General features: G+C 59.9%; 101 protein-coding genes, 3 tRNA genes and 1 pseudogene (1 of these 105 cut by a window edge). 49 read left to right on the top strand and 56 right to left on the bottom strand.

The features are described 5' to 3' along the window. The 4 genes from lon to tig form a co-directional block, all read right to left on the bottom strand. A protein-coding gene (gene lon, locus J3361_RS00525) for an endopeptidase La (RefSeq protein ID WP_053120840.1) crosses the window boundary here: on the bottom strand, positions 1–1654 show its 5' portion. Its footprint begins 743 nt before the window's first position; only the first 1654 of its 2397 coding nucleotides appear in the window; it begins with the start codon at positions 1652–1654; its stop codon lies beyond the left edge, outside the window. Between the two features lie 161 nt (positions 1655–1815). Beyond that, positions 1816–3099 carry an ATP-dependent Clp protease ATP-binding subunit ClpX gene (gene clpX / locus J3361_RS00520; RefSeq protein WP_063322129.1) on the bottom strand — a complete coding sequence of 428 codons (1284 nt, stop codon included), beginning with the start codon at positions 3097–3099 and terminating at the stop codon, positions 1816–1818. A 112-nt stretch (positions 3100–3211) separates the two neighbouring features. Next, positions 3212–3847, bottom strand: a complete 636-nt coding sequence (gene clpP, locus J3361_RS00515; RefSeq protein ID WP_030140021.1) for an ATP-dependent Clp endopeptidase proteolytic subunit ClpP — start codon at positions 3845–3847, stop codon at positions 3212–3214. A 93-nt stretch (positions 3848–3940) separates the two neighbouring features. Then, complete coding sequence (gene tig / locus J3361_RS00510) at positions 3941–5251, bottom strand: trigger factor (RefSeq protein ID WP_207961391.1); 1311 nt, start codon at positions 5249–5251, stop codon at positions 3941–3943. A gap of 264 nt (positions 5252–5515) precedes the next feature. On the opposite strand from tig, the gene J3361_RS00505 reads away from it, so the two are divergent. Continuing rightward, positions 5516–5662, top strand: a complete 147-nt coding sequence (locus tag J3361_RS00505) for a hypothetical protein (RefSeq protein WP_207961389.1) — start codon at positions 5516–5518, stop codon at positions 5660–5662. Positions 5663–5675: 13 nt separating this feature from the next. Here J3361_RS00505 and J3361_RS00500 read toward each other — a convergent pair. The 3 genes from J3361_RS00500 to J3361_RS00490 form a co-directional block, all read right to left on the bottom strand. Further along, a tRNA-Leu gene (locus J3361_RS00500) sits at positions 5676–5760 on the bottom strand. Positions 5761–5818: 58 nt separating this feature from the next. After that, positions 5819–5894, bottom strand: a tRNA-His gene (locus tag J3361_RS00495). Positions 5895–5935: 41 nt separating this feature from the next. Continuing rightward, a tRNA-Arg gene (locus tag J3361_RS00490) sits at positions 5936–6012 on the bottom strand. 281 nt (positions 6013–6293) lie between these two features. Here J3361_RS00490 and folD point away from each other — a divergent pair. Both folD and pbpG read left to right on the top strand, forming a co-directional pair. Then, positions 6294–7148, top strand: a complete 855-nt coding sequence (gene folD / locus J3361_RS00485) for a bifunctional methylenetetrahydrofolate dehydrogenase/methenyltetrahydrofolate cyclohydrolase FolD (protein ID WP_053120836.1) — start codon at positions 6294–6296, stop codon at positions 7146–7148. 359 nt (positions 7149–7507) lie between these two features. Beyond that, positions 7508–8446 carry a D-alanyl-D-alanine endopeptidase gene (gene pbpG / locus J3361_RS00480; RefSeq protein ID WP_207961387.1) on the top strand — a complete coding sequence of 313 codons (939 nt, stop codon included), beginning with the start codon at positions 7508–7510 and terminating at the stop codon, positions 8444–8446. A gap of 604 nt (positions 8447–9050) precedes the next feature. Here the strand turns inward: pbpG and J3361_RS00475 are convergent. Beyond that, positions 9051–9245, bottom strand: coding sequence for a DUF6021 family protein (locus tag J3361_RS00475; protein ID WP_207961385.1), 195 nt, complete (start codon positions 9243–9245; stop codon positions 9051–9053). A gap of 101 nt (positions 9246–9346) precedes the next feature. Beyond that, complete coding sequence (locus J3361_RS00470) at positions 9347–10024, bottom strand: peptidase C39 family protein (RefSeq protein WP_207961383.1); 678 nt, start codon at positions 10022–10024, stop codon at positions 9347–9349. A 223-nt stretch (positions 10025–10247) separates the two neighbouring features. Here J3361_RS00470 and J3361_RS00465 point away from each other — a divergent pair, with 223 nt between their 5' ends. Beyond that, positions 10248–10412 (top strand): hypothetical protein, encoded by a 165-nt coding sequence (locus J3361_RS00465; protein WP_207961381.1) that lies wholly within the window; start codon positions 10248–10250, stop codon positions 10410–10412. An 86-nt stretch (positions 10413–10498) separates the two neighbouring features. Here the strand turns inward: J3361_RS00465 and J3361_RS00460 are convergent, their stop codons facing one another. Together J3361_RS00460 and J3361_RS00455 are read right to left on the bottom strand one after the other, a co-directional pair. Next, positions 10499–11248 carry a TerC family protein gene (locus J3361_RS00460; RefSeq protein ID WP_207961379.1) on the bottom strand — a complete coding sequence of 250 codons (750 nt, stop codon included), beginning with the start codon at positions 11246–11248 and terminating at the stop codon, positions 10499–10501. Positions 11249–11275: 27 nt separating this feature from the next. Beyond that, positions 11276–11527: a hypothetical protein gene (locus J3361_RS00455; protein ID WP_207961832.1), complete on the bottom strand. Its 252-nt coding sequence runs from the start codon at positions 11525–11527 to the stop codon at positions 11276–11278. Positions 11528–11665: 138 nt separating this feature from the next. Between J3361_RS00455 and nhaR the strand changes: the two genes are divergently transcribed. Further along, positions 11666–12562, top strand: a complete 897-nt coding sequence (gene nhaR / locus J3361_RS00450) for a transcriptional activator NhaR (protein ID WP_063322135.1) — start codon at positions 11666–11668, stop codon at positions 12560–12562. On the opposite strand, the gene J3361_RS00445 is transcribed toward nhaR, so the two are convergent. Then, positions 12559–13719 carry an MFS transporter gene (locus tag J3361_RS00445; RefSeq protein WP_207961378.1) on the bottom strand — a complete coding sequence of 387 codons (1161 nt, stop codon included), beginning with the start codon at positions 13717–13719 and terminating at the stop codon, positions 12559–12561. The genes nhaR and J3361_RS00445 overlap by 4 nt on opposite strands. 283 nt (positions 13720–14002) lie before the next feature. Between J3361_RS00445 and sstT the strand changes: the two genes are divergently transcribed. Beyond that, positions 14003–15235 (top strand): serine/threonine transporter SstT, encoded by a 1233-nt coding sequence (sstT, locus tag J3361_RS00440; RefSeq protein ID WP_207961376.1) that lies wholly within the window; start codon positions 14003–14005, stop codon positions 15233–15235. Positions 15236–15457: 222 nt separating this feature from the next. On the opposite strand, the gene J3361_RS00435 is transcribed toward sstT, so the two are convergent. Next, positions 15458–15967, bottom strand: a complete 510-nt coding sequence (locus tag J3361_RS00435; RefSeq protein ID WP_207961374.1) for a DUF1993 domain-containing protein — start codon at positions 15965–15967, stop codon at positions 15458–15460. Between the two features lie 130 nt (positions 15968–16097). Here J3361_RS00435 and J3361_RS00430 point away from each other — a divergent pair, with 130 nt between their 5' ends. Then, on the top strand, positions 16098–16745 hold the full coding sequence (locus tag J3361_RS00430; protein ID WP_207961373.1) for a DUF480 domain-containing protein: 648 nt from the start codon (positions 16098–16100) through the stop codon (positions 16743–16745). A 124-nt stretch (positions 16746–16869) separates the two neighbouring features. Here the strand turns inward: J3361_RS00430 and J3361_RS00425 are convergent, their stop codons facing one another. Continuing rightward, positions 16870–17691: a shikimate 5-dehydrogenase gene (locus tag J3361_RS00425; RefSeq protein WP_207961371.1), complete on the bottom strand. Its 822-nt coding sequence runs from the start codon at positions 17689–17691 to the stop codon at positions 16870–16872. A 258-nt stretch (positions 17692–17949) separates the two neighbouring features. Here J3361_RS00425 and J3361_RS00420 point away from each other — a divergent pair, with 258 nt between their 5' ends. Continuing rightward, the gene (locus J3361_RS00420) at positions 17950–18300 is read left to right on the top strand and encodes a hypothetical protein (protein ID WP_063322141.1); all 351 of its coding nucleotides are present in this window, start codon (positions 17950–17952) and stop codon (positions 18298–18300) included. Positions 18301–18382: 82 nt separating this feature from the next. Here J3361_RS00420 and J3361_RS00415 read toward each other — a convergent pair whose 3' ends face one another. The 5 genes from J3361_RS00415 to J3361_RS00395 form a co-directional block, all read right to left on the bottom strand. After that, positions 18383–19903, bottom strand: coding sequence for a nucleobase:cation symporter-2 family protein (locus J3361_RS00415; protein WP_207961369.1), 1521 nt, complete (start codon positions 19901–19903; stop codon positions 18383–18385). A 123-nt stretch (positions 19904–20026) separates the two neighbouring features. Next, the gene (locus J3361_RS00410; protein WP_207961367.1) at positions 20027–20851 is read right to left on the bottom strand and encodes an arylamine N-acetyltransferase; all 825 of its coding nucleotides are present in this window, start codon (positions 20849–20851) and stop codon (positions 20027–20029) included. Between the two features lie 101 nt (positions 20852–20952). Further along, positions 20953–21747 (bottom strand): exodeoxyribonuclease III, encoded by a 795-nt coding sequence (gene xth, locus J3361_RS00405; protein ID WP_207961364.1) that lies wholly within the window; start codon positions 21745–21747, stop codon positions 20953–20955. A 70-nt stretch (positions 21748–21817) separates the two neighbouring features. Then, positions 21818–24394: an EAL domain-containing protein gene (locus J3361_RS00400; protein WP_207961362.1), complete on the bottom strand. Its 2577-nt coding sequence runs from the start codon at positions 24392–24394 to the stop codon at positions 21818–21820. 204 nt (positions 24395–24598) lie between these two features. Then, entirely contained in the window at positions 24599–26170 is a 1572-nt protein-coding gene (locus J3361_RS00395) for a GGDEF domain-containing protein (protein WP_207961360.1), read from the bottom strand. 276 nt (positions 26171–26446) lie between these two features. Here J3361_RS00395 and chrA point away from each other — a divergent pair, with 276 nt between their 5' ends. Further along, positions 26447–27805, top strand: coding sequence for a chromate efflux transporter (gene chrA, locus J3361_RS00390; RefSeq protein WP_207961358.1), 1359 nt, complete (start codon positions 26447–26449; stop codon positions 27803–27805). A gap of 156 nt (positions 27806–27961) precedes the next feature. Here chrA and J3361_RS29365 read toward each other — a convergent pair whose 3' ends face one another. Continuing rightward, positions 27962–28222: a GNAT family N-acetyltransferase gene (locus J3361_RS29365; RefSeq protein WP_243458686.1), complete on the bottom strand. Its 261-nt coding sequence runs from the start codon at positions 28220–28222 to the stop codon at positions 27962–27964. Between the two features lie 310 nt (positions 28223–28532). Between J3361_RS29365 and J3361_RS00380 the strand changes: the two genes are divergently transcribed. Continuing rightward, positions 28533–29021, top strand: a complete 489-nt coding sequence (locus J3361_RS00380; protein WP_207961355.1) for a hypothetical protein — start codon at positions 28533–28535, stop codon at positions 29019–29021. A 132-nt stretch (positions 29022–29153) separates the two neighbouring features. Here the strand turns inward: J3361_RS00380 and J3361_RS00375 are convergent, their stop codons facing one another. Continuing rightward, the gene (locus J3361_RS00375; RefSeq protein WP_207961353.1) at positions 29154–29387 is read right to left on the bottom strand and encodes a hypothetical protein; all 234 of its coding nucleotides are present in this window, start codon (positions 29385–29387) and stop codon (positions 29154–29156) included. A gap of 146 nt (positions 29388–29533) precedes the next feature. Then, positions 29534–30751 (bottom strand): MFS transporter, encoded by a 1218-nt coding sequence (locus J3361_RS00370; protein ID WP_207961351.1) that lies wholly within the window; start codon positions 30749–30751, stop codon positions 29534–29536. Between the two features lie 308 nt (positions 30752–31059). On the opposite strand from J3361_RS00370, the gene J3361_RS00365 reads away from it, so the two are divergent. Then, a complete protein-coding gene (locus J3361_RS00365) occupies positions 31060–31977 on the top strand; it encodes an AraC family transcriptional regulator (RefSeq protein WP_207961349.1) in 918 nt (305 codons plus the stop codon). A gap of 328 nt (positions 31978–32305) precedes the next feature. On the opposite strand, the gene J3361_RS00360 is transcribed toward J3361_RS00365, so the two are convergent. Next, positions 32306–32581 (bottom strand): hypothetical protein, encoded by a 276-nt coding sequence (locus J3361_RS00360; RefSeq protein WP_013692639.1) that lies wholly within the window; start codon positions 32579–32581, stop codon positions 32306–32308. A gap of 519 nt (positions 32582–33100) precedes the next feature. Between J3361_RS00360 and J3361_RS00355 the strand changes: the two are divergent. From J3361_RS00355 to J3361_RS00340, 4 genes and pseudogenes are all read left to right on the top strand, one after another. Next, positions 33101–33283 (top strand): annotated as a pseudogene (locus J3361_RS00355) (BrnA antitoxin family protein); the annotation flags it as partial. 136 nt (positions 33284–33419) lie between these two features. Next, complete coding sequence (locus J3361_RS00350; protein WP_003199786.1) at positions 33420–33590, top strand: YhfG family protein; 171 nt, start codon at positions 33420–33422, stop codon at positions 33588–33590. Further along, positions 33590–34189, top strand: a complete 600-nt coding sequence (locus J3361_RS00345; protein WP_207961345.1) for a putative adenosine monophosphate-protein transferase Fic — start codon at positions 33590–33592, stop codon at positions 34187–34189. The genes J3361_RS00350 and J3361_RS00345 overlap by 1 nt, the downstream gene beginning before the upstream one ends. 93 nt (positions 34190–34282) lie before the next feature. After that, positions 34283–35005: a metallophosphoesterase gene (locus J3361_RS00340; RefSeq protein ID WP_207961343.1), complete on the top strand. Its 723-nt coding sequence runs from the start codon at positions 34283–34285 to the stop codon at positions 35003–35005. An 876-nt stretch (positions 35006–35881) separates the two neighbouring features. Here J3361_RS00340 and J3361_RS00335 read toward each other — a convergent pair. From J3361_RS00335 to J3361_RS00325, 3 genes are all read right to left on the bottom strand, one after another. Next, on the bottom strand, positions 35882–36526 hold the full coding sequence (locus J3361_RS00335) for a hypothetical protein (RefSeq protein ID WP_207961341.1): 645 nt from the start codon (positions 36524–36526) through the stop codon (positions 35882–35884). A gap of 220 nt (positions 36527–36746) precedes the next feature. Next, positions 36747–38024, bottom strand: a complete 1278-nt coding sequence (gene umuC / locus J3361_RS00330; protein WP_207961339.1) for a translesion error-prone DNA polymerase V subunit UmuC — start codon at positions 38022–38024, stop codon at positions 36747–36749. Then, complete coding sequence (locus tag J3361_RS00325; protein WP_041476085.1) at positions 38017–38442, bottom strand: S24 family peptidase; 426 nt, start codon at positions 38440–38442, stop codon at positions 38017–38019. Before J3361_RS00325 ends, umuC begins: the two co-directional genes overlap by 8 nt. Positions 38443–38722: 280 nt before the next feature. Between J3361_RS00325 and J3361_RS00320 the strand changes: the two genes are divergently transcribed. Continuing rightward, a complete protein-coding gene (locus J3361_RS00320; RefSeq protein ID WP_207961330.1) occupies positions 38723–38995 on the top strand; it encodes a CopG family transcriptional regulator in 273 nt (90 codons plus the stop codon). Positions 38996–39124: 129 nt separating this feature from the next. Here J3361_RS00320 and J3361_RS00315 read toward each other — a convergent pair whose 3' ends face one another. After that, entirely contained in the window at positions 39125–39433 is a 309-nt protein-coding gene (locus tag J3361_RS00315) for a BrnA antitoxin family protein (protein ID WP_207961328.1), read from the bottom strand. Further along, on the bottom strand, positions 39411–39686 hold the full coding sequence (locus J3361_RS00310) for a BrnT family toxin (RefSeq protein WP_186728235.1): 276 nt from the start codon (positions 39684–39686) through the stop codon (positions 39411–39413). The genes J3361_RS00315 and J3361_RS00310 overlap by 23 nt, the downstream gene beginning before the upstream one ends. A 177-nt stretch (positions 39687–39863) precedes the next feature. Here J3361_RS00310 and dusA point away from each other — a divergent pair, with 177 nt between their 5' ends. The 4 genes from dusA to tal all read left to right on the top strand — a co-directional run bounded on the left by dusA (position 39864) and on the right by tal (position 45840). Further along, positions 39864–40850, top strand: a complete 987-nt coding sequence (gene dusA, locus J3361_RS00305) for a tRNA dihydrouridine(20/20a) synthase DusA (RefSeq protein WP_207961326.1) — start codon at positions 39864–39866, stop codon at positions 40848–40850. A 160-nt stretch (positions 40851–41010) separates the two neighbouring features. Then, the gene (locus tag J3361_RS00300; RefSeq protein ID WP_207961324.1) at positions 41011–42747 is read left to right on the top strand and encodes an AAA domain-containing protein; all 1737 of its coding nucleotides are present in this window, start codon (positions 41011–41013) and stop codon (positions 42745–42747) included. Further along, the gene (locus tag J3361_RS00295) at positions 42744–44732 is read left to right on the top strand and encodes a UvrD-helicase domain-containing protein (RefSeq protein WP_207961323.1); all 1989 of its coding nucleotides are present in this window, start codon (positions 42744–42746) and stop codon (positions 44730–44732) included. Before J3361_RS00300 ends, J3361_RS00295 begins: the two co-directional genes overlap by 4 nt. A 181-nt stretch (positions 44733–44913) precedes the next feature. Continuing rightward, positions 44914–45840, top strand: a complete 927-nt coding sequence (gene tal / locus J3361_RS00290; RefSeq protein ID WP_186705210.1) for a transaldolase — start codon at positions 44914–44916, stop codon at positions 45838–45840. Positions 45841–46065: 225 nt separating this feature from the next. Here the strand turns inward: tal and rssC are convergent, their stop codons facing one another. The 3 genes from rssC to J3361_RS00275 form a co-directional block, all read right to left on the bottom strand. Next, positions 46066–46548: an anti-sigma factor antagonist RssC gene (rssC, locus tag J3361_RS00285; RefSeq protein ID WP_014339337.1), complete on the bottom strand. Its 483-nt coding sequence runs from the start codon at positions 46546–46548 to the stop codon at positions 46066–46068. Then, positions 46548–47729 carry a two-component system response regulator RssB gene (gene rssB, locus J3361_RS00280; protein WP_053120765.1) on the bottom strand — a complete coding sequence of 394 codons (1182 nt, stop codon included), beginning with the start codon at positions 47727–47729 and terminating at the stop codon, positions 46548–46550. The genes rssC and rssB overlap by 1 nt, the downstream gene beginning before the upstream one ends. Before the next feature lie 344 nt (positions 47730–48073). Then, positions 48074–48763 carry a VacJ family lipoprotein gene (locus J3361_RS00275; protein WP_207961321.1) on the bottom strand — a complete coding sequence of 230 codons (690 nt, stop codon included), beginning with the start codon at positions 48761–48763 and terminating at the stop codon, positions 48074–48076. 202 nt (positions 48764–48965) lie between these two features. On the opposite strand from J3361_RS00275, the gene J3361_RS00270 reads away from it, so the two are divergent. Beyond that, a complete protein-coding gene (locus J3361_RS00270; RefSeq protein ID WP_207961318.1) occupies positions 48966–49586 on the top strand; it encodes an HAD family phosphatase in 621 nt (206 codons plus the stop codon). Between the two features lie 108 nt (positions 49587–49694). Then, positions 49695–49958 carry a DUF4404 family protein gene (locus J3361_RS00265; RefSeq protein WP_207961311.1) on the top strand — a complete coding sequence of 88 codons (264 nt, stop codon included), beginning with the start codon at positions 49695–49697 and terminating at the stop codon, positions 49956–49958. A 172-nt stretch (positions 49959–50130) separates the two neighbouring features. On the opposite strand, the gene queF is transcribed toward J3361_RS00265, so the two are convergent. Both queF and J3361_RS00255 read right to left on the bottom strand, forming a co-directional pair. Beyond that, a complete protein-coding gene (gene queF, locus J3361_RS00260; RefSeq protein WP_207961309.1) occupies positions 50131–50961 on the bottom strand; it encodes an NADPH-dependent 7-cyano-7-deazaguanine reductase QueF in 831 nt (276 codons plus the stop codon). A gap of 61 nt (positions 50962–51022) precedes the next feature. After that, positions 51023–51544, bottom strand: coding sequence for a cupredoxin family protein (locus J3361_RS00255; RefSeq protein ID WP_207961307.1), 522 nt, complete (start codon positions 51542–51544; stop codon positions 51023–51025). Positions 51545–51696: 152 nt separating this feature from the next. Between J3361_RS00255 and J3361_RS00250 the strand changes: the two genes are divergently transcribed. Then, positions 51697–52377, top strand: coding sequence for a heavy metal response regulator transcription factor (locus tag J3361_RS00250; RefSeq protein ID WP_053120753.1), 681 nt, complete (start codon positions 51697–51699; stop codon positions 52375–52377). Then, on the top strand, positions 52374–53729 hold the full coding sequence (locus tag J3361_RS00245) for a heavy metal sensor histidine kinase (protein ID WP_207961305.1): 1356 nt from the start codon (positions 52374–52376) through the stop codon (positions 53727–53729). The genes J3361_RS00250 and J3361_RS00245 overlap by 4 nt, the downstream gene beginning before the upstream one ends. A gap of 144 nt (positions 53730–53873) precedes the next feature. Here J3361_RS00245 and J3361_RS00240 read toward each other — a convergent pair whose 3' ends face one another. The 3 genes from J3361_RS00240 to J3361_RS00230 form a co-directional block, all read right to left on the bottom strand. Beyond that, complete coding sequence (locus J3361_RS00240) at positions 53874–55118, bottom strand: lipoprotein-releasing ABC transporter permease subunit (RefSeq protein WP_207961303.1); 1245 nt, start codon at positions 55116–55118, stop codon at positions 53874–53876. A 63-nt stretch (positions 55119–55181) separates the two neighbouring features. Then, positions 55182–55865 (bottom strand): lipoprotein-releasing ABC transporter ATP-binding protein LolD, encoded by a 684-nt coding sequence (gene lolD / locus J3361_RS00235; protein WP_162843734.1) that lies wholly within the window; start codon positions 55863–55865, stop codon positions 55182–55184. A gap of 7 nt (positions 55866–55872) precedes the next feature. Continuing rightward, a complete protein-coding gene (locus J3361_RS00230) occupies positions 55873–57123 on the bottom strand; it encodes a lipoprotein-releasing ABC transporter permease subunit (RefSeq protein ID WP_207961301.1) in 1251 nt (416 codons plus the stop codon). A 94-nt stretch (positions 57124–57217) separates the two neighbouring features. Here J3361_RS00230 and J3361_RS00225 point away from each other — a divergent pair, with 94 nt between their 5' ends. Then, a complete protein-coding gene (locus J3361_RS00225; protein WP_207961299.1) occupies positions 57218–57814 on the top strand; it encodes a PilZ domain-containing protein in 597 nt (198 codons plus the stop codon). After that, positions 57811–58533 carry a glycerophosphodiester phosphodiesterase family protein gene (locus tag J3361_RS00220; protein WP_207961297.1) on the top strand — a complete coding sequence of 241 codons (723 nt, stop codon included), beginning with the start codon at positions 57811–57813 and terminating at the stop codon, positions 58531–58533. The genes J3361_RS00225 and J3361_RS00220 overlap by 4 nt, the downstream gene beginning before the upstream one ends. A 42-nt stretch (positions 58534–58575) precedes the next feature. On the opposite strand, the gene sthA is transcribed toward J3361_RS00220, so the two are convergent. Then, complete coding sequence (gene sthA, locus J3361_RS00215; protein WP_003183399.1) at positions 58576–59970, bottom strand: Si-specific NAD(P)(+) transhydrogenase; 1395 nt, start codon at positions 59968–59970, stop codon at positions 58576–58578. 526 nt (positions 59971–60496) lie between these two features. Continuing rightward, positions 60497–61486, bottom strand: a complete 990-nt coding sequence (locus J3361_RS00210) for an FAD:protein FMN transferase (RefSeq protein ID WP_207961296.1) — start codon at positions 61484–61486, stop codon at positions 60497–60499. 275 nt (positions 61487–61761) lie between these two features. Between J3361_RS00210 and J3361_RS00205 the strand changes: the two genes are divergently transcribed. Then, complete coding sequence (locus J3361_RS00205; RefSeq protein ID WP_207961294.1) at positions 61762–63060, top strand: MFS transporter; 1299 nt, start codon at positions 61762–61764, stop codon at positions 63058–63060. A 154-nt stretch (positions 63061–63214) separates the two neighbouring features. Here the strand turns inward: J3361_RS00205 and J3361_RS00200 are convergent, their stop codons facing one another. After that, positions 63215–64678 (bottom strand): glyceraldehyde-3-phosphate dehydrogenase, encoded by a 1464-nt coding sequence (locus J3361_RS00200; protein WP_186705223.1) that lies wholly within the window; start codon positions 64676–64678, stop codon positions 63215–63217. 168 nt (positions 64679–64846) lie between these two features. Here J3361_RS00200 and mfd point away from each other — a divergent pair, with 168 nt between their 5' ends. The 3 genes from mfd to J3361_RS00185 are packed head-to-tail and all read left to right on the top strand — an operon-like array spanning position 64847 to position 71578. Beyond that, positions 64847–68296 (top strand): transcription-repair coupling factor, encoded by a 3450-nt coding sequence (mfd, locus tag J3361_RS00195; protein WP_207961291.1) that lies wholly within the window; start codon positions 64847–64849, stop codon positions 68294–68296. A gap of 10 nt (positions 68297–68306) precedes the next feature. Continuing rightward, positions 68307–68873, top strand: a complete 567-nt coding sequence (locus tag J3361_RS00190; RefSeq protein ID WP_207961289.1) for a CsiV family protein — start codon at positions 68307–68309, stop codon at positions 68871–68873. An 11-nt stretch (positions 68874–68884) separates the two neighbouring features. Then, a complete protein-coding gene (locus tag J3361_RS00185) occupies positions 68885–71578 on the top strand; it encodes a DEAD/DEAH box helicase (protein ID WP_207961287.1) in 2694 nt (897 codons plus the stop codon). 140 nt (positions 71579–71718) lie between these two features. On the opposite strand, the gene J3361_RS00180 is transcribed toward J3361_RS00185, so the two are convergent. The 3 genes from J3361_RS00180 to J3361_RS00170 all read right to left on the bottom strand — a co-directional run bounded on the left by J3361_RS00180 (position 71719) and on the right by J3361_RS00170 (position 76938). Beyond that, entirely contained in the window at positions 71719–75009 is a 3291-nt protein-coding gene (locus J3361_RS00180; RefSeq protein WP_207961285.1) for a DEAD/DEAH box helicase, read from the bottom strand. A gap of 41 nt (positions 75010–75050) precedes the next feature. Further along, positions 75051–76049 (bottom strand): beta-N-acetylhexosaminidase, encoded by a 999-nt coding sequence (nagZ, locus tag J3361_RS00175; protein WP_207961830.1) that lies wholly within the window; start codon positions 76047–76049, stop codon positions 75051–75053. 181 nt (positions 76050–76230) lie between these two features. Further along, positions 76231–76938, bottom strand: coding sequence for a TetR/AcrR family transcriptional regulator (locus tag J3361_RS00170; protein WP_013692622.1), 708 nt, complete (start codon positions 76936–76938; stop codon positions 76231–76233). A gap of 241 nt (positions 76939–77179) precedes the next feature. Here J3361_RS00170 and lexA point away from each other — a divergent pair, with 241 nt between their 5' ends. Together lexA and sulA are read left to right on the top strand one after the other, a co-directional pair. Further along, complete coding sequence (lexA, locus tag J3361_RS00165; protein WP_207961283.1) at positions 77180–77788, top strand: transcriptional repressor LexA; 609 nt, start codon at positions 77180–77182, stop codon at positions 77786–77788. A gap of 10 nt (positions 77789–77798) precedes the next feature. Beyond that, complete coding sequence (sulA, locus tag J3361_RS00160; protein WP_207961281.1) at positions 77799–78272, top strand: SOS-induced cell division inhibitor SulA; 474 nt, start codon at positions 77799–77801, stop codon at positions 78270–78272. A 71-nt stretch (positions 78273–78343) separates the two neighbouring features. On the opposite strand, the gene J3361_RS00155 is transcribed toward sulA, so the two are convergent. From J3361_RS00155 to J3361_RS00125, 7 genes are all read right to left on the bottom strand, one after another. Next, complete coding sequence (locus tag J3361_RS00155; protein WP_003183419.1) at positions 78344–78577, bottom strand: hypothetical protein; 234 nt, start codon at positions 78575–78577, stop codon at positions 78344–78346. A gap of 106 nt (positions 78578–78683) precedes the next feature. Then, positions 78684–79208, bottom strand: a complete 525-nt coding sequence (locus tag J3361_RS00150) for a DUF6586 family protein (protein WP_122567942.1) — start codon at positions 79206–79208, stop codon at positions 78684–78686. A 228-nt stretch (positions 79209–79436) separates the two neighbouring features. Further along, positions 79437–82049 carry a type I DNA topoisomerase gene (gene topA, locus J3361_RS00145; RefSeq protein ID WP_207961279.1) on the bottom strand — a complete coding sequence of 871 codons (2613 nt, stop codon included), beginning with the start codon at positions 82047–82049 and terminating at the stop codon, positions 79437–79439. A 115-nt stretch (positions 82050–82164) separates the two neighbouring features. Continuing rightward, entirely contained in the window at positions 82165–82401 is a 237-nt protein-coding gene (locus J3361_RS00140; protein ID WP_025212748.1) for a DUF1653 domain-containing protein, read from the bottom strand. A gap of 107 nt (positions 82402–82508) precedes the next feature. Then, positions 82509–83684, bottom strand: a complete 1176-nt coding sequence (fadA, locus tag J3361_RS00135) for an acetyl-CoA C-acyltransferase FadA (protein WP_207961276.1) — start codon at positions 83682–83684, stop codon at positions 82509–82511. A 32-nt stretch (positions 83685–83716) separates the two neighbouring features. Further along, the gene (gene fadB / locus J3361_RS00130) at positions 83717–85864 is read right to left on the bottom strand and encodes a fatty acid oxidation complex subunit alpha FadB (RefSeq protein ID WP_207961274.1); all 2148 of its coding nucleotides are present in this window, start codon (positions 85862–85864) and stop codon (positions 83717–83719) included. Between the two features lie 598 nt (positions 85865–86462). Continuing rightward, complete coding sequence (locus J3361_RS00125; RefSeq protein ID WP_207961272.1) at positions 86463–86900, bottom strand: hypothetical protein; 438 nt, start codon at positions 86898–86900, stop codon at positions 86463–86465. Positions 86901–87001: 101 nt separating this feature from the next. Between J3361_RS00125 and J3361_RS00120 the strand changes: the two genes are divergently transcribed. Beyond that, positions 87002–87442, top strand: a complete 441-nt coding sequence (locus J3361_RS00120; protein WP_060738415.1) for a universal stress protein — start codon at positions 87002–87004, stop codon at positions 87440–87442. 126 nt (positions 87443–87568) lie between these two features. Here J3361_RS00120 and J3361_RS00115 read toward each other — a convergent pair whose 3' ends face one another. After that, positions 87569–89488 (bottom strand): ATP-binding cassette domain-containing protein, encoded by a 1920-nt coding sequence (locus J3361_RS00115; protein ID WP_207961270.1) that lies wholly within the window; start codon positions 89486–89488, stop codon positions 87569–87571. A 213-nt stretch (positions 89489–89701) separates the two neighbouring features. Here J3361_RS00115 and J3361_RS00110 point away from each other — a divergent pair, with 213 nt between their 5' ends. Beyond that, positions 89702–91630 carry a transglycosylase SLT domain-containing protein gene (locus tag J3361_RS00110; protein WP_207961268.1) on the top strand — a complete coding sequence of 643 codons (1929 nt, stop codon included), beginning with the start codon at positions 89702–89704 and terminating at the stop codon, positions 91628–91630. Positions 91631–91689: 59 nt separating this feature from the next. Here the strand turns inward: J3361_RS00110 and J3361_RS00105 are convergent, their stop codons facing one another. Further along, complete coding sequence (locus tag J3361_RS00105; protein WP_207961266.1) at positions 91690–92541, bottom strand: Fic family protein; 852 nt, start codon at positions 92539–92541, stop codon at positions 91690–91692. A gap of 58 nt (positions 92542–92599) precedes the next feature. Continuing rightward, positions 92600–94369, bottom strand: coding sequence for an ABC transporter transmembrane domain-containing protein (locus tag J3361_RS00100; RefSeq protein WP_207961264.1), 1770 nt, complete (start codon positions 94367–94369; stop codon positions 92600–92602). 257 nt (positions 94370–94626) lie between these two features. On the opposite strand from J3361_RS00100, the gene J3361_RS00095 reads away from it, so the two are divergent. Next, positions 94627–94806, top strand: coding sequence for a PA1571 family protein (locus tag J3361_RS00095; RefSeq protein ID WP_207961262.1), 180 nt, complete (start codon positions 94627–94629; stop codon positions 94804–94806). Between the two features lie 234 nt (positions 94807–95040). On the opposite strand, the gene pdxB is transcribed toward J3361_RS00095, so the two are convergent. Beyond that, positions 95041–96183 (bottom strand): 4-phosphoerythronate dehydrogenase PdxB, encoded by a 1143-nt coding sequence (pdxB, locus tag J3361_RS00090; RefSeq protein ID WP_207961260.1) that lies wholly within the window; start codon positions 96181–96183, stop codon positions 95041–95043. 294 nt (positions 96184–96477) lie between these two features. Between pdxB and J3361_RS00085 the strand changes: the two genes are divergently transcribed. Continuing rightward, positions 96478–97881 carry an MATE family efflux transporter gene (locus tag J3361_RS00085; RefSeq protein ID WP_347709604.1) on the top strand — a complete coding sequence of 468 codons (1404 nt, stop codon included), beginning with the start codon at positions 96478–96480 and terminating at the stop codon, positions 97879–97881. Here J3361_RS00085 and tusA read toward each other — a convergent pair. Together tusA and rlmM are read right to left on the bottom strand one after the other, a co-directional pair. Then, positions 97878–98129, bottom strand: a complete 252-nt coding sequence (gene tusA / locus J3361_RS00080; protein WP_207961258.1) for a sulfurtransferase TusA — start codon at positions 98127–98129, stop codon at positions 97878–97880. The genes J3361_RS00085 and tusA overlap by 4 nt on opposite strands. A gap of 198 nt (positions 98130–98327) precedes the next feature. Then, a complete protein-coding gene (rlmM, locus tag J3361_RS00075) occupies positions 98328–99401 on the bottom strand; it encodes a 23S rRNA (cytidine(2498)-2'-O)-methyltransferase RlmM (RefSeq protein WP_207961256.1) in 1074 nt (357 codons plus the stop codon). A 172-nt stretch (positions 99402–99573) separates the two neighbouring features. Between rlmM and acnA the strand changes: the two genes are divergently transcribed. The 3 genes from acnA (at position 99574) to J3361_RS00060 (ending at position 105077) form a co-directional block, all read left to right on the top strand. Further along, positions 99574–102315: an aconitate hydratase AcnA gene (gene acnA / locus J3361_RS00070; protein WP_207961254.1), complete on the top strand. Its 2742-nt coding sequence runs from the start codon at positions 99574–99576 to the stop codon at positions 102313–102315. A 329-nt stretch (positions 102316–102644) separates the two neighbouring features. Next, positions 102645–103433 (top strand): CPBP family intramembrane glutamic endopeptidase, encoded by a 789-nt coding sequence (locus J3361_RS00065; RefSeq protein ID WP_207961252.1) that lies wholly within the window; start codon positions 102645–102647, stop codon positions 103431–103433. Positions 103434–103511: 78 nt separating this feature from the next. After that, positions 103512–105077 carry a PAS domain-containing methyl-accepting chemotaxis protein gene (locus tag J3361_RS00060; RefSeq protein WP_207961250.1) on the top strand — a complete coding sequence of 522 codons (1566 nt, stop codon included), beginning with the start codon at positions 103512–103514 and terminating at the stop codon, positions 105075–105077. 169 nt (positions 105078–105246) lie between these two features. Here J3361_RS00060 and J3361_RS00055 read toward each other — a convergent pair whose 3' ends face one another. Then, positions 105247–105939, bottom strand: coding sequence for an alpha/beta family hydrolase (locus J3361_RS00055; RefSeq protein ID WP_243458684.1), 693 nt, complete (start codon positions 105937–105939; stop codon positions 105247–105249). Between the two features lie 96 nt (positions 105940–106035). On the opposite strand from J3361_RS00055, the gene ccoN (J3361_RS00050) reads away from it, so the two are divergent. From ccoN (J3361_RS00050) to J3361_RS00005, 10 genes are all read left to right on the top strand, one after another. Further along, entirely contained in the window at positions 106036–107460 is a 1425-nt protein-coding gene (gene ccoN / locus J3361_RS00050; protein WP_003199614.1) for a cytochrome-c oxidase, cbb3-type subunit I, read from the top strand. A 10-nt stretch (positions 107461–107470) separates the two neighbouring features. Further along, entirely contained in the window at positions 107471–108079 is a 609-nt protein-coding gene (ccoO, locus tag J3361_RS00045; protein WP_207961247.1) for a cytochrome-c oxidase, cbb3-type subunit II, read from the top strand. Between the two features lie 5 nt (positions 108080–108084). Continuing rightward, positions 108085–108285: a CcoQ/FixQ family Cbb3-type cytochrome c oxidase assembly chaperone gene (locus J3361_RS00040; RefSeq protein ID WP_207961245.1), complete on the top strand. Its 201-nt coding sequence runs from the start codon at positions 108085–108087 to the stop codon at positions 108283–108285. Continuing rightward, on the top strand, positions 108282–109238 hold the full coding sequence (ccoP, locus tag J3361_RS00035) for a cytochrome-c oxidase, cbb3-type subunit III (RefSeq protein ID WP_207961243.1): 957 nt from the start codon (positions 108282–108284) through the stop codon (positions 109236–109238). The genes J3361_RS00040 and ccoP (J3361_RS00035) overlap by 4 nt, the downstream gene beginning before the upstream one ends. 497 nt (positions 109239–109735) lie before the next feature. Further along, positions 109736–111178, top strand: coding sequence for a cytochrome-c oxidase, cbb3-type subunit I (gene ccoN, locus J3361_RS00030; RefSeq protein WP_053120682.1), 1443 nt, complete (start codon positions 109736–109738; stop codon positions 111176–111178). Next, entirely contained in the window at positions 111178–111786 is a 609-nt protein-coding gene (gene ccoO / locus J3361_RS00025; protein ID WP_072407855.1) for a cytochrome-c oxidase, cbb3-type subunit II, read from the top strand. Before ccoN (J3361_RS00030) ends, ccoO (J3361_RS00025) begins: the two co-directional genes overlap by 1 nt. 5 nt (positions 111787–111791) lie before the next feature. After that, entirely contained in the window at positions 111792–111977 is a 186-nt protein-coding gene (locus J3361_RS00020) for a CcoQ/FixQ family Cbb3-type cytochrome c oxidase assembly chaperone (RefSeq protein ID WP_003183474.1), read from the top strand. Further along, positions 111974–112957, top strand: a complete 984-nt coding sequence (gene ccoP / locus J3361_RS00015; protein WP_186705245.1) for a cytochrome-c oxidase, cbb3-type subunit III — start codon at positions 111974–111976, stop codon at positions 112955–112957. Before J3361_RS00020 ends, ccoP (J3361_RS00015) begins: the two co-directional genes overlap by 4 nt. A gap of 151 nt (positions 112958–113108) precedes the next feature. Next, a complete protein-coding gene (locus J3361_RS00010) occupies positions 113109–113363 on the top strand; it encodes a type II toxin-antitoxin system Phd/YefM family antitoxin (RefSeq protein WP_207961241.1) in 255 nt (84 codons plus the stop codon). Next, positions 113364–113774 (top strand): type II toxin-antitoxin system VapC family toxin, encoded by a 411-nt coding sequence (locus tag J3361_RS00005; protein ID WP_207961240.1) that lies wholly within the window; start codon positions 113364–113366, stop codon positions 113772–113774. Positions 113775–113935 lie beyond the last annotated feature (161 nt).

The raw sequence follows: 113935 nt of genomic DNA, 5'->3' as shown, positions 1-113935 counted from the left end.
CCGCCTTGCGGCAAACCTTGGCGATCTGCCGCTCCAGGCCACGCACACCGGCTTCGCGGGTGTAGTAGCGGATGATGTCGCGAATCGCTTCCTCGTCGAACTCCAGCTCGCCTTTTTTCAGGCCATTGGCCTGGATCTGCTTGGGCGAAAGGTACTTCACGGCGATGTTGATCTTCTCGTCTTCGGTGTAGCCCGGCAGACGAATCACCTCCATCCGGTCCAGCAACGCTGGCGGAATGTTCATGGAGTTGGAGGTGCAGAGGAACATCACGTCCGACAGGTCGTAGTCGACCTCCAGGTAGTGATCGTTGAAGTTGTGGTTCTGCTCAGGATCGAGCACTTCGAGCAATGCAGAGGCGGGATCGCCGCGCATGTCGCTGCCCATCTTGTCGATTTCGTCCAGAAGGAACAGCGGATTGCGCACGCCGACCTTCGTCATCTTTTGAATCAATCTTCCTGGCATCGAACCGATGTAGGTACGACGATGGCCACGGATTTCCGCCTCGTCACGCACGCCACCCAGGGCCATGCGCACGAATTTACGGTTGGTCGCGTGGGCAATCGACTCTGCCAGGGAGGTTTTACCGACCCCGGGAGGACCGACCAGGCACAGGACCGGACCGCGAATTTTCTTCACGCGTTTCTGTACGGCGAGATACTCAAGGATACGTTCCTTGACCTCTTCCAGACCGTAATGGTCGGCGTCGAGGATGTCTTCGGCGCGTGCCAGGTCCAGACGCACCTTGCTCTGGGCTTTCCAAGGCACCTGGACCAGCCAGTCGATGTAGGAACGCACTACGGTGGCTTCGGCAGACATCGGCGACATTTGCTTGAGCTTGTTCAGCTCAGCCTGAGCCTTGGCCAAGGCATCCTTGGGCAAGCCGGCGGCATCGATGCGCTTTTTCAGCTCTTCGATTTCATTGTGGCCTTCGTCGCCATCGCCCAGCTCTTTCTGAATGGCCTTCATCTGCTCATTCAGGTAGTACTCGCGCTGGCTGCGCTCCATCTGCTTCTTGACGCGACCGCGAATGCGCTTCTCGACCTGCAACAGATCGATTTCGCCATCAAGCAATGCGAGCACGTGTTCGACACGGGCCGACAGATCGATAATCTCGAGAATTTCCTGCTTCTGCTCGATCTTGAGGGCCATGTGGGCCGCCATCGTATCGACCAGGCGCCCAGGCTCATCGATGCTGTTGAGCGACGACAGGACCTCTGCAGGCACTTTCTTGCCCAATTGCACGTACTGTTCGAATTGCGACAGCAGGCTCCGGACAAACACCTCTGATTCACGCTCGGGCGCATCGACTTCTTCGATCAGCGACACCTCGGCCCGGCAGTGGCCGTCCACTTCGCTGAAACGTTCGACAGTACCGCGCTGCTCGCCTTCGACCAGGACCTTGACGGTACCATCGGGCAACTTGAGCAACTGCAGAACCGTTGCAATCGTACCTACGCGATAAAGTGCATCTTCGCCGGGATCATCGTCGGCTGGATTTCTCTGAGCCAGCAGCAGAATCTGCTTGTCACCCGTCATCGCAGCCTCGAGGGCTTCGATGGACTTCTCGCGCCCCACGAACAGCGGGATAACCATGTGCGGATACACCACGACATCGCGCAATGGCAGGAGAGGCAATTCGATGGTTGTCTTCATGATTTCGCCTCTACGGCGGCCCTAGGGCCGGAAACAGATGGAAGTAAGCTTGAAACCAAGATGGGGGCAGCCTTGAAAAAAAACAAGCGCTAAGACACGTCTAAAACACGCTAAAAGCAAAGGGGCCCGAAGGCCCCTTCTTTATTCCGGCAGCGGGACGCTTAAGCGTCCGGCGCGGCCTTGGCAGCCGGCTCATTGTTTTCATAGATATACAATGGCTTGGACTTGCCTTCTATAACGCTTTCGTCGATCACGACTTTACTCACCTCGGACTGCGAGGGGATTTCATACATCGTGTCGAGCAATACGCCTTCGAGAATCGAGCGCAACCCACGGGCACCGGTCTTACGCTCCAGGGCACGTTTGGCGACCGATTTCAGCGCGTCGGAACGGAACTCCAGGTCTACACCTTCCATTTCGAATAACTTGGCATACTGCTTGGTCAGGGCGTTTTTCGGCTCGGTCAGAATCTGCATCAACGCCGCTTCATCCAACTCGTCCAGCGTCGCCAGGACCGGCAGACGACCGACGAATTCCGGGATCAGACCGAACTTGACCAAATCATCAGGTTCGACTTCACGCAGGGATTCACCGACTTTCTTGCCTTCTTCCTTGCTGCGCACTTCGGCGTTGAAACCGATACCACCACGGGTGGAACGGTTTTGAATAACCTTTTCCAGGCCGGAGAACGCACCGCCGCAGATGAACAGGATGTTACGGGTGTCGACTTGCAGGAATTCCTGCTGCGGATGCTTGCGACCACCTTGGGGTGGAACGGAAGCGACCGTACCTTCGATCAACTTGAGCAAGGCCTGCTGCACACCTTCACCGGAAACATCCCGGGTGATGGACGGGTTGTCGGACTTGCGGGAAATCTTGTCGATTTCGTCGATGTAGACAATGCCCATCTGGGCCTTTTCCACATCGTAATCGCACTTCTGCAACAACTTCTGAATGATGTTCTCGACGTCCTCACCAACATAACCCGCCTCGGTGAGGGTGGTTGCGTCGGCGATGGTGAACGGAACGTTCAGCAAGCGGGCCAGGGTTTCGGCAAGCAAGGTCTTACCCGAGCCTGTCGGGCCGATCAGCAAAATGTTGCTCTTGCCGAGTTCGACCTCGTCATTCTTTTTGTCACGCTGGTTCAGGCGCTTGTAGTGGTTGTACACCGCTACGGCCAGTACCTTTTTCGCACGTTCCTGACCAATCACATACTGATCAAGGATGCCGCTGATTTCTTTAGGCGAAGGCAATTTATGCGCGCTGCTCTCGGCCTGGGCTTCCTGCACCTCCTCGCGGATGATGTCATTGCACAGGTCGACGCACTCGTCGCAAATGAAGACCGAGGGGCCGGCAATCAATTTGCGCACTTCATGCTGGCTTTTGCCACAGAAGGAGCAATAAAGCAGTTTGCCGTTGTCCTCGCCGTTGCGGGTGTCAGTCATTCGATCGATCCAAATCCGATAGGCTTGCAACACAAGATGAAGGCAATTGCGGGCTTTTTCAAGCCCGCAGATGATCGGACCTGCCGATCAACCTCGTTTTGAGCTGCTTATTTTAAGCGGGGCGCTGGCTGATCACTTCATCGATCAGACCATATTCACGTGCGGCTTCAGCGCTCATGAAATTGTCCCGATTGGTATCGCGCTCGATTTCTTCAAGCGTGCGCCCGCTGTGCTTGGCCATCAACGTGTTGAGGCGCTCGCGGATGAAGAGGATTTCCTTGGCATGGATTTCGATATCCGATGCCTGGCCCTGGAAACCGCCCAGTGGCTGGTGAATCATCACGCGCGAGTTCGGCAGGCAGTAACGCTTGCCTTGAGCACCGGCGGTCAGCAAAAACGCGCCCATGCTGCACGCCTGACCAATACAGGTCGTCGAAACGTTAGGCTTGATGAACTGCATGGTGTCGTAGATCGACATGCCCGCCGTCACCGAACCGCCCGGGGAGTTGATATAGAGATGGATATCCTTGTCCGGGTTTTCGGCTTCAAGGAACAACAGTTGCGCACAGATCAGGTTGGCCATGTAGTCCTCTACCGGGCCCACCAGAAAGATGACGCGTTCCTTGAGCAGACGCGAGTAGATGTCATAGGCACGTTCGCCGCGGGCGGACTGCTCGATAACCATCGGGACCAGGCCGCCTGCGGCCTGGATGTCAGAGCTCTGCTGATAAAAAGAATTGCGGGACATGTCTCGCAGTCACTCCCAAATAGTTATGTCTTGAATACGCATAAGCCAGCACGAAGGCTGGCTTATGGGTGTTTATTTCTTACCGCAGAACCATCAATCGGCTTGTGGAGCTTCCACCGGCTTGACCGCTTCTTCGTAAGAGACCGCTTTATCGGTCACGCTAGCTTTCTGCAGAACAGTATCCACAACTTGTTCTTCCAGCACAACCGAACGGACTTCGTTCAGTTGCTGGTCGTTCTTGTAGTACCAGGACACGACTTGTTCAGGCTCTTGGTAGGCCGAGGCCATTTCCTGGATCAGCTCGCGAACACGGGCTTCGTCAGGCTTGAGCTCGAACTGCTTGACCACTTCGGCGACGATCAGGCCCAGCACGACGCGGCGCTTGGCTTGCTCTTCGAACAGCTCGGCAGGCAGTTGGTCCGGCTTGATGTTGCCACCGAACTGCTGAACAGCCTGCACGCGCAGACGGTTCACTTCGTTGTCCAGCAGGGCCTTTGGCACTTCGATCGGATTGGAAGCCAGCAGACCGTCCATGACCTGGTTCTTGACCTTGGACTTGATGGCCTGGCGCAGTTCACGCTCCATGTTCTTGCGAACTTCGGCGCGGAAACCTTCCAGACCGGTTTCCTTGATGCCGAACTGGGCGAAGAACTCTTCGTTCAGCTCAGGCAGTTTCGGCTCGGAAACGTTGTTTACGGTCACGGTGAACTCGGCGGCTTTGCCAGCCAGGTCCAGGTTCTGGTAGTCCTCAGGGAAGGTCACGTTCAGCACGCGCTCTTCACCGGCCTTGGCGCCAACCAGGCCATCTTCGAAGCCAGGGATCATGCGACCGGAGCCCAGTACCAGCTGGGTAGCCTTGGCGGAACCGCCAGCGAACACTTCACCGTCGACCTTGCCGACGAAATCGATGTTCAGTTGGTCTTCGTTCTGGGCAGCACGCTCGGTCACTTCGAAACGGGTGTTCTGCTTGCGCAGGATGTCCAGCATCTTGTCCAGGTCGGCATCCGACACGTCAGCGCTCAGGCGCTCGACGGCGATGGATTCGAAACCGGCAACCGTGAACTCCGGGAACACTTCGAAAGTAGCGACGAATTCCAGGTCCTTGCCTTTTTCCAGCACTTTAGGCTCGACGGACGGCGCGCCGGCCGGGTTCAGCTTCTGCTCGACGACCGCTTCGTAGAACGAAGACTGGATCACGTCGCCCACGGCTTCCTGACGCGCATCAGCTTCGTAACGCTGACGGATCACGCTCATTGGCACTTTGCCTGGGCGGAAACCTGGGATTTTGGCCTTTTGGGCAGTCTGCTGCAGACGCTTGTTGACCTGAGTCTCGATGCGCTCAGCCGGCACGGTGATGCTCATGCGGCGCTCAAGAGCAGAAGTATTTTCAACAGAAACTTGCATGGATATTCCTCGTTGCACAGACGTTGGCCGGGCGTTTCCGACCCCAGAATCAAGGGCATGCATTCTAGTAGGTCAAACTCAAGAAGTCACCCTACTGAAAACGCGCTGGAAACAGGCGCCGGATTTAGGACGGGACAAACGGTCATGCCCCGCCCGGATTGCAAATACAGTCGATTCAGTCCAGGGCTCTGCGCCAACGCTTCTATATATAGAAGCGGCGTGTCCGATCGCGCAGCGTCCCGCCCCACAAGGAGACCGACGGGCATGCTACGCATCATCACGAAACATATTCGCGACAACCCGTCCGCTGCGCTCAACCGCAAAAAAACAGCGCCGACGCCAGACACAGAACCACCGAAAACAAAAACGGCGCAGCCCTTTTCAGGTACTGCGCCGTTTTCTGCTATTTAAATAGCGACTTGTATGGTGCGGACGGAGAGACTCGAACTCTCACACCTTGCGGCGCTGGAACCTAAATCCAGTGTGTCTACCAATTCCACCACATCCGCGTATCAAGCTTTTAAAGCAAAGGCGCCAGATTGTTAGATCTGGCGCCTTTCTAGAATATGGGGTGGACGATGGGGATCGAACCCACGACAACGGGAGTCACAATCCCGTGCTCTACCAACTGAGCTACGCCCACCATATTGCCTTGTTGCCTTACTTGTGCCAAAGCTGCCTAATTGGCGCACCCGGCAGGACTCGAACCTGCGACCATCCGCTTAGAAGGCGGATGCTCTATCCAGCTGAGCTACGGGCGCCTTTTTAATCTGTATTCTTGGACGATTACAAACTAAGTGCTTTCAGTTTTGCCGAGTTGAAACAACCAACTCCGCTCAACCTTCTTAACCAGTGCTAGGCTGTGCCCGACAAGTGCGACGAATGTTATAGACGGCCTGATAGGTCGTCAACTCTTTTTTAAAAAAAATTCATTTAATTAAAGGGGTTAGGGGAATTTGCAGACCAAGCGCCTTTGCCCTCACGCCCCGGCGTGCGAGAATGCGCTCTCTTTTTTTCCCCTCTCGATGGTTAACCACGCGCAATGACTGCACAACTTATCGACGGCAAATCGATCGCCGCCAGCCTGCGCCAGCAGATCGCCCAACGAGTCACCGAGCGCCGCCAGCAAGGCCTGCGCACGCCCGGCCTTGCGGTGATCCTGGTCGGCAGCGATCCTGCCTCTCAGGTTTATGTCTCGCACAAGCGTAAAGACTGTGAAGAGGTCGGCTTCCTTTCCCAGGCCTACGACCTGCCTTCCGAAACCACCCAGCAAGCGTTGGCCGATCTGATCGATCGCCTGAACGACGATCCGAACATCGACGGTGTTCTGCTCCAGTTGCCGCTGCCTGAACACCTCGACGCCTCCAAGCTGCTGGAGCGTATCCGTCCAGACAAAGACGTCGACGGCTTCCATCCTTATAACGTCGGCCGCCTGGCCCAGCGTATCCCACTGCTTCGCCCCTGCACCCCCAAGGGCATCATGACCTTGCTGGAAAGCACTGGCGTGGACCTGTATGGCCTTGATGCCGTGGTGGTGGGTGCGTCCAACATCGTTGGTCGCCCGATGGCCATGGAGTTGCTGCTGGCCGGCTGCACCGTGACCGTGACCCATCGCTTCACCAAGGACCTGGCCGGCCATGTCGGCCGTGCCGACCTGGTGGTAGTGGCCGCCGGCAAACCCGGCCTGGTCAGGGGTGAGTGGATCAAGGAGGGCGCCATCGTCATCGACGTGGGCATCAATCGCCAGGACGACGGCAAGCTGGTGGGCGACGTGGTCTACGAGACCGCCCTGCCCCGCGCTGGCTGGATCACCCCGGTACCCGGCGGCGTCGGCCCGATGACCCGCGCCTGCTTGCTGGAAAACACCTTGTACGCGGCTGAAACGCTGCATAGCTGACATATCGCTTCAATCCAGCCATAAACCCTGTGGGAGCGAGCCTGCTCGCGATAGCTTGGGATCAGCCAATATCAATGCTGGCTGAAACTCCGCTATCGCGAGCAGGCTCGCTCCCACAAGCGTTTTTGTCGCCTGATCCTTATCGACAGGCGTTGGCCTGTGCCGCGATTCCCTCGATCGCGCAAATTACGAATTTTTCAAATTCGATTCGTCAGAATCCCCTCCATTAAACTTTATTTATTCACAACCCCCGGCGGTACAGGCATATAGCGCTGCTGTCGCCCATACTCCTAGAATGCGACGTTTTTTTTTAAAAGTCGTTGCTCAACGGCACCTTCAACTCCATCGAGTCTACTCGCGTGAAAATCCGTCTTTCGATCATCAGCCTGTTCATCGCTCTCACAGGCCCCTTTATCACGCAAAACGTCGTTGCACAGGAAACTATCGCGGCCCCACGGGACACGGCCAAGCTGCAAGTTGCCTCGGGCAGTGCAATGTTGTTGGACCTGCAGACGGATAAGGTCGTCTATTCGAGCAACCCGGACGTGGTGGTACCGATCGCTTCGGTGACCAAGTTGATGACTGGCCTGATCGTGCTGGATGCCAAGCAGAACCTGGATGAATACATTTCCATCACCATCGCCAACACCCCAGAGATGAAGGGCGTGTTTTCCCGGGTCAAGCTCAACAGCGAACTGTCACGCCGGGACGTGCTGCTGATCGCCCTGATGTCCTCGGAAAACCGCGCCGCCGCCAGCCTCGCCCACCACTATCCGGGCGGCTATGCGGCGTTCATCGCCGCCATGAACGCCAAGGCCAAGGCGTTGGGCATGACCAGCACGCATTACGTCGAGCCGACGGGCCTGTCGATCCACAACGTCTCCACTGCCAGGGACCTGACCAAGTTGCTGATCGCCGCCCGCAAGTACCCGCTGCTGAGCGAATTGAGTACAACCAAGGAAAAGACCGTTACCTTCCGCAAACCGGTGTATAGCCTGGGGTTTCGCAATACCGATCACTTGGTTCACAAGGCCAACTGGGATATCCAGTTGACCAAGACCGGCTTTACCAACCAGGCCGGCCACTGCCTGGTGCTGGTGACGAAGATGGGCAATCGCCCGATGGCGCTGGTGATCCTCGATGCGTTCGGCAAGTACACGCACTTCGCCGACGCCAGCCGGATTCGTAGCTGGGTGGAAACCGGAAAAAGCTCCGCCGTGCCGGCGGTGGCCCTGCAATACAAGGCCGCCAAGAATCTCAAGAGCCGCCAGAGTGGGGTGGTGGAAGCCTCCAAGTAATCCACGAATCAAAAAGCTCCGACTCGTAACGGGGCGCCCGAGATCAACGTCCATCGCGAGGCGGCCTGATAGCCGACCTGGCTCTTGATGGGATCGCGTTTCTTCTGTGGGAGCGGGCTTGCTCGCGAAAGCGGTGTGTCAGTTGACGGTGATGTTGTTGGGCCGGCCTCTTCGCGAGCAAGCCCGCTCCCACAGTGAATCTTGGGTGCTCATGAGTCTCGTGTTCACCGCAGGCCCATTGTGGGAGCGAGCCTGCTCGCGAAAGCGGTGCGCCAGTTGCGAGGATGCTGGATGTGCCGGCCTCTTCGCGAGCAGGCTCGCTCCCACAAGGAATCTTGGGTGCTCATGAGTCTTGTGTTCACCGCAGGCCCATCGTGGGAGCGAGCTTGCTCGCGATGGCGGTGGTTCAGCTAATAGCCGAAGTGAGGGCACACCGAGCCTAGGCGAGGTGCCGAGTGGTGGGGCAAAGCGCTTTTGGTTACTTTTGGCTGGTCCGGCTCCCGGCTCTTCCAAAAGTGAGCCGCCGTAAGGGCGGAACCCTAAGCCGCCGTTACCGCAGCAATGGATATACACACCAAACCAAGCCGCTCAGAACAGATAACGCCTAGGCCTTCAAGTCACCCAGCGGATCATAAGGCTCAGGCTTTCGCTCATCCTTCTTATCCAGCGGCGCCTTGGCCGGCCCGACCGGATCGACCTGGGGATCCTCAAGGTCCGGCGAGTCCGGATCGAATCCCAAATCATCACCACTGGAATGCTCGGATGAATGTGGCCCCGTAGGTGTTTTCGACTGTGCCATGCGTGCCTCCTCCTATCACGGTCGGAAAAATGCCCAACCCTGACGATAAGAGCCTCAGCCCTGCCAGGTCGTGCCCGGCAAGTGACGAACGGAATGAACGATCAATGCGCGGCACCGAGAGCCTTGGTGGCACGCGCCGCTGCTTGCTCCTGCCCTGCCCCGGCCAGATCGGCCGCCGCTTTCAGCCAACGCTGTGAGTCGACATTGGCCGGAAGCTGCGTAGGCCGCTGAACCAGCACCGCCCAGCCGCCCGCGCTCTGGAAGGCCGATTCGAAAGCACTGAAACTCATCAACTGCCGGCGATTCATACCTGCGCGCAATAACACCGTCTGTTTCTGGCGGTTGTAGCCGGCGAGAATCCCATACCGAGGCTCGGCCCAAAACGCCGAACCATCGACATAGCGCACCAGCACTGGATACCCCGCCGCGACCTGCTCCAACAGCGCGGGCAGCTTGGCGTCGAGGGGATACACCAACAACCCGTATTCGCGCGCCAAGTTTTGCATATTCTGCTGCAAACCGGCTTCGCCACCCGGCAGGTGCAACGGTTTCTCCAGCAGCCCCGGCGTGATCACCGTACCTTGCAACGTCAGCAGGGCAGCGAGGGACTGCGGCGCGCCCTGGTGCATTTCGCCACGATAGAACGGCACGCTGTTGAGTTCCACCCGTTCGGGCAGGCGCTGGATCTGCGGCGATACGCTGCCCGCGCAGCCCGCCAGGGCGACGAGGCAGGACACCGCCAGTACCAGTGATCGAAACGATGGAATGACTGGCGACATGATGACTCTCTTGTTCAGGTGCCCGGCATCCGGGCCAGGCTTGGGTCGACGATCATAAGGTGCGCACCGCGCCGGGTATAGCCATAACAATCGTTTTAAAAGGGCGATAGAACGAACCGATCCGTCCCCAGTGCCATACATCGACAAGCTGCAACACTTGAGCGACTAGACTGTCCATTGTACTGGGTGCGTTATCCCGAACCGGGGTTAGAAGGAGGCACGAATGAGCCTGACGACGACAATCCTGATGCTGATATTCGGCTGGCTGAGCGTAGCCACGGCCATGCTGTGGGGGGTGCTTCGAATCGCTCGACGCCACCATCACGCACCACCTGCGCCATCGGCAAAAGCCGCCAAACCTGCCCGGCACCACGCCGCCGCGCACTGACCTCTGACGCTCAAACCCATCGTTCTCAAGTCCAAAAAAAAGCCACCCGGGCCTGGACCCGGGTGGCTTCTGTCTACTGCCTGGAATCAGGCGTTGTCGGGCAATGCCTTTTCCTTGGCCCTGCGGGACAGCATATTCAACACTTCGATCGCCGCCGAGAACGCCATGGCCGCATAGATATAGCCTTTCGGTACATGGGCGCCGAAACCTTCAGCGATCAGCGTCATGCCGATCATGATCAGGAAGCCCAGGGCCAGCATGACGACCGTCGGGTTGTCATTGATGAACTTGGCGAGCGGTTCGGCCGCCAGCAGCATCACCAGCACCGATACGACGACGGCGATGATCATGATCGGCAAATGCTCGGTCATGCCCACGGCGGTGATGATGCTGTCGATGGAGAACACCAAGTCCAACATCAGGATCTGACCGATGGCTGCGGCAAAGCCCAGGGTGACGCCGGACGTGGCCGACTTGGGGTCATCCGGCGCCGGGTCCATGCTGTGGTGGATTTCAGTGGTCGCTTTCCACAGCAGGAACAGGCCGCCGGCAATCAGGATCATGTCCTTCCAGGAAAACGCCTGGCCGAGGATTTCGATGACCGGTTCGGTCAACTGCACAATGAACGCAATGGTGCTCAACAAGCCCAGGCGCAGGATCAGCGCCATGCCAATACCGATCCGCCGCGCCTTGGCACGATGCTGTTCGGGCAGCTTGTTGGTCAGAATCGAAATGAAGATCAGGTTATCGATGCCAAGCACGATTTCCATCACGACCAGAGTCGCCAGGGCGATCCACGCGGTGGGGCTGGCGGCGAGCTGTAAAAGATAATCCATGGGTCAGTCCTGACTGATGTGACGCGTTTAGATGGTTTTGGTAGGGGTTTGTGTTTCGTCAGCTTCGTCCGCCGGCTCTTTCTTCGGGCTGATCAAGCCGCCGGTGGCTTCGCTGATCGCCTGTTCGGCGGCCTTATGGGTATCGTCGATGGCCTGCTTGGCGGTTTCCGCAGCCTGCCCCATTAACTGTTGGGCACTTTTTTCCGCCTGTTCACAGCCAGCCAGTGTCGTTGCCGACATCACCAACAGGGCTGCAAGCGCCAGGGATTTATAGGTCATGGAATAAATGCCTCTTGAAGAATAGAAGGAGCTCGAAAGTGGCCCACCAATGGCCAGGCATTCTAGAGAGACGAATACTTCAGGAAAATTCGTATTTTCAGCGGTTATACTTCGGTTTTTACGAAGCAATGTGATCCCATGCTCAATTATCGACAGTTGCATTACTTCTGGGTCGTGGCGAAAACCGGCAGCATCGTGCGGGCGTGCGAGCAGTTGAACCTGACCCCACAGACCATCAGCGGGCAGATTTCCCTGTTCGAGCAAACCTATAACATCAAATTATTTCGTCGTGTCGGGCGGCAGTTGGAACTGACCGAAGCCGGCCGCCAGACCTTGCCCTACGCCGAGCACATGTTCCAGCTGGGCGGTGAGCTGGAACTGATGCTGAGGGCCCAGCCCAACGAGCAGCAAACCCTGTTCCGGGTCGGGGTGGCGGATGTGGTGCCCAAATCCATCGTCTATCGACTCTTGGCGCCAACCATGGAATTGAGTGAGCCGCTGCGCATCACCTGTCGCGAGGACAAGCTCGAACGGCTGCTGGCGGACCTGGCGATCCAGCGCCTAGACCTGGTGATTTCCGACAGCCCCATGCCGACCCACCTGGACATCAAGGGCTACAGCCAGAAACTGGGGGAATGCGGGATCAGTTTTTTCGCCACTGCCGCGCTGGCCGAACGCTACGGGCAGGATTTCCCCCATGGCCTACATGACGCTCCGCTGCTGATTCCCGGGCCGGAAACCGTGGTGCGCAGCCGCTTGCAACGCTGGTTCGCCGAGCAACAGATCCAACCGCGTATCGTTGGCGAATTCGATGACAGCGCCTTGATGCAGGCCTTTGGTCAATCAGGCAGTGGGATTTTCATAGGCCCGAGCGTGATCGCCGAAGAGGTCAAGCGTCAGTACGGCGTAGAAGTGATCGGTCAGACCGATGCGGTGAGCGAATCCTTCTACGCCATTTCCGTGGAACGCAAGGTCAGCCATCCTGGCATCGTTGCGATTGCCGAAGGCGCCCGTCGCGAGTTGTTCAGCGCTTAGTTATCCAGGCAAGTCGCGCGGGGCTTGAAAGTCATCAGGAGCAACGCCAGCAGAATCGAGACGAAGATGAACCCGGCCGCCGCGAACCCGACACTGCCCAGGCCCAGGGTATCGATGACCCGGCCACCGATCATCGCCCCCAGGCCAATCCCCAGGTTGGCCCCGGCGATGTTCAACGAGGCGGCAAACGCCGGGGCTTGCGGGGCCGCCTTCATCAGCCGCACATGGCTGACCAGGAACAACGCGGCCTGGGTCACGCCCCAGATGCCCATCGCCGCCGCCAGCGCGAGGGGTGAATGAATGCTTGGGACCAACGCCACCATGCCGCCGATCAGGAACAGGCAGAACACCATCGATGCAATCAGCGGATGGCGGTCCACCGCACGGCCGCCCAAGGAGTTGCCCAACAGCCCGACGGCGCCGAAGCCCATCAGGCACCAGCCCACCAGGGTGCCATCGAAGCCGGCCAGACGCTCGAGGATATCCGCCAGATAGGTGTAGGCGGTGAACATGCCGCTGAACACCAGGATCGACAACAGCACGTGCCCTTGCATCAACGGGCTGCGCAGGATCTTCAATTGCGAACGGAAGCTCACCTGATGCTGGTGCAGGTTGGTTTTCGGCAAATAAATAAACAGCAACAAGGCCTTGGCGAAGGCAATGACCGCCAGGATCGCGAACGCACTGCGCCAGCCAAATGCATCGGCGATCAACGTGCCGACTGGAATGCCGAACACGGTGGCACAGACGATGCCGAAGCCGATCCGGGCGATGGCCCGCCCGGCCAGTTGCGGCCCGACAATGTCCACCGCCGTTTCACTGGCCAGGGCCCAGAACACCGGCAGGCCCAAGGCCGGAATCAACCGAGCAACGGCCATCACCCAGATGTTAGGGGCATAGGTGGCCAGCAGGTTGGCCAGGCCGAACATCACCAGCACGCTGATAAACAGCTTGCGCCGCTCGAAGCGGGCGAACCAGGCCGTGAGGAACGGCCCGAACGCCGCCACCGTAAACGCGAACAACGTCACCAGCAGCCCAGCCTGGGGAATGCTGACGTGCAGGTCGCGGGCGATGGAGGGTAACAGGCCGACGATGACGAATTCCGTGGTCAGCACGGTGAAACCGGCGGCCGACAGCAGGAAAATGGGTAACAACATGCAGAACTCCAGCGAAACGACGACACCAGCGGTTAGCCGAAAGGCCCGCTGGCGGAAAGAAGGTGAGAACGGCAAAGCCTAACAGAATGCACGCGTCTTACAAACGCACCTCATGGCCCGGATAAGGGTGACGGACTGTCACAGGTCCGTCAGATTTATTACCGGCTGTGCTAAAGTCCGCGGCCTGCAAACGCCGTACTTTCTCTCGGTCCGCTCATGTGGCCTGCCCGCTTGTTGCCCTGAACCGTCGACCGTTGAACACAATAAAATCAGAGATGCCGCTATGACAGCTTCGTCCGTTACCCCTTTGCAACGCCTTAAACGCACCAGCCTGGTGACGCAAATCATCATTGGCCTGATCGCCGGTATTGTCCTGGCATGGCTGGCGCCCGACGTGGCCAAGTCCAGCGCCTTCATCGGCAACGTCTTCGTCTCCGCGCTCAAGGCCGTGGCGCCGATCCTGGTGTTCGTGCTGGTCATGGCGTCGATCGCCAACCACAAGCACGGCCAGGAAACCCATATCCGCCCCATCTTGTTCCTCTACCTGCTGGGCACCTTCGCCGCGGCGGTGGTCGCGGTGGTTGCCAGTATGTTGTTTCCGTCCAGCCTGGTGCTGACCACCCATGACGTTGCCGTCACCGCACCCGGCGGCATCAGCGAGGTGCTGCAAAGCCTGTTGCTGAGCGTGGTGGATAACCCGGTCCGGGCACTGATGAACGGTAACTTCATCGGCATCCTGGCTTGGGCCATCGGCATGGGCATCGCCATTCGTCATGCTGGCCAGACCACGCGCACCGTGCTCGAAGACCTGTCCAACGGCGTGACCGTGATCGTGCGCCTGGTGATCCGCTTCGCCCCACTGGGGATCTTCGGCCTGGTGGCCTCGACCCTGGCCACGTCCGGCTTCGGCGCCCTGCTCGGCTACCTGCACCTGCTGACCGTGCTGATCGGTTGCATGCTGTTCGTGGCGTTGGTGGTCAACCCACTCATCGTATTCTGGAAACTGCGTCGCAACCCTTATCCACTGGTGTTCACCTGCCTGCGCGAGAGTGGCATCACAGCCTTTTTTACCCGCAGCTCGGCGGCGAATATCCCGGTGAACCTGGAACTGAGCAAACGCCTGGGTCTGCACGAAGATACTTATTCGGTGTCGATCCCACTGGGCGCGACCATCAACATGGCCGGCGCAGCCATCACCATCACCGTACTGGCCCTCGCGGCCGTGCATACCTTGGGTATTGCGGTTGACCTGCCAACGGCCGTGCTGCTGAGCGTTGTCGCTGCCATTTGCGCCTGCGGTGCGTCCGGGGTCGCCGGCGGTTCGCTGTTGCTGATTCCCCTGGCGTGCAGCCTGTTTGGCATTCCCAGTGAAATCGCCATGCAAGTGGTCGCTGTGGGTTTCATCATCGGTGTCCTGCAAGACTCGGCGGAGACAGCGTTGAACTCGTCGACGGATGTGCTGTTCACGGCAGCGGCGTGCCTGGGTGAGGAAGCGAAGCTGGCGCGTACGGCGTAATCAGGAAGGAACTGAATCTTGCGGTGTCGGTGCTGCCCTCATCGCGAGCAGGCTCGCTCCCACAGTGGATCTGTGTCAGCCGCAAAACCTTGTGGGAGCGAGCCTGCTCGCGATAGCGCCAGATCGCTCACCGCCAATTAGCATGCTTAACCACCTAGACTGCAGCCACAAAAAAGCCCGGGAACGGCCCAAACCGTCCCGGGCTTTTTCTTGCCTGAGGGTTTAGAACGCGCCCATGTAGTCGCGCTTGCCCACTTCCACGCCATTGTGACGCAGCAAGGCATAGGTGGTAGTGACGTGGAAGAAGAACTGCGGCAGGCCGTAGGTCAGCAGGTAGTTCTGGCCGCTGAAGCGCTTCTCCTTCGGTGTCCCCGGTCGGGTGACGATTTCGATGCCTTCCTTGCCATCGATCTGCGCAGGGCTGATGCCATCGATAAAGGCCAATACCTTGGCGATCAGGGCTTGCAACTCGGCGAAAGTGGTCTCGCTGTCGTCATACTTCGGCACCTCGACCTCAGCCAGGCGCGCGGACACACCCTTGGCGAAATCCACCGCGATCTGCACCTGGCGCACCAGCGGGAACATGTCCGGGTACAGGCGGGCTTGCAGGAAAGCGTTCGGGTCGATGTTCTTCGCGGTGGCGTGGGCTTCGGCCTTGTTCAGAACGTCGCTCAACGCATTGAGCATCTGCTTGAAAACCGGGACGGAAGCGGCGTACAGGGAAATAGTCATGGCAATCTCATGCAGGTGGCAGGAAAGAATGAATCAAACGGCAGCGATTATAGCCACGGCGGGTTGCACGGCTTGTCTTTTATTGCGCAAGGATTAGGCTAGGCGGCTTCCACAGCATAGGGAACGCGCGATGAGCATCGAAGAACAACAGCAGGCTGAAGAACCACGGCTCAATAGCACGGAAATCCGCATCCTCGGCGCGCTGGTCGAGAAACAGGCCACCAACCCCGAGACCTACCCGCTGACCCTCAACGCCCTGGTACTGGCCTGCAACCAGAAAACCAGCCGCGAGCCGGTGATGAACCTCAATCCCGGCCAGGTCGGCCAGAGCCTGCGGGCGCTGGAAGGTCGCGGCTTTACCAAGCTGGTGATGGGCAGCCGCGCCGACCGCTGGGAACATCGGGTCGACAAAGCCCTGGAGCTGGTGCCGGCCCAAGTGGTCCTGATGGGCCTGCTGTTCTTGCGAGGCCCGCAAACGGTCAATGAGTTGCTGACCCGCAGCGGACGGATGCACGACTTCGAAGACACCGAGCAAGTGGTGCACCAGCTCGAACGCCTGATCGCCCGGGGGCTGGCGCTGCTCGTGCCACGCCAGGCCGGCCAGCGCGAGGACCGCTATGTGCACGCCATGGGCGATCCGGCGGACATCGAAGCGATTCTCGCCGCCCGCCAGCACCCGGTGGAGCGTGGCGCGGGCGGCGGTGTCTCGCTGGAGCGCATCGAAGAGCTCGAAGCGCGGATCGCCGCACTGGAAGAACGCCTGGCAAGACTGGAGTAACTTACTGGAATTCCGGCAGGAGCTGTGTAGGAGCTGTCGAGTGCAACGAGGCTGCGATCTTGCGGCAGACAATTGAGTCAAAAGCGGAAGATCAAAATCAAAAGATCGCAGCCTTTGGCAGCTCCTACGCGGACCGGGCGAAAGCGACGGCTTGTTCGAATTGCTCCAGGTTGGGCCGCACGCCGGTGTACAGCACGAACTGCTCCAGGGCCTGGATCGCAATGACTTCCAGCCCGGTGATGACCCGTTTGCCTTCGGCCCGGGCGCGCACGATCAGTGGCGTTTCCGACGGGATCGCCACCACGTCGAACACGGTCTCGGCCGCGGCGATGGTCTCGGGCTCGAACGCCAATTGGTCGGCTTCCGGGCCGCCGGTCATGCCGATCGGCGTGACGTTGATCAGCATCTGCGGCCGTCGCGCACCCAGTTCAGCTTGCCATTCATACCCCAGGGATTCGGCCAAGGCTCGCCCTGCACTTTCATTGCGGGCGACGATCAGCCCGTTTCTGTAGCCACCATCGCGCAAGGCACTGGCCACCGCCTTGGCCATGCCACCGCTGCCGCGCAGGGCAAAGGTCGAGTCCTTGGGCACGGCGTGGCTTTGCAACAACTGGGCAATGGCAATGTAATCGGTGTTGTAGGCCTTCAGATGGCCGTTGGTATTGACGATGGTGTTGATCGATTGGATCGCGGCGGCAGAAGGATCCAACTCGTCAACCAGCGCAATGCAGGCTTCCTTGAACGGCATCGACACACCGCAGCCACGAATGCCCAAGGCACGGATACCGCCCACCGCCCCAGGCAGGTCCTGGCTGCTGAACGCCTTGTAATAGAAATTCAGGCCCAGTTGTTCATACAAATGGTTATGAAAGCGCAGGCCAAAGTTTCCGGGACGCCCCGAGAGCGACATGCACAGTTGGGTGTCTTTGTTGGGATTGATCTGCATGCGTGTCTCCTTGCATTCACTTTCGGACAAACGGAACACCGCCCCGAAAGGTCTGTTCGATGATGATACCGCCAGGCCCGACCCGATCCAGGGCCACTGGATGACGCGGCGCGGTAAAGAAAAGCGCTACAGACCTTACACAATATTTACCCAACGGCGGCGCAAATCCTGAGAAAATCGCTGTCATAGCAGTATCCCCGCGACCCTCATCGGGTCTGTTGCAGACCACAGGCGCCGGGGCCGAAACGAGGAACAGCCATGAATCGTAGACTTCCCATCATCGCCCTGCTCATGGGGGCACTCGCGGTCACCGGCCAGGCATCCGCCCACGGTCGTGGTGGTTGGGAGGGGCCCGCCGTGTTTGGTGCCATCGTCGGTTCGGCCATTGTCGGCTCGGCCATCATCAACCGAGATCGTCCGGTGTATGTGCAGCAGCCGGTCTACGTCCAGCCACAACCGGTCTACTACCAGGCACCACCGCCGGTCTATTACCAGCCGCAACCGGTGTATGTAGAGCGACCGATCTACTATCGCCCGGCACCGGTGTATTACGGGCCACCACGGGGGTACTACTATGGCCCACCCCGGGGTCATTACGGCCGCTGGTAACCCGCTTTCCGGTTTGGCACAAAAAAAGCCTGTGATTATTGATCACAGGCTTTTTCATATTCGCTGATTAACCGTGTATGTGTCAGACGTGCTCGCTGCTTTTCAGTCGGCTCGGCCCATGCTCCGCCAGTTCGTGAACAGGCTCCGCTACCACGGGAATTTCGTTGCCGTCACAATCATGCAGCTTGCCGTCGCTGAAATAATCGCCTTCGCGCAGCGCCGCCAAGTCCTGGTAGCGCAACACCCGCTCGGTGCCGGCGGCGAAGACTGACTGTTGGTCGGAATTGCCCGTGGTGAAGTGGTTGAACGCCAGGTTCAGCATGATCGCCATGATCGCCGAGGAACTGATGCCTGAATGGAAAATGGTCGCGAACCAGCTCGGGAAATGATCGTAGAAGTTCGGTGCGGCGATGGGAATCATGCCGAAGCCGATAGAAGTGGCGACGATGATCAGGTTGACGTTGTTGCGGTAGTCGACTTTCGACAGCGTGCGGATGCCACTGGCAGCCACCGTGCCGAACAACACGATACCGGCACCGCCCAGTACCGAGGTCGGCACCGCGGCGATCACTCGGCCCATGAACGGCAGCAGGCCGAGTACCACCAGGAACACCCCGCCGGTTGCCACCACGAAACGACTCTTGATCCCGGTGACCGCCACCAGTCCGACGTTCTGGGCGAAGGCACTCTGGGTGAAGGAACCGAAGATCGGCGCGATCATGCTCGACAGCATGTCGGCCCGCAGACCGTTGCCCAGGCGCCTCGAATCGACCTTGGTGTCGATGATCTCGCCCACCGCCAGGATGTCGGCGGAGGTTTCCACCAAGGTCACCATGATCACAATGCACATCGACAGGATCGCGGCAATATGGAAAGTCGGCATGCCGAAATGGAACGGTGTCGGAAAACCGAACATCGGGCCTTGGCTGACCGACGAAAAGTCCGCCATGCCGAGGAACACCGCGATGACCGTACCGATGACCATCGCCAACAGAATCGACAGCCGCGAGATGGTTGCGCTGCCCATCTTGCTCAGCAGCAGTACCAGCACCAGGGTCACCGCGGCCAGGCCAATGTTGGCCATGCTGCCGAAATCGGCGGCGTGACTGTTACCGCCCATCGCCCAACGTGCCGCCACCGGCATCAGGGTCAGGCCGATGGTGGTGATCACGATGCCGGTGACCAGGGGTGGGAAGAACCGGGTGATGCGGGAAAACACTGGAGTGATCAACAAACCAATCAGGGACGCTGCGATCACCGCGCCGAGGATGGCTTGAAAGCCCCCCTCCCCGCCACTGCCGACAATCGCCACCATGGTCGCGACGCCCGAAAACGATACGCCCTGCACCAAGGGCAACTGGCAGCCAAAAAACGGCAGGCCGAGGGTTTGCAGCAATGTGGCCAGGCCTCCCGCGAACAACGACGCGGCAATCAACAGACCGATGTCCGCCGGCGAAAGCCCGGCCGCCTGGCCGATGATCAACGGCACGGCGACGATGCCACCGTACATGGTCAACACATGTTGCAGGCCGTAAGCCATATTCGCGCCGACGCCGAGGTTTTCGTCCTCGGGCCGTGGGAGTGAAACATGGGGCGTTTTCATGGTTCGGGGATTCCCTGTTTTTTGTTATGGGCACACTGTATTCAAAACTTAGGACAAATGTCCATAGAGTTGTATACAACTTGTTGTCTACCCATCAGGAACAGCGCCCCGACCCAGCACCTTTTATGACTGCAGCAACCCCACGACCGCGGGCCGCAACAGCTCGCGTGGCGGTACGCGCAGGCTGAATTCCTGCACCAGCAAATCGATCAACTCATCGGCATCGATGATGACGCGCCGCTCACTCTCCTGCCCTATCCGGTGTACGGCATAGCTGTTGCCATTGAGGGTCTTGCGCAATCCGTCACCGGTGCGGGCCACCATCAACCGGCCCATGAACGGCGACTCAGGGTGATTGCAGACGTACCAATTGCCGACGGTGTAGTCGATGTCTTCCTGGCGTTGCAGGTCGAACAGGTACATCGGCCGCCATTCGTCCGCGACGTTGGCACGCAACAGGTAACCGTCCGCGTGGGTGTCGATACGGTACGGCTCATGAGGCGTGATCTGAACATCACGGCTATCCAGCAGCAGCGGCGCGGTGGGCACCATGCCGCCAAAGCCGACGTCGGTGATGTAGCGCATGCCGTCGATCGTCACCAGGCTTAGCCGATGGGTTCGGGCGGTCCAGGCACCCTCTGGCGCATTCATCACCACGCGCCCGGTGATGCCGCGGGCGTCGAAACCCAGCGCCTGCAACAGCGCCAGGAATAGCTGATTGAGTTCATAGCAATAGCCGCCACGCCCGTCTTCGAAAACCTTGCGCTCGACCGATTCAAGGTCGATGGGCACGGGGTGACGCAGCAGCGTCGACAAGGTCTCAAAGGGGAATTCGGCAGTATGGCGCCATTGCAGCTGACGCAAGGTGTCGAGGGTCGGCGCCGGTGGTGCGTCGAAACCCAGGCGCCGCAGATAGCGGGCCGTATCGCTCAGTTGGGGATGACTCATGAGGGTGTCCTTTTCCGGGGCGGCGCAGCGCTCATAGGCGCACTGCTATTGGGCGCCAGGTATAAGGCATTCCCCTCACGGAGACAACAATCGCCCCCCGGTCAGCGCCGTTTACGCGAAGCCAGCCGGATCCAGGTGGGCGCATGGTCGCTGGGGTGGGGCTGGTTCCTGACCCAGGCGTCCACGCCAGCCTCGCTCAGGTAAGCGCTGGCGACCGGGTTGAGCAACAGGTGATCGATGCGCAGTCCGGAGTTCTTTTGCCAGTGTTGGCGAAAATAATCCCAGAAGGTGTAGATCCGCTCCTCCGGATACAGGTGGCGCAGCGAATCAGTCCAGCCCTGGTCCAACAACCGCTGGTAGCATTCCCGGCTTTCGGGTTGCAACAGCGCATCCTTGAGCCAGGAGCGCGGGTTGTAGATATCCATGTCGGTGGGCACCACATTGTAGTCACCGGCCAGCACCACGGGATGATCACTGGCCTGCAACCCTTGGGCGTAGTCGATCAGCCGTTCGAACCAGGCCAGCTTGTAGTCGAACTTGGGACCCGGCTGCGGATTGCCGTTGGGCAAGTAAAGGCACCCTACCAGCACGCCATGCACCGCCGCCTCCAGATAGCGACTGTGGCTGTCGTCGTCCCCGCCGGGCAAGCCTCGGCGGCTCTCCAATGGCTGCGCATCACGGGCCAGGATCGCGACACCGTTCCACGACGCCTGCCCGTGCCAGATCGCCCCATACCCCACCGACTCCAGCTCCGCCGCCGGGAAATCCTTGTCCCCCGCCTTGAGTTCCTGCAAACAGGCAATGTCCGGTTTCTCCCGCTCCAGCCATTCCATCAGGTTGGGCAGCCGGGCCCGGATGCCATTGATGTTGAAGGTCGCGATCCGCAGGTTTTTCATAGGGCCAACACTCGAAATGCCACGTTACTGGCTGTGACCGTCAACCCGTCGCGGTGGTTGCAACGGGTCTTCAAGAGCCGGTTTTCGGTAAGGGCCGGCCGTTCTCCAGCAACTGCGCAAAAGCCTGTTTGTCGATCGGCCGGCTGAGGAAATAGCCTTGTACCTCGTGGCATTGGTCAGTGCCCAATGAGCCGAGCTGGGCCAGGGTTTCCACGCCTTCGGCAGTGACCGTCAGCCCCATGGCCTTGCCCAGGTTGATGATCGCCTGCACCACGGCGCGGTCGTTGCTACTGTTGCTCATGGAGGCGATGAAGCGCTTGTCGATCTTGATGCCGTCGAATGGATAGGTGCGCAGGTAACCCAGGGACGAATAACCGGTACCGAAGTCATCCATGTTCAAGCGCACGCCCAGCTCCTTCAGGGCGTTCATGACCTGCAGGGCGCCGTCGACGTCGTTGAGCATCACGTTTTCGGTGATCTCGAGCTCCAGGCGACTCGCCGGGAAACGGGTTTCGATCAACACCTGTCGCACATCCTCCACCACGTCGCTGCGCTCGAACTGCGCTGGTGACAGATTGACCGAAACCATCAATTCCCCCGGCCAGGTCAGCGCGGTTTCGCAGGCCTCACGCAACACCCAACGGGAAAGCGGGACAATCAGGTCGGTTTGCTCGGCCAACGGAATAAAGGCATCGGGGCCCAACAAGCCTTGCGTCGGATGCTGCCAGCGAACCAACGCCTCGACCGCCACGATATCCTTGCCATCAACGGTATAGCGCGGCTGGAAATGCAGGACGAATTCATTTTTCTTCACGGCCTGGCGCAGGTCGCTTTCCAGTTGGCGACGGTGCTGGATCTGATCGTTCATTTGCGAGGCGAAATAGCACCAGGTTCTCTTGCCTTCGGACTTGGCCTGGTACAAGGCAATGTCGGCGCAGCGGATCAGCTCACCGGGCACATAACCCTGACGGCGACTGACCGCAATGCCGATGCTGGCACCGATGTGCAGCGAATGGGTTTCGTAGAGGATCGGCTGTTGCAGGCTGTCGATCAGCCGCTCACAGAATCGATCGATCTCCGTGGTGTGCTCCATGCCGTTGAGCACCACCACGAACTCGTCGCCCCCCAACCGCGCCACCAGGTCTTGCTCGCGGGTGCTGCCGCGCAGCCGCTGAGCCACCTCCAGTAACACCGCGTCGCCGGCCGGGTGGCCAAGGGAATCGTTGATCGGTTTGAAGTTGTCCAAGTCCACCATCAACACTGTCAGGGGGGCGGCATGCTCCTTGGCCACCAGCGCGTCATCCAGGTACCGCGCCAGCTTGTTGCGGTTCGGCAAACCGGTCAGCGCATCGTGCATCGACAGATGCTGGACCTGGGCATGGGCCGCCACTTCATCGGTGATGTCACTGGCCGTACCGCGATAGCCCACCACTTCGGCCTTGGTGTAGATCGGGCGCGCCGACACGCGACAGAAACGCAATTGCCCGGAATGATCGCGGTAGGAGCAGCGCAAGTTGCTGGTGCTCTGCTCCTCCGTCAGCTTGCCTAACCAAAGGGCAATCGGCGTGGTGTCGCAATACAGCAGTTGCTCGATGTCCTGCCCCAGCCATTGCTGGTCGGAAAACCCGGTGACTGTATTGAAGCGCGCCGACAGATAAGTGATGCGCTGCTGCCCGTCGATTTCCCAGATCCAGTCGGAAGCCGCCTCGGCCACGGCCCGGAAGCGCTCCTCGCTGGCCTCAAGGGCGCGCGCGGATCTTTCCAGACTGTCGTAACTGGCGTCCACATGCCGTGCCGTGCGCAACGCATAACGAAAAAAGTACGCGGTCAGCAGGGCCAGGATCAACAGCGCGGCCCCCAACGGCGGCACCAGGGACCAGAGCAATTGCTGGCCCGGGCGCTCGAGTCGGGACACCAGGCTATAGCCGGTACTGTCCAGTGGCACGGCTGGCTGGCCGGGCTCGAGCTCGGTGTCTTTCTTGAGATTCAAGTCGGTGAGGCCATAACTCTTGCCCATCTTGCGCAGCTTGACGGGCGTCAGTTGGTCGACGAACAGCAACACCGAGGTGCCTTTGGCCTCGACCTGGGGCCTTTCGTCGTTGGGCAGGATCACCGACGCAGTGACAACGGCCGGCCAGCCCTCGAACAATGTGTAGCGGATCGTCGACCGGGTCAGGTCGGGCTGTGCCTGGAGCTGGTCCACCAGCTCTGCCAGCGGCGTGTCCATATATACCGAGGCGTCATCCTGGACATTGCGTCCACGCACCACAGCATATTTAGTGCGTCGCCGATCGATGACAAACACGCCTTCGTATTCGTCATTGGTAAACAGGGTCTTGCCCATGTTCTGTTCGGCGTAGGCCCATTGCACATCGACTTCACCGTTGAGGCGTTCGTAGGCCGTGGTCCAGTAGGCATAACTGGCGATGTAGTTCTTCGAAGCGGTGATGCGATTCTCGAGGGCGCGCTCGATATAGAAGTGCGTCTTGTGCACGTCCTCCGCGTCCAGCTTTTGCGCGATGTTGAACAGCGCGGCGATCGCCACCAAGACGCCCAGGACAAACAGTCCCGCGACGGCCACGACCAGGCGATGGGTAATGGGTGTATGACGTGCGGTGCCTGAAGGGGTATCGGCAGTGTAATCCATTGACCTGCTCCTATCCTGTCAACGCTGGCCTCGGTGCCCGGAAAGGTGCGGACCGAGACCAGTCGCTCCTAACCTTAGCCGCCACTGCTCGATCAGTTGGCGAGCCCACGGTATTTTGCGAAAGAGCCTACACGCTGCCTGAGACCCGCCCGCGCGATGCCTGAATAGTTGACCGTGGCAAGCTGCCGATGATTCAAACCGATCTCAACGATCCGAGCGCGCCAAGCTGTCGAACCCGCGTTCGGTCGATAACACCGCCACTCGGTTGCGGCCGTTGTGCTTGGCCTGGTAAAGCGCCGCATCGGCGCGCTGGATGAAGACTTCGATGCTGTCCAGGCTGCTGGGCACAAAGGCATAGCAGCCCAGGCTCACCGTGAGGTAGCCGGTCGGGGAACCGGAATGGGTGATGTGCTTGTCGATGACGCTGCGCCGGATCTGCTCGGCCATCGCCATGGCCCCCGAAAGATTGGTGTCAGGCAACAGCACCGCAAACTCTTCGCCGCCATAACGTACCGCCAGGTCGGCCTTGCGATGGCAACAACTCTTGAGCACCTTGGCCACTTCCGCCAGGCAATGATCCCCGGCCACGTGCCCATAGGCGTCGTTGTAGTGCTTGAAAAAATCGATGTCGAGCATGATCAGGCTCAAGGGGCTGCGCTGACGGGCGCCCCGGCCAAACTCGAGATCCAGGGCCCGCTCGAACAACCGCCGGTTCGCCAGCCCGGTGAGGCTGTCGTGAGTGGCGATCAGTTCCAAGGCTTCCTGGGCCTTGCGTAAGTTCGCTTCGATCTTTTCGCTGTTACGGACCTGGCGCACGAATACCCAGCCGAACAAGCAAATGCCCAGGACCACCAAGCCCACGATGAGACTGGATTGAAAAGCCCGGTCGTGCCAGCCCGCGAGAATCGACTCTTCAGACATCGCGGCGGTAACCACCAGCGGATAAGCCTGCAAATGTTGGTGCCCATATAACCTGATGACGCCGTCGACGGTTGAGCGGATGGTTGCATCGCCAGACATCCCGCCGGTCAGGGCATGGTTGTAGATAGGCTCCTCGTCCAACGGACGGCCGATTCGCGCCTCATCGAAGGGGCGACGGGCCAACAGTGTCCCGTCAGACAAAGCCAGGGCCATCTCGCCTTGCTCATCCAGGCTGAAGCTTTTAAAGAACCGGTCGAAGTAGGACATCTTGATGCCGGCCATCAACACGCCCTGGAAATTGCCGTCTCGATCATTCAGGCGCCGGGAAACCGGAATGATCCAGTCGCCGTTTTGCCGGCTGCGAACCGCCGGGCCGATATGGGCGATCAGGGAGGCGTTCTGTTGGTGGAAAACGAAATACTCTCGATCCGCCACCCCTGCGCCCCTGTGCAGGTAGTCGAAGGAAGTCGTGATCCACTGACCGTGCTTGTCGAACAGGAACAGACCATGCAACTGCTCGAGCGATTGCACGCGGCGGGCAAGGGTTTGTTGCAAGCGTGGCAATACCGCAGGGCCGAACCCATCGATCTGGATCCAATCTGCCAGGCTGGCCAGGACCAGATCGGCCTGGAGGAAGGTGTCCTGGGCCTGCTGGGCCATGGCCCGGGTAAGGGTGGCCGAGGCGATGCGGGCCGACTCCAGATCGTGGCGACGGGACTGCTCCAACTGTAGAAAAAGCAAACCGCACAGGCACAGGCACACCGCCGCGATAAACGTCACCGCGGCCTTGAGCAACGGCAGGCGTTTCAGGGCGCCGGCAGGGGTATGGAAAGGATCGTAGATGGAGATAGGCAAGCGAGTTCCTGAAGAGGGCAAAAGCATGAGCAAATTCGCTCATAACCCTTAATATTCGTGAGCTTAGCCTACCGTTTGTGAGGCGGCAATTTGCCTGTGCAAAGGAGCCGATGGGTGGCTGGAGTGGATCCAAAACGCCGCACGCCAGCCGGCTGAAACGCGTATTTCCTGAATGAGGACGTCCCGTGTTTACAAGCAAACTTTCCTGGGGGCTATCTAAATTGCGTAACGCCCCATAACGTATGCTCGCCTTCGACTTCCAAGTGCCCGTCGCCCATGAGCAAATCGACCCGAAACGATGACGAACACCCCCTGACCCGACCCGGCACCGTCAGCCTGCGCGAGGCTTTCTGGTTCTGGCTCAAACTGGGTTTCATCAGTTTCGGCGGCCCGGCGGGGCAGATCTCGATCATGCACCAGGAGCTGGTGGAACGTCGGCGCTGGATTTCCGAACGGCGCTTCCTGCATGCCCTCAACTACTGCATGTTGCTGCCTGGGCCCGAGGCCCAACAACTGGCGACCTACCTCGGCTGGCTGATGCACCGAAGCTGGGGCGGCGTGATCGCCGGGGCGTTGTTCGTACTACCGTCACTGTTCATTCTCATCGCGTTGTCGTGGTTGTACATCGCCTTTGGCGAAGTGCCAGTGGTGGCGGGTATTTTCTATGGGATCAAGCCGGCTGTGACGGCCATCGTGGTGCATGCCGCCCACCGGATCGGCTCCCGCGCGCTCAAGAACAATTGGCTGTGGGCGATCGCGGCGGCATCGTTCACCGCGATCTTTGCCTTTGATCTCCCCTTCCCGTTGATCGTAGTGGGTGCGGCTACCGTCGGTTATTTCGGCGGTCGCTGGGCACCGGATAAATTCAGCCTGGGCGGTCACGCTACCCAGCACAAATCCTTCGGCCCCGCCTTGATCGACGACGACACGCCAACCCCGGACCATGCCCGGTTCAGCACCGCACGATTGGCCCGGCTGGCTGTTATCGGCGCCCTGCTGTGGACACTGCCAATGGGCCTGCTGACCGCCTTGTTCGGCTGGGACGGCACATTGACGCAAATGGCCTGGTTCTTTACCAAGGCCGCCTTGCTGACCTTCGGCGGCGCCTATGCGGTTTTGCCCTACGTCTATCAGGGCGCCGTCGGACACTTCGGCTGGCTGACCCCGACACAAATGATCGACGGCCTGGCCCTGGGCGAAACCACCCCCGGGCCGCTGATCATGGTCGTGGCCTTCGTCGGCTTCGTCGGCGGCTACGTGATGCAGGTGTTCGGCCCCGAGCAGGCCTTTCTCGCCGGGGCCGTCGCGGCCACACTGGTGACCTGGTTTACGTTCCTGCCCTCGTTCCTGTTCATCCTGGCCGGCGGCCCGCTGGTGGAATCGACCCACAACGCATTGAAATTCACCGCGCCGCTGACGGCGATTACCGCAGCGGTGGTCGGAGTGATCCTTAACCTGGCGTGCTTCTTCGGTTACCACGTGCTTTGGCCCAACGGTTTTGCAGGTGCCCTGGACTGGCCGTCGGCAATCATCGCAATCGCCGCGGCCATTGCGCTGTTTCGCTACAAGCGCGGGGTGATCCAGGTCTTGCTGGCGTGCGGCCTGGCCGGGCTGTCGGTGCATTTGCTGCGCTAGTGGCCTGTACGGTTAATTCGAGTACTCAAATTCGAGTGCCAGGGCTTGCCAGGCAAGGCGCCATGACGAGTCGTAGCCCGCTACGGCGAGGAATGGCAACGCAGACTGGCAAGTTCTGGCGCCGAAGTTGAGTGCACGAATTAGCCACACAGGCCACTAGACGAGGCGCTTGCTCAGGTACGTCGCCGAAGCCGGACACAAGGTCTTGAACTGGGCCGTCGCGCTGATCGAAGCGGGCGCCAGCGAGCGGTCCCCCGGCTGATAGCCCTGGCCGGTAAAAAACGCGGCGGCGCTCTCGGTCAACAGGTGGAGCCGCTCTGCCCCCTCGCGTTTTGCAAACGCTTCGATAGCGGCCAGCACCGCCGCACCAGTGCCCTTGCCTCGCAGTCCCTCAAGCACAACCAGCGAGCGCAGCAACCGCTCGGCCCCCCTCTCCTTCTATGCCGGCAAACGCCACTTCAACGCCTTGGTGGCTGAAGCTGAAGAACTGTCGGCCAGGATACGTCAGGTCGTCCACGGGTAGGCCGGCCAAGGTAAGCGCATCGCGCAGGGGGCCCAGGTGGTTATTGCTGAGTGTTCTCATTTGCATGACTGGCTTCCTCGTCAGTGTCTCAGTGATCGGCATTGCCGCCAAAAAACTCAACAACTCACCAGCCCATGACCCAGCGCAAACGCCCCCCCCAGCCCATCAGTTAAGCTCAACCTATCATCACGACAGGGAATCGACATGAGCAAGGCAGACGAGCTAGCGGCCAAACTGAGGAAAACCCAGCAGACCCGCGCGGATACCGACAATTGTGCCGACCTGGCAATCGAGCACTGGCCCGCCCAGGTCTATGAGCTGTATCGCCAGATCGAAAGCTGGCTGGCGCCCGTGTGCGAGGCCGGCCTGGATATTCGGCGCAATCCCACCCACGTATTTGAAAGTCATTCCAATGGTTCGACGTACAACTACGCGATCGATCAACTGGTGATCGAAGGCAATCATAGCCGCATTTCATTCGACCCGATTGCGCGTTTTTCGCCCCAGGGCGAGGGCTGCATTGAAGTTCATATGAAGGGGCAGGAGCACTGTATCGTGCGCACACTCGGTGAGCATGGCGAATCGCTTTGGCATCTCCAAGCCCTGCGATCGGCCGGGCAACCGCGTCCTGATCCTATCATTCTGGACGAGGACACTTTGCTCTCGCTGATAGAAGAAGGCCTCGGCCTTTAACGCAAATGGGCGACTCTTGAGGTTAATGCCAGTCAGCTAAGCAGTAATCCTGTGGGAGCAAAGCTTGCTCCCACAGGATTTATGCCGTTTGCTGCTTAACGGATAGGCACTAACCCTAGAGTTCACCCGTTTTCATCGCGGCGCTGATTCAAGCGTTGAGTCGGGCCCGGGAACCAGTAGCGTCAATGCTTGCGCCGGTCTTCCCACAAGTTTATTCAAGGCATTGTCGATTTCGTCAGCCGCACCTTGCGTATATTGGGCATCTGCCCAGCCCCAGTACGGATCGGATATCAGCCCGCCCACAGCGTGTGCGCACAATTCATCGCTGCTGATGCCCATCTTCCCGGCGGCGGCGATCACAGCCATCAGGGCTTGCTCTAATTGGGAAAGTCGCTCGGTAGTCACAATCAACCAACATGCTGGATAAACAGACCCCGAGCATAACAAGCCATCAATGTGCCACCAAGCTCAGGCGCCCAACGGTCGCCCTCTCTTGGCTTACAGGACTGGCCTCAATCCGCCGCGCCATAACAGGCCGTATCCGAAATCGACGAAGGTTCTCGGACCGCTGAACGAGCAGCCAGCACCGTCAGCACCGCGGCCATCCCCAACACGGCCGCACTGGTTTCGAACGTCGCGCGATAGCCATTCAGATCAAACAGAACGCCACCCACGGTCGCGCCCCCGGCGATGGCAAGTTGGACGATCGCCACCATCAGGCCGCCGCCGGCTTCGGCATCTTCCGGCAGCGTTCGCGAAAGCCAGGTCCACCAGCCGACGGGCGCAGCCGTGGCCGCCAGGCCCCACAGGCCGAGCAAGAGCGTCGTGACCGTCACCGACCCGCCGAACCCCACCAGGGCCATGGCAATCGCGGCCATCAGCAGAGGAATGACGATGAGCGTTCGATAGAGGTTGTTTTTCAAGCAGGCGCCGATCAGGAAAGTGCCCAGCAGCCCCGCCACACCGATCACCAGCAGCATGAAGGACAGCGTGGATACGCTCACTTGTGTCACCGACTCGAGGAACGGTCGCAGGTAGGTGAACAGCATGAACTGACCCATGAAAAACGTGCTGACCGCCAGCATCCCCAGCGCGACCGGTGTCCGGGCCATCAACTTGAAGGCGTTGGTGCTGCCCCGCTTCGCCTGCGAAGGCATGGCGGGCAGGCGTAACAGCAGCCAGACCAGGGCGATGGCAGCAACAGGCACGATGCAGAAAAACGCGCCACGCCAGCCAATAATCGCCCCGAGGAGACTGCCCAGCGGCGCCGCGACCACCGTCGCCAAGGCGTTGCCGCCGTTAACGATGGCCAGCGCTTGCGGGACGCTATCTTCCGGCACGAGCCGCATGGCCGTGGCCGCCGACAGCGACCAGAAGCCGCCAATCGCCACGCCGATCAACGCACGGCCGACCATGAATACCGCGTAGTTTGGCGCGAACGCCACCACGGTACCTGAAACGATCATCAGCAAGGTCAGTCCCAGCAGGAGCCATTTGCGGTCGACCCGGGCGGCAATCGAGGCGATGAACAGACTGGTGATCAGGGCAAAGGCGCCAGAGACGGCAATGCCTTGACCGGCCTGCCCTTCGCTGATCTGAAGATCGGCTGCCACCGGCGTCAGCAAGCTGACTGGCATGAACTCCGAGGCCACCAGCACGAACGCGGCGAGGGCCATGGCAAATACCGCGCCCCAGGCAGGCGGCTCTTGTGACAATGGGTTATTAGTCATTGATGACAATCCTGTATTTCTTGATGAACCTGTGGGAGCGAGCCTGCTCGCGATGACGGCGGCACATTCACACCACCGCCCCAGGCAGACCGCTATCGCGAGCAAGCTCGCTCCCACCGTTTTGAATGGCGGCGTTCACCTATTCCGTGCCCGCTATCTTCATCGCCGAGGTCAATGCGCAGGTAGTGCATACCGATGAGATTCTTGCCTGATCCTAGGCGTTGTTCCCGCGCACATAGGCAGTGCTTCGCTTAGCGCGTTAATGTCCTGCCTATAGCGCTTGAGCCGAGACGACACCCGGAGCCGACATGGCCACCCAACGCAGATCCGTACAAGAGACATTGACCGCCGTCATCGGCGCCTGGACCCCACACCCGGGCGACGTCGAGACGCCCATTCCCGGCCTCGCCTTCTTCCGACGTGAAGCCCCGGCACCGCCGGTGATTTGTATGATCGAGCCGAGCATCGTGCTGGTGGCCCAAGGCGAGAAGCAGGTCTGGATCGGTGGCGAGGCCTATGGCTACGACACCGGGCGGTTCCTTATGACATCCCTGGACATCCCGGCCAATTCTGAAGTGCTGCAGGCAAGCCCCGAACAACCCTGCCTGGGCCTGGTCCTGAGGCTCGACTTACGCATGGTGGCCGACCTGATCGCCCAAGGCAGCCTGTCGCCCCCGCGTGATCGAGCGGTCGGGATTGGCGCGGGCATCGGCACCGCGACGCCCGACCTTTTGGCGCCGTTCGCACGCCTGCTGGCATTGCTGGAAGAACCCGAAGCGATCCCCATACTGGCGCCGTTGATCCAGCGCGAGATCCACTATCGGCTGCTGCTCAGCGACCAGGCTATCCGGCTGCGGCAGATCGCCTCGGTCGATAGCCAGGGTTACCGAATCGCCAAGGCCATCGATTGGTTGAAGTTGAACTACACCGCGCCCGTGCGCGTAGACGACCTCGCGGCACGGGTTCAAATGAGCGCGCCGACGTTTCACCACCACTTCCGCCAGCTCACCGCGATGAGCCCGCTGCAATACCAGAAGTGGCTGCGGTTGAACGAAGCAAAACGCTTGATGCTCAACGAGCAAGTGGACGTGGCGAGCGCGGCCTTCAAAGTGGGTTATGAAAGCCCTTCCCAGTTCAGCCGCGAATATGCCCGCTTGTTTGGTGCACCGCCCAAGCGGGACATCGCGGCGTTGCGCGGGCTAGGCAATCACACCAAGGCGGTTTGATGGATACAGGCTTGATTCATTGTGGCTTGATTCACTGTGCTTGATTCACTGTGCTTGATTCACTGTGCTTGATTCACTGTGCTTGATTCACTGTGCTTGATTCACTGTGCTTGATTCACTGTGGCGAGGGAGCTTGCTCCCGCTGGGCTGCGGAGCAGCCCCTTTTTGTGAGTGCTTCGCACTCAAGCGGGAGCAAGCTCCCTCGCCACAAGGGCCAACTTTCACCCGTCAAATCGCGGCACCATTACGAGCAAGCTGGCTCCCACAAATCGCTGACTGCAAGGGATGGTGAGTCAGGCAGGCGACCTCAAGAGATCGCCCGCCTCCATTACGACGCCAACACCTGTGCCTGCAATCGCCGCCCAATCACATCCAGCAGATCACACCCATCACGCAGGGGGATCGCAAGCACTTGGGCGAAATCATGGAGTATTACGGCGTCCGTACTGATGTCGGAACGCATGGCGAGGTTTTCCAATAATTGGGTGACAGCGGCAATGCGGTAAGCGGCGGTGTCGTGCAGCACGTCCAGCGGCGCTTCTGTGTCGATCAGGAGCGCGTGGAAATTGTTTTCGATACCGGTGATGGGCATGTAGCGGGACATGAGGGGTTACTCCTGCGGGGATGGGAGGTCAGTGCTGGTTGAAGATAGGAACGGCACTGACAAAGGACCGAATCCGGGGCCGGAATTCATAGGTTGAGCAGGAGGTGGTAATTGATGGAGGACAGATTGGATGAGGTTGAGATGATGCGTACCTTGCGGACACAGATTTAAAGCAATAGCTGTACCTTTTTTCATAGGGCGATCTCAGGATTAATTAAAAAAATCCTAGGCATTAGGGCTTCCACACCCTGCCGCTGAATTTGCAGCGACGGAGAGAACTTAGCGCACGGGGTGATCGGGTGGATAGTCAGCGGAGAGCGACGCGTCTTGAGGGAAATTTCCGATGGGAGTGTCCGGCGATGGATTCAGCAGCGCAGCTACGAACTGCAGGGACAAATCTCGAAACGAATGAGCGCCCATCGCTTTGGCATGGTCAAAAAATCCATCGTATGGTGAGGCGCCCCTAATCAGCGCACCAATAGCGTCGAAAATGACGGCGCAGCATCTGGAAACTGACCTATGAAAGAAGAATACGAGTTCAGCACGGCCAAGCGTGGCCCCGTTGCGAGCAGCAAAGGAAAAACCCGCATCACCATCATGCTTGATGATGAAGTGATCAAGGCCGCTCGCGAGCGAGCTGAAAATGTCGGCACCGGATATCAAACCGTCATCAACCATCTACTGCGCCAGAGCTTGCTATCAAAGACTGCTCACAATCTGGAATAGTCAGCCCGAAAGCGGCCTCGCACCGTCAAACCTGATTCGTCCAGGCGCGACGTAGGCCATGCCAACGGGATGGGCTATAATCCGCCCACCAGCGCGATTTGAGGTCCAGCCCATGGGCAATGTCAGCCTTGAAACCAAAAAGGCCTATGCCGCCAGGACGCGTAGATCCAACTACGCGGCCAGCCTCCGTCTGGAAGGTTTCAAAACGACCTTCGCGGATGGCGAACGCAAAATGCCAACGCGTGAAGAGGTCTTGAAGGCCTTCACCCAGACCAGAACCTGATGCCTGACAAATATGGAGTCGGCGAGGACGCTTATTGCTATCCCGGCTCCACCGTCCTTCGCAACAAACTCGATATTCGAGACGAACCGACCCTAAGCGAAGCCGAACAACAGCTCTCGGCCATCGCAGCGGACAACGTCGAGTTCAGCCCTCCTCCCTACAGCCTGACCTACCTTCAAAACATTCATCGAATCCTCTTTTCAGACCTGTTCGAATGGGCCGGAGAGCTGCGCACCGTTGGCATGTCCAAACAAGCCACACGGTTCTGCCAACCTGAGTACATGGAGAAGGAAGCCAATAAGATCTTCGCCAACATGGCCGCGGCAAACTGGTTCGAGGGCATGGAGCGGGTTGAGCTGATAGTCGCTGTGGCAGAGGCCTATTCCGACATCAACGTCGTACACCCCTTCCGCGAAGGCAACGGTCGTGCGCAACGCATCCTGTTTGAACACCTGATCATGAACGCCGGGTTTGAAATCAGTTGGTGGGGGATTGAGAAGGACGAGTGGATCTACGCCAATATCGCGGCTTATAACGGCGTCATGGGGCCTATGGAGCAGGTTTTTGAGAAGTGTATCGGGCTGGCGATTCAAGCTTGACCGCACAACGTTATTCCCCCCGCTCAGCAGCTTACTGTTTATTTCGCCAAGTGATACAGTCACCGCCAATCAACATCTGCTGAAGCACTGAAAATGTACAGGACGAGATCTTTCCCATCCAACAAAAAAGGTCGTGACTTTGTGGTGGGCGACGTTCACGGACATTTCAAACTTCTAACAGCAGCCTTAGACAAACTAAACTTCAACACTGAGCTGGATCGCATCTTTTCCGTGGGAGACCTCATCGACCGAGGTCCCGACTCCATGGATGTATTGAACTGGCTTGAGAAGCTGTGGTTCCATGCCGTACGCGGCAATCATGAGCAGATGCTTATTGACTGTATCTCCGGCCATGGCGACATACCCCGACATATCCGAAACGGTGGTGCCTGGCTCTACGAGTTACAACCCGACATTCAGCAAGAACTATCAAAAGCCCTGCAAGCACTTCCACTGATCATTGAGATCAATTTATCAAGTGATCAAACAATTGGAATAGTCCATGCCGAAGCCCCCGTCATCCAAAGTAACGATGGCTGGCAGGAAGCCAAAGATGCAATCACAGGAAAAACTGGAGAGCAACATCAGCGGCAAGCCTTGAAGACAGCGCTGTATGCCAGAGAAAAAATCGAGCAAAACGACCACACGCCCATCAAAGGAATAGACCGACTCTATGTTGGACATTCAACAGTGCCCAGTATTATGCGCTTGGGTAATGTCGTATATATCGACACTGGTTGCGCATTTTCCGATGGCGCGTTAAGCCTGGTTAATATCCAAACCGAAGCAATCATTAGTATAAATATGAGCCAGTGAGACAAGGCATCGCTTTTACTCAGTTTTTCTTCGAGGCGAAATCGCTATCAGATGATAGTGGCCGAGGGTACCAAGGCGCGTAGCAGGCGATTGCGGTTGAGAAACCAAAGACTCTGCAGCCCTAGCGACTCCGCAATCGATCACGCTCATAATTTAGAGAAGTTTCCTACGCACCAATTTCTTGCTGAATTTCTATAAGGAAGCTTATAGTTCCGGCGTTCATCAATGAGTCAATGGCTATGAATTTTTATCAAGAGAGCGATAAGAATCGAGCGATTTGCAGTCACTGCGAAGGCTTGGTCCAGACGACATTTTCCGCAGAAACGTACCATTCGACGATGGTATTGGTGAGGTAAATGGCGTTTTGGTTTCAGTGTGTGACGTATGTGATCAGGTCGTGGGGGTGCCCGCGCAGTCCATTCCTACAATCAAAGCAACTAGAGAGGCTGCAGTTGTATCCATCAAAACAAGGCACCTGCTCGTATTTTGATCGATTGGATCAAGCGATGCACATGATCCCAATACCCCAACAAGCTATTTCACTGTCCCACCGCTTTTCCGTCGCCCCCATGATGGATTGGACCGACTAATGGCTGTGCCCACCGCTTCGCTTGCTTAGAAGCGCTTTTTTAGCCGTCTTGTAGCAAATATTAAGCAACCGCAGCTCGGTTTCCTTTAAACCGCGCGACACCCAGAGAAAATCACACAGCAATTGCTCATGCGTGAAGAGCGGCATCACATATCCACCTCAGCGCAGGTTGCAGGCTGCCTTGGCCCGTATGCGGGGCCAGGGTCTAATACACTGTTTCTGGGTGTAGCTATACGCGTAAGCCATTCCTGTACGAACTGTGAATTGAAGTAGCGCTAGATGCACAGTTAGGCCCGTTCCAGGTGAAGAGCATGAACCTCATCAAGTAACCAGGGATGCCTCCCCAAATAGCGGAGCATCGCACCGCTCATCCTTTTGACCTCGCTATGTGCGTTTGGTCCCCATAATGCGACCTGACTCACAACAAACCTTTCATTGGTTTCGAGCCGGACCAGAATTGCTGACCGGGTCAAATTGACACTACGCTTGAGCGAGAGGAAGGCATCCGCAACGTCCGAATCATCGATGCGGGCGTAGCCAATCTCTTTTAAGTCTTCAAGGGATATGTCCAACAAATTTGAGTGATATTTCAGCATCGGCGGGGTGGGCTCCCCCTCCAAGATGTACCGACTTGCCCCCGCGATCACCTCGCCCGCATAGGCAGCGACTCCATGAGCTTTCTCCATATAACCGTAGCCCTCTAGAAGCTTGTCCTTCTTTTGCTGCCACACTCCTCGCCGCGCAATCGCGACTGCGGCCAAAATAGCACCAATACTTCCTATAGCTTGCACCCACGCCGCCATGTCTTTAAGCGATCCGACAGCTTCTAAAATTACCCAGAGCCCCCAGCCTAAAACGCCCATCGAGAGGAAACTCCATACCACCCAGATAGTAGCGAGTTTCATTCCGTCAGGGATTTCTAGCGCTTTCATCATTGAACCACTTTGATGGCAAAAGTTGGAGCTTGACTGTGTTTCATTCATCGGTCCAGCACGGCCCCTTTCACCTGGTCCCATGCTCCGAGAGGTCTATCACTGTGTGGTTGTCCACTCAATCGGGTTTTGACGTTTCAGCCAATAGACCGCACAGCATCGGCGTCACATAAAGCTGCGCTCTGTTGCGCCCTTCCAATAAGCTTCCTACCGCAGAGAATCATCTACAGGACACCTGCCACAACTGGTCCAGCCTGGTTGTGTAACTTTGGCTCATCATCTCCCGACGCATCCCCCAGTCAGGGTTGACGGGCACGCTGGCTGATCGGAGTGTCCCCCTGCCCCATCGCCCGTTGATCTGGTCCAGCACCGCCATCAGTTTCGTAGCATCGGTAGGTTGCGAGGTGGCAAACAGGTCGTCGGTGTACTCCCCCTGCTGGCAGAGGTCCGTCAATAACACCTCTGCCTTGCTGTACTTGAAACCTGGTCGGTAGACCCGGTCGAGCGCATCTACCGCTACCTTAGTCAGCAACCGCACATCGTCGGTGGGGTACGGCATGTCAATCAGGACTCCATTGGCGTACTTCGCCTCCTCCGGATTGAACATACCGGTGCGGATGCTGACGCGGATCTTCTTGCACAACGACTTCTGCGCCCTGAGCTTTTCCGATGCGCGCATCATGTAGGTGGCTACCGCTTCCTTGATCGGTGCCAGCTCCGTGAGCCGCTTACCAAACATCCGGCTACAGCAGATTTCCTGCTTCGGCGGGTCCGGCTCATCCAGCTCCAGGCACGGCGTGCCGGCCAGCTCCCGGGCGGTCTTTTCGATCACCACGCTGAATTTCTTCCGTAGCGTCCAGGGGGCAGCCTTGGCCAGATCCATAGCCGTCTTTATTCCCATGGCGTCCAGGTGCAATTTCATCATGCGACCGACTCCCCAGACTTCGGACACGTCGGTATTGCGCAGCACCCAATCGCGCTTGAACGGGTCGCAGATGTCGACCACACCGCCGGTTTGTACCTGCAGGCGCTTGGCGGTGTGGTTCGCGAGCTTCGCCAAGGTCTTGGTGTGAGCGATCCCTACCCCGACTGGGATGCCAGTGCAGCGCAGCACGTGGCTGCGGATCCTGCGGCCGAGCGTATCCCGGCCGTCGATGCCGGTGAGATCCGCGAAGGCTTCGTCGATGCTGTAAACCTCGACTGCGGGCACCATCGATTCAATGAGGGTCATCACGCGTTCGCTCATGTCTCCATAGAGTGCGTAATTCGACGAGAACGGGACGATGCCGTGTTTCTGCAGCTTGTGCTTGATCTGGAAATACGGCTCGCCCATTTTCACGTAGGGCTTGGCGTCGTAGCTGCGGGCGATCACGCACCCGTCGTTGTTGCTCAGCACCACAATGGGCACGCGGGCCAGGTCCGGACGGAACACTCTTTCGCAACTGGCGTAGAAGCTGTTGCAATCGATCAGGGCGAAAACTGGTTGGGCTTTAGACATGGCTGCGCACGCTGCAGGTGATGACGCCCCAGATGATCAGCTCGTCGCCCTCGAGCACGTACCTCGGTGGGTACTTTGGGTTCTCCGACAGGAGAATCACCTCCTTCCCACGTATGCAAAGGCGTTTGCATACGGGTTCGTTGTTTAGCAGCGCCACGACGATGTGGCCATGCGCAGGTTCCATCGCACGATCCACAACGGCTAGGTCCCCTTCAAAGATCCCAGCGCCTTGCATGCTCTCCCCGGCGATGGAAACCAGGTAGACATGCGGGGCGCGTATGTTCAGAACCTCATCCAATGAGATGTGCGCTTCGATGTGGTCCGCCGCCGGGGACGGAAACCCGGCAGGCACTCGAAACGAACACAAGGGCAGCTTCAAGCCACCCTCGGCAATAGGGCCTAGAATTGAAAAGCTCATGACGCACGACTTCCAAAACACTGTACGAACGTACAGTTAACTTTGTACAAGTTTCGCGGTCAATTTGTATAGGAAAAATCTGACAGGCGGGACAGCCCCTGTACGGGAGATTCGTGCAGTACAAGGGGATGGCGGTGTTTATGGAGGAGCTAGCTCCTCAACTGCCATTGTTCGGCGGATACGACGCGGAACCGTCGAGACACACCTTGCGACGGCCTGCTGATTCAAGCGCTCGGTCAACGGCGGAAGATGCCCGAAAACGTCCACCATCGAGGCTGCCATGTCCGGCATATCCCTGAATCTGCCCGAAGACCTATCGAACTCCCTCGCCGAGCTGGCCAAGACCAACGGCCAAAGTCCGAGCTACCTGGCGATGGACATTCTTCGCGACTACATCGAACACGAAAAAGCGCCGACCACACAGATCGAACTTGCCGTAAAGGAAGCTGACCAAGGCAAATTTGCTACCGATGAGCGAGTGGCAGCGATGCGTGCCCGGCGCTGGAGTAAAACCAGACGCCGGAATGGGCAGTCCCAAACTGGTCTTATCTGATTCAGATTCCTAACCTCCAACTGCCCCGCTCTACGGATTTACTATACCGTTACCGAAACAAATCCAATCAGCAGACAACAAAAAGCCGCCTCATCGGCGGCTAATTTTTTCACGAATAATATTTGGCGACTAAGCCTTCAGTTCTTCTGGTGTATGCGTCTTGAGCCAATCGGCCAAGGCGGCGTTCATCCGTGTTTGCCAGCCCGGGCCAGAAGCTCTGAATCTCTCCAGCACGTCAGCATCGAAACGAACATTGACGTGCTCTTTAGTGGCTACCGACTTGGGTCGACCACGCTTTGGCTTGAGCATTTCCTTTGCCTGAGCTTTGCCAAACAACCCACCAAGCACCTCGCTGGCTGGTTTGGCCTTGGCAAAGTCTTCGGTCGACCATTCGGGGTTTACCGTATCGACCCTCTCAGGACTGGGTTTCTTGGTCATAATTTTTGACCTCCCGTTTGTTGGCTTTACGAAAGCTGATGACGTGGACCGCGTCACCCCGTGGGGTAAACACTACGACATGCAGCCGATCCCCTACGTACCCCATCGCCCGATAACGACACTCGCCGTAGTCGAATCGATCATCTTCCAGGATCAATGCTGTAGACCATTCAAAGTCCCGCACGAGGGCAAACGGAAGTCCACGTTCTTCGACGTTGCGAGCGTCTTTGGCTGGGTCATAAGTAATCTGCATGCAATTATCGTAGCCACATTAAATCGTCAACACAAGGTACGCGTTGAAACGCTGAACGAGCATGCGCCCTGCTTGGTTGTCATCAAAGATTGAGTGGGTAGGCGTGAGAGCCCGCCAAGTACCCGACAAGCATCCCTGATAAACTGCGGCCATTCGCCCCGATGAATCAGATTCCCAATGCCTCTACAAACTGCCTCTCTCTCCCGCCGCTTCTCCGTCGCGCCCATGATGGATTGGACTGACGCCCACTGTCGCTTCTTCCTACGCATCCTCTCCAAGCACGCCCTGCTCTACACCGAAATGGTCACCACCGGCGCTTTACTCAACGGCGACCACGAACGCTTCCTGCGCCACCACGAAGCCGAACACCCCCTAGCCCTGCAACTAGGCGGCAGCGTCCCGACCGACCTCGCCGCCTGCGCCCGCATGGCCCAGGAGCACGGCTACGACGAGGTGAACCTCAACGTCGGCTGCCCCAGCGATCGGGTGCAGAACAATATGATCGGTGCCTGCCTGATGGGGCATCCGGATTTGGTGGCTGATTGTGTGAAGGCGATGCGCGATGCGGTGTCGATTCCGGTGACGGTCAAGCATCGCATCGGGATCAATGGGCGGGACAGTTACGAACAGTTGTGTGAGTTTGTCGGGACGGTGCGTGAGGCCGGTTGCACGAGTTTTACCGTGCATGCGCGGATTGCGATTCTGGAGGGGTTGTCGCCGAAGGAGAATCGTGACATCCCGCCGCTGCGTTATGACGTGGCTGCGCGGTTGAAGGCGGACTTTCCGGCGTTGGAGATTGTGCTCAACGGGGGGATCAAGACGCTGGAGGCGTGCCACGAGCATTTGCAGACTTTCGACGGCGTAATGCTGGGGCGCGAGGCTTATCACAACCCTTATTTGCTGGCCGAGGTGGATCAGCAACTGTTCGGCAGCACCGCCCCGATCATCACCCGGGCAGAGGCGCTGGCGCAGTTGCGACCCTATATCGCCGATCACCTGGCCGCTGGCGGCGCGATGCACCACATCACCCGTCACGTGCTCGGGCTGGGTACCGGCTTTCCGGGGGCGCGGCGGTTTCGGCAGTTGTTGTCGGTGGACATCCACAAGACCAAGGATCCGTTGGCCTTACTCGATCAAGCGGGGCAGTTGCTGGAGGGGCGTTAACGCACACAGTTGACGCAAACGCGCTTGGCTGGAAACTCGCAACTTGCATTTAATCCAACACTCGCCCCAAAAGGGGCGATTGGATCCATAACACTCGCACCTTGCTCCAACAGTATGTAAAACTGTTGTGCCATCACGGATCACAAGGACGAGTATCCCCATGCCAGGGCAACATCCGCTTATTGAAAAGCTTTTTGAATTTGTCCATGCCGAGCGCGATGCGAACTTTCATCAACTCCTGCAAACCTGGCAGCGCCCGTTACATCAGAAGCTTGAAAAGGGCCTGACTCAAGGCTTCACGCATATTGAAAAAGCCGACAAGGCTACTTGTCTTTGGGCGTACACCGATGACAGCGAATCGCGCTTTCGTGAAGGGGACATGCTGCGCCTGCACTTGGGCGATCCGTCCACAGGGTTGTTATGCGCCCGAATGACGTTTGAGCGTGAAGAAGACGGCCGTTGGTTACTGAGCGAGAAACTGGCCAATACAGTCTGGGACAACTATCAGGACGGCCCTTGCTACGCCGACATGGACGCGTTGGACCTGACGCCTCGCTATGAAAAGGCCTTGGAAGATATCGCCGATTCGATCAATGCCGATAACATCATTGTCCCGTTGCTCGGCGATGCGCCGGTCATCACATTCAACGACGCAGATCTGGATTACGCTGAAAGTTTCGCCATCGATAACAAGTGTAACGAGCATCAGGCCCGGGCCGTTGCCATGGCTTTCGCCGCCGAGCAGATTGCGTGCATTCAAGGCCCGCCAGGGACCGGCAAGACCCGTGCTCTGGCACTTATCGTCCAATTGCTGGTAGAGCGTCACGAGCGGGTATTCGTCACCTCCCATACGCACATGGCTATCAATAATGCCCTGGCAAAGATTGCCGAGCGAAAAATCCCAACCGTGAAGATTGGTGGCCGCCGGGATGATCTAAGCAAAACCGTTGACTGGGCAAAAACACCTGCCGATTGGGAAAATCTACCGGCGGACGGAAGTGGTTATGTCATTGGCGCGACACCCTTCGCCACCTGCAGCCAGCTAGAGCATTTCAAGTTCGACACGGTGATCTTTGACGAAGCCAGTCAGATCACCCTCCCCCTCGCATTGATGGCCATGCGCAAAGGTAAGCGATTTATCTTCATTGGGGACCAGAAACAACTGCCACCGGTGCTGTTGTCCCAGTCGATCCTGTCCGGCGAATCGATGTCTATATTTGGTCGCCTCACCTCCCAAACGGCCGACCATACGGTAATGCTCGAAGAAACCTATCGGATGAACCAATGGCTGACCGAATGGCCGAGCAGAAACTACTACAAAGGCAAGTTACGGGCAGCGGGCCCTAACAAGGAGCGGCGTTTCAAATACCTTGATATCGAGCCGCCAATGGACCGCGTATTTGATCCAGACGCAAGCGCCGTGTTTATCCCCACCACAGACAGAACCGCCAAGACCCGCAATTATCGCGATGCCCAGCATGTACTGGAACTCTGTAAGACCGCCCAAACCATGGGCCTTGCCCTGTCTGATATCGGCATCGTCACACCTTACCGAGCCCAGGGCCGGGCGATTCGAACGCTGTTGGCGCGTGGTTTCGGGCGCGAGATCGCCAGCACCATTGTGGCGGACACTGTTGAGCGCATGCAGGGACAGGAACGTGAACTGATCATCGTCTCGTTGGCCAGTGGCGACGAGGCGTTCATTGGGGCTGTGGCGGAATTTTTTTTCCAACCCGAGCGATTGAACGTATCCATCACCCGGGCGATGACTAAATTGATCATCATCGGGCCTGAACTGAGCCAAGGAATTGAATGCAGCAACAGCATCACGCAGCAATGGGCCAATGACTATTTGAGCCTGGTCAGTCGATGCCGCAAAGTGGTGCTCACCCCATGACGCTATTTATCCCTGAATGGCAACGCAGCACTGGCGCGCACGTCCACGTCAAACGGGTGTTGCGCAAGTTGGACGACCACCATGTCGTTCGCCAGTGCCTCCCTCGAGAGGCCTGGGCGCCGGACTTTTTCCTTCAGCACGCACAACATCAATGGCTGGCCATTGTGCTGTGTGAACTCTCTTTTGAAACACTGGACCCTGATCAACTGTTCGCGGCTACCGGACAACAGGCCTTCAAGGAGTTGCTCTCGCGCCTGGAAGCAACCGAGCCCGACGGGATGCCGACCGGGCAGCGACTCGGCAGGCTGATCGTCATGTGGAACTGCACACCCGACCAGACCAAGCGGCTGTGGCAGCACTACTCAACACCTGATGGCCCGCGACTGATGTCAAAAAACACCTTTATCGAACATGGCCACGAACAACTGCCCAAGTTGCTTAACTCATTGAGCCATGAGGCCAGCGACACGCTCATGGGGCACTACTTTCCAGAAGCGGAAATACCCGCGATATGTACGACGCGCCGGCATTTCTCACGGGATAACTCGGCAAAGACCACTCGATACTTTCTGGACTCACAACAAGAGTGGGCCAGTAAGCTGGATCTGGAACTGCCTGACGAACAAACGCAAACCTTGAATGATTTTTCGGTGCGCCTGGTCAACGGCGTGGCGGGTAGCGGCAAAACATTGATCGCCGCTAACCGGGCGTTGATCCTGGCAAAGAAATTTCCCGATCAGAAGATATTGATGCTGATCCACAATGTCCCAGTGGTTAAAGACCTCAAGCATCGCTTGAAGAAGTCCAGCCCGGGAGATCTACCGCGCAACCTGACAATCATGACCGCACTGGCCTGGATACGGCAGCAATGGGTGAATCATTTTGAGCCGAAACCAGAAATGGCATCCCCTATCCAGGTTACAAGCCAGATCGCCCATTACCGAAAAGCCTTTCCGGACCTGAGGCCCGGCGATCAACAACTTCTGGATGAGTTCGACTTCATCAATGAATCACTGATCTGCGACGAGCAGAACTATTTGGCGGCCGAGCGCGCAGGCCAAGGGTTTGCCTTGCGTAAGGAAGAGCGCATGCAGGTGTGGTCGCTCTACGGGCAAGTCAATGACGCGCTGAGCAAACAGGGCGCTCGCTTATGGAGTTCACTGTCTCGGGATTTATGTCTCACGAAGCTCGACAAGCTCGATAAATACCAGCATATCCTGGTAGACGAAGCTCAATTCTTTGCGCCGACCTGGTTTCAACTGGTCAAGAGCACCTTGACCGACTCCGAGGGCAGCCTGTTTTTATGTGCTGACCCCAACCAGGGCTTTTTGAAAAGCCGACTCAGTTGGAAGCGTGTCGGCTTGGATGTGGCAGGTAAAACAAAGAAACTTCACCATTCCTATCGAACCACTCAAGCCATATTGCGGGCTGCCGGCCTTGTCCTGGCCGAATTCACCCAAACCGACCCGGACGATTATCTGCAACCTGATTTCGACGGCATGGATGAAGGCGTTGCCCCGCTGTTGATCCGATCAGAGACGCCTCAGGATGCAGTTACACAGACCTGTAACGAAATAGTGGGCTACCTGGAAACCCAACAGATCAATCTATCGAATATGCTGGTTCTCTATGGACGAGATACCAACAAGAAGCTTCTGTTCAAGACGTTGAGCAAGCAATTCGGTTCGCGCAAAGTCTGGGATCTGAACAGCATGGAATCTGTGCACGTGGACGCAGATAACCTACGTGTTTCCAGCCTGGATACGGCTACCGGACTTGAAGCCAGTGTCGTGTTTCTGCTGGGCCTGGAAAAACTCATGAAGGAAACGGCCCAGGCCGGAGTGCTTTCGGCCCAGGAGCGTGAACAAAACTCGCGCAAGCTCTATATGGCAATGACCAGGGCCGGTCAGCGACTGATCCTGATCTCGACGGCGCATCTGCCGGAAGGCATTGCAGGCTTGTTCCTGAACGCCCAGCAGCCATGACCGTCAGGCAGTGACGTTGAACCTGCGGGCGGTTTTGGCATCGTATCTACCGATACCGCCCCGGCCTTTCAAACAGCCGTTTTCAGGTTGTTGCCGCTGGGGCCGTCGATACCTCTTCACGCCCTTGAGTGGCTGCCGGCCCTCGGGTAATGTCAACGGACCCATAGGACAGAGCACGCTCATGACTTCCAAGCTGGAACAACTCAAGCAATTCACCACCGTCGTGGCCGATACCGGCGACTTCGAAGCCATCGCCCGCGTCAAACCCGTCGACGCCACCACCAACCCTTCCCTGCTGCTCAAGGCGTCGGCCATTCATGGCTATGCCGAGCAACTGAACGCCTGCGTGGCGGACTGCAAGGGCGATGTGGGCCTGGCCAGCGACCGTTTTGCCGTGGCGGTCGGGCAAGAAATCCTGAAAGTGATCCCAGGCCGTATTTCCACTGAAGTGGATGCACGCCTGTCGTTCGACACCGAGGCCATGTTGAAGCGTGCGCATCGTCTGATCGATCTGTACGAAAAGGCCGGCATTGGCCGCGAGCGCGTGCTGATCAAGATCGCCTCCACCTGGGAAGGCATTCGCGCGGCCGAGCAGCTGGAGCGTGAAGGCATCCAGTGCAACCTGACCCTGCTGTTCTCCTTCGCCCAGGCCGCCGCCTGTGCCGATGCCGGGGTGTTCCTGATTTCGCCGTTCGTGGGCCGTATCTACGATTGGTACAAGAAAGCCAACGGCAACGATTACACCGGCGCGGATGATCCGGGCGTGCAGTCGGTGACGCGTATCTACAACTACTACAAGGCCAATGACTACAAGACCGTGGTCATGGGCGCGAGCTTCCGCAACCTCAACCAGATCGAGCAATTGGCCGGTTGCGACCGCTTGACCGTCAGCCCGGACCTGCTGGAAAAACTCGCCGCAGACGAAGGCAAGCTGGAGCGCAAGCTGGCACCTGGGCAAGCCGGGGAAGCGCGCTTGATCCTCAACGAAGCGCAGTTCCGCTGGTTGTCCAACGAAGACGCCATGGCGACCGAGAAACTGGCTGAAGGCATTCGTCAGTTTGCCCGGGACCAGGAGAAGCTGGAGGCGTTGCTGCAAGCCAAGCTTTGAGCTGATTCAGCAGGCATGCAAAAAGGGCGAACCTGGGTGGGTTCGCCCTTTTTTATTGGGATTTGGCTTCGCGCTGAGGGATCAGGTGGCTGAACCGGCGCTTTCGCGAGCAAGCCCGCTCCCACAGGGGAATTTGGGTAGGATTCAGTTTTTTTGACCGGCGCAAGACCTGTGGGAGCGGGCTTGCTCGCGAAGGCGTCCGTCAGGCCAATACATGCCCCGAGGTCAAGGCCCCTCTAGCGCATTCACCAAGTCATGAAACGCTTCACGATTGGAGTCGTTCAGCCCCATGAGAATCTTGTGGGCTTCGAGCACCTTGATCCGCACTTCCTCTTCGGACTGGTCCTGGTCAGGCAGGTCGTCCAGGCATTCCGGGCACGGCACTGGGTCGCCCACGATGTTGAACACCTGGTCGAAGCCCATCGATTGCAGCAGACGGGTGATGTCGTTATGGGTGGTGACGACGGTCGGCAGCAGGCCGACCTTTTGCCGCGACAGGATCGACAGCTTGGCCAACAGGCCCAACGTGGTGCTGTCGATGCTGCGGGTTTCGGTCAGGTCGATCACGATGGCGCTGAAGTTCAGCGCGGTGAAGATCCGCTCAATAGTCGCATCCAGCGCCGAACACAGGGTCAGGCGCACTTCACCGACAAACTTCAGGACGAAGGTGCCGTCCTGCTCGGCGAACTGGATTCTACCGGTACTCATCAAAGGTTCCTGCTCAACACTAACAGGGCGATATCATCCGGCATCTCCCCGAGCGTGGCTAATCCAAACACTTGACGCAAGCCTTCCAGGCTGCCGCCCGCTGCACTCACCCGTTCAGGCAAGGCCGCTTCTTTCTCTTTGAGTGTAGGTTCTGTCAAAAGGTCCAAAATGCCATCAGACATCAGCGTCAGGCTGAAGGTCGGCGGCAATTCGAGCACGTGGTCTTCGTAGGTGGCCTCGTTGAACAGGCCCACCGGCAAACCACGCCCTTCCAGGTAACGAACACTGTCTGGCGTATACAACACAGGCAACGGCAGGTGACCGCCGATGCTATAGGTCAACAAACCAGTCTCCTCGTCGATGACTCCACCGACCATTGTGACGTGTTTGCCCAGCTTACAACTGATCAGGCCTCGGTTGATATGCCCAAGGACTTCCGACGGCTTGAACTCTGGCAGCGTGCCGTTGCGCTTGGATTCGAACAACAGCCGCGTGGTCATGAACTTCAACAGCACCGTCACGAAGGCCGAGGACGCACCGTGGCCGGAAACATCCGCCAGGTAGAACGCCACTCGCCGCTCGTCAACGCGGAAATAGTCCACGAAATCGCCCGACAGGTACAACGACGGGATAATCTGGTGGGCAAAGCGGAAATCGTCGACGGTCCAAGGGCTGACCGGCAGCATGTTCATCTGCACTTGGCGCCCGGCGTTCTGGTCTTCCTGCAACAGGTTCAGGCTGGCTTCCAGCTCGCGGTTGGCGGTTTCCAGCTTCTCGCGGTAGCGCTGGTTTTCCACCAACAGGCGCGAACGGTCCAAGGCCCGGCGCACCGAATGCTCGAGCACGGCAAGGTCTTCAAGGGGCTTGATCAGGTAATCCGCCGCGCCCAGGCGCAATGCCTCGACCGCGTCGTTCATCACGCCCGCGCCCGACACCACGATCACCGGGGTCTGCGAAGAGATCTCGGTGACTTGGCGAATGAGTTCGAGTCCGCCCATCTGCGGCATGCGCAGGTCGCAGATGACCAGGTCGGGCTTGTCTTGCTCGAATACCTGAAGACCCTGTTGGCCATTGCTGGCCTGCAGGACGCTGAAACCACTGTCTTCCAAGTAGGCTGCGAGACTGGCTCGCACCACTTCGTCATCATCGATTATCAGCAGCGTGGCACTGGTTTTTGGCATGTGGGCAAACGGCGCCAGAATTAGGTTGGCGTAGGGGGCTGGGCGGTCTGGCCTGGCACGCACTACTGGATTCGCTTTCTAGCCTCTCTGTCGTACCGGTTTCAGGCCATTGCCCTACACACTATTACATCAGAGGTGCCCTTCTAAGGCGCAGACGGTACTCCCATCCGCGGGGCGTTTCAAGCTCATGCAGATAGCCGCTTGCCGTCTTTATTTGTCAAAGCACAGAGAGTTATAAGAACCGAGCGAAGCGTAACTCAATGGAAGGATCAAACCCTCTAAACCCGCCTTGAAAGCAAAGAAGGCGGCCTTATAGGCCGCCTTCGTGGTTTTACAGGACGAAATTAAAAGTCGTCTTCGACCTGGCCATCCTTGACCTTGAATTCGCGGTTTTGCAGGTAGGCATTGCGGATGAAGACGTACTTGTCGCCACTCACCATCTTCTCGGCCGACAACAGGCTGGCGCGGGTGTCGACGATGTTCAGGCCCCAGATGGAGTTACGCACCGAAACGTTATCGATATAGCGATACGGGGCGGTGTAGTTATCCACCAGCTTGGCCGGCGCATCTCGCAGGGTGCTTGGCCCCATCAGCGGCAACATGACATACGGACCACTGCCCATGCCCCAGTAGCCGAGGGTCTGGCCGAAATCTTCATCGCTGCGCTGCAGGCCCATCTGGGTACCCACGTCAAAGAAGCCCAGCAGGCCGAAGGTGGTGTTGAAGATCAATCGGGCGGTGTCGACCCCGGCGGCGGCCGGCTTGGCCTGCAGCACGTTGTTGGCCAGGTTGCCCACGTCACCGATGTTGCGGAACATATTGTGGATGCCGTCTTCGAGGAACTGCGGCGTCACGTATTGATATCCCTGGGCCAATGGCTTGAGCGCATAGGTATCGAGGGTGTCGTTGAAGGTGAAGATGGGCCGGTTGACGCTTTCCCAAGGATCTTCTTCCGTAGCGGCCTGGGCGGCGAACGGAACCAGCAGGACGCAGGCGGAAAGACACAGCTGAGCTAGACGATGGCTCCAGCGCATAGGGGAAAACTCCTTGGATTATTCAGGCAAGGGCGCCGAGCCCAGGCGGTAAGCTGGCTAGTATAAGACGGAACGCGAGGATAGGCAGCACCGAAAAAACACGCCAGCCGTAGGATGTTTCCGCTACTGGCGCCCTTCACTTCACTGTCACCGGACTGTCATCCGCGCGCTTTAGGCTGCTGGTTATTTCAAGGACGTTCCCATGCCCCGCACCGAAGCCCTGCCCCTTCCTGCCCCCAGCCTCACCGCTGTTCTGTTTGGCCTGAGCGGTTGCCTGGTGGATTTCGGGGCGCGCATTCGTCAGCCAGGGGCAGCGCCAGCGGATCACGCCCACCCGACACCCGGCGCACTGGAAAGCCTGCAACGCTTGCAGCATCTGAATATCCCCTGCGCCTGGCTCGACGAATTGCCTCCCGCCACCAGTCATCGCCTCGCGGCCGCATTGCCCACGTCCATCAAAGCACCGCAACTTCCTGCAACAAATTATCCATGGCCGGCACCGCATGCCTGCTGGCAAGCCTTGATGGCGCTGAACGTCCAGCAGTTGGACGGCTGCGTGTTGGTCAGCGGCGAACCTCGGCTGCTGCAGTCAGGGCTCAACGCGGGTTTGTGGACCATCGGACTGGCCTCCTGCGGCTCTTTGTGTGGCCTGGCGCCCGCCGAGTGGCAGGCATTGAGCCAACAGGCGCGGGAAGCCAAACGTGCCAAGGCCACCGTGCAGTTGTTCAGCCTGGGGGTGCACTCAGTGATCGATCACTTGGGCGAACTCGAGACTTGCCTGGCCGATATCTGCCTGCGTCGCATTAAAGGCGAGAAGCCCTGACCAGGATCATGCAGGGCGCGTGAGTGTGGATTACTCTTAAGGCAGGCCATGGATTTTTGCCGCAGCGTCGCGGTCCATGGTGTGCCTATCAATAAAGGGAGTACGCCAATGCCTGCCCGCGAATTGCAAGAACAGCTCAACAAACTGCGCGAGCAATTGGAACAGAATCCACCGCTTTCCGAAGCCGAGCGCGAGGACCTGCACGCACTGATGCAGCAGATCGAACTTGAGCTTGAACTGGAAACCCAAACACAGGACACCAGCCTCGCTGACAATGTGAACCTGGCCGTCGAGCGCTTCGAGCTGGAGCACCCCACCTTGGCCGGGACCTTGCGCAACATCGTACAAACCTTGGGCAACATGGGGATTTGAACCCTTTAAATGCAAAAAGCCCTGCTATCGCTAGCAGGGCTTTTTAATTCAGGTAACTTGAAATGCAGTTCATTGTGGGAGCGAGCCTGCTCGCGATTGCGCACTGTCAGCCAACACCAACGTTGAATGTGCCGCCCTCATCGCGAGCAGGCTCGCTCCCACATTTAGAGCTTTATTGGCGGACCAGGCGATGGTTCGGCAGTTGGACATCTTCAGTACTGCGATACGGGTTGATATCCAGCCCGCCCCGCCGCACATACCGCGCATACACCGTCAGTTTCTCCGGCTTGAGCAAGCGCTGCAGGTCAAGAAAGATTCGCTCCACGCATTGCTCATGGAAATCCGAATGCTGGCGAAAGCTGACGATGTAGGCCAGCAGGCTGGCGGGGTCCAGGGCCGCACCGCGATATTCCACCGCCACGCTGCCCCAGTCTGGCTGGCTGGTCACCGGACAGTTGGACTTGAGCAAATGACTGTGCAGGCTTTCCTCGACGATGCGCGAAGCATCGCAACGCAGCAGTTCCGGGCGCGGGTGCGCGTAGGAATCGACGCTGATGTCCAAGTCGTCAATGCACGCACCGGGCAGCGCCACGATGCCTTCGCTTTCAACATCCTTGAGGCTGCGAATCCGTACACCCACTGGCTTGCCGGCAGCCGCCGAAAGGTCTTTGCGCAGCGTCGCTTCCAGGCTCGCGGTATCGGCGAACGGGGTCTGGTTCAATGAATTGAGGTACAGCTTGAAGGATTTGGATTCGATGATGTTCGGCGAATCCGCCGGGATCGCGAATTCCCCGATGGCCACCACCGGCTTGCCGGACGGCAACAGCCACGACAGCTCGAAACAGTTCCAGAAATCCACGCCCTTGTACGGCAGGGTCTCGGCCGTCAGGCCCAGTTCCGCCCATTTCGCGGTGCGCGGGATCGGGAACAGCAGTGACGGCGTGTAGGTGGCGATGTATTCGCTGGATTTGCCCAGCGGCGAATGTTCGGCTGCGGGATGCATGATGGAAACCTGACTGAATAATCAGCGGATTCTATCAGCCTTTGCCGCCGCCTTTGAGTGCTTACTGACTGACTGTCAGGTTGCCCTTCATCCCGGCTTGGTAATGGCCGGGAATATTGCAGGCAAACTCCAGGCGCGTGGCCTTGCTGAAGGTCCAGGTCAGCTCGCCGGTCTTGCCCGGCTCCACCAGCACGCTGTTGGGATCATCGTGGCGCATGCTCGCCTGGTCGTGGCCCATGGCGGCATGGTCCATCCCTGGCTTCATCGCGGTCGGCAGCAACTGGCCGCTCTGCTGCATCTTGAGCATTTCCTGCTGATGGTCGGCGTGCATGGCCGCGTTGCCCAGGTTGAATTCATGGAGCAACTGGCCTTTGTTGACCAGCACGAACCGAACCGTCTCGCCAGCCTTGATGTCCAGCGCACCGGGATCGAATGTCATGTCGCCCATCATCACCTCGATGCTGCGACTGGCCTTGGTCGCTGGTGCAGGCTGGCCGAAATCAAAATGACCCGGCGATGCCCACGACGGCGCACTGAGGGCCAGTGCGCAAGCGGCCAGGATCAAGCGTTTTCCCATCAACATGTCCATACTCCAATCAGATTCGGCGTGTGGGAAACTCTACCGTTGCAGGCCTGCCAATCGGCTTACAGCTCGATTACAACTTTGTCAGGTTGTGCCACGGACCCGCCCGCCACGGTATAACGCCCTCGTCCCAACCCTGCCTTGAGCCGCCCATGAAATTGCTGATCGTCGAAGACCAAACCAAAACCGGCCAATACCTGCGCCAGGGCCTCGGCGAAGCCGGGTTCACCGCCGACCTGGTGGCCGATGGCATCACCGGCCAGCAACTGGCCTTGAGCGGTGAATACGCCTTGCTGATCCTCGACGTGATGTTGCCTGGCCGTGACGGCTGGCAAATTCTCCAAGCCGTTCGCGGCGCCGGGCTGGATACGCCGGTACTGTTCCTCACCGCGCGGGATGCGGTACAGGATCGGGTCCATGGCCTGGAACTGGGCGCCGATGATTACTTGGTCAAGCCCTTCGCCTTTTCCGAATTGCTGGCGCGTGTGCGCAGCCTGTTGCGTCGAGGCAGTTCGACGCAACAGGAAACCAGCCTGCAACTGGCCGACCTGCGCCTGGACCTGATCCGCCGCCGCGTCGAACGCAGCGGCCGGCGCATCGACCTCACCGCCAAGGAGTTCGCCTTGCTGGAAATGCTCCTGCGCCGCCAGGGCGAAGTGCTGCCCAAATCACTGATCGCGTCCCAGGTCTGGGACATGAACTTCGACAGCGACACCAACGTCATCGAAGTTGCCATCCGGCGCCTGCGCATCAAGATCGATGATGAGTTCCCCAATAAGCTCATCCACACCGTGCGCGGCATGGGCTATGTGCTTGAAGAGCGCAGCCTGTGAGGGGCCGGTGGTCGCTGAGCAGCCGCCTGGCGCTGCTGTTCGCCGCCTGCGCGGCGGTGGTGTCGTTGTTCGCCGGGGTCTTGTTCAGCCGGGGTAGCGAGGCGCACTTCATCGAGCTGGACCAGCAATTGCTCGAAGGCAAGCTGATCGGCCTGCGCCGGGCCCTGCAAGACCTTAACGCCGAGCAGACCCAGAGCCGCCTGGAAGATGAACTGAGCCGTCAGGCCGACCTGGCGCTGCGCATCAAGGGCAGCGATGGCGTGCGCTGGTACGACAGCTCGATCCGGATTCCGGCGCAATTGCCGGAGCGCCCCGGCCTGTCGACCCTCAGCGATGCCGACAACGATTATCGAGTGTTGAACGCGCCGCTGTACCCCGACCGAACCGATTCGCCGCAATTGACCTTGCTGCTGGATATCACGCATCACCAGCATTTCCTGCAGCGCATGCAACGGCTGATCTGGTTGACCGTCGGCCTCTCGGCCCTGGCCACCGCCCTGCTCGGTGCCTGGGCCGCCCGGCGCGCCTTGCGCCCCTTGCGGCGCATGGGCGCCATCGCCAGCAACGTCTCGGCCCGCTCCCTCAACGCCCGACTGCCGGAAGAGCAAATGCCTGCCGAACTGGCGGAATTGGCCCACAGCATCAACGCCATGCTCGGACGCCTCGACGATGCGTTTCAGCGGCTCTCCGCGTTCTCCGCCGACATCGCCCACGAATTGCGCACACCGCTGTCGAACCTGCTGACCCACACCCAAGTCACGCTCACCCGCGAGCGCCCCTTGGAGGTCTACCGCGAGGCGTTGCACAGCAACCTCGAAGAACTGCAATGGATGGCGCAACTGGTCAACGACATGCTGTACCTGGCCAAGTCCGACCACGGCCTGCTGGCGCTCCATCGCGAACCGCTGCAATTGGCCGAGGAAGTGGACATGTTGCTGGATTTTTTCGCGCCACTGGCCGAAGACGCCAACGTACGCCTGAGTCGCGACGGCGAGAGCCTGATCGAGGGTGACCGCAACATGCTGCGTCGAGCCCTCTCCAACCTGCTGGACAACGCCCTGCGCTTCACCCCCGCTGACGGCGAAGTGCGGGTGCGCATTGCCGATGAGGATCAAGGGGTGAACATCAGCGTGGAAAACAGTGGCGAGGGGATTGCAGCGGACTTGTTGCCGCGCCTGTTCGACCGTTTCTACCGCGCCGACCCGTCCCGCCAGGAGGGCAGCAGCGAACACGCGGGACTTGGGCTGGCCATCACCCGCTCGATCATCCGCGCCCATGGCGGGCAGATTCGCTGTGAATCGGCCGATGGCTGGACGCGCTTTTTGATTGAACTGCCGAAGGGTGAGGTCTGACACAACCCCTGTGATAAAGGAATTTATCTGTGGGAGCAAGGCTTGCCCGCGATGCAGGCGCCTTGTTTCCCCCGCAGACCGAGTTGCCTGCATCGCGGGCAAGCCTTGCTCCCACAGCGGAGAACCACAGCGATCTGCGCCGTATCAGGAATACCGCAACGCCTGCGCCGGTTCGATCTTCGCCGCGCGCCACGCCGGGTAGACGGTGGCGAGGAAGCTCAGGATGAACCCGGCCGAGCAGATCAGCACCACGTCGCCACGCTGCAGCTCCGATGGCAGGTTGCTGACGAAGTACACGTCGGAACTGAAGATGTGCTGGCCACTGACCCGTTCCAGCCAACCCACCAGCGCACTGACATTCAACGCCGCGATCACGCCCAGCACGCCACCGATCAGCGTGCCGACGACGCCGATCACCGTGCCCTGGACCATGAAGATCGCCATGATCTGCCGCGGCGTGGCGCCGATGGTGCGCAGGATCGCGATGTCCGCGCCCTTGTCGTTCACCACCATGATCAGGGTCGCGATGATGTTGAACGCCGCCACCGCGACGATCATCAGCAACAGCAAGCCAATCATGGTCTTTTCCATTTTCATGGCGCTGAACAGACTGCCCTGGGTGTGGGTCCAATCGTCAGACTTGTAACTCGCACCAAGACCGGTGGCGATGTCACCGGAGACCTTCGGCGCCGCGTACAAGTCTTTCACCGCCAGGCGCACGCTTTGCACCTGGTTCGGCTGCCAATGCTGCATTTGCGCGGCATCGGCCAGGTGAATCAGCGCCATGGAGCCGTCCAGCTCGGCACCGACCTTGAACACACCCACGACATTCAAGCGCTGCATGCGCGGGGTGATGCCGCCCGGCGCGGTGCTGATTTCCGGCACGATAAGGGTCAGCTTATCGCCCACGTTCAGGCGAAAGCGCCGAGCGGTGATCTCGCCGATCACCACGCCAAACTCGCCCGGCTTCAAGGCATCGAGACGTCCTTGGACAATATGCTGGGCAACGATGGACACCTTGCCTTCCTGGGCCGGGTCGATGCCGCTGATCTGGATCGGCTGCATCGAACCCTTATGGCTCAGCATGCCTTCCATCTCGGTAAACGGCACGGCGGCGGTGACCTCGGGATTTTTCAGCGCCGCGGCGGCCACCGGCTGCCAGTCGTCGATCGGATTGACGCCGACGATGGTGGCGTGGGGCACCATGCCGAGGATGCGCGAGCTCATTTCGCGCTGGAAGCCGTTCATCACCGACAAAACCACGATCATCGCCAGCACGCCCAGGGCGAGGCCGATCATCGAGGTCATGGAGATGAACGAAACAAAACGATTGCGGCGCTTGGCGCGGGTATAGCGCGTGCCGATGAAAATCGATAACGGTCTGAACATTCGCTGGGCACCGTATGCAAATAAAAGACCCGGCACTTGCAGCAAGTGCCGGGTTTCGGTCGGTCAGATGGGCGTCAGGCAACCTTCCTGCAAATGCAGGACGCGGTCCATCTGGCGGGCCAGGTTCATGTCGTGGGTCACCACCAGGAACGCTGTTCGCATCGAGGTGCTGAGCTCCAGCATCAAATCCTGAATGCCCTGGGCGGTGTGGGAGTCGAGGTTGCCGGTCGGCTCGTCGAGCATCACCAGGCCAGGCTTGTTGACCAGGGCCCGGGCAATCGCCACGCGCTGGCGTTCGCCGCCGGACAGCTCAGCCGGCTTGTGCTCCAGGCGATGCCCCAACCCTACCCGCTCCAGCAACGCCGTGGCGCGCTGACGAGCCTCGGGAATCGCCGTGCGGCCGATCAACAGCGGCATGCAGACGTTTTCCAGCGCGGTGAACTCTGGCAACAGGTGGTGGAACTGGTAGACGAAGCCCAGGGAACGGTTGCGCAGCAGGCCACGGGCCTTCTCATTCAGCGCCGAAAGCTCTTCGCCGGCCAGCCAGACGCTGCCGGCGGTCGGCGTATCCAGCCCGCCCAGCAGGTTGAGCAAGGTACTTTTGCCCGACCCGGAGGTGCCGACAATCGCCACGCGCTCGCCAGGATGCAACTCCAGTTGCAGGCCCGACAACACCACCACCGACTCCGGGCCTTCCTCGTAGGATTTGCCCAGGTTGCGGCAGCTCAAGATTGCTTTTTCACTCATGCCCGACTCACTCATAACGTAACGCCTCCGCAGGCTGGGTGCGCGCGGCACGCCAGGCAGGATACAGGGTGGCGAGGAAACTCAGGACCAACGCGGCGCCGCAGACCATCAACACGTCATCGGACTGCAACTGCGATGGCAGGTAGTCGATGAAGTACACGTCGGCGTTGAGGAACTTATGCCCGATCAGGCCTTCGAGGCCGGCGATCGCGGCGCTGACATTCAGCGCGGCGAACATGCCGACCAAAGCGCCGACGAACGTACCGATCACGCCGATGACGGTGCCCTGGACCATGAAGATCCGCATGATCTGCCCCGGCGTGGCGCCGAGGGTGCGCAGGATCGCGATGTCGCCCTTCTTGTCGTTCACCACCATCACCAGCGTGGAGATGATGTTGAACGCCGCCACGGCGACGATTAGCAACAGCAGCAGGCCGATCATGGCTTTTTCCATACGGATCGCCTGGTACAGGTTGCCGTGGGTGCGGGTCCAGTCCCGGGCGTAGTAGCGGTCTTCGCCGAGCTGCTGGGCGATGGTCCAGGCCACACGCGGGGCCTGGAACAGATCGTCGAACTTCAAGCGCAGGCCCTGCACCTGATCCGGTTTCCAGCGATGCAGGCGGGCCAGGTCCTGGAGATTGGTCACGCCCAGGTAGCCGTCCAGCTCGCCAGCGCCGACATGGAAAATGCCGACCACGGTAAAGCGCTTCATGCGCGGGAACATGCCGCCTGGGGTCACGGTGACTTCCGGCGCAACGAACGTCAGCTTGTCGCCGATGGCCACGCCGAGCTTCGCCGCGGCCTTGTCGCCGATGACGATGCCGAAGCTGCCGGGGGCCAAGTCGTCGAGTTTGCCCTGCTTCATGAAGTTGTCGATGATCGACACCTGCCGTTCCAGGCCAGGGTCGATGCCATTGAGCAACACCTTGGACACCTTGCCGTCGTTGGTCAGCAGCCCCTGCATCTGGGTGAAGGGCGCCACGGCCAGCACCTGCGGGTTCTGCTTGACCTTGGCGGCCAGGCTCGGCCAATCGCTGATGGCTTCGCCGGTTTCGAGGGTCGCGTGGGGCACCATGCCCAGCACGCGGGTGCGCATCTCATGGTCGAAGCCGTTCATCACCGACAGTACGACAATCATCACGACCACGCCGAGGGCGAGACCGATGATGGAGGTCAGGGAAATGAACGATACAAAATGATTGCGACGCTTTGCACGGGTATAACGCGTGCCGATAAATACGAAGAGAGGTCTGAACATGTCGGGGCTTGTTCGGAGGGAAAAGGAACGTCCTTGTGGCGGGGGTCACAAACCAGCTTTACACTCAGACCACCGCCGCTACCATGGGTTCGCCATGTCGACATTAGATGAAGAAGATCGCCGCGAATACTACCGTATCGAGGACACGATCGCACTGGAAATTCGGCCCCTGTCCATTCCTGAAGCTGCTGGCCAGGAAGTGTTGCAGGATGCTTCTCCATTGTTCAATCTGCTCAGCGAACTGCACCTGAGCGAATTCGAGTCGCAACACCTGCTGCGCCAGATCAGCGAGCGCGAACGCAGCATCGCGGCATACCTCAAGGCGATGAACAAACGCATCGACCTGCTCAGCCAGGTCATTGCCCTGACGGTGCTCGGCGAAATCGGCGAACCGCAGCCGGTGATCATTTCCGAAGGCGGCATCGACTTCCAATACCCCACCCCCATTGCCGTCGGCGCACACTTGTCGATCAAGCTGGTGCTGATGCCCCAAGCCCTCGGCTTGCTGCTTCGGGCGCGGGTCACCCACTGCGACCCCAAGGGCGACGGCTACGACGTGGGCACCGAGTTCGAACGTCCGACCGACGCCCAGCGCCAGTTGCTGGCCCGCTACATCCTGCAGAAACAGGCGCAAGAACGGCGCCTGGCGCGGGAACTGAACGAATCAGGTATCAATAAGGAAGAACCGTGACCCTCATTTATGGCCACCGCGGCGCCAAGGGCGAAGCGCCGGAAAACACCCTGACCGGTTTTCAGGAGTGCCTCAAGCACGGCGTACGCCGTTGCGAGCTGGACTTGCACCTGTCCATGGACGGCGAGTTGATGGTGATCCACGACCCGACCCTCAAGCGCACCACCGATCGCCGGGGCAAGGTGGTCGAACATACCGCCGCCGAGCTGGTGACCTACGATGCGCGCAAGGGTGGCCCGGGCTGGATCAAGCCGTGCCCGATCCCACGCCTTGAAGAGCTGTTCGAGCAGTGTGATTTCGAGCACTGGCAACTGGAGGTCAAGAGCGCCTCACGCACCCGCGCCGCTGCCACGGTGCTGGGCATCCGCGAAATGGCCCAGCGTTTCGGGCTGCTGGACAAAATCACCATCACCTCCAGCTCCCGGGAAGTGCTCAAGGCCGCCTTGGACCTGACCCCGGACATTTCCCGCGGATTGGTGGCCGAATACGCCTGGCTCGACCCGCTGAAGGTCGCCCAGAGTTATGGCTGCGAGATTCTGGCGCTGAACTGGACCTTGTGCACGCCGGAACGCCTGGCCAAGGCCCAGCGCCAAGGCTTGCATGTGTCGGTGTGGACGGTCAACGAGCCCGCGCTGATGCGCAGGCTCGCCGACTTTGGCGCTGACAGCCTGATTACAGACTTTCCCGGTTTGGCCACTGCCACCCTCGAGAATTGCTGAAATCGGTCTCCCCGGCCGGCTCAGGCCACCGGCCGGAGCCGCTCAAAAAAGCCGGTTGAGCCCGTCATAGGCGGCTACCCGATAGGCTTCGGCCATGGTCGGGTAGTTGAACGTGGTGTTGACGAAGTACTTCAGCGTGTTCAGTTCGCCCGGCTGGTTCATGATCGCCTGGCCGATGTGGACGATCTCCGACGCCTGGTAGCCGAAGCAGTGCACGCCCAGCACTTCCAGGGTCTCGCGGTGGAACAGGATCTTCAGCATGCCTTGCGGCTCGCCGGCAATCTGCGCGCGCGCCATGCTCTTGAAGAACGCCTTGCCCACTTCGTACGGCACCTTGGCCTGGGTCAGCTCCTGCTCGTTCTTGCCGATCGAGCTGATCTCCGGAATGGTGTAGATGCCGGTCGGCACGTCGTTGACGAAGCGCCAGCTGCCGTTGTCGACAATGCTGCCGGCGGCCGAACGACCCTGGTCGTGGGCGGCACTGGCCAGGCTCGGCCAGCCGATCACGTCACCGGCACCGTAGATGTTCGGCACGCAGGTGCGGTAGTTCTCGTCGACTTCGATCTGGCCACGGCTGTTGACCTTCACGCCGATGTTTTCCAGGCCCAGGGTGTCGGTGTTGCCGGTACGGCCGTTACACCAGAGCAAGGCGTCGGCCTTGATCTTCTTGCCGGACTTGAGATGCAGGATGACGCCATTGTCGACGCCTTCGACGCGGTCGTAGTCTTCGTTGTGGCGCACGGTGATGTTGTTGTTGCTGAAGTGATAGCTCAGGGCCTGGGAGATTTCCGAGTCCAGGAAGCTCAGCAACTGGCCACGGTTGTCCACCAGCTCCACCAGCACACCCAGGCCGCTGAAGATCGAGGCATATTCGCAACCGATCACGCCGGCACCGTAGACGATGAGCTTACGCGGGGTGTGACCCAGGCTCAGGATGGTGTCGCTATCGTAGATCCGCGCATGGTTGAAATCGATATCGGCGGGGCGATACGGGCGCGAGCCAGTGGCGATGATGATGTGCTTGGCCACCAGCTTCTCGACCACGCCGTTGCCACAGACCACTTCGACCGTCTGCTCGTCGGCAAAGCTGCCGGTGCCGAAGAACACGTCCACGCGGTTGCGGGCGTAGTAGCCGGTACGCGAGGCCACTTGCTTGGAGATGACCTTCTCGGCGCTCTTGAGCACGTCCGGGAAGGAGAACCAGCGCGGCTCGCCGATGGCCCGGAACATCGGGTTGGTGTTGAACTGCATGATCTGCCGGACCGAGTGACGCAAGGCCTTGGACGGGATGGTACCCAAGTGGGTGCAGTTGCCGCCGACCTGCCGACGGCTGTCGACCATCGCCACCTTGCGCCCTGCCTTGGCCGCGTTCATTGCCGCGCCTTCCCCCGCCGGGCCGGAGCCCAGTACCACCACGTCGTAGTTGTAGACAGCCATGCGTACTCCTCAGAACAGGCCGCGATGCCACGCTTGGCACCCACGGCTAAATCATGCCGGCCGGCGGCATGAAGGAACAATTTTAGGCCGGTTCACGCGCCCGGCCACAGTCTATAGAAGCGTCAACGCCGCGCACATTACCCCTTGGTCGCGCCGTAGGCTAGGGGGCGTTCTCAATTAGTTTCCCCACCGCGTTGTGCCTTAAAGCGGGCCAGGCAAGGCGCAGGCCGCTGGGAATGGTGTTCCCTTTCCAAGGCCTGCAACGCAGCATGGCCCGCTTTAAGGCGCAACCCGGCGCGGTGGGGAAACTAATTGAGAACGCCCCCTTTGCCTGCGCTATTTCGCCACAGGTAGGCTTTCAGTACCCTGTCATTGCATGACACTGATCTCAAGTACGCTTGGATCATCGTGGCGAGGGAGCTTGCTCCCGCTGGGGTGCGTAGCGGCCCCCTTTTGTGAGCGCTTCGCACTCAGGCGGGAGCAAGCTCCCTCGCCACGGGTTTATTGGTGAATGACATTTCGGTGTTCATTGGTTCTTTCCACGGGTCATCCGCTCAAAGGTTTCATTGGTGCGAACGACGAAACGGTCGTTGTCCCGCAATACGAAAAATACCCCGATGTCATGCTTCTGGGCATAGTCCCAACCCCGTTCAGGACCGAGAATCAGCAACAGCGTCGATAGTCCATCGGCCATCATCGCCGAAGGATGAATCACAGTGACGGACGCCAGGTTGTGTAGGACCGGCGCACCAGTACGTCCATCAAAGGTGTGGGAATAACGCTGACCACCCTGTTCGAAATATTTACGGTAGTCACCCGAGGTGGAAACCCCGTAGCCGTTGACCTCGATGATACGCTCAGCCACTTGCCGGTCATCCCGAGGCTCCTCCAGGGCGATGCGCCAGGCCGAACCATCGGGCTTATGCCCGGCGGCCTTGAGTTCGCCAGTGGCTTCGGCCAGGTAACTGTCGATGCCCAGGGCCTGGAGCCTGGCGGCGATGCGGTCGACGGCATGACCGGCGGCGATACTGTTGAAGTCGACTTCCACCGCCGCATCCTTGCACAACCGGTCGCCCTCGATGCGCAAATGGCCATGACCGACGCGCTGGCGTACCAAGGCCAACGCTTCGGCGCTGGGTACTGTTTCTGCGCGGGACTGAGGACCGAAGCCCCACAGGTTCAACAATGGCTCCACCGTCAGGTCGAAGGAGCCATCGCTTTGGACCGACAATTGCTCGCCCACGCGGATCAACGCCAGGACCGGGCCAGGCATGACCTGGCAACTGTTGGCCGGCAGTGCATTGAAGCGCTCGACGTCCGAGTCGCTGCGATAGGTCGAGAGTTGCCGGTCCACTTCGGCGAGGATGTTTTCTACCTCGGCCTGCACCGTTTTCGGACCCGGTCCGGCGGAATGCCTGACGTACTGGATGGAATAGTGACTGCCCATGGTCGGGCCGTCGAAACGCTCCAAGGTGTCGCCACCGCCGCAACCGGACAACACGGCTGCCAACACCACAAGGCCTATCCATCGTCCAGTTAACAAATCTTCATCCCCCCTCAAAACCGCGCCCGCCATTATGAACGCCAGCGCACGCAAAAACTGTGGGAGCCAATGGAGCCCTGTGGGAGCAAAGCTTGCTCGCGATGCAGGCGACACGGTTCAACTGCAAGACCGCGTCATCGTTTATCGCGAGCAAGCTTTGCTCCCACAGGTTCTTACAGGCCTTCATAAGACTCCCCACAGGGATTGCAGCGCTTTCATACAAGATTTACCAGAGTGAGTACCAACCCATGTCTTCCAATACGAGCAACGGCAAGGCGATTTTTCGCGTTGTCAGCGGCAACTTCCTGGAGATGTTCGACTTCATGGTCTACGGCTTCTACGCCACGGCCATCGCCAAGACGTTCTTCCCCGCCGACAGTGCGTTCGCCTCGCTGATGCTGTCCCTGGCCACGTTCGGCGCCGGGTTCCTGATGCGCCCCCTTGGGGCGATTTTTCTCGGCGCCTACATCGACCGCCACGGCCGTCGCAAAGGCTTGATCATCACCCTGGTGCTGATGGCCATGGGCACCATACTGATCGCCTGCGTGCCGGGCTATGCCGTCCTCGGCGTGGCGGCGCCCTTGCTGGTGCTGCTCGGCCGCTTGCTGCAAGGTTTCTCCGCTGGTGTGGAATTGGGTGGCGTATCGGTTTACCTGGCGGAGATCTCCACGCCGGGGCGCAAGGGTTTCTTTGTCAGTTGGCAATCCGCCAGCCAGCAGGCCGCCGTGGTGTTTGCCGGTCTGCTGGGGGTTGGCCTCAATCACTGGCTGAGCCCCCAGGAAATGGGGGATTGGGGCTGGCGCGTACCGTTCCTGGTGGGTTGCATGATTGTCCCGGCGATCTTCATGATCCGTCGCTCATTGGAAGAAACACCTGAGTTCCAAGCGCGAAAACATCGCCCCAGCCTGTCGGAAATTATCCGCTCTATCGGCCAGAACTTCGGCATCGTCCTGGCCGGCATGGCGCTGGTGGTGATGACCACCGTGTCGTTCTATTTGATCACCGCCTACACACCGACCTTCGGCAAGGCCGAGTTGAACCTGTCGGACCTGGACGCGCTGCTGGTCACGGTGTGCATCGGCTTGTCGAATTTTTTCTGGCTGCCAGTGATGGGGGCGTTTTCCGACAAGATCGGACGCAAACCCCTGCTGCTCGGTGCGACCGTCCTGGCGATCCTGACCGCTTATCCGGCCCTGTCCTGGCTGGTGGCGAACCCCAGTTTCAGCCATTTGCTGATCGTCGAGCTGTGGCTGTCGTTCCTGTATGGATCCTACAACGGTGCAATGGTCGTCGCCTTGACGGAAATCATGCCGGTCGAGGTGCGCACTACCGGGTTCTCCCTGGCCTACAGCCTGGCGACAGCGACGTTCGGCGGGTTTACCCCGGCGGCCTGTACGTATCTGATTCATGTATTGGATAACAAGGCCGCGCCGGGGATATGGCTCAGTGGTGCGGCGGTGCTGGGGTTGATCGCGACCTTGGTGCTGTTCAAGGGCAATCGGCATGAACTGCGGACAGCGCAGGCCTCTGTAGTAGGCGGCGCCTGACAGATCGCCTTCGCGAGCAAGCCCGCTCCCACAGTTTGTCCGCGTACATCCTGTGGGAGCGGGCTTGCTCGCGAAGAGGCCGGCCCAGCCAACACAAACCTCCAGATACAAAAACGCCCCGACAAGTCGGGGCGTTTTCACAAGCGGCTAACGCTTAGCGCGGGAACGCTGGCGGGTTTACCCCGGCCATGTCTTCCATCACGCGAACCACCTGGCAGCTGTAACCGAATTCGTTGTCGTACCAGACGTACAGAACAACGCGGTTGTCTTGGCTGATGGTGGCTTCAGCATCCACCACACCGGCGTGGCGCGAGCCCACGAAGTCGGTGGACACCACTTCCTGGGAATTGACGAAGTCGATCTGCTTGTGCAGGTCGGAGTGCAGCGCCATGTAGCGCAGGTACTCGTTCATCTCTTCGCGAGTGGCGGCTTTCTCAAGGTTCAGGTTGAGAATGGCCATCGACACGTTCGGCGTCGGCACGCGGATCGCGTTGCCGGTCAGCTTGCCGGCCAGTTCAGGCAGGGCCTTGGCGGCGGCGGTGGCGGCACCGGTCTCGGTGATGACCATGTTCAGCGCGGCGCTGCGGCCACGGCGATCGCCTTTGTGGAAGTTGTCGATCAGGTTCTGGTCGTTGGTGTACGAGTGAACGGTTTCAACGTGACCGTTGACGATGCCGAACTTGTCGTTCACGGCCTTGAGCACCGGCACGATGGCGTTGGTGGTGCAAGAGGCGGCGGAAACGATCTTGTCGTCAGCGGTGATTTCGCCGTGGTTGATGCCGTGAACGATATTCTTCAGCTTGCCCTTGCCAGGTGCTGTCAGGACAACGCGATCGACACCTGGGCAGGCCAGGTGCTGGCCCAGGCCATCGGCGTCACGCCATACACCGGTGTTATCCACCAGCAGTGCGTCCTTGATCCCGTACTGGGTGTAATCCACCTCGGTCGGGTTCTTCGCGTAGATCACCTGGATCAGGTTACCGTTGGCGGTGATGGTGTTGTTTTCTTCGTCGATGGTGATGGTGCCATTGAACGAACCATGGACCGAATCGCGACGCAGCAGGCTGGCGCGCTTGGTCAGGTCATTCTCGGCGCCCTTGCGCACCACGATGGCCCGCAGGCGCAGGCCGTCGCCACCACCGGTTTTTTCGATCAGGATGCGCGCCAGCAGACGACCGATACGACCGAAGCCGTACAGGACCACGTCAGTGCCTTTGCGAGCCGAAACGTTCTGCTGGCCAACCACATCAGCCATCTCTTCACGCACGAACTGCTCGGCGCTACGGCCATTGCCTTCGTTACGGAATTTGAACGCCAACTTGCCCAGATCCACCGAAGCCGCGCCGAGCTTGAGCTCGCTCATGGCTTTGAGCAGGGGGAATGTTTCGTGGACGGAGAGTTCGCTGTCGTCGGAAGAACGGTGGCGAGCAAAGCGGTGGGCTTTGAGGATCGCGATGACAGACTGGTTGATCAGGCTGCGGCCATAGATCGAGCTCACCACGTTGTTATTGCGGTAGAGCTGACCGATGAGAGGGATCATCGCTTCGGCGAGCGCTTCACGATCAATCCATTCACCAAGACACTGGTCGGGCTTCTGAGTCACGGTAACCTTCCACATGTAGGGGCTGAAAAAAGGGGCTACATTATGCCGCCGAGTCCTCTGCGGAGCAATGCGCGCCCGTCGCGCCGTGGTTTTCCTGCCTGCCTGGGTAGTCTGCGACTGACAGCAGCCCCCTTCCCCCGCTACAATTGTCGACTTTGTCGCAATGCTGGAGCTCAATCTTCCGTGCCCGTTCTGCGTCTTCCGCTTCTCCCTGCCGCGGCAGGTAAACAGCACTGGGGCAACCTGCCCGGTGCCGCCCTGAGCCTGGCCATCGCCGAGGCTGCCAGCGCTGCAAAGCGTTTCACCCTGCTGCTGACCGCCGACAGCCAAAGCGCCGAACGGCTGGAACAGGAGCTGAGTTTCTTCGCTCCGGATTTGCCGGTCTTGCATTTCCCAGACTGGGAAACCCTGCCCTACGATCTGTTTTCGCCGCACCAGGACATCATTTCCCAGCGAATCGCCAGCCTTTATCGGCTGCCGGAGCTCAGTCATGGCGTTTTGGTAGTGCCGATCACCACGGCCCTACATCGCCTGGCACCGACCCAATTCCTGCTGGGCAGCAGCCTGGTGCTGGACATCGGCCAGAAGCTCGACGTAGAGCAGATGCGCACCCGTCTCGAGGCCAGTGGCTATCGTTGCGTCGACACGGTGTACGAACACGGCGAGTTCGCGGTGCGTGGCGCCTTGATCGACCTGTTCCCGATGGGCAGCAAATTGCCGTATCGCATCGACCTGTTCGATGACGAAATCGAAACCCTGCGCACCTTCGACCCGGAAAACCAGCGTTCCATCGACAAAGTGCAATCGATCCGACTGTTGCCGGCCAAGGAATTTCCGCTGCAGAAAGACGCCGTGACCCGCTTCAAGGCGCGTTTTCGCGAGCGCTTCGATGTGGATTTCCGTCGTTGCCCGATCTTCCAGGACCTGAGCAGCGGGATCACACCCGCCGGTATCGAGTACTACCTGCCGCTGTTTTTCGAAGAAACCTCCACCCTGTTCGATTATTTGCCTCAGGACACCCAGGTGTTTTCCCTGCCGGGCATCGAGCAAGCGGCGGAAAACTTCTGGAACGACGTGCGCAACCGTTACGAAGAGCGTCGCGTCGATCCGTCCCGACCTTTATTGCCGCCGGCCGAGCTGTTCCTGCCGGTGGAAGATTGCTTTGCCCGTCTCAAGAGTTGGCCGCGCGTGGTGGCGAGCCAGCAGGACGTGGAAACCGGCGTCGGCCGTGAACGCTTCCCGGCCAAGGCGTTGCCGGACCTGGCCATCGAAGCCAAGGCCACGCAACCTTTGGCGGCGCTTGCCGGATTCCTCGACGAATTCCCCGGGCGAGTGCTGTTCACCGCCGAATCCGCGGGTCGTCGCGAAGTGCTGCTGGAACTGCTCGAACGTTTGAAGCTGCGACCGAAGACCGTCGACAGCTGGCCGGACTTCGTTGCCGGCAAGGATCGCCTGGCGATCACCATCGCGCCGCTGAACGACGGCCTGGTCCTGGATGAGCCAGCCTTGGCGCTGGTGGCCGAAAGTCCTTTGTTCGGCCAGCGGGTCATGCAGCGCCGCCGTCGCGAGAAACGTGCCGACGCCGCCAACGACGCCGTCATCAAGAACCTCACCGAGCTGCGTGAAGGCGCGCCCGTGGTGCACATCGATCACGGCGTGGGTCGCTATCTGGGCCTGGCGACACTGGAAATCGACAACCAGGCCGCCGAGTTCCTGACCCTGGAATACGCCGAAGGCGCCAAGCTCTACGTGCCAGTGGCGAACCTGCACCTGATCGCTCGCTACACCGGCAGCGACGACGCCCTGGCCCCGCTGCATCGCCTGGGCTCGGAAACCTGGCAGAAAGCCAAGCGCAAGGCGGCCGAGCAGGTGCGCGACGTGGCCGCCGAACTGCTCGATATCTACGCCCGTCGCGCGGCTCGCGAGGGTTATGCCTTCGCCGATCCGAAAGCCGACTACGAAACCTTCAGCGCCGGTTTCCCGTTCGAAGAAACCGTCGACCAGCAGACCACCATCGAAGCCGTGCGCGCCGACATGCTCGCCCCCAAGCCCATGGACCGACTGGTGTGTGGCGACGTGGGCTTCGGCAAGACCGAAGTGGCGATGCGCGCCGCGTTCATTGCCGTGCACGGTGGCAAGCAGGTGGCGATCCTGGTCCCGACCACCCTGCTCGCCCAGCAGCACTACAACAGCTTCCGCGACCGCTTTGCCGATTGGCCGGTGACCGTGGAGGTCATGAGCCGTTTCAAATCCGCCAAGGAAGTGAACGCTGCCGTGGCCGACCTGGCCGAGGGCAAGATCGACATCGTCATCGGCACGCACAAACTGCTGCAGGACGATGTGAAGATCAAGAACCTGGGTCTGGTGATCATCGACGAAGAGCACCGTTTTGGCGTGCGCCAGAAGGAACAGCTCAAGGCCCTGCGCAGCGAAGTCGACATTCTGACCCTGACCGCCACGCCGATCCCACGCACGCTGAACATGGCGGTGTCGGGCATGCGCGACCTGTCGATCATCGCCACGCCGCCGGCCCGGCGCCTGTCGGTGCGCACCTTTGTCATGGAGCAGAACAAAAGCACGGTCAAGGAAGCCCTGCTGCGTGAGCTGCTGCGCGGCGGCCAGGTCTATTACCTGCACAATGACGTGAAGACCATCGAGAAATGTGCCGCCGACCTGGCCGAGCTGGTGCCGGAAGCACGTATCGGCATCGGCCACGGGCAGATGCGCGAACGTGAACTCGAACAGGTGATGAGCGACTTCTACCACAAGCGCTTCAACGTGCTGATCGCCTCGACCATCATCGAGACCGGTATCGACGTGCCGAGCGCCAACACCATCATCATCGAGCGCGCCGACAAATTCGGCCTGGCCCAGTTGCACCAGTTGCGCGGCCGGGTCGGTCGTAGCCACCACCAGGCCTATGCCTACCTGCTGACGCCACCGCGCCAGCAAATCACCCCGGATGCGGAAAAGCGCCTGGAAGCCATTGCCAACACCCAGGACCTCGGCGCCGGTTTCGTGCTGGCCACCAACGACCTGGAAATCCGTGGCGCCGGCGAATTGCTCGGCGATGGCCAGAGCGGCCAGATCCAGGCCGTCGGCTTCACGCTGTACATGGAGATGCTCGAGCGCGCGGTCAAGTCGATCCGCAAGGGCGAGCAGCCGAACCTCGACCAACCCCTGGGCGGCGGGCCGGAAATCAACCTGCGAGTACCGGCACTGATCCCGGAAGACTACCTGCCGGACGTCCACGCACGGCTGATCCTCTACAAACGCATCGCCTCGGCCAGCGACGAGGAAGGCCTCAAGGACCTGCAAGTGGAGATGATCGACCGTTTCGGCCTGCTGCCGGAACCGACCAAGAACCTGGTGCGCACCACGCTGCTCAAACTCAAGGCCGAGCAACTGGGCATCAAGAAAGTCGATGGCGGCCCCAACGGCGGCCGGATCGAGTTCGAAGCCCAGACGCCGGTCGACCCACTGGTGCTGATCAAGTTGATCCAGGGCCAGCCCAAACGCTACAAGTTCGAAGGCGCCACGATGTTCAAGTTCATGGTGCCCATGGAACGCGCGGAAGAGCGTTTCAATACCGTAGAGGCGCTGTTCGAGCGCCTCACTCCGACCACTGCTTGAAGGACGCCCCATGCGCCTGTTTCGCTCATTGACCTTGTTGTTGACCTTGGTCGCTCCCCTGGCGTTTGCCGACGACCTGTATCAGGTTGAAATGATTCTGGTGCGCCAGAACGCCGAGCCGGCGATTGTCAGCCGCGCCGCACCGGAAGACTGGGACGCCGGCGCGCAACGCCTGGGCGCGGACAGCCAGCGCACGCCGGCCCTGGGCAACATCGTCGAGAAACTCACCGCCAGCGGTCAATACACCGTGTTGATGCACAAGGCCTGGCAGCAGACGCTCGGTGAACAGGGGCGCAAAGTTGCCATCAGCGACGGCGCCGAACAGTTCGGGCAATTCCCCATCGAGGGCACCCTGGAACTGAAGCTGGGCCGTTTCACCGACGTGGATGCCGATTTCTGGATCAACCAGATCAACGCCAATGGCCTGGTCACCGCCAGCGAGCGCCTCAAGCAGCAGAGCCATACCAAGAATGGCCAACTGAATTTCCTCGACAACGGGCATCTTGGCCTGCTGATCAAGATAACCTCGTTGACCGCGCCCGCACCCCGGCAGGCACCTGAAGTCATTCCGGACTGATTGGCGCGCCTATGCCCTCGCCCCTGAGCAAACCCCTGGCACCTTCCTGGGTCAATCGATTCAAGGAACAGAGCCTGGAGCGCGGGCGCCGTTATGCGCTGGAAAACCGCGTCAGGATCGTCGAGGCCGGCGACAGCACCATCACCGCCAGTTGCGAAGGCTCTGGCGGTAACGTCTACCGTCAGACTATTCGCCTTAAGGAGTCAGCCAAGGGCGCGTTGATTCTGCTTGAAGCCGCTTGCTCCTGCCCGGTGCGTATCAACTGCAAGCACTGCGCGGCGGTGCTGCTGCAAGTCCAGGAAACCCTGGCCTACCCGGCCGCCGAAAAAGACGCGCAATTGCTGGAGAAACTCCAGGCGGTGCTGGACAACCGCAGCCCCAAGGCCCCGCCACAAGTGCTGGTGGACAACGTGCAACCGGTGCCGCGGCTGTGGCTGGCCAGCGTCGAGTTCAGCGCCTTCGAGCCGCGCAACGGCAAGATGCAACGCTATATCCAGCACCGCGCCGCGCTGTCCTTCAGCTATCTGGACGAGTACGTCAGTGGCCAGCGCAACACCGACGTGCTGATTCGCCAGGAAACCCAGACGTTGCGGATAAAACGCCACACCGATGTGGAACAGTCCTACCGCGAACAACTACGAATCCTCGGCTTCAAAGTCGCGACCCGACAAAGCAAGGCCCTGCCGGAAAGTGCCGGGGAACTGTACGAGATGGTCAATGACAGCGCCTGGCTGACGTTCACCCTCAACGACCTGCCGAAACTGCGCACCCAAGGCTGGGAGCTGCAGATTGACGAGGACTTTGGCTTTGACCTGACGGCGGTGGACGAATGGTATGCCACGGTCGAGGAAACACCGGAACGGGATTGGTTCGACCTGGAACTGGGGATCATCGTCAACGGCGAACGCCTGAGCCTGCTGCCGATCCTGTTGAACCTGATGCGCTCGCACATCGAATTGTTCAACCCGGAGCGCCTGGCCCGGCGCCGGGACGATGAACTGATCCTGGTCAACCTGCCCAACCGCCCGAACTCGGAGTTCGGCCCGCAGCAAGTCGCCCTGCCCTATGGCCGGCTAAAACCGGTGCTGGCGACCCTCGGCGAGTTCTACCTGCAAGAACCCGGCACCACCAAACTGCGCCTCAACAGCGCGGACGCCCTGCGCCTGAACCCGCTGCAAGACATGCCGTTGACCTGGGAGGGCGGCGAGCACATTCGCGGCCTGGCCCAACGCCTGCGGGACATCAAGGATTACACCGCCACCGCGCCCGAGGGCCTGAATGCGACGCTGCGGCCTTATCAACTTGAAGGCTTGAGCTGGATGCAATCGCTCAGGCAATTGGAGGTCGGTGGGATTCTCGCGGACGACATGGGGCTGGGCAAAACCCTACAGACCCTGGCGCACATTCTCAGCGAAAAAAACGCCGGGCGCCTCGACCGGCCGTGCATGGTGGTCATGCCCACTAGCCTGATTCCCAACTGGCTCGACGAAGCGTCCCACTTCACGCCGCAGCTCAAGGTCCTGGCGCTTTACGGTGCGGGGCGCAAAAAACATTTCGAACGGCTGGTGGATTACGACCTGATCCTCACCACTTATGCCCTGCTCCCCAAGGATGTCGAGCGCCTGAAAGCGCAGCCACTTCACGTCCTGATCCTCGATGAAGCCCAGTACATCAAGAACCCCACCAGCAAAGCCGCCCAGGCCGCGCGTGAGCTCAATGCGCGCCAGCGGCTGTGCCTGTCCGGCACGCCCCTGGAAAATCACCTGGGCGAATTGTGGTCGCTGTTTCACTTCCTGTTGCCGGGGTGGCTTGGGGACGTCAAGAGTTTCAACCGCGATTACCGTGTACCAATCGAAAAGCGCGGCAGCGATGTACGACTGCAACACCTCAACGGTCGGATAAAACCTTTCCTGCTGCGCAGGACCAAGGAGCAAGTGGCGACCGAGTTGCCACCCAAGACCGAGATCATCCATTGGGTCGAACTCAGCGACGCCCAGCGGGACGTCTACGAAACCATGCGCCTGGCGATGGACAAGAAGGTCCGCGACGAAATCACCCGCAAAGGCGTGGCCCGCAGCCAGATCATCATTCTCGAAGCCCTGCTGAAGCTGCGCCAGGTGTGTTGCGACCTGCGCCTGATCAACGACGCCACCCTGCCCGCCCGAGGCAGCACCTCGGGCAAGCTCGACAGCCTGATGGAAATGCTCGAAGAGCTATTTGAAGAAGGGCGCAGGGTGCTGCTGTTCTCTCAGTTCACGTCCATGTTGGCGCTGATTGAAGATGAACTGAAAAAACGCGGCGTCGACTATGCAATCCTGACCGGCCAGACCCGGGATCGACGCACGCCGGTCAAGGAGTTCCAGAGTGGCAAGCGTCAGATCTTTCTGATCAGCCTGAAGGCCGGAGGTGTAGGCCTGAACCTGACCGAGGCCGACACGGTGATTCACTACGACCCATGGTGGAACCCGGCCACCGAAAACCAGGCCACCGACCGCGCCTACCGCATCGGCCAGGAAAAACCGGTGTTCGTCTACAAGCTGATAGCCCGAGGCACGGTGGAAGAGAAAATCCAGCTGCTGCAAAAGGAAAAGTCCGATCTCGCGGCCGGCGTGCTGGACGGACGCGTGGCTGGCGATTGGAAATTGCAGAGCGACGACATCGAGGCGTTGTTCGCGCCGCTGCCGGACAAGCTCGAGAAGCGCTGACACTCCCCCAATCCTTGTGGCAGTCCTGTGGGAATGTGCAGCCCCCACAAAACCGGAGGCCCATCCCACTTCCAATGTGGGAGCGAGCCTGCTCGCGATGGCTGGCTATCAGGCGACATAGCCAGTGATGTGTCGGTGAATCAGACCTTGGGCAACGGCGCAAACAACGCTTCAATATCGCCCTGCTCAAGCTTCCACCCAGCCGTCGTGCCACCATCCAGCACACCGCCGGCCAACGCAGCCTTATCCTGCTGAAGGGCCTGTATCTTCTCTTCCACCGTACCCTTGGCAATCAGTTTGTAAACAAACACGGGTTTATTTTGGCCGATCCGATAAGCCCGATCGGTCGCCTGGTTTTCCACCGCCGGGTTCCACCACGGGTCGAAATGGATCACCGTGTCGGCGGCTGTCAAATTGAGCCCCGTACCGCCGGCCTTGAGGCTGATTAGAAACAGTGACACCTTGCCACTTTGAAAATCCCTCACCGGCGTGCGGCGATCCGTGGTGCTGCCGGTCAGCAACGAATAGGCAAGGCTGCGCTTTTGCAGTTCCTCCTCAATCAGGGCCAGCATCGAAGTGAACTGGGAAAACAGCAAAATCTTGCGCCCCTCGCTGAGCAACTCTTCGAGCATCTCCATCAAACTGACCAACTTGCCGCTGCCGGAACGTAGTGCTTTGGCGGTCTGTACGGTATTGAGCAACCGCAAGTCGCAGCAGACCTGGCGCAACTTGAGCAACGCATCGAGGATGATGATCTGGCTACGGGCCATGCCGCTGCGAGCAATTTCGTCGCGCACTTTCTTGTCCATGGCCACACGCACGGTTTCATAGACATCCCGCTGCCCGTCGCTGAGGTCGACCCAATGGACGATTTCAGTCTTGGGTGGCAGCTCAGTAGCGACTTGTTCCTTTTTGCGCCGCAGTAGAAACGGTTTTATCCGCGCCGTCAGGTGGCGCATTCGCTCGCTGTTGCCGTGTTTTTCGATCGGCGTCCGGTAGTCTCGGTTGAAGCTTTTGCTATCCCCCAACCAGCCAGGCAGGAGGAAATGAAACAGCGACCAGAGTTCGCCCAAGTGATTTTCCAACGGTGTTCCCGACAGGCACAACCGCTGGCGGGCGTTGAGTTCCCGTGCGGCTTGGGCAGCCTTGCTGGCGGGGTTCTTGATGTTCTGTGCCTCATCGAGAATCAGCACACTCCAGGCCTGGGGTTTCAGCACCTCCAGATCCCGCGGCAACAAGGCATAAGTCGTCAATACCAGATCGTACTGTGCAAGGCTGGCGAAATCTTTCTGACGGGCCGCGCCATGAAGCGCCACGACTTTGAGCTGCGGGGTAAAACGTGCCGCTTCGTCAAGCCAGTTGGGGATAAGGCTAGTAGGCATGACCGCCAACGCCGGGAGATCCAGGCGCCCGGCCTGCTTCTCGCAGAGCAGGTGGGCCAGGGTCTGCAAGGTTTTACCCAAGCCCATGTCATCGCCCAGGATGCCGCCGACTTCCAGCTCGCGCAGCGTCTGCATCCAGTTGAGCCCTTCGAGCTGATAAGGTCGTAGCGTGGCTTTGAGCCCTATCGGCGCCGGGACATGCACATGAGTCGACTCCTGCAATCGCTTGGCGAACGTGCGCAACCGCTCCCCGCCTTGCCAGGTCAACGGCACGCCCTCAAGCACATTCAACCTGGCCGCATCAAAGGTATCCAGCCGTATGGAGTCACCCCGGTGCTCCCTCATATACAACTCGCCAAGCGTTGCCATCAGCGGCTTGATCCGCCCATACGGCAGCGCGACCTTCACACCGGGACCCGCCATCAACTTTCCGCCATTGAGATCGAGCAACATCAACTGCTCGTCATTGCGCTGATCAAGATTGTCCGGAGCCATCAATTCAGGGCTTGAGCGAAGCAGATGAAGCAAAATCGGCAGCAAACTGTGCCGTTTGCCATCCACGACAATGCCCAGTTGTAAATCGAACCACTCCCGGCCGGGAGACTCCTCGATGTCAGCGTATAACTGCTCTACCGGTTGCAGATCGAAATGAAAGCCCGCTTCGATATCGATCTGCCAATTGGCGGCACGCAACTGAGGCAGGCCTTTATCCATGAATGCCAACCAGGCCGCGTCATCCGCCATTTGGAACCGCTCACCCCTGGTGTCCGCTAGCGCAAGACTTTTGCGATTGGCTTTCTTGAAACCTACCTTACGTAGAGCGGTACGAAAGGCTTGTTCGACATCCGGCTTACGCTGAATGCGCAAAATGTCGGTCCCGGACAGGATCGACAGTTCAGTGGGTGCTTTGTCGTCCGCCGCATGACCATCATAAATAAAGGTCAGTGCCGCGCGATGTTCCGGAACAGATTTCCAGTGCCGGAACTCGAGTGCACTTCCCAACGTCAACACCGCTCGCGGCTCGACACCTTCGATAATGCGCTCAGTCAGTTTTTTCGGAGGCGGGATAGGACGGTCTACAGCATTGATTCGATGACTGAAGAGCGCGACATCTCGAGCGGGTACCTCCGGCGCGAGGCATAAATGGCACGCCAATTTGTCGTCCATTTCATAGGACAGCCGGCCAAGCTCCTTGCGCGATAAATCCAGATAATAAAGCGGCTCAAGCACTAGGACGTTATCCAGTGTCTGATCGCCACTGCGCCACCGAGACCGATAGTTGCCATTGGCTTGCTCTGCCCAGAAAAACTCCGCATTTTTTAGCGGACCTGCACCCAATGGCTGCGGTGGGTCGCTATCCAGGAACAAGCGTGAGGACTGCAATGCCAGCGCCAGCACCTCAGCGCCACAGCGGCCCTGCAACGGGAAACAGTTCTGGCTATGATGATGCTGACTGCTGATAAGCAACTGAGCAATCTGCTTGTCGACCTCGGACATATAATTCGGAAAACGACTCAGCATGTCCGTCAGTTGGCTAAACGCTTTCACATCCTTCAGGGAACCATCATCGAGCTGGCGCCCCTTGAAGAGTTCTAAAATCCACCGCCCTAAGTGCGTATTCTTGAGCTTGTAGAAGATCCGGACATCGGCGTCTTTTTTACCGGGGAGCGAATCGGCGTCTCGCTCGGGGATAAACTTGATCCAGGTTTCAAGTTCGGAATTCAGGCGCTCGCCAGAAGAGGCGGCCTCCAATGCTTGCGGATTCCACATTAAATGGAACATGACGGCAGCGCAGTGCTTGCAGCTGTCACCTACCGGGCACGAACATTCGTAACGAACGTCGTCGTATCCTTGATAACGAGTGAGCGCGATCATCTGCTGATAGACATTATCGCCGCCACCCTCGCATTCGGCGTGAATCGATTGCTCATCTATCCGCAGTATCCGTACTCGCGCTCTCTCGGCGTAGTCGAACCCGCGCTCAAGGTAACGCTGATGGAAGGACTCTCCCCAATCACTCTCAAGAAGCGCCTCAATTGGCTGGGTCATGGGTACCGCCGATCATTACTCATACCAGTCACGACAATTCCTTAATCAATCAGCTGGGCAGCCCGCAGCGCGCCGAGCGCCGTCAGCCAGCGTGGATCCTGGCGGTATTCCGTGGAAGCGAAGGCCTGGCCGCGCATGCGGGCGATCCGCGCCGAAGGCTTGACCTTCAGGCGTTGGGCAGCGCTCAGGGCCAGCTCCGCGGCAGCGCGGTCATTACACACCAGGCCCATATCACAACCCGCCGTCAAGGCCGCCTCGATACGACTGGCAGCATCACCGACCACATGGGCCCCGGCCATCGACAGGTCATCACTGAAGATCACACCGTCAAATTGCAACTCGCCGCGCAGGATGTCCTGCAACCAACGGCGGGAAAAACCCGCTGGATTGGCGTCAACCTGCGGGTAGATGACATGGGCCGGCATGACCGCGGCCAGTTGTTTGCTGAGCTTGGCGAACGGCACCAGGTCGTTGGCGCGAATCTGCTCGAGGCTGCGCTCATCGTTCGGGATCGCCACATGGGAATCAGCCTCAGCCCAACCATGACCCGGGAAATGCTTGCCAGTGGCCGCCATCCCGGCGGCGCTCATGCCACGGATGAAGGCACCGGCCAGCAACGCTGCGCGCTCAGGGTCACCTTCGAAGGCACGGCTGCCGACGACGGCGCTGCGTTGGTAATCGAGGTCCAGCACCGGGGCAAAACTCAGGTCGAGACCGACCGCCAGCACTTCGGTGGCCATGATCCAGCCGCACTGCTCTGCCAGGTATTCGGCGTTCGGGTTGTCGGCTATCGCCCGCATCGCCGGCAACCGCACAAAGCCTTGGCGCAACCGTTGAACACGGCCGCCTTCCTGGTCCACCGCCAATAAAAGGTCGGGACGGATGGCACGGATCGACGCACTCAATTCGCGCACCTGACGTGGATGCTCGATATTGCGGGCAAAAATGATCAGGCCGCCTACCTCAGGCTGGCGCAACAGGTGACGATCCTCGGCCGTCAGCCAGGTACCGGCGACGTCCACCATCAACGAGCCTTGCAGGCCAGCAGTCATAGCATTTCCTTAATAACGATGAACCCGCGCGATGTCACGGACACAACCCTACCGCCAGGCCCAAGGCCCGGCAGGTCACGGTCATGCAATAAAATAGAACGGGTTAGAAACGGGAGTCGACATGGGCGGCTAGCTTAGCGGATGTAGACAGCCGCGCCCACCCATGCACTCAAGCCTTGGCCAGCGCCGGCGTCGATTTACTGCGTGGACGCAGTTGCGCGGCCGCCATGGCCTCATCGGTGACACCGCTTTCGGCACGCATGCCCGCCGCCAGGAACGGCACCATCAGGCGCATCACCTGCTCGATCGAGGTGTTCACGCCAAAATCGGTTTCAGCGATGGCCCGCAGCGCCTTGATGCCGGACATGCTAAACGCAGCGGCGCCAAGCATGAAGTGCACCCGCCAGAACAGCTCGATAGGCGGAATGCGCGGCGCGGCTTCGTTGACCAGCAGCATGTAGCGACGGAAGACCTTGCCATACATGTCTTCCAGGTAACGCCGCAGGTGCCCCTGGCTCTGGCTGAAGGCAAGGCCCAACAGGCGCATGAAAATGGAAAGGTCGTTACCGCTGCGCGGTTGCACGACGAGGGCTTGCTCGACCAGGATTTCCAGCAGCTCTTCCAGGGTTGGCTTGACGTCGGGCTTGGCCTGGCGCCGCTCCAGTTCGCGATCGAGGCTGAGGCAGAAAGGCCCGAGGAACCGCGAGAAAACCGCCTGGATCAAGGCTTTTTTCGAGCCGAAGTGATAATTCACCGCCGCCAGGTTCACCCCGGCCTTGCTGGTGATCAGACGCAACGAGGTTTCGGCGAAACCTTTTTCCGCGAACAACTGCTCGGCAGCATCGAGAATGCGTTCAACGGTTTCCGACTGGGCCATGGTTACTCCGCCTGACAAACACTTGTTTGAAACATACGTTTCAGCCTAGGGGTTGTCAAGCCTGCCGGGGCGTTTTGCGAACGCTCGGTCACGTATTTAACCACACCTTTTCACAGGCGGTAGCCCTGCCTCATCCAACGAACCGACCGACCGTCCAGCGGCCGGTAAAAAAAGGAGGATTGCCAAGTGGCGCCCACTGTATATAATCCCAGTCACTGTATAAAAAGACAGAGCGATCAATATGCTAAAGCTGACGCCACGCCAAGCAGAGATTCTGGCCTTCATCAAACGCTGCCTCGAAGACAACGGCTACCCGCCGACCCGTGCGGAAATCGCCCAGGAACTGGGTTTCAGGTCGCCCAACGCGGCTGAAGAACACCTCAAGGCGCTGGCGCGCAAGGGCGCGATCGAAATGACCCCGGGCGCATCCCGTGGCATTCGCATCCCCGGCTTCGAAGCCAAGGCCGACGAAACCACCCTGCCGATCATTGGCCGGGTAGCGGCAGGCGCACCGATCCTCGCCCAGCAGCATGTCGAGGAATCCTGCAACATCAACCCTTCGTTCTTTCATCCCCGGGCCGATTACCTGCTTCGTGTACACGGCATGAGCATGAAGGACATCGGTATTTTCGACGGCGACCTCTTGGCCGTCCACACCACTCGCGAAGCCCGCAATGGCCAGATCGTCGTGGCACGTATCGGCGACGAAGTGACCGTCAAGCGCTTCAAGCGCGACGGCAGCAAGGTCTGGCTCATCGCCGAGAACCCGGAGTTCGCCCCCATCGAAGTGAACTTGAAAGATCAGGACTTGGTCATCGAAGGCTTGAGCGTCGGCGTCATTCGCCGCTAAAGGAGGCTTTATGCAGTTCCCTCACGCACCACAACACACACAACTTCCGCTGTTCGAGGCATTCATGGCCCAACCGCTGGTTCCAGTCCTGAAAGAGGTCATCGAGTCGCCCTGGGGCGTCGAACCCGAGGCTTTCAGCGAACTGTCGTTACGTGGTGCGGCCGGAAACTGCCTGAACCTGCTGGCGCCGATACTGCGAGAACTCAGCCAGGACCAGGATGCGCGTTGGTTGACGCTGATCGCGCCACCGGCCAGCGTCACCCAGGCCTGGCTGCGGGATGCCGGTCTGAATCGTGAACGCATCCTGTTGCTGCAACCGCGGGGCACCCAGAGCGCCCAACAGTTGACCTGCGAAGCCTTGCGCCTGGGGCGTAGCCACACCGTGGTCAGCTGGCTCAATCCATTGACCGCGGCCGCACGGCAACAGTTGATCAGCGCCGCCCGTACCGGGGACGCACAAAGCCTGAATATTCGATTGGGCTAAGGCAAACACTGGGCTTCTCCAAGACAGAGAAGCCGGTCAGTCATATTTTTCAAAAAAGCCGACAGGCGGGATCAATGAAGGACCCGCGGCCCCTCTTCCTTGTTGAATTCGCCTTCAACCAGGCGACCGGCCATCTGGACGCCCACGCTCAGCATCGCCTTGGCGACTTCGACGTGTTGGCCTTGGAGGAACACCTTGGCATCTTCGGAGAAGTTCAGGGTAACCAGAGAACCTTCGTCCTCGGCCCTGCGCAGCTCGATGCGGCCATCAGGAAGTTCGACAATTTCTAGAAAGGACGTAGGCATAAAAGTCTGTTCTCCACGAAAGGCGAGGATTATATAGTCATCGGCCAGGCTCCGCTCGGGATCTTGACCAAGCGTTATCAACGAACGTAAAGGGCCGAAGGGAAACTCAGCACTCGTTCAACCCTTCACGAAAGCGTATCGCCAAGCTCTTGAGATTCTGGCGCCAGCTCTCCAGCTCTTCCCGGCTCAGCTCCTGCTCGGGATCCTGCTCGTCCAGATTGACCGCCACGATCAACGGCTGGGTCACGTCTCCCTTGGGCTTGCGCGGGGCTCGTGGCGGCTCGAACAACGCCGCATGGGCTGCCAACAGTTTCGCCAGCCAAGTTTCCGGGTTATGCGCCAGCTCGACCATTTCTGCCAATTCCGGGATGGCGATGGTTTCCAGCACTTCGCGAGTCAACAGCAGCTCGGCCCGCGCTGCATTCGCTTGAGGCAGGCGATAGAAACCGGCAATTTCATGGCACAACCCCAACAACGCACCGTATAGGTGAAACAGCGCGGATTCGCGTCCGGCCTGGAGCAGCGCCGGGGAATTCATCGCACGCCCGTCTTCGGCCCGGGTGAGCGCTTCGAGCGACAGACCGGCGAAATAGATTTTCTGATTGGTGCGGGTATAGAGTTCGTGGGCCATGGCGGCATCTCCCCAACGAAATGAAAGCTTCACGCAAGTGCGACAGTGTCGTGGATCAACCAAGGCCACTGCAAGCCAAAAACAAAAAGGCCACATGAAAACCTATGGGTTGTCATGTGGCCTTTTTATTCAGTCGGGCCCTATCGAGGACAGCTGTGCCGCCCAGCGGGAGCAAGCTCCCTCGCCACGGGGGCCTTGCTTAGCCTCTCTTCCTAAACAGGCGTTCAATCAACGCTTGTCCTCAACCGTCCACTTGCCGCCGTCGTAATAGGCTTTCCAGCCGGTCGGCTTGCCATCGACTTCGGTCTGCACGTACTGCTCCTTGGTCTTGCGGCTGTAGCGAATGACCGCCGGGCGCCCTTCCGGATCCTTCTGCGGTGCTTCACAGAGGAAATGATATTTCGGATCGATCTCGTCCTTGTGCGGCACGATCTCCATCACCAATGGCGCACGGGTCTCACGATTTTTCGGGAACTGGCTGGCCGCAAGGAACAGACCTGAAGCGCCGTCACGAAGGATGTAGGTGTCGTTGACCTTCTCGCACTTGAGCTCAGGCATCTTCACCGGGTCCATCTTCGGCGGCGCCGCGTCACCGCTCTTGAGCAGTTTGCGGGTGTTCTTGCAGGTTGGGTTGGTGCAACCGAAGAACTTGCCGAAACGGCCGGTCTTGAGCTGCATCTCGCTCCCACACTTGTCGCATTCCAGGCTCGGGCCTTCATAGCCCTTGATGCGATAAGTGCCTTCTTCAATCTCGTAGCCGGCACAGTCCGGGTTGTTACCGCAGATGTGCAGCTTGCGCTTCTCGTCCAACAGGTAGGCATCCATCGCCGTGCTGCAGATCGGGCAACGATGCTTGCCGCGCAGTACCAGGGATTCCGACTCGCCCTCGTCGTCCGCGGCAATTTCGTCGCCCGGCACCAGGTTGACGGTAGCCTTGCAGCGCTCCTTGGGCGGCAGGCTGTAGCCCGAGCAACCGAGGAACACGCCGGTGGAGGCGGTACGGATTTGCATCGGACGCCCGCAGGTCAGGCACGGGATGTCGGTCATGACCGGCTGGTTGGCACGCATGCCGCTGTCAGGGCTTTCGGCCACTTCGAGCTTTTTCTTGAAATCGCCGTAGAACTCATCAAGGACGTTTTTCCAGTCCCGCTCGCCCTGAGCCACATCGTCGAGGTTTTCTTCCATGCCGGCGGTGAAGCCGTAGTCCATCAGGTTCGAGAAGCTCTCGGACAGACGCTCGGTGACGATGTCACCCATCTTTTCCGAATAGAAACGACGGTTGTGCAGCGCCACATAGCCGCGGTCCTGGATGGTGGAGATGATCGCGGCGTAGGTCGAAGGACGACCGATGCCGCGTTTTTCCATTTCCTTGACCAGGCTGGCTTCGGAGTAACGGGCCGGCGGCTTGGTGAAGTGCTGGGTCGGATCGAGCTTGATCAGCTTCATCACGTCGCCCTGGGCCATGTCCGGCAGGACATCGTCGTCCCCAGGCTTGGTGATTTGCGGCATGACGCGGGTGTAGCCGTCGAACTTCAGGATGCGCCCCTTGGCGCGCAGCTCGAAGTCACCAGCGCCGACGCTGACCGTGGTGGACAGGTATTGCGCCGGCAGCATCTGGCAGGCCAGGAACTGGCGCCAGATCAGCTCGTAGAGACGCTCGGCATCGCGCTCCATGCCCGACAGCTTGCTTGGCTCGGTGTTGGCATCGGACGGACGAATCGCTTCGTGAGCCTCCTGCGCGCCTTCCTTGCTGCTGTAGACGTTCGGCGTGTCTGGCAGGTACTTCTTGCCGAACTCGCTTTCTATATAAGTACGCGCCATCGCCACGGCATCGGCCGAGAGGTTGGTCGAGTCGGTACGCATGTAAGTGATGTAGCCGGCTTCATACAAACGCTGGGCCATCATCATCGTTTTCTTCACGCCAAAGCCCAGGCGATTGCTCGCGGCTTGTTGCAGCGTGGAGGTGATGAATGGTGCCGAAGGCTTGCTGCTGGTTGGCTTGTCTTCACGCTTGACGATGCTATAGCTGGACGCCTTGAGCTTCTCCAGCGCCGCCATGGCCTGGGCTTCGTTGAGCGGTTTGAAGGCTTCGCCCTTCTCGCGGGCCACGTCGAAGCGCACGGTCGCGCCCTTGGCAGTGCCGAGGTCAGCGTGGACTTCCCAGTACTCTTCAGGGATGAACGCCCGGATTTCCCGCTCGCGCTCCACCACCAGCTTCACGGCGACCGACTGCACGCGACCAGCCGACAGGCCACGGGCAATCTTGGCCCACAGCAGCGGCGAAACCATGTAGCCCACCACACGGTCGAGGAAACGCCGCGCCTGTTGGGCGTTGACCCGGTCGATATCCAGCTCGCCCGGCTGGGAGAAGGCTTCCTGGATGGCCTTCTTGGTGATTTCGTTGAACACCACCCGCTTGTAGCGGCTGTCATCCCCACCAATGGCTTCGCGCAGGTGCCAGGCAATGGCTTCCCCTTCGCGGTCCAAGTCCGTCGCGAGATAGATGGTGTCGGCGTCCTTGGCGAGCCGACGCAATTCTTCGATGACCTTTTCCTTGCCTGGGAGGATCTCGTACTTGGCTTTCCAGCCGTGTTCCGGATCGACCCCCATGCGTGAGACCAGCTGCTTGCGCGCCTTTTCTTTCGGCGACAGCGCCGGCGCTTCACCGGCAGCAGCCTTGCCGCGCTTGGCGGCTGGCTCCTTACTGGCGCTAGCCGAACCGCTGGTGGGCAGGTCTCGGATATGGCCGATACTCGACTTCACCACGTATTGGTTGCCCAGATACTTGTTGATGGTCTTGGCCTTAGCCGGGGATTCCACAATGACCAGCGATTTGCCCATGGATCAGAAAATTCCTGAATTCTAAAAAGTGAAAGGCGGTTGGCGCCTGACGCGGCACCGCTATATATAGTGGCTGCAAGGTGAGGTCAAGCGCAGGGTTGCCCGCATGCCGGCCTCAAGGCTTGGAAAAAATGCTCTCCTCGGCCTGCACCAAAGCAAAGCGTGGCACCTGTTCGCCGTCAACCTCGACGGACTCTTGGAACATGCTCAAGGGACGTACCCAAAAGCCATAATCGCCATACAGGGCTTGGTAGAAGACCACTTCTTCCTCGGTCTCGGAATGCCGCGCAATGCTGAATACGCGGTACTGCGGACCTTTGTAATGCTGGTAGAGCCCAGGTTGTATCGGCATGCTTGGCACCCACTCAAATTTTTTCAAAATAAAAACAAATCTTTTTTTACTAAACCCGAAAAAACAAAAACCGGGGCACTTGGCCCCGGCTTCCATCGACGCAACGCTTAGACGCGTTCGAAGACAGTGGCGATGCCTTGGCCAAGGCCAATGCACATGGTCGAGACACCGAAGGTGCCGCCATTCTGCTTCATGACGTTAAGCAGCGTGCCAGAGATACGCGCACCGGAGCAACCGAACGGGTGACCCAGGGCGATCGCGCCGCCGTGCAGGTTAACCTTCTCGTTCATCTTGTCGAGCACTTTCAAATCTTTCAGCACCGGCAGGGCCTGTGCGGCGAAAGCTTCGTTGAGCTCGAAGAAGTCGATATCGGTGATACTCAGGCCTGCGCGCTTCAAGGCTTTCTGCGTGGCCGGTACTGGACCATAGCCCATGATCGCCGGGTCCACACCCGCCACGGCCATCGAACGAATCACGGCCATCGGCTGGATACCCAGGTCCTGGGCACGCTGGGCCGACATCACGATCATGCACGAGGCACCGTCGGTGATCTGCGACGAAGTACCGGCTGTCACGGTACCGCCCTTCGGATTGAAGGCCGGCTTGAGGGCCGCCAGGCTTTCCAGGGTGGTTTCCGGACGAATGGTTTCGTCGTAGTCGAACAGCTTCAGGAAGCCGTTCTCGTCATAGCCCTGCATCGGGATGATTTCGTCCTTGAACTTGCCTTCCACGGTCGCCTTGTGGGCGAGCTGGTGGGAGCGCACGCCAAAGGCGTCCTGCTGTTCGCGGCTGATGCCGTGCATTTTGCCAAGCATTTCCGCAGTCAGGCCCATCATGCCCGAGGCTTTAGCCGCGTACAGCGACATGTGCGGGTTCGGATCGACGCCGTGCATCATGCTCACGTGGCCCATGTGCTCGACACCACCGACGACGAACACGTCACCGTTGCCGGTCATGATCGCCTGGGCGGCGGTGTGCAGCGCGCTCATGGACGAGCCGCACAGGCGGCTGACGGTCTGGCCGGCCGCAGTGTGAGGAATCTGGGTCATCAGCGAGGCCATGCGGGCGATGTTCCAGCCCTGCTCCAGGGTCTGGTTCACACAGCCCCAGATCACGTCTTCGACTTCGTTGGGGTCGACCTTGACGTTGCGCTCCAGCAGCTTGCTGATCAGGTGCGCAGACATGTCTTCGGCGCGGGTGTTGCGGTGCATGCCGCCCTTGGAGCGACCCATCGGCGTACGACCGAAGTCGACAATCACGACGTCTCTAGGATTCAAGCTCATAAAATGTTCTCTCGCTCTAGTCGTTGGGGCGCTTAACCGAAGAAGCGTTGGCCGTTCTTGGCCATTTCACGCAGCTTCGCAGTCGGGTGGTACAGCGCGCCCAGATCAGCGTACTGGTCAGCCAGGGCAACGAACTCGGCCACACCGATCGAATCGATGTAACGCAGCGCACCGCCACGGAATGGAGGGAAACCGATACCGTAGACCAGACCCATGTCGGCTTCGGCGGCGGTTTCAACAATGCCGTCTTCCAGGCAACGCACGGTTTCGAGGCACAGCGGGATCATCATCCAGTTGATGATGTCCTCGTCGGTGACTTCGCGCTGCTCGTAGACGATCGGCTTGAGCACTTCCAGCACCGACGCATCGGCGACTTTCTTCTGCTTGCCGCGCTTGTCGGTCTCGTAGGCGTAGAAGCCCTTGCCGTTCTTCTGGCCCAGGCGCTTGGCTTCGTAGAGCACGTCGACAGCCGAACGACGGTCGTCTTTCATGCGGTCCGGGAAGCCTTCAGCCATGACATCGCGACCGTGGTGGCCGGTGTCGATGCCGACCACGTCCATCAGGTACGCCGGGCCCATCGGCCAGCCGAATTTTTCCATGATCTTGTCGATGCGCACGAAATCCACACCAGCGCTGACCAGCTTGGCGAAACCGCCGAAGTATGGGAACAGCACGCGGTTGACCAGGAAACCCGGGCAATCGTTGACGACGATTGGGTTCTTGCCCATTTTCTTGGCGTAGGCCACGGTGGTGGCAACGGCCTGTTCGCTGGACTTCTCGCCACGGATCACTTCCACCAGCGGCATCATGTGCACCGGGTTGAAGAAGTGCATGCCGACGAAGTTCTCCGGACGCTTGAGGGCCTTGGCCAGCAGCGAAATGGAGATGGTCGAAGTGTTCGAGGCGAGGATGGTGTCCTCTTTGACCTTGTCTTCGACTTCAGCCAGTACCGCTTGCTTGACCTTCGGGTTCTCGACAACCGCTTCGACCACCAGGTCGACATGGCCGAAATCGCCGTAGGACAGGGTCGGACGAATGCCGTTGAGCACTTCGGCCATCTTCGCGGCGGTCATGCGACCCTTGTCGACGCGACCGACCAGCAGCTTGGCGGCTTCGGCCAGGCCCTGCTCGATCCCGTGTTCGTTGATGTCCTTCATCAGGATCGGCGTGCCTTTGGACGCCGACTGGTAGGCGATACCGCCACCCATGATGCCGGCGCCGAGCACGGCGGCCTGCTTCACGTCACGGGCGATTTCGTCGTAGGCCTTGGCCTTTTTCTTCAGTTCCTGGTCGTTGAGGAACAGACCGATCAGGCTTTGCGCAGCCGAGGTCTTGGCCAGCTTGACGAAGCCGGCGGCCTCGACTTCCAAGGCCTTGTCGCGACCGAAGCTCGCGGCTTTCTGGATAGTCTTGATCGCTTCGACCGGCGCCGGGTAGTTCGGGCCAGCTTGACCGGCCACGAAACCCTTGGCGGTTTCGAAGGCCATCATTTGTTCGATGGCGTTGAGCTTGAGCTTTTCCAGCTTCGGCTGGCGCTTGGCCTTGTAGTCGAACTCGCCACTGATCGCGCGCTTGATGGTTTCAAGGGCCGCTTCCTGGAGCTTGCCAGGTTCGACCACGGCATCCACGGCACCGACTTTCAGCGCGTCTTCGGCACGGTTTTCCTTGCCGGCGGCGATCCACTCGATGGCGTTGTCGGCACCGATCAGGCGCGGCAAGCGCACGGTGCCGCCGAAGCCCGGGTAGATGCCCAGCTTGACTTCCGGCAGGCCGATCTTGGCCGTGGTGGACATGACGCGGTAGTCCGCCGCCAGGCACATTTCCAGGCCGCCACCCAGGGCGATGCCGTTGATGGCCACGACGGTCGGTACGTTGAGGTCTTCGAAGTCGCTGAAAATACGGTTGGCTTCGAGGTTGCCAGCGATCAGTTCGGCATCGGGCAGCTTGAAGTTGTCGACGAATTCGGTGATGTCGGCACCGACGATGAACACGTCCTTGCCGCTGCTGACGATCACACCCTTGATCGAAGCATCTGCCTTGATAGTGTCTACGGCCTGACGCAATTCATTCAGGGTTAGACGGTTGAACTTGTTGACGGACTCACCCTTGAGGTCGAATTTCAGTTCGACGATGCCACTTTCAAGAGCCTTAACCGTGATGGCTTTACCTTCGTAAATCATCAACTGATCTCCACGATATGGAAGCTGAACAGTACACGTTGGACGCTGGCCACTGGTTCGACACTGACGTTACCGTCGATGCTACGCCAATCCGCCAGGCACACCCGTCAACGCGATAGTCGGGGTCTGTAGGAACGTTCTGAAAATACAAACGCTCAATTCATACGCCCGTTTGATTTGGGTACGTCACCTTCACGGAATTTCCGACAATTGTCAATCGCCCTAAACACGGGCGTGAACGCGACCTTACGGTCATTTTCGTACCGTACGGATCCGCAACACGGAGCCGCATGTGCAGCTATTCATAGGATCAATCATTAGAAAAATCGCCCTAATTCCAGACATATCGGATCCAGCCGACTACGCTGTCGGGAGCGCGATTGAAATTTGAGGAACGAAGGGCGCTGCGAACGCACGCCCTGACACGAGATGGATTACCGGCCTGCCTGGCCAACCGCCCGATGAGACTGTCGGGCTTTTTTATGCCTGTAGGAGCTGCCGAAGGCTGCGATCTTTTGATCTTTCACTTGAGACTCAATGGCCTGGGTAAAGATCGCAGCCTCGCTTCGCTCGACAGCTCCTACGCAGCCAAAGTCGCTCAGGCCAGCGCCTTGAGCGTGCTGGCAATGTCTTGCAAAACACTGGCTTCGCCTTTTTCGCCCCAGTACACCGCAATCATTTGCCGATCGGCTTCAACTTTGTAGACGTTGGCCGGCAATTTTTCGAAATGATTGAGCAGGGCTTCATCCTGGCAGACTTCCCGCCACTGATTGGCCCAGACGCCCGGCGCCGTTTGCCAGTAGCTCCAACACGCCGGCTGGTTGCCTCGCCGGGGCCGATAGTACTGGGCACAGGGGTTTGGCGGCTGTTGGTCGAGCCAGTGCGGCCACTCCTGCGGCGCCAGTTGCATGGCCAGGCCCAGGCGTCGCGCTTCCATGCGCAGGGCCATGCGACCGCTCTGTACACGGGACGGACGCAACCATGCCAATGGACTTAACACCACCAACAGGATTGACAGCACGATCCAGACCGTCATATTCGTACTCCCCGATTCTGATGAGCCATTGACCCAGGTCGCCGTCAATGCGCTTGAAACCAGCCATACTTACCGTATCGCAATTCTCTGGAGTGCCTTCCATGTACTACAACCACGTTCTGGTCGCCGTTGACCTCACTGAAGAATGCGATCCGGTCGTCAAGCGCGCCCTCGCCCTTTGCGAAGGCCGAGACACCCAGCTGTCGCTGGTGCATATCGTCGAACCAATGGCCATGGCCTTCGGCGGCGACGTGCCGATGGACCTTTCCCAGTTGCAGCAGCAGCAATTCGACCAGGCCAAGGAACGCCTTGACCGACTGATCGTGAAATACCCGGCCCTGAAGAAGGAATTCAGCCACTTGACCTACGGCCAGCCACGCCAGGAGATCCATCACCTGGCCAAGGAACAGGGTTGCGACCTGATTGTCGTCGGCAGCCATGGTCGCCATGGCCTGGCGCTGCTGCTGGGCTCGACTGCCAACGATGTGCTGCATGGCGCGCCTTGCGATGTGCTGGCGGTGCACCTGGTCAAGCGCACCTGAGCCATATACCCCTGTGGGAGCGAGCCTGCTCGCGAAAGCGGTGTGTCAGCCAAGACCAATGGCGCTGATCGACCGCTATCGCGAGCAGGCTCGCTCCCACATGGATTGGTTTCTTATCTCAATGAATCAAGCGTCCAGCTCGGCCCAGCGCTCGACCAGTGCGTCCAGCTCGCCCTGCAACTGCTCCAACTGCGCGATAACCTTGGCGGTTTCGGCAGCAGGCCGCTGGTAGAACCCGGCGTCGGCCATTTCGGCTTCCACCGCGGCAATCTGCTGCTCCTTCGCATCGATATCGCCCGGCAGAGCCTCCAGCTCGCGCTGCAGCTTGTAGCTGAGCTTTTTCTTCGCCGGGGCCGGAGCTGCTGCGGCGGCAACCGGCGCAGGCTCGGCCTTGACCACCGCCGAATTCAGGTCGGCCTTGCCGGACTTGCTTTCGGTGACGCCCAGCAGGCGCGGCGAACCGCCCTGGCGCAGCCAGTCCTGATAACCACCGACGTATTCACGAACCAGGCCTTCACCTTCGAATACCAAGGTGCTGGTAACCACGTTATCGAGGAATGCCCGGTCGTGACTGACCATCAAGACGGTGCCATTGAAGGTCAACAGCACTTCTTCCAGCAATTCCAGGGTTTCCACGTCCAGGTCGTTGGTCGGTTCGTCGAGCACCAGCAGGTTCGCTGGCTTACTGAACAGCTTGGCCAGCAACAGACGGGCGCGCTCACCACCCGACAGCGCCTTGACCGGCGTACGAGCACGCTGGGGGCTGAACAGGAAGTCGCCGAGATAGCTCAGTACATGACGGCTCTGGCCATCGATGTCGATGAAGTCGCGGCCTTCAGCCACGTTGTCGATCACGGTCTTTTCCAAGTCCAGCTGATGACGCAACTGGTCGAAGTAGGCGACGTCGATCTTCGTGCCCTCTTCCACCTTGCCGCTGGTAGGCACCAGGCCACCGAGCATCAGTTTGAGCAGGGTGGTCTTGCCGGTGCCGTTGGCACCCAGCAGGCCAATGCGATCGCCACGCTGCAGGACCATGGAGAAGTCCTTGACCAGGAACGGACCACCCGGATGGGCGAAACTGACGTTCTCCAGCACCATGACCTGCTTGCCGGACTTGTCGGCCGTTTCCAGCTGGATGTTGGCCTTGCCGGTACGTTCACGGCGTTCGCTACGCTCAACGCGCAGGGCCTTGAGGGCCCGTACACGACCTTCGTTACGGGTGCGACGGGCCTTGATGCCCTGGCGAATCCAGACTTCTTCCTGGGCCAGTTTCTTATCGAACAAGGCGTTAGCGGTTTCTTCCGCTGCCAGCGCCGCTTCCTTGTGCACCAGGAAGCTGGCGTAGTCGCCATTCCAGTCGATCAGGCCGCCGCGGTCCAGTTCAAGGATGCGCGTCGCGAGGTTTTGCAGGAAGGAACGGTCGTGGGTGATAAACAGCACCGCCCCCTGGAAGTCTTTCAGGGCTTCTTCAAGCCAGGCGATGGCGCCGATGTCCAGGTGGTTGGTCGGTTCGTCGAGCAGCAGCAGGTCTGGCTCGGAGACCAGGGCCTGGGCCAGCAGGACGCGGCGACGCCAACCGCCAGACAACTCGGCGAGGGTCTTGTCGGCCGGTAATTGCAGGCGGCTCAGGGTGCTGTCGACCAGTTGCTGCAGACGCCAGCCGTCGCGGGCCTCGAGGTCGTGCTGCACATGCATCAACTTGTCCAGGTCGGCATCGGTGACGATGTTCTGGCTCAGGTGGTGATACTCGGCCAACAGCGCGCCGACACCGTCCAGACCTTCGGCGACCACGTCGAATACAGTCCGCTCGTCGGCCACCGGCAGTTCCTGGGGCAATTCGCCGATTTTCAGCCCTGGCGCACGCCAGACCGAGCCGTCGTCGGGCTTCTGATCGCCCTTGACCAGCTTCATCATGCTGGACTTGCCGGTGCCGTTGCGGCCGATGATGCACACCCGCTCACCACGGGCGATCTGCCAGGACACCTTGTCCAACAACGGCATAGCGCCGAAAGCAAGGGACACATCGCTGAATTTGAGCAGGGTCATGAGCTTCTCCAAAAACCGGGCGCGCATTCTACCTGAGATGAGGCCTCAAGGGTCCGCCAATTTCGCCACTGAAGCACTCTGCACGACAAATGTTGCGAACTTGCACCGACAGCCCTGCAAAGCTTTCGCCGGCTGCTGGCAAAAGGCTAAGCTACAGACAGTTACCCTGGGTTAACCCTTGGGCTTGTCATGTTTTTTCTGCCCGGACGTCTCATGCGCAGTCGCCTTTTCAGTGTTTTATCGTGTCTTTTTGTATGTGCCACTGCCGTTCAATCCGCTCAGGCAGTGGATATCTCCACTCAGCGCCAGTATTACAACGAGGCCAAGCGGGCCTTGGCCAAGGGTGATTCCGGCCCTTACTTTCGCTACAGCCAGGCCTTGCGCGATTACCCGCTGGAACCGTACCTGGCCTACGATGAACTGACCGCTCGCCTCAAGAGCGCCAGCAACGCCGAAATCGAAAAATTCCTCGCAGAGCACGGTGACCTGCCTCAGGCCAACTGGATGAAACTGCGTTGGTTGCGCTGGCTGGCCGAGCGCGGCGATTGGGCAACCTTCGTCAAGTATTACGATCCCAAGCTCAACTTCACCGAACTGGACTGCCTCAACGCTCAGTACCAGCTCAGCCACGGCCTGAAGGCCGAAGGCTATGCCAACACCGAAAAACTTTGGCTCTCCGGCAAATCCCAACCCCAGGCCTGCGACGCGCTGTTCGGCCTGTGGGCCTCCCAGGGCCAGTTGACCGAGCAGAAACGCTGGGAGCGCACCAAGCTGGCCGCCCAGGCGCGCAATTATCCGCTGGCCAACAGTCTGGTCAGCGGCCTGACCACCCTCGCCCCCCGCGGCAAGCTGCTGGTGGACGTGGCGCAAAAGCCCGAGTTGCTCAACCAGCCCTCGCGCTTCAGCCCGGCCGATGAACCGATGGCCGATATCGTCAGCCTTGGCCTGCGTCGCCTGGCCCGCCAGGACCCGGAAAAAGCCATGGCACTGCTGGACGGCTACGCCAGCACCATGCATTTTTCCCGGGATGAAAAAGTCGCGATTGCCCGGGAAATCGGCCTGACCCTGGCCAAGCGCTTCGACGGCCGCGCCTTGGACGTGATGACCAAATACGACCCGGAGCTGCGCGACGACACCGTTTCGGAGTGGCGCTTGCGCCTGCTGCTGCGCCTGGCCCGCTGGGACGATGCTTATCAATTGACCCGCCGCCTGCCCGAGTCATTGGCCAGCACCAACCGCTGGCGCTACTGGCAAGCCCGCACACTGGAGCTGGCGCAGCCGCAAAACCCCGAGGCCCTGGCGCTCTACAAGCACCTGGCCCGTGAACGGGACTTCTATGGTTTCCTGGCCGCCGACCGCTCCCAGTCGCCATATTCCCTCGTCAACAAACCACTGGTGATGAGCCAGGCGCTGATCAACAAGGTGCGTAACACACCGGGTGTGCGTCGGGCGCTGGAGTTTCATGCCCGTGGGGACATCGTCGACGGACGCCGCGAGTGGTATCACGTCAGCCGGCATTTCAACCGTGACGAAATGGTCGCCCAGGCGAAACTGGCCTACGACCTGAAATGGTATTTTCCTGCGATTCGCACCATCAGCCAGGCCAAGTACTGGGATGATCTGGATATCCGCTTCCCGATGGCCCACCGCGACACCCTGGTGCGCGAAGCCAAGGTCCGCGGCCTGCATTCGAGCTGGGTGTTCGCAATTACTCGCCAGGAAAGTGCGTTCATGGACGATGCCCGTTCCAGTGTCGGCGCCACCGGCCTGATGCAACTGATGCCTGGCACCGCCAAGGAAACCGCGCGCAAGTTCAGCATTCCCCTGGCTTCGCCTCAGCAAGTGTTGAACCCGGACAAGAATATCCAATTGGGCGCAGCCTACCTGAGCCAGGTTCACAGCCAGTTCAACGGCAACCGCGTCCTCGCCTCGGCGGCCTACAATGCCGGCCCCGGTCGCGTGCGCCAATGGTTGCGCGGTGCCGATCACCTGAGCTTCGACGTCTGGGTCGAAAGCATCCCGTTCGATGAAACCCGCCAGTATGTGCAGAATGTGTTGTCGTACTCGGTGATCTATGGCCAGAAACTCAACTCGCCGCAACCGCTGGTGGACTGGCATGAGCGGTACTTCGATGATCAGTGAGTAAAAAATGCTTATTTAGGAGCAAGCTCGCTCCCACACTACTTTGTGTGCTGACAATCTCAGCGAGAGCGCGTCAGTGCCTGCTTACCCTGCGGGGTGAGACGATACCGTTGTATAGGGCTATTGGGCGATTCCGGACTGGTCATTTCGTTACGGACCGCCTCCCCGAGCGCCACACTCAGCGACTGCAACATGAACTCAACAAAAGGTGTCGCCTCAGCCAACCGGTCGGCGGCCGATAATGCAGTGTAATAGGCATCCTGCTGATCCCGTATGACGGCCTCGACTGGCAGATAGGCCAATACAGGTCGCCACCGGCTAAGAATCAAGGCTTGCCAAAGACGCCCCATACGCCCATTCCCATCTGCAAAGGGATGGATGAATTCGAACTCGTAGTGAAAAACACAGCTAATGATCAAAGGATGCCAATCGCACGTTCCGACCCACTCCAACAAATCGTCAACCAAATTGGTCACCCGACTGGGCGGCGGTGCCATATCCACCAACTGATCACCTCGATAAATACCCACGCCGGTACGGCGTAACTGCCCGGCATCGTCAATCAAACCATGCATCAGCAGTTCATGACCTTTGAGCAGATCGATCCGGCTATCGGGCCGCCAGCCAGACATGGCTTCGTAGGCGGCAAAGGCATTGCGCACCTCCTGGATTTCACGGGGTAATCCCAGCACTCGTTGCCCGGCCAGAACAGCAGTTACCTGCTCGACACTCAAAGTATTGTTTTCGATCGCCAAGGAAGCCTGGATTGTGCGAATCCGATTCCCTCGGCGCAGTTGCGGGGCCTGCTGACTATCACTTACAGCCGAAAGCTGGCCGATCTGCTCGCTGATGTCAGCGATCAATCCCAGCATTCGGGTTGTCAGGGTTAACGGTGGCGTATAACGACTCATGCCCTCATCCATGCCAAAGGCCGGCCGACATAATGCACCAACATACCCGCATCAGCACTCATCGAACGACCTCACCCTGCTGATTGAACTGCAACGCCGCCAACCGCGCATACAGCGCATTGCTGGCTACCAGCTCCTGGTGAGTGCCCACGGCAACCACCTTGCCCTGGTCCATCACCGCGATCCGGTCGGCGTTTTTCACCGTGGCCAAGCGGTGGGCGATCACCAACGTCGTGCGGTTTTTCATCAGGCTAGGCAAGGCTTGCTGGATCAGGTGTTCGCTTTGCGCATCGAGGGCACTGGTGGCTTCGTCCAGCAGCAGGATCGGCGCATCCACCAACAAGGCTCGGGCGATGGCCAGGCGTTGGCGCTGGCCGCCGGACAAGCCCAGGCCGCCGTCGCCCAGGTGAGTCTGGTAGCCGTCGGGCATTTTTTCGATGAAGTCATGGGCATGGGCGATCTGCGCGGCCTCGCGCACCTGTTCGGGCGTCGCCTGCGGATTGCCGTAACGAATGTTTTCTTCGACCGTGCCGAAAAACAGCGCCGGGTTTTGTGAGACCAGGGCGAAGTGCCGGCGCAGGTCCAACGGATCGAGCTGGGTCAACGGCACGTCGTCGATCAGGATCTGCCCTTGCACCGGATCATAGAAACGCAACAGCAAGTCGTAGACCGTCGACTTGCCCGCACCGGAAGGCCCGACGAGGGCCAGGGTCTCGCCGGCCTTGACGCTCAGGTCGAGACCGTCGACCGCGTAACTGTCCGGCCGGGACGGATAGGAAAAACGCACCCCTTCAAGGCGTAAATCGCCGCGGACCCGCACCGGCAAGGTCACGAGTCCTGAGGCCGGCGGCTGGATGATGTTTTCCGAACGCAGCAGCTCGGCTATGCGCTCTGCCGCACCGGCCGCCCGCTGCAGCTCACCGATCACTTCGCTCAGGGTCCCGAAGGCGCTGCCGACGATCAGGCTGTAGAACACGAACGCCGCCAGCTCGCCGCCGGAAATCCGCCCGGCGATCACATCCATGCCGCCGACCCAAAGCATCACCCCCACCGCCCCCAGCACCAGCACGATCACCAGGGTGATCAGCCAGGCCCGCTGGGCGATGCGCTTGCGAGCGGTGTCGAAGGCCTGCTCCACCGTCACGGAAAAACGCTGTTCGTCCTGGACCTGATGGTTGTAGGCCTGCACGGTCTTGATCTGGCCGAGGGTTTCGGAGACGTAGCTGCCGACGTCGGCAACACGGTCCTGGCTCTCACGCGACAAGCTGCGCACGCGCCGCCCAAAGATCAGGATCGGTGCCAATACCAGCGGCAGGGCAATCACCACGATGCTGGTCAACTTGGGATTGGTGACGAACAGCAGCACGATGCCACCCACCACCATCAAGATATTGCGCAAAAACAACGACAGCGACGAACCGATCACCGATTGCAGCAAGGTCGTATCAGTGGTCAGCCGCGACTGGATTTCCGAACTGCGGTTGTTTTCGTAGAAGCCTGGGTGCAAGTACACCAGATGGTTGAAGACCTGCCGCCGGATATCAGCCACTACCCGCTCGCCGATCCAGGACACCAGGTAAAAACGTGCAAACGTACCGATCGCCAGCCCCACCACCAACACCATGAACAGGCCGATGGATTGATTGAGCAGGTGTGGCGAACGGGTCATGAAGCCCTGGTCCACCAGCAAGCGAATGCCCTGGCCCATGGACAAGGTAATGCCGGCAGTGACAATCAACGCCAGCAAGGCGCCGGCGACTTGTTTGCGATAAGGGGCGATGAAGCCGGTGGCCAGGCGTATGGCACGGCGATGTCCAGAAGAAAGCATCAAAGGCGTCCGATAATTCAGCAGGAAAAGGCCGGTCCGCGCCGTCGAAACGCAGCGGAACCAAGTTGAATCAGAATGAGTCAGGTTAAATATGACCACTACGACTAGCAGCTAGATGTTATCGGTCTAAAGTCTGGCTGGAAACGCGACTGTGTTTCTGATTGAGTGGAGGTGTCGCCATGAACCTACAAGGAGTGTCACGGCTCGGTCACTTGGCGACATTAAAGTAGGCACACAACCTGATGAGGAGACAGGCCATGTCCTTGCAACACAGCAGCGACGACAAGATTCAAGTAATCCGCACGCAACCGGACCAGTCTCTGGGCTGCTCGTTCATCGATGAACAAGGGCGCGAAGTACCCATCACCGAAGACATGATCCGCAAAGCCTGCAACGAGCTGGAAAAGCGACTGGTCAAGCCTGCCGAACAAAAGTGATACAGCCCGTCTCGATTGAACCCGGCCTTGATGTCGGGTTTTTTATGCCGGTTGATTTTGCAGGCTTCTGTGACCAGGCTTCTGTGACCAAGCTCTGTGATCAGGCTCTTGTGGCGAGGGAGCTTGCTCCCGTTGGGTTGCGAAGCAACCCCATGCCTTGTCGGGAGCTAAAAAGCGACGACTGCTTCGCAGCCGAGCGGGAGCAAGCTCCCTCGCCACAACAGCGCTCCACGCTCAAATGGCAGTGGCACCCAGTGCCGTCACGATCTGTTGCAAGGTCGCCGACGGCCCTTCGATGCGCACCTTCAAGCTGTCGATTTCCCGTCGTGGCGGGTAGTGCTTGCGCAAGGCATCGAACGCACTGCGCTGCTCGTCGACGGTGCCCACCAGGCTGCGACGAAAGTTCGCATCATCGCCACGGGGGTCGTACACGCTCCGGCACAGCGCCGCCAAGGCCCAGGCCGGGTCGGTCTCGGCGTCCAGAGTGATGCCACCCAGCCACGGCCGAGGCAACAGGTCGCTGAGGCGGACGTCGGCCGGCTGTTCCAGGAACGCGCACAAGGCCTGGTAGATCTGTGCCGTGCCACGCTGGCGGCCATCGAGGCTGTAGCCGGCAATGTGCGGGGTGGCGATCACGCATAAGTCGGCGAGGTCCACGTCCACGGTAGGCTCCCGTTCCCAGACATCCAGCACCGCTTGCAGGTCTTCGCGCGCCAGCAACACCTCGCGCAGCGCGGCGTTATCGATCACCGATCCGCGGGCCGCATTGATCAGCCAGGTTCCGGGCTTGAGCTGGTTCAGGCGTGCTTCGTCGAACAGGTGCCAGGTCGGTTGCTCGCCGTCGCGGGTCAACGGCGTGTGCAGGCTGATCACATCGCACTGCTCGATGATCTGCTCCAGGCTCACATAGTCGCCGCCCTCGGCGGCCTGACGCGGCGGATCGCAGACCTTCACGGTCCAACCCAGGCCCCTGAGCACTTCGATCAACCGCCCGCCCACCTGGCCCGCGCCGACCACGCCGAAGGTTCGCTGCTCCAGCGCCACGCCTTCGATTTCCGCCAGGGTCATCAGGCTGCCCAGCACGTAGTCCACCACGCCACGGGCGTTGCAACCGGGTGCGCTGGCCCAACGAATGCCGGCCCCGGCCAGGTAATCCAGGTCCAAGTGATCGGTACCGATGGTGCACGTGCCGACGAAGCGCACCTTGCTACCCTCCAGCAGCGCCCGATTGACCTGGCTGACCGAACGCACCAGCAGCACGTCGGCTTGCTCGACCATCGTCCGGTCGATCCCCCGGCCCGGTACCCGGCGGATTTCGCCGAACCCTTGGAAAAACGCATCAAGCAGGGGGATATTTTCGTCGGCGACGATCAGCATGGCAGAGCTCCTTTGGCGGGAGGGGCAGTGTAGGCGTTCCGTTGGGCCCGTGCATTACCCGGAGCGAATGATGTTGTGGCGAGGGGATTTATGTGGGAGCAAAGCTTGCTCGCGATGCAGGCGCCTCAATTCCTCGGGAGACCGCATCATCTTCATCGCGGGCAAGCCTTGCTCCCACAGGTGCTCGAAAACTGAGAAAACGATTACAAATCCACAACACAGGTTTTTTCCTGACCACTGCGTCAAGGCGTAGAATTCGCCGCCTTGCGCTAATTTCTCTCGGACGCTTCGCCTGTGAATCCTGTCATCGACTCTCCTGCCACTCTTTCCCGCCCGGCCCGGGTGCGTCTGGAATTCAAGACCCTGCTGGCCTTGGCCCTGCCGATCATGGTGGCGCAACTGGCGACTACCGCCATGGGCTTTGTCGACGCGGTGATGGCCGGTCGGGTAGGCCCACGGGACCTGGCGGCAGTGGCCCTGGGCAACTCGATCTGGGTACCGGTGTTCCTGTTGATGACCGGCACCTTGCTGGCGACCACGCCAAAAGTGGCCCAGCGCTTCGGTGCCGGCACGTTCGACGAAATCGGGCCGCTGGTGCGCCAGGCGCTGTGGCTGGCGCTGGTGGTGGGGTTGCTCGCGACCCTGGCGCTGTTCAGCGCCGAACCGATCCTGCACATCATGAAAGTCGATCCCGAATTGATCGGCCCGTGCATGGAATACCTGCGTGGCATCGGCATGGGCCTGCCGGCCGTGGCGCTGTATCACGTGCTGCGCTGCTTCAGCGATGGCCTGGGCCGCACGCGACCGGCGATGGTGCTGGGATTATGCGGGCTGGCGCTGAACATTCCGCTCAATTACATCTTCATCTACGGGCACCTGGGCGTGCCCGCCATGGGCGGCGTCGGTTGCGGCTGGGCCACGGCCATCGTGATGTGGTTCATGGCCTTGGGCATGGCCGGTTGGGCCCTGTGGGCACCGGCCTATCAGCCGAGTCGGTTGTTCAGCCGTTTCGACTGGCCGCAATGGACGGTGATCAAGCGCCTGCTGGGCATCGGCCTGCCGATTGGCATCGCGGTGTTCGCCGAGTCGAGTATTTTCGCGGTGATCGCGCTGCTGATCGGCAGTCTCGGCGCCACGGTGGTGGCCGGGCACCAGATCGCGCTGAACTTCAGCTCCCTGGTGTTCATGATCCCCTACTCCCTGGGCATGGCTGTCACGGTGCGGGTCGGCCAGGCCTTGGGCCGTCGCCAGCCCCGTGAAGCGCGCTTTGCCGCCGGGGTGGGCATGGGCACGGCCCTGGCGTACGCCTGCCTGTCGGCGAGCCTGATGTTCGCATTGCGCGGGCCTATCGCGGCGATCTATACCGCCGACCCGGTGGTGATCGAAGTGGCGTCGATGCTGATCGTCTACGCGGCGCTGTTCCAGTTTTCCGATGCGATCCAGGTCACGGCGGCAGGCGCGTTGCGCGGCTACCAGGACACCCGGGTGACGATGATCCTGACCCTGTTCGCCTATTGGGGCATCGGCCTGCCAGTGGGTTACACCCTCGGCCTGACCGACTGGCTCGGTGCAGCCAGCGGCCCAAGCGGATTGTGGCAAGGCCTGATCGTAGGCCTGAGCTGCGCGGCACTGATGCTGTCGATCCGCCTGGCACGCAGCGCGCGCAAGCAGATCCGTGTCAGCCGCTCGACGGATTAAGCGAGTTTCTTGCGGATCCAATAGAGGTAGGTGCCAGCCTCTTCCTGCTGGGCCACTAGTTCGTGGTCCAGGAACACGCAAAACTTGGGGATGTCGCGGCGAGTCGAGGGATCGGTGGCGATGACTTTCAACAGGCCACCGGGGGCCAGGTCACGGATGTGCTGGTGCAGCATCATCACCGGCTCCGGGCAATTGAGGCCGGTGGCATCCAGTGTGCCGTCGACCGGCGTGTCTTTCATTTCACTCATGTTCTACTCCTGAAACTGGCCGGCATTGTCGCGCAATGTCGGCGCTCTTAACAGATGTACATCAGCCCTGTGGCGAGGGAGCTTGCTCCCGCTCGGCTGCGAAGCAGTCGTCGCTTTTCGGAACCCGGCAGGACATTGGGGTTGCTTCGCAACCCAGCGGGAGCAAGCTCCCTCGCCACAAAAGCTCGCTACATAGCTTCAGCGGGACTTTGGCTTCTTGGTATCCAGCCGCCGCAGATGGCACGTCACTTCCTCGCGGTCGTGGTACAGCTGCTTGCAACCGATCTCGACCTTGATCCCCCGGGCCCTGAAACCCTCGGCGATGCGTTCGAGCAGGCGCTTGACCTCGGCATAACGCTGCTTCATCGGCAACTTGAGATTGACCACGGCCTCGCGGCAATGGCCCTCGCCAATCCATTCCTCCAACATCGCCGCGTTACGCGCGGGCTTCTCGACGATGTCGCAGACCATCCAATCCACGGGCTGCTTGGGTTTGAAAGTGAAGCCGTCCGCCATCAAGTGCTGGACCAGGCCGGTGTCCATCAGGCTTTCGGCCATCGGGCCGTTGTCGATGGCCGTTACCAGCATGCCGCGGTTGACCAGTTGCCAAGTCCAGCCGCCCGGCGCGGCACCGAGGTCCACGCCGGTCATATCACTGTGCAGGCGCTCGTCCCACTGGTCCCGGGGGATGAAATGGTGCCAGGCTTCTTCGAGCTTGAGGGTGGAGCGGCTCGGCGCCTCCCGGGGGAACTTGAGACGCGGGATGCCCATCGGCCACATCGCCGAATTATCTGCGTCCGCCAGGCCCAGGAAGACTTCGCGGCCGCTCTTGAAGGTCAGCAGCAGGCGTGGCTTGCGCGGATCGTCCACCAGCTTGCCGGCCCCGCTCAACGCCTTGCGCAGCGGGCCTTCGAACTTCTTGCAGAAGTTCGACAGTTCCTTGCCGTCATTGGTGTCGACCACTTCCAGCCACAGGCTGCCGCAGGCCGGGAACGCCGCCATATGGGCCAGGATGACGCTGATACGGTCGGTTTCCGGCAAGTCAATGAACGTGCCCCGCGCCCACTGGCGCGGGAAAATCAGCTCGGCAAAACGCTGCCCACGCATCAGCCGTTCGGCGCCGTCCTCTTCAGTGCAGACAAATTCGGCGCAGGCACTGGCCGGCTTGGCCTTGGCATAGCCGGCGACGTTGAGCCGAGCCGCATGCTCGGCGATCTCGGAACAGACCTCGCCTTCGAAGCCCGGCCGGCAGTGCATAAAAAGCGTGTTCATTGAAACTCCGTAGCAAAGCCTGTCACGAAAACCGCCGCATGATAGCGGAGTTCGGAACCGCGAACCTTGCAATAGAGTCCAGTGATTAGTCATACGCTCAAAACAGGGCTAGGTTAAAGGCTCTGTCCGTTCCGTCAGTCCGTAGCCGTGCGGACTCAAAGGAGTGATTTCAATGCCGTCCCTCGATAGCCTGAAAACCCTTAAAACACTGCAAGTCGACGCCAGGACCTACCACTATTTCAGCCTGCCGGATGCCGCCCGAAGCCTGGGCGACCTGGACAAGCTGCCTATGTCCTTGAAGGTGCTGCTGGAAAACCTGCTGCGCTGGGAAGATGAAAAAACCGTCACCGGCGCCGACCTCAAGGCCCTGGCCGGTTGGCTCAAGGCGCGCCGCTCCGACCGCGAGATCCAATACCGCCCCGCACGGGTGCTGATGCAAGACTTCACCGGCGTGCCCGCCGTAGTCGACCTGGCCGCCATGCGCGCCGCTGTGGAAAAGGCCGGCGGCGACCCCCAGCGGATCAACCCGCTGTCCCCAGTGGACCTGGTGATCGACCACTCGGTGATGGTGGACAAGTTCGCCAGCAGCCAGGCGTTCGAGCAGAACGTCGACATCGAAATGCAGCGCAACGGCGAACGCTACGCCTTCCTGCGCTGGGGCCAGAGCGCCTTCGACAACTTCAGCGTGGTGCCGCCGGGCACCGGCATCTGTCACCAGGTCAACCTCGAATACCTGGGTCGCACCGTGTGGACCAAAGAGGAAGACGGTCGCACCTACGCCTTCCCCGACACCCTGGTGGGCACCGACTCCCACACCACCATGATCAACGGCCTCGGCGTACTGGGCTGGGGCGTCGGCGGGATCGAGGCGGAAGCGGCCATGCTCGGCCAACCGGTGTCGATGCTGATTCCTGAGGTCATTGGCTTCAAACTCGTCGGCAAACTGCGCGAAGGCATCACCGCCACCGACCTGGTGCTGACCGTCACGCAGATGCTGCGCAAGAAAGGCGTGGTGGGCAAATTCGTCGAGTTCTATGGCGATGGTCTGGCCGACCTGCCCCTGGCCGACCGCGCCACCATTGCCAACATGGCCCCGGAATACGGTGCCACCTGCGGGTTCTTCCCGGTGGACGACGTGACACTGGAGTATCTGCGCCTGTCCGGGCGTCCGGCGGAAACCGTGAAACTGGTAGAGGCCTATTGCAAGGCCCAAGGCTTGTGGCGCCTGCCCGGCCAGGAACCGGTGTTCACCGACACGTTGGAGCTGGACATGGGCAGTGTCGAGGCCAGTCTCGCCGGGCCTAAACGCCCTCAGGACCGGGTCTCGCTGCCGAATGTCGGCCAGGCCTTCAGCGACTTCCTGGGGTTGCAGGTCAAACCCACCAGTAAGGAAGAAGGCCGCCTGGAAAGTGAAGGCGGCGGTGGCGTCGCGGTGGGCAACGCCGACCAGGTAGGCGAAGCCGAGTACGAATACGAAGGCCACACCCATCGCCTGAAAAACGGCGCGGTGGTGATTGCCGCGATCACCTCGTGCACCAACACATCCAACCCCAGCGTCATGATGGCCGCCGGGCTGCTGGCGAAAAAAGCCGTGGAAAAAGGCTTGGTTCGCAAGCCTTGGGTCAAGAGCTCCCTGGCGCCGGGCTCCAAGGTGGTCACCGATTACTACAACGCGGCCGGCCTGACCGAATACCTGGATAAACTCGGTTTCGACCTGGTGGGCTATGGTTGCACCACCTGCATCGGCAACTCCGGGCCGTTGCCGGACCCCATCGAGAAAGCCATCCAGAAAGCCGATCTCACCGTGGCCTCGGTGTTGTCGGGCAACCGCAACTTCGAAGGCCGAGTGCATCCACTGGTGAAGACCAACTGGCTGGCCTCGCCGCCGCTGGTGGTCGCCTATGCACTGGCCGGCACCGTGCGCATCGACATCAGCAGCGAACCGCTGGGCAACGACCGGGACGGCAAGCCGGTATACCTGCGGGACATCTGGCCCAGCAGCCAGGAAGTCGCCGCCGCCGTGGCCCAGGTCAACACCAGCATGTTCCACAAGGAATACGCCGCTGTGTTTGCCGGTGACGAGCAATGGCAGGCCATCGAGGTGCCGCAAGCGGCCACCTATGTCTGGCAGGACGATTCGACCTATATCCAGCATCCACCGTTCTTCGACGACATCGGCGGGCCGCCACCCGCGGTCAGGAACGTCGAGGGCGCCCGGGTCCTGGCCCTGCTGGGAGACTCGGTGACCACCGACCACATCTCCCCGGCCGGCAACATCAAGGCCGACAGCCCGGCTGGTCGCTACCTGCGCGAACAAGGCGTAGAGCCACGGGATTTCAATTCCTACGGTTCACGGCGTGGCAACCATCAAGTGATGATGCGCGGCACCTTCGCCAACATCCGCATCCGCAATGAAATGCTCGACGGCGAAGAAGGCGGCAATACGATCTACATCCCCAGTGGCGAACGCATGCCGATCTACGATGCCGCCATGCTGTACCAGGCCACGGGCACGCCCCTGGTGGTGATCGCCGGCCAGGAATATGGCACCGGCTCGAGCCGGGACTGGGCGGCCAAGGGTACGAACCTGCTGGGGGTCAAGGCGGTGATCGCCGAAAGTTTCGAGCGCATCCATCGCTCCAACCTGGTGGGCATGGGCGTGCTGCCGTTGCAGTTCAAGCTCGACCAGAACCGCAAGAGCCTGAACCTCACGGGCAAGGAAACCCTGGACGTCCTCGGCCTCAATGACGTCGAACTGACGCCCCGCATGAACCTGCCCCTGGTCATCACTCGGGAGGATGGCAGCCAGGAGCGAATCGAAGTGTTGTGCCGGATCGATACCTTGAATGAAGTGGAGTATTTCAAGGCTGGGGGGATTCTTCATTACGTTTTGCGACAATTGATTGCCGCTTGAAAAAGGATGAAACGTTCCCCGTGGCGAGGGAGCTTGCTCCCGCTTGAGTGCAAAGCGCTCACAAAAAGGGGCTGCTACGCAGCCCAGCGGGAGCAAGCTCCCTCGCCACGGGTTTAATCCATCCTAATGAACAGTATTGTTCTACTAAGCACTGTTTTCGTTTCAGCCCGCCTATAATCCCGCCGGCACCCACGCAACCGCGCCAGCCAACTGCTTCCCTTCCAGCGCCTGAATCTGCATGGATACAAATGTGCTCTTTGCGCGACACGGTGGCGTCGAAGACCCGACGGCCGCCCTTGCCCAGAGCTCTCCCGCTAAAAGGATGTTGTATGCCCGCTTTACCCTGGCTTCACCTGGCCCTTCTTTCCACAGGCTACGGTCTGGCGCTGGTCTACGGCCAGTTGGCCTGGACCGCGCTCATCTCGGTTGCGCTGCTGCTGTTCGCCGGGTATGCGGTTCGCCAGCAACAAACGCCTGTTGGCCAGTTCCTCGGGCATGCCCTGTTCATTGTCATGGCCCTGGCATTGGCCCTGCACTGGATGCCTGGCTTCTTCAACGGCCGGGCCATCGCGGCGCAGCGCTTGACCGATGACGCCGTGCCGTTTGCCATGTACCTGAACCAGGACAAGCCGCTGATCGGTTTCTGGCTATTGCTGGCCTGCCCCTGGATCGTCGGCCGGCGCTCACTGCGCCTGTCCGTCCAGGCCACGGCACTGGGCCTGGCATTGAGCGCGGTGCTGGCCCTCGGCGGGGCCGTGCTGCTGGGCATGATCCATTGGGCACCCAAATGGCCGGATCATGCCTGGATATGGGTGCTCAATAATCTTTTATTGGTGACGCTGGTGGAGGAAGCGCTGTTTCGTGGCTACATTCAGGGGGGCTTGAGCCGACGCTTCAAACACTTGAATTACGGCGACAACCTGGCGTTGCTCCTGGCCTCGCTGCTGTTCGGCCTGGTACACGCCGGCGCGGGCTGGCAGTGGGTGCTGTTGTCGGGCCTGGCGGGCGTCGGTTACGGCCTGGCGTATCGTTTTGGCGGCCTGGGCGCGGCGGTCGCCACGCATTTTCTGCTCAACCTGCTTCATTTCGCCCTATTTACCTATCCGATGCTGGCGTGATAGCGACAGGCAAAAATAACTTTCAACTAAAACCTGACGACGCCGACAACCTTTCAAAGCCTTGCGGATCTACACACCATGCGTAACAACCAACCCGTCACACAACGCGAAAGGACCTTCCCGGCCCAGCAACGATTGATTTCCACCACCGACACCAAGGGCGTCATTACCTACTGCAACGATGCGTTCGTTGAGATCAGCGGGTATTCCAAGGAGGAACTGATCCGCGCGCCGCACAATCTCGTGCGCCATCCCGATGTCCCCTCTGCCGTGTTCGCGCACATGTGGGGCACGCTCAAACAAGGCTTGCCATGGATGGGCATCGTCAAGAATCGCTGCAAGAACGGTGACCATTACTGGGTCAACGCCTATGTCACGCCGGTGTTCGAGGGCAATCAGGTGGTCGGTTACGAGTCGGTGCGAGTCAAGCCCACCGCCGAGCAGATCGCCCGCGCCGAAGCCCTCTACCAACGCATCAACCAGGGCAAGTCCGCAGTGCCAAGCAGCGACAAATGGTTGCCGCTATTGCAGGACTGGCTGCCGTTCATCCTGGTCAGCCAACTGGGCTTCGTCGTCGGCGCGTTTCTGAATTCTTCCTGGGGCTTTGCCTTGGCCGCCCTGCTGTCGGTGCCCTTGGGACTGATGGGCCTGCAATGGCAACAACGCGGGATCAAGCGCCTGCTGCGCCTGGCCGAGCAAACCACCTCCGACCCGCTGATCGCCCGCATGTACACCGACAGCCGCGGCGTCCAGGCGCGCCTGGAGATGTCGATCCTCAGCCAGCAAGCGCGCCTGAAAACCTGCCTGACTCGCCTGCAGGACACCGCCGAGCACCTCAACGACCAGGCTCGCCAGTCCAATACCCTGGCCCACGACAGCTCCAGCGGCCTGGAGCGCCAGCGGGTGGAAACCGAACAGGTCGCCACGGCCGTCAACCAGATGGCGGCAACGACTCAGGAAGTCGCCAGCCACGTGCAGCGCACCGCCGATGCCACCCAGGAAGCCAATCGCCTGACCAGCCGCGGCCGCGACATCGCCGGGGAAACCCGCGAAGCCATCGAGCGGCTGTCGGTGGTGGTCGGTGAGACCGGTCAAACCGTCACCCAACTGGCCAAGGACAGCGACGAGATCGGTGGTGTGGTCGACGTGATCAAAGGCATCGCCGACCAGACCAACCTGCTGGCCCTCAACGCTGCCATCGAAGCGGCCCGTGCCGGCGAGATGGGTCGCGGCTTCGCCGTGGTGGCCGACGAAGTGCGGCAACTGGCGCAACGCACCAGCGAATCCACCGGGCAGATCCACGCCCTGATCGCCAAGCTCCAGCAGACCGCCACCAACGCCGTGCAGACCATGGACGCCGGCCATCGCCAGGCCGAAGAAGGCGTGGCGCGGGTCATGGAAGCAGACGAGGCGCTGGTGGGAATCAGTGCAGCGGTGGCCCACATTACCGACATGACCACCCAGATCGCCGCCGCCACCGAGGAGCAAAGCTCAGTGGCCGAGGAGATCAGCCGCAACATCAGCAACATCTCGGACCTGGCCGACCAGACCTCCGGCCAGGCCCACAGCTCGGCGCTGCTGAGCGAAGAGCTGACCCGCACGGCCGACACGCAGTATTCGTTGGTGGAGCGGTTTAACCGCTGATAGATGTCGGCTTGAAAAAACCCGGACAGCGAAAGCTTCCGGGTTTTTTACTGTCTGAAAGATCGCTTTCGCGAGCAGGCTCGCTCCCACAGGGGGCCTAGATCGCCCATTGAAATGCATTCCACTTGTGGGAGCGAGCCTGCTCGCGATGAGGCCGGTACAGGCGCCATCAATCTTGAGACAGGAAGCCGGCCACTCCCTGCGCAGCAGCCTCCAGGTGCTGCTCATGACTAAATCCCAAAGCCTTCAACGGCTTCAAATCATGATCCCCCGCCACCAACCACAACACCTCAATGCTCGGTGACAAGGCATACCCCTGCACCGCCTCCCGATTACCCAACGCATCCCGCTCGCCTTGAACGATCAAGGTGCGAGTCTTCAATGCAGCCAAGTGCTCGACCCGCGGCTTCTCCGGCTTGCCCACCGCGTAGAAGGGATAGCCCAGGCACACCAGCGCATCGGCGCCCAATTCATCGGCCAGCAGGCTCGCCATGCGTCCACCCATGGACTTGCCGCCAATGGCCAGCCGACCAGCGACATAAGGCCGCACCGTGGCGTAGACCTCACGCCAGCATTCGAGCAGCTTGGGCGCCGGGTTGGGCGGACGCTTGCCGCCATCCAGACGCCGCTGGGCCATGTAGGGAAACTCGAAGCGCAACACGTTGACGCCTTGTGCGGCAAGGCGTGCGGCCATTGCCTCCATGAAGCCGCTGTCCATCGGCGCACCGGCACCGTGGGCCAGGATCAGGGTCGGTGGTTCGGCGCACACCCCAGGCTGCGCGACCGTCCACAACCACCCATGTTGCTCCACGCATCGCGCCCATTGATCCCCGTCAATACTGGCCTTGTGCTGTTTGTCCATGCTTGCCTCGCTTTTAGTCTGCCTATAACTCCAGGCGAAGAACGCCGCACTGCCTTGCGCAGGCGCTCACTTCGGCTGAACCGTGGATGGGGAACCATGAACACTTCTATCAGTACCGCCTACAACTACAAGGTGGTCCGCCAATTCGCCATTATGACGGTGGTGTGGGGCATCGTCGGCATGGGGCTCGGGGTTTTTCTCGCCGCCCAATTGGTCTGGCCGCAGCTCAACTTCGATTTGCCTTGGACCAGCTTCGGCCGCCTGCGCCCGCTGCACACCAACGCGGTGATCTTCGCCTTCGGCGGCTGCGCGTTGTTTGCCAGTTCGTTCTACTCGGTGCAACGCACCTGCCAGACACAGCTGTTCGCGCCAAAAATTGCGGCGTTCTGCTTCTGGGGCTGGCAACTGGTGATCCTGCTGGCGGCCATCAGCCTGCCGCTGGGTTACACCAGTTCCAAGGAATACGCCGAACTGGAATGGCCGATCGACATCCTGATCACCATCGTCTGGGTCGCCTACGCCATCGTGTTCTTCGGCACCGTGGCCAAGCGCAACACCAAGCACATCTACGTCGGTAACTGGTTCTTCGGCGGGTTCATCCTGACCGTGGCGATCCTGCATATCGTCAACAACCTGGAACTGCCGGTGAGCTTCACCAAGTCCTACTCGGTGTATGCCGGGGCCACGGATGCGATGGTGCAATGGTGGTACGGCCACAACGCCGTAGGCTTTTTCCTCACCGCAGGCTTCCTGGGGATGATGTACTACTTCGTGCCGAAGCAGGCCGAACGCCCGGTGTATTCCTATCGCCTGTCCATCGTCCACTTCTGGGCGCTGATCACCCTGTACATCTGGGCCGGCCCGCACCACCTGCACTACACCGCGCTGCCGGACTGGGCACAGTCCCTGGGCATGGTGATGTCGCTGATCCTGCTGGCACCGAGCTGGGGCGGCATGATCAACGGCATGATGACCCTCTCGGGTGCCTGGCATAAGTTGCGCAGCGACCCGATCCTGCGTTTCCTGGTGGTGTCCCTGGCGTTCTACGGCATGTCGACCTTCGAAGGTCCGATGATGGCCATCAAGACCGTCAACGCCCTTTCCCACTACACCGACTGGACCATTGGCCACGTCCACGCCGGCGCGCTTGGCTGGGTGGCGATGATTTCCATCGGCGCGCTGTATCACATGATCCCGAAAGTCTTTGGCCGGCCACAGATGCACAGCATCGGCCTGATCAACGCGCACTTCTGGCTCGCGACCATCGGCACCGTGCTCTACATCGCCTCGATGTGGGTCAACGGTATCGCCCAGGGCCTGATGTGGCGCGCAGTGAACGAGGACGGCACGCTCACCTACTCCTTCGTAGAAACCCTGGTGGCCAGCCACCCAGGCTTCGTCGTGCGGCTGGCGGGTGGGTCGATTTTCCTCCTCGGCATGCTGCTGATGGCCTACAACACCTGGCGCACCGTGCGGGCCTATCAGCCTGCCGAAGCCGCCGCTGCCGCGCAGATGGCCTGAGGAGTCCGCCATGAAACACGAAACAATCGAAAAAAACGTCGGCCTGCTGATGCTGCTGATGGTCCTGGCCGTGAGCATTGGCGGCCTGACCCAGATCGTGCCGCTGTTCTTCCAGGACGTGACCAACAAGCCGGTGGACGGCATGAAGCCCTACACCGCGCTGCAACTGGAAGGCCGCGACATTTACATCCGTGAAGGTTGCGTCGGCTGCCACTCGCAGATGATCCGTCCGTTCCGCGCCGAGACCGAGCGCTACGGCCACTACTCCGTCGCTGGCGAAAGTGTCTGGGACCACCCCTTCCTGTGGGGTTCCAAGCGCACCGGGCCGGACCTGGCACGGGTCGGCGCGCGCTACTCCGATGACTGGCACCGCGCCCACTTGTACAACCCGCGCAACGTGGTGCCGGAGTCGAAAATGCCGGCCTACCCCTGGCTGGTAGCCAAGGCAGTGGACAGCAGCCACACCGAAGGCAAGCTGCGCGCCATGCGCACCCTCGGCGTGCCGTACACCGACGACGACATCGCCGGCAGCGTGGCCTCCCTCAAGGGCAAGACCGAAATGGACGCCCTGGTGGCCTACCTGCAAGTGCTCGGCACTGCCATCAAGAGCAAGAGGTGAGCCTGATGTTCTTTGAAATGAGCACTGGAATGATCCGTGGGCTGGGCACCGTCGTGGTGTTCATCGCCTTCATCGGCCTGATCCTGTGGGTGTTCAGCAGCAAGCGCGGACCGGAATTCGCCCAGGCGCGCCTGCTGCCGTTCGCCGACGAACCGCCCGCCGACCTTACCCCCCAAGACCCTGAAACAAGGAGTACCCGGCCATGACCACCTTCTGGAGTACGTGGATCTGCGTACTGACCATCGGCAGCCTCATCGGCCTGACGTGGCTGCTGATCGGCACCCGCAAGGGCGAGACCAAGGGCAGCGTCGACCAGACCATGGGCCACAGCTTCGACGGCATCGAGGAATACGACAACCCGCTACCGCAGTGGTGGTTCCTGTTGTTCGCCGGCACCCTGGTGTTTTCCGTCGGTTACCTGGTCCTGTATCCGGGCCTGGGCAACTGGAAAGGCATCCTGCCCGGGTACGAGAACGGCTGGACCGGCGCCCATGAATGGGAAAAGGAAATGGCCAAGGCCGACGCCAAGTTCGGGCCGATCTTCGCCAAGTTCGCGGCCATGCCCGTGGAAGAAGTCGCCAAGGACCCACAGGCCTTGAAGATGGGTGGTCGCCTGTTCGCCTCCAACTGCTCGGTCTGCCACGGCTCGGACGCCAAGGGCGCCTTCGGCTTCCCGAATCTGGCCGACAGCAACTGGCGCTGGGGCGGCGCCGCCGAGACCATCAAGGCGACCATCATGGGCGGGCGCATGGCGGCGATGCCGGCCTGGGGCGAAGTGCTGGGGGAGGCCGGGGTCAAGAACGTTGCCGCTTATGTTCGCCACGACCTGGCCGGCCTGCCTTTGCCGGCGGACAGCGGTGCCGATCTGCAAGCCGGTCAGCAGGCCTTCAACACCACCTGCGTCGCCTGCCACGGCGCCAACGGCCAGGGCACCGAAGCCATGGGCGCGCCGAACCTGACGCAACCGGCGGGCTTCATCTACGGCACCAGCCTGACCCAGTTGCAGCAGACCATTCGCCATGGTCGCCAAGGGCACATGCCGGCGCAGAATGAGTTGTTGGGCAATGACAAGGTGCAACTGCTCGCGGCTTACGTGTACAGCCTTTCGAAGAGTGGGGAGCAGTTGAGCGGCGAGCCTCAAGCTGCAAGCTTCAAGTAAAAGCAACAGCAAAAGCAAAACCTGCAAGCGACGAGTACCCCACTTGAAGCTTGCAGCTTACAACTTGCAGCTGCTTCCTTTTGTCACACCCTCCCATAGTCTTTCTTTCGGTTCCCCGGAATCAGGTCTAAGCTTGCCTTTGCGTGCGCTGGCGACTGCCGGTTTCAGGTCGATCCGACCCGATGCGTTCGACAATCGTTCGACAAAAAGGCCGCAAAGGCAGGTGAATACCGGCTGTTGCGACAGTTGCCTGGCATCACCCGAACGCCGTGTTCGAACACACCCCGTTACAACCGACCTGACCCCCTCGCCTCGTTCCTTCGTTGCGACATTTTGCCGAGCGCCGATTTTGTCCCTACACCGAACAGGGAAAGGCCGCAGAATCAGCTTTGGAAAGCATTGACCCAGGTCATGGCGCGTTGCAATGACCCCCCGCTTTCTCCATACTTGCGACCGATTTTTATCCTAATAAAACACCCAAACCGTGGAACCTTAGAATGAGCACAGCAATCAGTCCGACTGCTTATAACTATAAGGTAGTCCGCCAGTTCGCCATCATGACGGTGGTCTGGGGGATCCTTGGCATGGGGCTCGGTGTCTTCATCGCCTCGCAACTGGTCTGGCCGGAGTTGAACTTCGATCTGCCATGGACGACATTTGGACGCCTGCGCCCGCTGCACACCAACCTGGTGATCTTCGCCTTCGGTGGTTGTGCGTTGTTTGCCACTTCTTACTACGTCGTGCAGCGAACCTGCCAAACGCGACTGATTTCCGACAGCCTCGCCGCCTTCACCTTCTGGGGTTGGCAAGCGGTGATCGTCGGCGCGATCGTGACCTTGCCAATGGGTTTCACCACCACCAAGGAATACGCGGAGCTGGAATGGCCCCTGGCTATCCTGCTGGCGATCGTCTGGGTGACCTACGGTTTGGTGTTCTTCGGCACCATCGTCAAGCGCAAGACCAAGCACATCTATGTCGGTAACTGGTTCTACGGTGCCTTCATCGTCGTGACCGCCATGTTGCACATCGTCAACCACGCGTCCCTGCCGGTCAGCTTCTTCAAGTCGTACTCGGCTTATTCGGGCGCGACCGATGCGATGATCCAGTGGTGGTACGGCCACAACGCCGTGGGTTTCTTCCTGACCACCGGCTTTTTGGGGATGATGTACTACTTCGTGCCGAAACAGGCCGAGCGTCCGATCTATTCCTATCGCCTGTCCATCGTCCACTTCTGGGCGCTGATCACCCTGTACATCTGGGCCGGTCCGCACCACCTGCACTACACCGCACTGCCGGACTGGGCACAGTCCCTGGGCATGGCGATGTCGATCATCCTGCTGGCGCCAAGCTGGGGCGGCATGATCAACGGCATGATGACCCTGTCGGGTGCCTGGCATAAATTGCGCACCGACCCGATCCTGCGTTTCCTGGTGGTGTCCCTGGCGTTCTACGGCATGTCGACCTTCGAAGGCCCGATGATGGCCATCAAGACCGTCAACTCCCTGAGCCACTACACCGACTGGACCATCGGCCACGTACACGCCGGTGCACTCGGTTGGGTTGCGATGATCTCCATCGGCGCCATCTACCACATGATCCCGAAACTGTTCGGTCGTGCGCAGATGCACAGCACCGGCCTGATCAACGCGCACTTCTGGCTCGCGACCATCGGCACCGTGCTCTACATCGCCTCGATGTGGGTCAACGGCATCACCCAAGGCCTGATGTGGCGTGCGATCAACGACGACGGCACCCTGACCTATTCGTTCGTCGAAGCGCTGCAAGCCAGCCACCCTGGCTTCATCGTGCGTGCCCTGGGCGGCGCGTTCTTCGCCAGCGGCATGCTGTTCATGGCCTACAACGTGTACCGCACCGTTCGTGCCTCTGACCCGGCTGAAGCTGAAGCCGCCGCCAAGATCGCCGTAGTTGGAGCTCACTGATGAAGCACGAAGCAGTAGAGAAGAATATCGGCCTGCTGGCCTTCTTCATGGTCATCGCCGTGAGCATCGGCGGCCTGACCCAGATCGTTCCGCTGTTCTTCCAGGATGTGACCAACAAGCCGGTCGAAGGCATGAAGCCGCGTACCGCCCTTGAACTGGAAGGCCGTGACATCTATATCGCCAACGGTTGTGTCGGCTGCCACTCGCAGATGATCCGTCCGTTCCGCGCTGAAACCGAACGCTACGGCCACTACTCCGTTGCCGGTGAGAGCGTCTGGGACCACCCCTTCCTGTGGGGTTCCAAGCGTACCGGCCCGGACCTGGCCCGCGTTGGCGGCCGCTACTCCGACGACTGGCAGCGTGCGCACTTGTACAACCCGCGCAACGTAGTGCCTGAGTCGAAAATGCCGGCCTACCCGTTCCTCGTAGAAAACAAGCTCGACGGCAAAGACACCGCCAAGAAAATGGAAGTCCTGCGTGCCTTGGGCGTGCCTTACACCGACGAAGACATCGCCGGTGCCAGGGATGCCGTCAAGGGCAAGACTGAAATGGACGCGCTGGTGGCCTATCTGCAAGGCCTGGGCACCATCATCAAAAGCAAACGGTGATTTAGATGGATATCGGGATGATTCGTGGCCTGGGCACCGTCGTCGTGATGGTGGCCTTCATCGGTCTGGCCCTGTGGGTGTTCAGCCCCAAGCGCAAGTCGGAGTTTGACGACGCGACCTTGCTGCCGTTCGCGGATGATCCCGAAGCCATCAAGCACGTCGAGCAAGCTTCTAGGAGTAACAAAGAATGACTACATTCTGGAGTCTGTACGTCACAGTCCTCAGCCTGGGAACGATCTTCGCACTGACCTGGCTGCTGCTGTCGACCCGCAAGGGCCAGCGCAGCGAAGCCACCGAAGAGACGGTTGGCCACTCCTTCGACGGGATCGAGGAGTACGACAACCCACTGCCAAAATGGTGGTTCATGCTGTTCGTGGGCACCATCATTTTCGCCCTCGGCTACCTGGTGCTCTACCCTGGCCTGGGCAACTGGAAAGGCCTGCTGCCCGGCTATAACTACCTGGATACCGAAAAGCAGACCGCCTTCGCCAACGGCCAGACCGGCTGGACAGGCGTTCATGAGTGGGAAAAGGAAATGGCGCGCTCGGACGCCAAGTTCGGTCCGATCTTCGCCAAGTTCGCCTCCATGCCGATCGAAGAAGTCGCCAAGGACCCGCAAGCCCTGAAGATGGGTGGCCGCCTGTTCGCCTCCAACTGCTCGGTTTGCCACGGTTCCGACGCCAAGGGTGCCTATGGCTTCCCCAACCTGACCGACGCCGACTGGCGCTGGGGCGGTGAGCCGGAAACCATCAAGACCACCATCATGGGCGGCCGTCACGCCGTGATGCCGGGCTGGGCTGCCGTGGTGGGCGAACAAGGTGTGGCCGACGTGGCCGCCTACCTCGTGACCGGTCTGCACGGTCGCAAACTGCCCGAAGGCGCCAAGGCCGATCCGGCCAACGGCCAGAAACTGTTCGCGGCCAACTGCGTGGCTTGCCACGGTCCTGCCGGCAAGGGCACGCCCGCCATGGGCGCACCTGACCTGACGCATCCAGCGGGCTTCATCTACGGTTCGAGCTTCGCTCAACTGCAGCAGACCATCCGCTACGGTCGCCAGGGCCAGATGCCGGCCCAGGCCGACCTGCAAGGCAACGACAAGGTCCACCTGCTGGCGGCCTATGTCTACAGCCTGTCTCACGGCGAAAAGGCTCCGGCCGCTGACGCCCAGTAAGACCAGTCGCTGATACACGAAAGGCCCCGCCAATCCGATTGGCGGGGCCTTTTTTATTACCGGCAGAAAAACCTGGGTAAATCTGTTTCGCTTGCCGGCCTTCCACGCCGGTAGTAACGTGCCTACATTCAAGTTAAACGAGGACATTTCCATGTCCATCACCACTATCTCCAGCCGTGAATTCAACCACGACACAAGTGGTGCCAAAAAAGCCACCCGTGAAGGGCCGGTGATCATCACCGACCGTGGCAAGCCGGCCCATGTGCTGCTAAGCATTGAGGAGTACCAGAAACTGACCGGCCTCGGCACCAGCATTGTCGAGTTGCTGGTCATGCCCGATGCGCCGGACATCGACTTCCAGACCGAGCGTGCCGTCATCGCCCCCCGCCCGGTGGACCTGTCCTGAATGTTTCTACTCGATACCAATGTCATCTCGGAACTGCGCAAACCCCAGGCAGACAAAAACGTCCAAGCCTGGGCACGCAGCGTTCCTGCTCCCAGCCTGTATCTCTCGGCGATCACCGTACTGGAACTGGAAACCGGCGTGCTGCGCTTCGAACGCAAGGACCCGACGCAGGGCAGTCGCCTGCGGGCCTGGCTGGATAATCACGTGATGCCCGCCTTTGCCGGCCGGATCCTGGCCGTGGACCGCGCCGTCGCACTGCGTTGCGCTCGCCTGCATGTGCCTGACCGCGGTAATGAATGCGATGCATTGATCGCCGCCACCGCCCTCGTCCATGGGTTGACCGTGGTGACCCGCAACGCGAGCGATTTTCAAAGCAGCGGCGTGGCGGTGCTCAACCCGTGGATTGGCTGATGTCTATTTGGCAGTCACTACAAGGTGGCCTTTTTGTGGCGAGGGAGCCCCCGCCGCGTCTTCGACGCTGCGCTGTCGCGCAGCAAACAATTATTCGGCCTAAGATAGGAGGTGCGCGCAGGACAGAGGCCGTAGTTATCACTGGCGTGTTCGCACCCGAG

Source organism: Pseudomonas sp. OA65, assembly GCF_017498305.1.
GTDB classification, from domain to species: Bacteria; Pseudomonadota; Gammaproteobacteria; order Pseudomonadales; family Pseudomonadaceae; genus Aquipseudomonas; species Aquipseudomonas zanjanensis.
Note: the sequence above shows the minus strand (reverse complement) of the source record. Positions and strands in the feature narration are given on the sequence as shown.

Bases quoted from the DNA above. Each gene is read 5' to 3' on its own strand.
- J3361_RS00170 (WP_013692622.1), bottom strand. From the start codon at position 76,938: ATGGCCCAGTCGGAAACCGTTGAACGCATTCTCGATGCTGCCGAGCAG.
- J3361_RS00315 (WP_207961328.1), bottom strand. From the start codon at position 39,433: ATGACCAAGAAACCCAGTCCTGAGAGGGTCGATACGGTAAACCCCGAA.
- J3361_RS00250 (WP_053120753.1), top strand. From the start codon at position 51,697: ATGAAATTGCTGATCGTCGAAGACCAAACCAAAACCGGCCAATACCTG.
- tig (WP_207961391.1), bottom strand. From the start codon at position 5,251: ATGCAAGTTTCTGTTGAAAATACTTCTGCTCTTGAGCGCCGCATGAGC.
- ccoO (WP_072407855.1), top strand. From the start codon at position 111,178: ATGAAGCACGAAGCAGTAGAGAAGAATATCGGCCTGCTGGCCTTCTTC.
- J3361_RS00200 (WP_186705223.1), bottom strand. From the start codon at position 64,678: ATGTGGAAGGTTACCGTGACTCAGAAGCCCGACCAGTGTCTTGGTGAA.
- J3361_RS00055 (WP_243458684.1), bottom strand. From the start codon at position 105,939: ATGGACAAACAGCACAAGGCCAGTATTGACGGGGATCAATGGGCGCGA.
- ccoN (WP_003199614.1), top strand. From the start codon at position 106,036: ATGAACACTTCTATCAGTACCGCCTACAACTACAAGGTGGTCCGCCAA.
- rssB (WP_053120765.1), bottom strand. From the start codon at position 47,729: ATGCCAAAAACCAGTGCCACGCTGCTGATAATCGATGATGACGAAGTG.
- J3361_RS00040 (WP_207961245.1), top strand. From the start codon at position 108,085: ATGTTCTTTGAAATGAGCACTGGAATGATCCGTGGGCTGGGCACCGTC.
- J3361_RS00325 (WP_041476085.1), bottom strand. From the start codon at position 38,442: ATGAGCTTTTCAATTCTAGGCCCTATTGCCGAGGGTGGCTTGAAGCTG.
- J3361_RS00115 (WP_207961270.1), bottom strand. From the start codon at position 89,488: ATGACCCTGCTCAAATTCAGCGATGTGTCCCTTGCTTTCGGCGCTATG.
- J3361_RS00275 (WP_207961321.1), bottom strand. From the start codon at position 48,763: ATGCGCTGGAGCCATCGTCTAGCTCAGCTGTGTCTTTCCGCCTGCGTC.
- J3361_RS00255 (WP_207961307.1), bottom strand. From the start codon at position 51,544: ATGTTGATGGGAAAACGCTTGATCCTGGCCGCTTGCGCACTGGCCCTC.
- J3361_RS00475 (WP_207961385.1), bottom strand. From the start codon at position 9,245: ATGGCACAGTCGAAAACACCTACGGGGCCACATTCATCCGAGCATTCC.
- xth (WP_207961364.1), bottom strand. From the start codon at position 21,747: ATGAAAAACCTGCGGATCGCGACCTTCAACATCAATGGCATCCGGGCC.
- sstT (WP_207961376.1), top strand. From the start codon at position 14,003: ATGACAGCTTCGTCCGTTACCCCTTTGCAACGCCTTAAACGCACCAGC.
- J3361_RS00095 (WP_207961262.1), top strand. From the start codon at position 94,627: ATGTCCTTGCAACACAGCAGCGACGACAAGATTCAAGTAATCCGCACG.
- J3361_RS00065 (WP_207961252.1), top strand. From the start codon at position 102,645: ATGCCCGCTTTACCCTGGCTTCACCTGGCCCTTCTTTCCACAGGCTAC.
- J3361_RS00350 (WP_003199786.1), top strand. From the start codon at position 33,420: ATGGGCAATGTCAGCCTTGAAACCAAAAAGGCCTATGCCGCCAGGACG.
- ccoP (WP_186705245.1), top strand. From the start codon at position 111,974: ATGACTACATTCTGGAGTCTGTACGTCACAGTCCTCAGCCTGGGAACG.
- J3361_RS00300 (WP_207961324.1), top strand. From the start codon at position 41,011: ATGCCAGGGCAACATCCGCTTATTGAAAAGCTTTTTGAATTTGTCCAT.
- J3361_RS00240 (WP_207961303.1), bottom strand. From the start codon at position 55,118: ATGTTCAGACCGTTATCGATTTTCATCGGCACGCGCTATACCCGCGCC.
- J3361_RS00425 (WP_207961371.1), bottom strand. From the start codon at position 17,691: ATGCAGATCAATCCCAACAAAGACACCCAACTGTGCATGTCGCTCTCG.
- queF (WP_207961309.1), bottom strand. From the start codon at position 50,961: ATGCATCCCGCAGCCGAACATTCGCCGCTGGGCAAATCCAGCGAATAC.
- J3361_RS00265 (WP_207961311.1), top strand. From the start codon at position 49,695: ATGCCTGCCCGCGAATTGCAAGAACAGCTCAACAAACTGCGCGAGCAA.
- J3361_RS00400 (WP_207961362.1), bottom strand. From the start codon at position 24,394: ATGGATTACACTGCCGATACCCCTTCAGGCACCGCACGTCATACACCC.
- J3361_RS00155 (WP_003183419.1), bottom strand. From the start codon at position 78,577: ATGCCTACGTCCTTTCTAGAAATTGTCGAACTTCCTGATGGCCGCATC.
- J3361_RS00010 (WP_207961241.1), top strand. From the start codon at position 113,109: ATGTCCATCACCACTATCTCCAGCCGTGAATTCAACCACGACACAAGT.
- J3361_RS00120 (WP_060738415.1), top strand. From the start codon at position 87,002: ATGTACTACAACCACGTTCTGGTCGCCGTTGACCTCACTGAAGAATGC.
- fadB (WP_207961274.1), bottom strand. From the start codon at position 85,864: ATGATTTACGAAGGTAAAGCCATCACGGTTAAGGCTCTTGAAAGTGGC.
- sulA (WP_207961281.1), top strand. From the start codon at position 77,799: ATGCAGTTCCCTCACGCACCACAACACACACAACTTCCGCTGTTCGAG.
- J3361_RS00185 (WP_207961287.1), top strand. From the start codon at position 68,885: ATGCCCTCGCCCCTGAGCAAACCCCTGGCACCTTCCTGGGTCAATCGA.
- J3361_RS00415 (WP_207961369.1), bottom strand. From the start codon at position 19,903: ATGAAAACGCCCCATGTTTCACTCCCACGGCCCGAGGACGAAAACCTC.
- J3361_RS00320 (WP_207961330.1), top strand. From the start codon at position 38,723: ATGTCCGGCATATCCCTGAATCTGCCCGAAGACCTATCGAACTCCCTC.
- J3361_RS00370 (WP_207961351.1), bottom strand. From the start codon at position 30,751: ATGACTAATAACCCATTGTCACAAGAGCCGCCTGCCTGGGGCGCGGTA.
- J3361_RS00060 (WP_207961250.1), top strand. From the start codon at position 103,512: ATGCGTAACAACCAACCCGTCACACAACGCGAAAGGACCTTCCCGGCC.
- J3361_RS00125 (WP_207961272.1), bottom strand. From the start codon at position 86,900: ATGACGGTCTGGATCGTGCTGTCAATCCTGTTGGTGGTGTTAAGTCCA.
- lolD (WP_162843734.1), bottom strand. From the start codon at position 55,865: ATGAGTGAAAAAGCAATCTTGAGCTGCCGCAACCTGGGCAAATCCTAC.
- fadA (WP_207961276.1), bottom strand. From the start codon at position 83,684: ATGAGCTTGAATCCTAGAGACGTCGTGATTGTCGACTTCGGTCGTACG.
- J3361_RS00180 (WP_207961285.1), bottom strand. From the start codon at position 75,009: ATGACCCAGCCAATTGAGGCGCTTCTTGAGAGTGATTGGGGAGAGTCC.
- J3361_RS00445 (WP_207961378.1), bottom strand. From the start codon at position 13,719: ATGTTGTTACCCATTTTCCTGCTGTCGGCCGCCGGTTTCACCGTGCTG.
- dusA (WP_207961326.1), top strand. From the start codon at position 39,864: ATGCCTCTACAAACTGCCTCTCTCTCCCGCCGCTTCTCCGTCGCGCCC.
- lexA (WP_207961283.1), top strand. From the start codon at position 77,180: ATGCTAAAGCTGACGCCACGCCAAGCAGAGATTCTGGCCTTCATCAAA.
- ccoO (WP_207961247.1), top strand. From the start codon at position 107,471: ATGAAACACGAAACAATCGAAAAAAACGTCGGCCTGCTGATGCTGCTG.
- J3361_RS00375 (WP_207961353.1), bottom strand. From the start codon at position 29,387: ATGGCTGTGATCGCCGCCGCCGGGAAGATGGGCATCAGCAGCGATGAA.
- J3361_RS00205 (WP_207961294.1), top strand. From the start codon at position 61,762: ATGTCTTCCAATACGAGCAACGGCAAGGCGATTTTTCGCGTTGTCAGC.
- chrA (WP_207961358.1), top strand. From the start codon at position 26,447: ATGAGCAAATCGACCCGAAACGATGACGAACACCCCCTGACCCGACCC.
- J3361_RS00410 (WP_207961367.1), bottom strand. From the start codon at position 20,851: ATGAGTCATCCCCAACTGAGCGATACGGCCCGCTATCTGCGGCGCCTG.
- acnA (WP_207961254.1), top strand. From the start codon at position 99,574: ATGCCGTCCCTCGATAGCCTGAAAACCCTTAAAACACTGCAAGTCGAC.
- J3361_RS00455 (WP_207961832.1), bottom strand. From the start codon at position 11,527: ATGACCTATAAATCCCTGGCGCTTGCAGCCCTGTTGGTGATGTCGGCA.
- J3361_RS00270 (WP_207961318.1), top strand. From the start codon at position 48,966: ATGCCCCGCACCGAAGCCCTGCCCCTTCCTGCCCCCAGCCTCACCGCT.
- J3361_RS00380 (WP_207961355.1), top strand. From the start codon at position 28,533: ATGAGCAAGGCAGACGAGCTAGCGGCCAAACTGAGGAAAACCCAGCAG.
- folD (WP_053120836.1), top strand. From the start codon at position 6,294: ATGACTGCACAACTTATCGACGGCAAATCGATCGCCGCCAGCCTGCGC.
- J3361_RS00505 (WP_207961389.1), top strand. From the start codon at position 5,516: ATGCTACGCATCATCACGAAACATATTCGCGACAACCCGTCCGCTGCG.
- J3361_RS00340 (WP_207961343.1), top strand. From the start codon at position 34,283: ATGTACAGGACGAGATCTTTCCCATCCAACAAAAAAGGTCGTGACTTT.
- rlmM (WP_207961256.1), bottom strand. From the start codon at position 99,401: ATGAACACGCTTTTTATGCACTGCCGGCCGGGCTTCGAAGGCGAGGTC.
- nhaR (WP_063322135.1), top strand. From the start codon at position 11,666: ATGCTCAATTATCGACAGTTGCATTACTTCTGGGTCGTGGCGAAAACC.
- J3361_RS00005 (WP_207961240.1), top strand. From the start codon at position 113,364: ATGTTTCTACTCGATACCAATGTCATCTCGGAACTGCGCAAACCCCAG.
- J3361_RS00310 (WP_186728235.1), bottom strand. From the start codon at position 39,686: ATGCAGATTACTTATGACCCAGCCAAAGACGCTCGCAACGTCGAAGAA.
- tusA (WP_207961258.1), bottom strand. From the start codon at position 98,129: ATGAGTGAAATGAAAGACACGCCGGTCGACGGCACACTGGATGCCACC.
- J3361_RS00140 (WP_025212748.1), bottom strand. From the start codon at position 82,401: ATGCCGATACAACCTGGGCTCTACCAGCATTACAAAGGTCCGCAGTAC.
- umuC (WP_207961339.1), bottom strand. From the start codon at position 38,024: ATGTCTAAAGCCCAACCAGTTTTCGCCCTGATCGATTGCAACAGCTTC.
- J3361_RS00230 (WP_207961301.1), bottom strand. From the start codon at position 57,123: ATGTTCAGACCTCTCTTCGTATTTATCGGCACGCGTTATACCCGTGCA.
- J3361_RS00150 (WP_122567942.1), bottom strand. From the start codon at position 79,208: ATGGCCCACGAACTCTATACCCGCACCAATCAGAAAATCTATTTCGCC.
- J3361_RS00345 (WP_207961345.1), top strand. From the start codon at position 33,590: ATGCCTGACAAATATGGAGTCGGCGAGGACGCTTATTGCTATCCCGGC.
- J3361_RS00100 (WP_207961264.1), bottom strand. From the start codon at position 94,369: ATGCTTTCTTCTGGACATCGCCGTGCCATACGCCTGGCCACCGGCTTC.
- tal (WP_186705210.1), top strand. From the start codon at position 44,914: ATGACTTCCAAGCTGGAACAACTCAAGCAATTCACCACCGTCGTGGCC.
- J3361_RS00295 (WP_207961323.1), top strand. From the start codon at position 42,744: ATGACGCTATTTATCCCTGAATGGCAACGCAGCACTGGCGCGCACGTC.
- J3361_RS00435 (WP_207961374.1), bottom strand. From the start codon at position 15,967: ATGACTATTTCCCTGTACGCCGCTTCCGTCCCGGTTTTCAAGCAGATG.
- J3361_RS00460 (WP_207961379.1), bottom strand. From the start codon at position 11,248: ATGGATTATCTTTTACAGCTCGCCGCCAGCCCCACCGCGTGGATCGCC.
- ccoP (WP_207961243.1), top strand. From the start codon at position 108,282: ATGACCACCTTCTGGAGTACGTGGATCTGCGTACTGACCATCGGCAGC.
- J3361_RS00430 (WP_207961373.1), top strand. From the start codon at position 16,098: ATGAGCATCGAAGAACAACAGCAGGCTGAAGAACCACGGCTCAATAGC.
- J3361_RS00335 (WP_207961341.1), bottom strand. From the start codon at position 36,526: ATGAAAGCGCTAGAAATCCCTGACGGAATGAAACTCGCTACTATCTGG.
- rssC (WP_014339337.1), bottom strand. From the start codon at position 46,548: ATGAGTACCGGTAGAATCCAGTTCGCCGAGCAGGACGGCACCTTCGTC.
- J3361_RS00190 (WP_207961289.1), top strand. From the start codon at position 68,307: ATGCGCCTGTTTCGCTCATTGACCTTGTTGTTGACCTTGGTCGCTCCC.
- J3361_RS00020 (WP_003183474.1), top strand. From the start codon at position 111,792: ATGGATATCGGGATGATTCGTGGCCTGGGCACCGTCGTCGTGATGGTG.
- sthA (WP_003183399.1), bottom strand. From the start codon at position 59,970: ATGGCTGTCTACAACTACGACGTGGTGGTACTGGGCTCCGGCCCGGCG.
- J3361_RS00105 (WP_207961266.1), bottom strand. From the start codon at position 92,541: ATGAGTCGTTATACGCCACCGTTAACCCTGACAACCCGAATGCTGGGA.
- J3361_RS00465 (WP_207961381.1), top strand. From the start codon at position 10,248: ATGAGCCTGACGACGACAATCCTGATGCTGATATTCGGCTGGCTGAGC.
- J3361_RS00110 (WP_207961268.1), top strand. From the start codon at position 89,702: ATGCGCAGTCGCCTTTTCAGTGTTTTATCGTGTCTTTTTGTATGTGCC.
- J3361_RS00365 (WP_207961349.1), top strand. From the start codon at position 31,060: ATGGCCACCCAACGCAGATCCGTACAAGAGACATTGACCGCCGTCATC.
- clpX (WP_063322129.1), bottom strand. From the start codon at position 3,099: ATGACTGACACCCGCAACGGCGAGGACAACGGCAAACTGCTTTATTGC.
- J3361_RS00225 (WP_207961299.1), top strand. From the start codon at position 57,218: ATGTCGACATTAGATGAAGAAGATCGCCGCGAATACTACCGTATCGAG.
- topA (WP_207961279.1), bottom strand. From the start codon at position 82,049: ATGGGCAAATCGCTGGTCATTGTGGAATCCCCGGCTAAGGCCAAGACC.
- J3361_RS00360 (WP_013692639.1), bottom strand. From the start codon at position 32,581: ATGTCCCGCTACATGCCCATCACCGGTATCGAAAACAATTTCCACGCG.
- clpP (WP_030140021.1), bottom strand. From the start codon at position 3,847: ATGTCCCGCAATTCTTTTTATCAGCAGAGCTCTGACATCCAGGCCGCA.
- pdxB (WP_207961260.1), bottom strand. From the start codon at position 96,183: ATGCTGATCGTCGCCGACGAAAATATCCCCCTGCTTGATGCGTTTTTC.
- J3361_RS00470 (WP_207961383.1), bottom strand. From the start codon at position 10,024: ATGTCGCCAGTCATTCCATCGTTTCGATCACTGGTACTGGCGGTGTCC.
- ccoN (WP_053120682.1), top strand. From the start codon at position 109,736: ATGAGCACAGCAATCAGTCCGACTGCTTATAACTATAAGGTAGTCCGC.
- J3361_RS00420 (WP_063322141.1), top strand. From the start codon at position 17,950: ATGAATCGTAGACTTCCCATCATCGCCCTGCTCATGGGGGCACTCGCG.